This is a genomic window from bacterium, assembly GCA_020444325.1.
GTDB lineage: Bacteria > Bacteroidota > Ignavibacteria > SZUA-365 > SZUA-365 > BM516.
In genome coordinates this window covers 1-115,343 of the sequence record JAHLLD010000006.1, presented here as the reverse complement: position 1 = coordinate 115,343, position 115,343 = coordinate 1, and the positions used below count along the sequence as shown (strand labels likewise).

Sequence of the window (115,343 nt, the reverse complement as noted above, 5' to 3'; positions counted from 1 at the left end):
TTCCCTCGAGGAATTCACGAAGTACCGCAAACTCGTCGAACTCCTCACCGGCGAGGGCGCATGGAAATGGGACGGCAGCGATGCCACCGACCGCCTGGTGATTTTTACCGAGCGCATCAAGACGCTGGACTTCCTCCGCGAGCATCTCCCCGCGGCACTGGGATTGAAGGACGATGCCGTAGGCGTGCTGCATGGTGGCATGCCGGATGTCGATCAGATGGAAGTGGTGGAGAATTTCGGGAAAGACAATGCTCTCATCCGTCTGCTCCTGGCCTCGGATGTGGCGTCGGAAGGAATCAACCTGCACTACCTCTCGCACCGGATGATTCATTTCGACATTCCGTGGTCGCTCATCCGCTTCCAGCAGCGTAACGGACGCATCGACAGGTACGGACAGCAGAAAGATCCGCAGATTCTCTACCTGCAGACGGACAGCAGGAATGAGCGGATTCACGGAGATCAGCGCATCCTTGATCTGCTCATTGAAAAGGATCAGCACGTACACGAGAACATCGGCGACCCTGTGGAATTCACCGGCATCGCGGATGTGGATGAGGATGAGCGCCGCACGGCCGCTGCCATTGAAGAAGGGAAGTCCCGCGACCAGTTCTCGGAAGAGATCGAGCAGAAGGATAAATCCTTCTTCGACCTCCTGATGGAAGACGCCGGAGTAGAAAAGGCACCTTCCCCCTACACGCGTGTACGCTCCATGCTCTCGCTCTTCGGCAGCGACTACCAATATTGTCGTGAGGCGGTGGAATTTCTGAAATCGAACAAATCCCTGCAGACGGAATTCGATGACAACAGCCGCACCGCAACCATTACCGCACCTGAAGAACTGCGTCGCCGCTTCCGTAATTATCCCCGCGAAGTGCTTCCCGACGATCACCGGCTGATACTGACACCGGATGCCGCACGGGTACAGGATGAGGTCCGTCGCTGCCGGCAGGATGAAGAGGCGTGGCCCAAGCTGCAGTATCTCTGGCCGCTGCACCCGGTGTTCGACTGGCTGGGCGACGGCATTCTCTCGCAGTTCGGCCGCCATGAAGCGCCGGTGATGACTGTTGAAGAAGGACTCGCGCCCGGCGAAGTGGTCGTCGTCATGAGCTGCCTCATCCCGAACCGAAAGGGACAGCCTCTGCTGCAGCACTGGTGCGGCGTATGCTTCGAAGCGGGAAAGCACACCCGCGTGGAAGAATTCGCTGTCCTCATGCAGCGCACCAAGCTCGGCAGCGGGGAGCATCCGAATGCAGGCGAGGAAGTGGACACCACGGCGCTCGAAAAGCTGCTCCCTGAAGCCGTCGACCGTGCGCGGGTATGGATGGGCCTCCAGTTCGAAGAATTCGAAGTCGGCATCAAGGGCGAACTCGAAACGCAACTCACGCGTCTCCGTCACCTGCGCCAGCGCCAGCGCGACCAGGTCGAGCAGCGCTTCCGCTCCGACGACACCCGCGTCGCCTCGCTCCAGCAGCAGCGCCGCGAAAAACAGCTCCGCGACATCGAACGCATCTTCTCCGAATACCAGGAGTGGATAGAAGATTCGATGACCGGGGAGAACAGGCCGTATATCAAAGTTGCGGCTGTTTTGAAACAATGAACCATCGTCCCCACGCTCAGCGTGGGGACGGCAATCCAGGACGCTCCGCGTCCATTGAATCAGGAATGACCGCAGAGCGGTCGAGAAGAACGTCCCCACGCAGAGCGTGGGGACGATGAACTCCCAGTAGTGACGATGAAGATGAAAGAGTAATCATGACCCTCACCGGCATACATAACCAGAACGAATTCTACTCCGCGCATTATCTCTCGGATGTGTTCGAGGGGGATGTGAAGGATACGCTGGCGGAGTGGACGCAGAGGGCAAAGGAGGATGAGAACTTCCGGGCGCCGTTCGATGCGATCGGTGCGCTGCGTAGGGATTTCTTCGCGCTGCAAAAGGAGCTGGAGGGGGTGAAGGATGGGGGAGATGTGTTGAGTATTCAGTCCGGCTTCGTCCGAGACCTGCTCACCGCTCTCGGTTACAGCTACCACCCGCAGGTTTTCCAGGCGGGGGACTACGCCGTGACAACGATCGCTGCGGAGCAGCGCTCGTCGGGCAGTGCATTGTTGTGGGCGATTGAGGTTGCGGGGGTGAACGGGGACGGGGGATCGAATCCGTTGGACCTGGAGCTGCATTCGTCGCAGTATACGGAAGAGGTACCGGAAGAGCAGCGGCTGCTGGGGAAGCCGTTGGAAGAGGTGATTGACGATGTGATCTATCGAATGGACGAACCGCCGCGCTGGCTGCTGCTCTGTAGCGGGGACATGCTGGTGCTGGTGGATCGCAGCAAGTGGAATGAGAAGCGTTTGCTGAGCTTCGACCTTCGGGAAATTCTCGATCGGAGGGAATCGCAGACGCTGCGCGCGATGGCGATCCTCCTCCACCGCGACTGTGTGGCACCGGGCGAAGGTACGCCGATGCTGGATACGCTGGATGAAAGCGCGCACAAGCATGCCTACGCGGTGTCGGAGGATCTCAAGTTCAGCATGCGCGAGGCGGTGGAATTGCTGGGAAACGAGGCGGTGTGGTATCTGCGCTATGTCAGCAAGGAGAAGGTGTACGACGGCTCCATTTCGCCCGAGCAACTCAGCGGCGAGTGCCTGCGGTATATCTACCGCCTGCTTTTCCTGTTCTTCATCGAAGCGCGTCCCGAACTCGGCTACGCCCCGATGTCCAGTCGCGAATACCTGGGTGGCTATTCCCTCGAATCCCTCCGCGACCTGGAGATGCTGGAACTGGAAAGCGAGGAGGCAAGGGACGGCAGTTTCATCCACCAGTCCCTCACCCATCTCTTCCATCTCATCTACAACGGCTATAATCTCGTGGAGCAGCTGCAGACAGACGTCCTTCACGACAGCTTCTCCATGCAGCCGCTGAAAAGCCACCTCTTCGATCCCGACCGCACGCCCATCCTCTCCCGCGTCCGCTTCCGCAACCACGTGCTACAGAGGATTATCCGCCTGATGTCCCTCTCACGTCCCAAACGCGGTAAGCGTCCGGGACGCATCAGCTACGCCCGCCTCGGCATCAATCAGCTGGGCGCGGTGTATGAAGGACTCCTTTCCTACACGGGCTTCTTCGCGGAAGAGGACATGTACGAGGTGAAGAAGAAGGGGAAGGATCCTTCGCCCCTCGAGCGCGCGTTCTTCGTGACCGAAGCCGAGCTGCGGGATTACGAGGAAGAGGAGAAGGTGCTGGATGAGGACGGCAGGGTGAAGAAATATGAGAAGGGCCGTTTCATTTACCGGCTGACGGGACGCAGCAGGGAAACGTCTGCGTCCTATTACACGCCCGAAGTGCTGACGCAATGTCTGGTGAAGTATGCGCTGAAGGAGCTGTTCAAGGAGAAAAGCGCCGACGACATCCTGCACCTCAAGGTCTGCGAGCCCGCCATGGGCAGCGCGGCCTTCCTCAACGAGTACGTCAACCAGGCATCCGAGGCCTACCTGCAGCGCAAGCAAAAGGAAACGGGACGCGTCATCCCGCACGACAGCTACGTCCGCGAGAAGCAAAAAGTCAAAGCCTGGCTTGCCGACAACTGTGCATACGGAGTGGATCTCAATCCTGTAGCCGTGGAACTGGCTGAAGTTTCACTCTGGCTCAACACCATCCACCGCGAAAGTCTCGTCCCCTGGTTCGGCAATCAGCTCGTCGTCGGCAATTCTCTCATAGGTGCCCGCAGGCAGGTCTTTCCCATTTCCAGCCTGAAGGCGAAGAAGAAAGACGATCTGTGGCTGAACCTTGTCCCTGACCGCATCATGCCCGGCCAGGATCGTCCTGCCGACACCATCTACCATTTCCTCCTGCCGGACAACGGGATGGCAAATTATAATGACAAGGTTGTCAAGGCCATGGTCCCGGATGAAATAGCTAAAATCCGCAAATGGTCGGGAAGAGGCGGATTCATGGATCCGCCCAATACCGAGGAAATCAAAATCCTCCAAAGGCTGTCCACAGCCATAGACGGATTATGGTCCCACCATATCGAAACTCGCAGGCGCATCGAGGAAGAGACCGAGGATGAAATCGACATCTTCGGTCATGAGAAGGACGGCGGACATCATGAGAAGCTGAACCTGGCGCAGAAAGACCGGTTGCTGGCTAGGGAGCTGTATGGAGAGGGATTGGAGAACAGCAGTGCTTACCGCAGGCTGAAACTGGTGATGGACTACTGGTGCGCCCTGTGGTTCTGGCCCATACAGGAAGCCGATGTCCTACCGTCCCGCACTCAGTACCTTGAAGACCTGACACTGATTCTGGAAGGCAGGCAGGAAGCCGTTCCTGACAAACCGCAGTCCGAGCTCTTCCCCGAGAGCGTGGACGAAAAGCAGCAGCTCGAACTGCTCGAGCGCTACGGTATCATCGACGTCGACGAGCTTTGTGACGCCAATCCCCGCCTCGGCATCGTCCGCCGCATCGCCGCGGAGAACACCTTCCTGCACTGGGAGCTGGAATTCGCTGAAATCTTCGCCGACCGCGGCGGTTTCGACCTTATACTTGGAAATCCCCCCTGGATCAAGATCGAATGGAACGAAGGCAGCGTCCTCGGTGACGCCGACCCCCGCTTCGTCGTCCGCAAGCACTCCTCCAAGCAGCTCGCCGACCTCCGCGAAGACACCCTCGACCGTCTAGACCTTCAGCGCACCTACCTCGACGCCTTCACCGTCTCCGAAGGCACGCAGAACTTCCTCAACGGCAAGCAGAACTACCCACTGCTGCAGGGGATGCAGAGCAATCTGTACAAATGCTTTCTGCCTACAGCCTGGATGGTGGGGAATGAACAGAGTGCGTCGGGATTCCTGCATCCGGAGGGAGTGTACGACGATCCGAAGGGAGGAAAACTGCGCGCGGCGCTTTATCCGAGACTTAGGGCGCATTTTCAGTTTCAAAATGCATTAATGCTATTCCCTATAGCTCATCGAGAAAAATATAGTCTAAATATCCACTCAAGGCCTCGCGACGTTAAGTTCATAACAATAGCAAATGTCTTTCATCCGAAGATCATTGACCAATGTATCCAACACGACGGGAAGGGCGCAGTACCGAGGATGAAAAATGAATTTGATGAATGGGACTTGAGAGGGCACAGGATGCGTGTTCTCGAAATATCTGAGGATGAGCTTCAGGCAATAGCTCGGCTTTCAGGCGGAATAGGAGATTGTAAAGAGACAAAACTACCATCAATACATTCTAAGGAACTATTAGCTGCCCTACTCAAATTTGGATCGCACAACCATAGACTATATCAAGATTCAGAGGTATGGTACGCCAGCGAGATGTGGCATGAAACATATGCGCAAGAGGACAATTTAATTATACGAAGGACTGATTTTCCGGAGACAGAGAAGGAGCTAATCTATTCTGGTCCACACTTCTATATAAATAACCCGTTATATAAAACACCTAAGCCTGTATGCACCGAGAAAAGCCACTATGATATTATTGATCATGATGCAATTGATAATGCGTATAGCCCACGAACCAATTATTTACCAAATGTTTCTATTGCGGACTATGACGATAAGGTCCCAACAGTGCCATGGGATAGCAGATCAAAAGTTACTGATCACTACAGATTGATTTTTCGCAAAATGATGGGACCGGCAAACGAGAGAACAATGATTAGTGCAATCTTGCATCCTGGCGCCGGGCATATACATAGTGTGCTAAGTGTTGTGTTTAAGGATGTTCGTGATATGGTGCTGTTTGCAGGCTTGTGTAGCACTATTGTGTTTGACTTTCTGATTAAAACATCTGGAAAAACCAATGTAGGAGTCGATGTTTTAGGCACGCTACCATTCCTTACAGAATATAGAAATAAAGTGATGCTGCGCGCGCTATACGCAAATAGCATTACTGAAAAATATTCTGACTTGTGGAACGCTGTATGGATGCCCAGCTTTACGAATGATGGGTGGTATTGCACAGATAGCAGGTTAAGTGGAATTGAATATAGTAAGATGAATGATGATTGGTATGATAGCTATGTCGGTTTATCAGACTATGCACGGCGATGGATTCAGCTAGAACTAGATGTTTTGGTAGCAAAATCGCTAGGTCTAACGTATAACGAACTTATAGCTATGTACAAAATACAATTCCCCGTGCTTTACTACAATGACAATGAAACGTGGTACGACAGCAAAGGGAAAATCATATATACTGCGAGCAGAGGGCTTGGAGGGGTTGGTTTAGATCGGAGCAGATGGGAAGAGGTAAAGATGAAGTCAATTGGTATAGTTAGCAAGACAATCAAAGACGAAACAGTGGCGAGTGGCCCAAAGATTAGGACTATTGACTATTTCGCGCCATTCACTAGATGTAATAGAGAAAAAGACTACCAAAACATATGGACTTCTTGCGATCCATGAAATTAAATTACTAGGGGTCTTTAGCTCAATAGGTTACGTCGCAAATGTTTGTAAGTATAGCAGAGCTGGGTTCTTTGCAGATAATCAATGTATCACGTGTAAGCAGTATTAGTAGAGGTTCATATTATGAAAGATATTATCCTGAAATCCTACGTTGAAAAATTTGATGTGGACAATGGGCTTGGAGGTGGACAGATTGAAAGGAGCTTTCAATACTTCTCAACTGCGATGTTTCTCCATAAATTGCAACTAGCAGATAGGCAAGACTATACGGAAATGGATGTTGATGGGCAAAACGATGCAGGCATCGACATGATAGCAATATTCATAAATGATCATCTAGTAACGGATGTATCGGATGTAGAGCATTTCGTCGGAACTGGAAAGGCAATCGAAGTGAAATTTGTCTTTGTACAGGCAAAAACATCAGATAGTATTGAAGTCGCTACCCTCTTACGGTTTTACGCTGGAGTGAAAGATTATTTCAGCGACGAGCATAAGTATCCCTTTAATGAAGCATTGGAAGAGTATTATAATATCAAAAATCATATATTCAGGAATGCTTTCATCTTTAAGGAATACCCTGAAGTGCATGTTGTTTATGCGACAACATCCGAGAGGGGCCCACAAGCGGATCAGATTGCAGCCCAAGCTGATTCGGAGGTGTTACTTAATAATATGAAGTTATTCTCTAAGATAGAGCACCATTTCATTGGTTCTGAGGAGCTCCGAAGCACCTACGAGGATATGCTGAGAGATAACCAGGCATCCATCGAAATGGATGGAGAGATCGCGTTTCCTCAGATCAATGGTGTAAGTGACGCAGTTGTAGGTACTGTTAAGTCCTCAGAGTTTATCAAGCTCCTTGAAAAGAATGGTGTCCTCAATAGAGATGTGTTCTATGAGAACGTCAGAGATTTCCAAGGCATGAACGAAGTAAACCTCGAGATCAACGAGACCGTAGTTAATGATGTTACGAGAAGGTGGTTCCCCCTGATGAACAATGGTATCACTCTCGTGGCTAAAACGCTTAGGATAATTGGAAGAGTGGCGCACTTGGAGGGTTATCAAATAGTAAACGGCTGTCAAACATCGAATATACTATATCAAAATCGAGATGTATCTAATAAGGGTGATTTTTTAGTCCCCGTTAAGATAATTGCTTCGGACGACTCTGATATTATAGGATCTGTGATAAGAGCGGCGAATAGGCAAACTGAAGTGAAGGTTGAAGCATTTGAGTCGCTATCGAGGTTTCACAAAAAATTAGAGTCATATTATGAAATTAAGAGGATGGAAAAAGGTGTAGAGTTGTATTATGAAAGACGCTCTAAGCAATATGCTTACAGTGATATCTCTCGTCTGAACATCATAACGATGCCGCAACTAGCTAAGGCGGCAGTCGCAATCTTTGACAACGAGCCACATAGTGATCATCAGTACTACGGTGCAATATTAAAGGAAAAGCGTAGAAAGCTGTTTCTTGATAGTCACAAAAGCGATCCGTATTTCATCTGTGGGCTGTTAATATTGAAAGTCAGTAAATATATGTATAATAGTGATAAGCAATTAACAAAATACCGTCCGCAGATAATGATGCTTGTACGTATGATGCTAGGTGACGGCAGGGTGCCGCCGTTCAACTCTAGGAAAATAGCTGAATACTGCAAGGTACTAGAAGATAAAATTATGAATGATGACATACTGAATAAAGCAATAAATGACTCGATACGTATCATTCAGCGGGAACTTGATAGTTATGATGAATCGGCTCGTCCTTGGAGGTATAAGGCGTTTACAGCGGAGATTATCTCATACGTAGATGGTAGCAATGATAAGATACAATTAATTGATGAATGTGGAACAATTGATTGGTTTAGTCTTGAAAAGGGGTATGGGGTTGTGATATCAGATCTAGATGGTAGATCATTGTTTGTCAAGTACGATTGGTTTGCCAACTATGATTATGCGGTCGCAGCGAAAGGTAAGAGAGTAAAGTACGTGCGATCGAGAAGCCTAGATAAAGATATAGCGATGGACGTAGTATTAATATCATAAATGTTAACGGAAGTATTCAACTATGAACGGTGAATAGTATATATTGTGCTAATAATGTACAATAATATGGTATATTGAAAATGAGCGTGATTACCTGCAGCATATGCGACTGTGATGAGCTGACGTATGTAATCGAACTTGGGAATAGGAACTCAAAAACCTTAGGATTCCTTCCGGCAGGTGCTTACAATACATATTGTGAACAGGAGAAAATTATTGTTGCAAAGCACGATGAGGTGATTGTAGGATATCTTCTCTATTCAGAGGTGCGACGAAGAAGGCAGGCCTACATTGTTCATCTGTGCGTTGAGCAGGGCCATAGAAGGAAAGGTGTATCGCGTTCGCTTTTCGAGCACTTTGAAAGCAAAACGAAGGAGCTATATACAGGTGTCAGGGTGCGTTGTCGGAGAGACTATGCTGCCAATAAGTTGTGGCCACGACTTGGGTTTAAGCCTGTAGCAGAAATGGATGGGAGAAGTAAATGGGGTTCACGACTTACTGTATGGTGGTACGACTATGGGCACCCTGACTTATTTACTGATACGGAGGAAGTCGACTCTGCAACGAAAGTGTGCGTGACGCTTGATGCAAATATATTTTTCCAAATCGAGCGGTTGTGTGAACACGTAAGTAAGGATGTAGATTATCTGAAGGCAGATTGGATTGATAGCAGAGTACAGTTATCTTTGACGAATGAGATTTATAATGAGATCAATAGAAATCCTGATGAGAGCGCAAGATACAAAAACAGAAAAGCAGCAAGAAAATATAAAATCCTATCACAAGATGGCCTAAATGTGGAGCGCCTTGCCCACGATATTGCATTAATCGTTGGTGACAAAGATACAGAGAGCGCCAGATCGGATTCCAGGCATCTCGCTATCGCAGCGCTCTCGCGTGCAGAGGTTTTTGTGACGCAGGATCGGTTGTTGCTTCGATCTTCGGTAGAATTGTCATCACAGCTATCTGTAGATGTGATGACTCCGACTGAGCTGGTCTTACGGATAGACGAATTGATTAGTAAGGCCGATTATCAACCAGTAAGGTTTGCTGGATCGACCTATTCAGTAGGTAACGTAAGAGCTACGGAGTATAATAGAATATTAGATGTATTCCATAGAACGGAAGGAGTTAAGCGTCGTCGATTTGAGGCTGAGCTCAAAGAGGCTCTGATGGACGGAGGAGGTCAACATGTGGAGATCGTATGGTCTGAGCGCAGGGAGCCTCTATTTATTTATTATGTTAAGACACTTCGCGCTGGGTGGCATGAGGTCAGCTTGTTTAAAACTGCAGGTGCAGATTATGAAGATACCATGGCTCGTTTTGTTATTTCAGGACTGGTTGAACGACTTGTAGATAGTGGCACTGCCATAGTGATGGCTCGCGAAAAGGTATTAGCAACCGTTATGAAGAGGGCATTTGAGGAAAACGGTTTCGTTTATACTAATGGTATCTTTATAAAGATCGCGTTACGACACTATGGTGATTCAAGAAGCGCGGCAAATGAGTTGGAGGCGCTAAGTGAACGATACCGAGCGCATTCTGATGTAATGTTTGTAATAGGGCGTATGGTCAGAGGGCTACTGCATAATCAAGCGCGTCAGCTATTATATTATGAAAGGAAATTATGGCCATGTAAGCTGTCGGATGTTGGTTTACAATTGTACATAATCCCGATAAAGCCAATATGGGCTATGAAAATGTTTGAGAGTCGAATTGCTTCTGGTGATTTGTTCGGGTCGGACCCCAGGCTCATGTTTAACTATGAGAACGTATATTACCGATCCGCTATTGGTGTGGAAATTCAGGCGCCTGCGAGAATATTGTGGTATGTAAGTCAGGATCCGAAACGTGGCGTCTTAGAAGGAGCCATTCGTGCCGTATCATATTTGGATGAAGTGTCAGTCGGTAAGCCCAAGGAGCTATATTCTAAATACAGAACATTAGGGGTGTATCGATGGAATGAGTTAGTTGAGACTGCTAAAGGTGATTATGACAACAATATTATGGCGCTACGATTTAGTAATACAGAAATATGTAAGAAACCACTTGGCATATCAAAGATGCGCGATATATGGAAACACAACTTTAAGCATGGTCTATGTGTTCAAGGTCCAATGAGGATTACTGAAAAAATGTATGAAATAATCAACCAAGAAATAATGTGATTCTAGCATGTGTATGAATGACCATGGATTGTTGATACCAATAAAGCAAAAATGGGTATCGATGATTCTTTCTGGATGTAAGACTGTTGAGATGAGAAGGGTAATGCCCAGGCGAGCAAGAGAAGGGTCCCTTGCGTTTATCTATGCAACATCGCCAATACAGGCGATTGTGGGCGCATTTAGGATAGAGAGACTGTTGTATGGGAACCTAGACGAGATATGGCGTCAAGTAGGTGAAGAATCGTGTTTGACTGAGCCTGAATATTATAGGTACTATTGCGGGAAGGATAAGGCGGTGGCTATTGCCATTGGGCCAACATGGACGTTCAGTAATCCGCTAGCATTGGAGGACATGCAGAATAGGTATAACCTCTATGCGCCACAGAGTATTATATACCTGGATAGCGATACTAGGAGAACGCTTTTTAACGTAGACAAGCAGTTAGGTGGCTGCATGTCATCTATCAATATGTCCGAACCAATTATAGAATAAATAGTCAGTGCTCTTTTGCTACGTGCTTATTATAATAAGATGATAGAACTGCCATGTCGTTTTATACAAATGATTGATAAAAATACCAGTTGTCATTATGTAGGTAATGGTTCATTCTCATATATTCTGGCTCGACTACAGTGAAAAAGAGCGTCGCAAGATGCTCGATATCTTCCATGCGCTCGATGAGAAGGATACGATCGATGAGCATGGACTCGGTTCCATACGGGATGCGATAGCGGATCGTTTCTTACCCGGGACGGGGACAGTGCAGACGCGGGCTCGCTACCTGTTCTTCATCTCATGGATGTACATGGCGCTTGAGGAGAAGCGGGTGTCGTCAGCGAAGATTGCGGACAAGGCGCGGAATGAAGAGCTGCACCTGGTTGAGATGCTGCTGGATAAGGGGGTGACGGAAGGGGTGATCGGTCGCGTGACACGGCGGAAGCTGCCGCTGCTGCCGAGTAAAATCTATCGGCAGAGACGGGAAACCTTGGGACTATACCGATTATCTTCAACGCAGATGAATTCGTTGCGTATTTGCAAAAAATATTATCTCTGTCAGAGGGCGCACGTGGCAAAACGAACCTTGATGAGGAGATGATTGTTAAGCCATGCAGGGGGCCTGCTATCTTGTCTCCAGCAGAAGATATCCCATCTCAGCAGACCGTTGTCGTACATCAATCCGACGTCAGTGAACAACTGCACCATGAGATCCCTCAAAATGGCAACGCTTCACATGGGCCCGCTTTCTGGTGCCTTCAACGATACCACAGACAAGGTGGCCAACCAATGGCAGACCTGGTCTGAACACTGGTGGCCTTGAAGCTGTACAAATATGATCAATACAACCACACCCTATGAAGTATCAACAAACTACAAGGAACACTTGGATGTGCGAAGATAAGACGAAAGAGCAGACCACATTTTCATTTCCAGAGCAAGCGAGCGTACCCACGAGGTCTTACCATGTGATGGCCATTCACTGGCACAATGTGGGAATGGATTATGATTCATTGCCGGATGGTGTCGGTGTGTATCAGTTGTACGGAGATTCTGAAATCTATGGACCAGATGTCTTGTTGTACATTGGGCAGTCAGAGCATCTTCGCAGTCGAATCCGGCAACACATCGAGGGAATCACCCAGGCGTATCACATTCAAAACATCCGTATCAGAGCGGCAATATGTGATAAAAGCGATCGATATACTATTGAATCTATCCTTATTGCTCACTGCAAACCGAGCAGAAACGCTAATTGCTTGATGAGTGTGACTGAAAAACAAAAGTATGTATTGCTGCACAACCACGGGGATAAAGGGGTACTCCCACTCGAAATGACAAATACATATTGGGTTGAATCAGAAGATCCTGGTGAGTCACAGGAATCGGTCTCTGGAGTGGAGTGAGTAGTATGCAGACAGATGCTACTGAAACGCGAGTTGTAATGCTGGATGAATACGAAAGAGAAGTTCGAAACAAATTGGGATAATCTAAATGAGCGGTAATAGCACTTTCTCCAAGCACGATTTCTGTCGATCATTTGATCTGCCTCTGGCCAGGAAACATCCATCTGTGAAGCAGCCAGCACCGCATCAGCAAGATGCTCTGCGGGCGCTGGCGAAATGGTACAGGTCGGAGCAGGCGCCGAAGGGAGGGATTCTTGCACTCCCGACTGGCGCAGGAAAGACATTTACCGCCATTCGCTTCCTGACGAGTGGTCCGTTGTCGGATGGTTACAAGGTGCTCTGGCTTGCACATACGCATCATCTGCTCGAACAGGCGTTTTTCGGCTTCGGTCCACCCAGCGATCTGGAGGCTGTTGAGCATGGCTACGAGCTCGGTCATGTGAGGGAGCCGAGGACAAACGTGCAGGTCCGGGTGGTTTCGAATTCTGTCGGATTCTATCGAGTCCACCAGATCACGAAAGACGATGATATTGTCATCGGAACGCTCCAGACTGTGGCGCGAGCGTTTGAGGACAATAAGCAGAAAGGACTCCATGCCTTCCTCAAGTCTGCTCGTGGCAACCTGGTTGTCGTTTTCGATGAGGCGCATCACGCTCCGGCCCCGACATACCGTAAACTCATGCTAGCCATCCACCAAAAGTATCCGGCTTCGGTACATCTCGGTCTCACGGCGACACCAACCTATTCGGATGAACGCAGAATAGGCTGGCTGAAGAAGGTGTTCCCGCAGGGGATCGTGCATCAGGTACTGGCATCGGATCTGATGGCAGCAGGGGTACTTTCCCGGCCGGTGCTGGAACAGCCATCGACGCTGTACACTCCTGAATTTGACGAGCGCGAATATCAGATGTGGATGAATACATACCGGGATTTACCCGAGAACATCATTGATCAACTCGCACAGAGCCGCGAGCGCAATGCCATGATCGCGGATACCTATGTAAACAAACGTGAACTGTACGGAAAAACACTGATGTTTGCCGATCGCTGGTACCAGTGTGATCAGCTGCGTGAAATGCTGCGCAACAGGGGAGTGCGTGCAGATGTGGTGTATTCACAGGTCGATCGTGGTGGCGGGACAGCAGAGCAGAGAAATGCCAGGGATAAAAGCGAGAATGCGAAGGTACTTTCTGATTTTCGCAAGGATAAGCTTGACGTTCTCATCAATGTGCGGATGCTAACGGAAGGCACAGATGTTCCGAACGTACAGACGGTGTTCCTGACTCGTCAGACCACGAGCAAGATACTGCTTACACAAATGATAGGACGTGCGCTTCGAGGACCAAGATTCGGGGGTACGGATCGTGCGTTCATCGTGTCCTTTATCGATAACTGGAAGCAATCCATCACCTGGGCGGGCTATGATCAGATTGAAGAGGGACTCATTGAGGACGAGGAGCGATCGCAGAATCATCGTCCACCCATGCAACTCATCTCGATCGAGCTTGTACGGAAGCTTGCACGAATGCTGGATGAAGGACTAACAGTTTCCCCCGTCGCTTTCCAGAGCATGATGCCAGTTGGTTGGTATCGATGCGAATACCTGACAACCATGAATGGGGGTGATGACATGACTTCGGCGCGGCAGATGGTCATGGTGATGGAAGGGGACGAGCAGTCGTTTGTCTCCTGTATCGAGGATATGCTGAAGAAACGGAAGGATGCAGACGCTTCGGAGGAACTGAGCATCGAAACTGTTGTGAGCCGTCTTACTGCTTTTGAGAAGAAGCATTTCCAGGCTGATACGGACCGCCTTGGCGGTACCGTGCAGGATGATCTCTTCCATATTCTGCGACATATCGGGCAGCATGGACAGCCGCCGCAATTCTTCCGCTTCGAAGATAGAGAGCTGCACAATCTGGATGCGCTTGCGGAGGAGTTCAGCATGAACAGGCGCATGAATGTGTTCGAACTGGACGAATCACTTCAGGCCGAATACAACCGAAAGAGCCGTTTCTGGAACGTTTTTTACTACAACTATGACCTTTTTAAAACACAGTACGATGCATGCGTGAACCGGCTTTTGCAGCGGAATCGAAGCGGCGGGGAGTCGAGCGTGGTGTCCAAGGTAATCAAAACCACGGGGCGCGTGGCCAACCGAGAACCGTCGGACGAGGTCAAGGAACAGGTCAAACGCAGAGACAACAACACCTGTCTTTGCTGCGGAGAGGATAAGAAGCGCCTCCTGCAGATTGACCACATTGCCCCGGCATACTATGGTGGCGACAACAGCATCGAGAATCTCCAAACACTGTGTGCTCCATGCAATCAGCAGAAATCGATCAACGTCCTGAATTTTTCCAATCATAAAACGGACCTGTTGTCTGCACCGAAGGAGTTTCCCTTTTTCGCGACACCAGAGGATTGTCGCAGCGCAATCGAATGGGAGAAATATCTCCGTCGCTGTATCAACACCTTCTATCGCTGTGGTGCGGTCGAATCTGTGAAAATAGGTGGTCGAGGTGAACCCTATTACAACTGGGTGGTCACACTTTATGCCGGGAATCCCACAAAATGGCTCAAAAGGCCCGGTAAAGCGTTGCTTCGTACGATAAACGTCGCCAGGTACGAGCAGAATGTCCCACAGATTGACACGATTACGATCATGGCGCCAGAAGATAAACCGGTTGAATTAAGCTGAACCGCAAAACCTCCTTTCACCAATCACTTCACACACAGGGCAGTCCGCTATGACAATCGCCGATTCGAAACAGGATATACTGTCGTTCGTCAAATCCTACCAACGCGATACCACGTTCACTGAACGGATTCGATCACAGCTCAGCGAGTTCAAACAGCTCCATCCAAGGGATGCCTGGGGAAGGATGGCCCTCGGGGATTACGTGGTAGGCGGTGGTGATCGTTCGGGGTACTGTTATGATCTGGAGTTTGGCTTCAATGAACTGGGTGGCATACGCGGAGCGAGTGCCCGGAAGTTCGGCATCTACAGGATGAGCGGTGGTGAGATATGGTTTGACTCGTCGCTCGGGATGACTGCAGACAAGGCCTGGGAGACACTGCGTGCAGCCTATCTTCAAATGTTTGAGTTGGCCGATGCCGGCAACTGGAACGAAATCGATGAGATTCAGGCGTTATCCAATCTTCCGATGGTTTCGCTTAAGACGCTGCATATCTATTACCCGAACCACATTCTACCAGTGTATGCCCGGGATGCGATATACCATTTTCTCCTCAAGCTCGATCCACAGACACGATTGAAGCGTAATTATGATGTCGTGACGCTCAATCGCGAGCTTCTCCGTCAGATTCGTGAGATCGACCCGTTGAAGGACTGGGAAACCTGGGAGGTGGTGAAAATGCTTTACGAATGGTCTGATCCCCGCGAAGCCGAACGTATCATGAAAATCGCTCCGGGCGAGAAGGCAAAATACTGGAATGCTTGCCTTTCTGGTGGATACATCTGTGTCGGTTGGGATGAGATGGGTGACCTCGCAGAGTACGCCTCCAAAGAGGAGTTCAGAGAGCGCTTTGAGCATTATTTCCTTGAGACCTACAACAAGAAGAAGAATGCCGTTGTGCGCAAGGGCAATGAACTCTGGCGTTTGATGGAATTGCAGCCCGGTGATATTGTTGTCGCCAACCAGGGAATATCCAAAATTCTTGCGATTGGCGTTGTACAGGAGCCCGCGTATCAGTGGCGTCCTGAGCGCCAGGAATACAAACACACAGTAAACGTCAGCTGGGATGTTTCGAAACAGCAGGATATCGAACCGCAAAAGCGTTGGGGAGTCACCACTGTTCTTGAATTGTCGCCGGAAGAACTTATCCGTATTCAAACGGCCACTCCCACCACGACCCCGGCACCAACACCACTGCCTACCGGTCCGATGTATCTCCGTATGCTGCGGGAGCTTGAGCGTACGGGACAGATTGTACTGTACGGTCCCCCGGGAACAGGGAAAACCTATGTCGCCCGCCGTTTTGCCGCGTGGTGGCTGTCCAAGCGTGCAGGAAAAGATGTAGGCGTACAGGATCTCGACGGCGACCGGCTTACTGCGCTGGAGAAAAGGCTCAAGTCCTCCTCGGCCGGACGAGTGTGGTGGATGGTTGCCAGCCCCGCAAATGGCTCATGGGATGATTTCTTCAAACAGGGCTCCGTGCTGTTTACAGTCGGTCGACTCAAGCGGAATTTCCCCATGGTACAGATGGGTGACCTCGTTATCGGTTATGAATCCACACCCGTGAAGAAAATCGTTGCGATTTCACGTGTTACTTCGGGACTGTCTGCGGAGACTTCAGAGGAACAGGGCATCACACTCGAACCGATTGCGCAGCTTCATAATGGATTCACATACGAGGAGTTGCTTCAGGACGCTGTTTTGAAAGATTCTGAGCCTATGCGTTTCCGTAACCAGGGCACATTGTTCAGCCTCACATCCGACGAAGCGGAATATCTCCTCGCAACGCTGCTCGAGCGAAATCCCGAGATGCAAAATGTGATGACCGGCGAGGAAGACGTGGCGCAGCTGACCTGGTTGACATTTCATCCATCATACTCGTACGAAGATTTTATCGAAGGCTATCGTCCGGTTCCTTCTGCATCAGGCGGCATGCAGCTCCGGCTCGAAGATGGCGTGTTCAAGCGGATCTGCCGCGAAGCGCTCGCCAATCCATCAAAACCCTATCTCGTGTGCATCGATGAAGTGAACCGTTCAAACATCGCGAAGGTGCTCGGCGAGCTGGTGACTCTGCTCGAGAAGGACAAGCGCGGGATGGAAGTCGTGCTGCCCCAGAGCAAGGAGCGGTTTACCATACCTCCGAATGTCTACCTGGTCTGCACCATGAACACCGCGGATCGCAGCATCAAACTGCTGGATGCTGCTGTGCGCCGGCGTTTTTCTTTTCTCGAGGTGATGCCTGACCTGGATCTGCTCGAGGGTGTGGAGATTGACGGAATGGTGCTTCAGGATTTTCTGGCGGAACTCAATGTTCGTATCGCGAAGCGCGAGGGACGGGAAAAACTGATAGGTCATTCGTATTTCCTCAAAGACGGGACCGCCATCACATCGAAATCGGAATTCTGTGACCGGGTGCGTCACGACATTCTGCCGCTCCTCGAGGAATATTGCTATGATGACATCGAGGCGCTCGCTGAACTGCTCGGCAGTGGTATTATCGATGCGGATGCGAACACCATCGCCGAAAATGTCATTGAAGACGAGGAACAGTTCTTCAGCGCAATCCTGGAAGGCTTTTCCAACCATGATTGACGCTCCGGCACAAAAACTGCGTGCGACTCCTGTTCTGGAACTGCGGGAATGGGAAGCCGGGAAAGTTATCCACGGGCAGCACCTTTCGGCAGCGGACCGCGCAGCACTTGAGCAGCTTGCTGCGCAGAAACGAAACGCTCTATCGGTAATCGACGGGGTGGAGGGATTGCACATTCGCACCACGCAGTGGGTCGGTGTTGTACGAACACCGGAACTCTCCTTTCAGATTCGGCCCAAGTTCAGCGGAGGGCATCTCGATCTGGTAAGACTGATCGCCTACGTGTATGGGAGCGAAGGACTGTCGATCCTGAAAGAGGAAGAGTGGATGACTTCCGGTGAGGATAATCTGCTGGACCTGGTCATGACGATGTTCGTTTTCTCGACCCTGCATTTGGTGAGGCGGGGTATCATACGGGACTACCTTCTGGAAGAAGATGCTCTGCCCGTTCTACGTGGGAGTCTAGATATGCAGAAGCAGTACCGGAAGCGCTTCGGTGCTCTTGATCTACTCCATTGCCGATACGATGAGTATTCGCCTCTGATCGCCGATAATTTACTCGTTCTTGCAGGACTCGAACTCTGTGCGAAGCTTATTCCCCCCAGGGCGATTCAACCGCGCCATCGCCGTCTTCATGCCATATTTTCAGAACTCTGCGATATCCGGTGGGTGGATCCTTCAATCGCGGATGAGGAGTTTCAATATCACCGGCAGAACAGACATTACCGTTCTGCGCATGGCTATGCGCGCATGCTGCTTCGTGGCATCGGCGTTGAGGATGTCTTCACGAGGGCATCGCTGCGGAGCTACTCTTTCCTCCTCGACATGAACGCCATTTTCCAGGGATTTGTAGAGAGGTTTCTCCAGCAGATGTTCTTCGGGAGCACCGTCCGTGTCCGGACGCAGGAGAGCAGGGCCATGCACATCGTCTGGGATGAAGGGAAAGGACGCAAGCGAATTCGACCTGATATTGTATTGCGCGATACGGCGGTACCCAGTCGCTGGCTCGTTGCTGACTCAAAGTACAAGCGACTGGACACATACGACGTCTCTAACTCTGACCTCTATCAGCTTTTCCTGTACTCCTACGCCTACGATAAAGACATTCGGCGGGCATGCCTCTTTTACCCATCCGAGACCGAGCAGTTTGAATACCGCAGCTTGCGAATCCAGGACGCGCGGGGCAGGATGGGCGCACGAATCTGGATCATCGGTCTGCCCGTATCACATATTCTGCGGCATACCGCACATCTTGCTGGTGACACAGCGATCACTGATTGCCGCAACCGGCTACTGAAGATTTTAAATGATGACGCTCTCTCTGACACAGCAGTTCAGAAACACACATGAAGCGGTTTACAATTGTTCCTGGAAACTGGTATGCCATGGAGTTTATCATGGACAGCACCGATGAGGTCCAACGCTGGTATTCTCCGGTAAAGGTCCAACGGTTCTCACCGCGTCAATCCGGTGGTCGGGAGTTTGATCTTGCTTTCTTCCACGCAGCTTATCCAGCCGGAGTGCAGAATAAAGTGTATCCCTTGAGAACACTGTTTCGTACGCAATCCTTCATGATCGCGGAGCACCTTGATGAACCTGAAAGGCGGATGACGGTATTGTTGCACGCCCTTTCTGCGAGGTGGCTGAAGATCCATTTCAATATTACGGTGGACAATGATGCAGACTTGCAGGCGGCGATGGAGAATGAAACGCGGGGATACTGGTAGTGGAATGTTAGTAATCAGAATTCTCATGAGGAGTTAATATGGAAATGCAGCCAGTATTTTTCAGGGAGAAATCTGATCCTGGACGACTGCTGCCGCGGCAGGAGGTGAATTCAGGCGGCGATATCGACGAAGCCTGGGTGCAGGCGCTGCTCTTTGAGAAACCTCAGGTGCTTCCGGTGGCTGAATTCGATGAAAGCTTCTTCCCGGCAATACCCATTGGTCGTGAGGTGGAGACGCCAGCGGGATACATTGATCTTCTTCTGGTGAGTCCACACGGCAAGCTCATCATCGTCGAGACAAAACTCTGGAAGAATCCCGAGAAACACCGCACTGTCGTAGCTCAAATCATAGATTACGCGAAAGAGTTGTCCAGGTGGAGTTATGATGATTTTGAGACGAAAGTGAACAAGTCTCTGCGTTCGAATCCTGGTGAGACGAGTACTTTCGCTGCTCTGGTTGAAGCTCCGCTTCTCGAAGCAGGCGTGAAGTTTGAAAGCTTCCAGGAGCAGCTCATTTCGTCGCTCCTTGCAGGAGAGTTCCTGTTGCTGATTGTTGGTGATCGAATTTCGCCAAACCTTGCGTTGCTCAGCTCATCCATATCCGGGGTCCCGGGATTGAATTTTCGACTCGGACTCGTTGAACTCCACCTCCATCGGGTCGAGGAGGGGTCAGAATGGCCGCTCCTCGTGATTCCTGATGTCGTGGGTAAGACAGTCGAGAAGGTCCGTGGTGTCGTTCAGATTCAGTACAAAGGAGAGCGACCCAAAGTCGAGATCGCGGTCGAGGACGATGACAAGAGCAGTCCACGCGGAAAGACGAACCGGATGCTGTTTCTTAACCAGGTCCGGCTTGACCTGCGTCCGGTCTTTGAAAAGTGGCTGGATGCGTGGGAGGGGATCGGCTGGTCCATGAACTGGGGAGTGAAGGGATTCAGTCTCCGTATCAAAATTGGCGAGGATACACAGAGCGTCATGTATGCATTTCCAGACTGGGCGATCAGCATCATCAGGGAAGATGATATGGACCTGTACGGTATGGGCATTGAGCGATTCCAGTCCTACCGGGAAAAGATTTCCCACATCAGTGCAGCCAACAGGATACTGGAAAATCGAAAGAGGTACGTAAACCTGGAAGACGTAAGCGGTGAATCACTTGACACACTGTTTCAAGCAATGACCGATCTTTTCAATTCTTCCGCTCAATCAGAGGATTGACCATGCCAACCATCCAAGCATTCCAGAAAAAACTCGCGACCGGGTATCTCGACCAGCTTGACTACCATCCCACTTATTTGCATGGCAATCCGCTGCAACCGGTGGTGCCAGTACAGACCGCAACAGATGGTGTCATGATTATCGGCGCATATCCGACAGCCAAGTTCGCCACGATCGGCAGGGAGCGCGATGTGCCCGTCGCCGACATTGACGCACCATTTTCCACACAGAAATACTTCGATGGTGCACAAGTTCGTGATGTCCGAGCTGGAACGGAGCTTCAGGAACACTACTTGAATCGGCTCGGATTGGGGCTGAAGGATCTCTGGCTGACGAATCTTGTGAAGGTGTTTCTCTTCAAGCCAGGGCATGTCGCGAAATACAAAGCGCTCGGGAAGAAGGTCGAAGAGAGTCGCAGCAAATTCGCATCCTTCGCCGAAAAATCTCATCCCCTTTTGAAAATCGAACTGGAAGTTGCCCGGCCAAAAGCAGTCATCCTCCTCGGCGAAGAAGTCACGAAACTGCTGTGTGGCGTCGGCAGCACCGCCGCGAAGCAGATGTTCGACGGTCACCCTCGCGAGATTGACATCGAAGGGACCAAGCAGACGGTTTTCTGTCTGCCGCATCCAGGCATCGTTATGCGAGCGAGCTCCAAACAGAAAAGCGGCCGGAAGAATAAATGGGCTGCGGTACTCGCAGAGCTGTTGCCAGGAATGAAGATGCGGCTGAAGAAGCTGGGTTGAGACTGGCCACTGTCACAGTTCCATCGGTTTCTTTGAAGCCTGCTTCAAGGTTGGAGCCAATCACCAGCCCCCTCAATAAGCACCATGATACGGACGCTTGCTTGAGTTCATCAGGCCAAATGGTGAATGCCTAATCTTGCGGAGCCCGATCACGAATGAACGCGTGCATTTTTTTTTAGGGAGTAAAACGCAGATAATCAATGCGTTGAAAAAATTCGATGTTTAATTTTCTGCGTCGCTCTTGGATTTGTAGGGAATATTTAATAAGGTAAGCCGTCGATTAAGATGATTTTATCTTTAGAGGGTGGCGGACTCTACTCCCGGCCTCCTTTTGTGGGAAGAAATGCCCATGAAGCATTGGCTATTTCTATTGTATCTAAGTTTGATTCTCGCCTGCTCAAGTTCAAATGGACAGGATCTTACGCAGATTGATCAGACGAATCCCTTCCGACTTCGAGGCTCCGTCAATGCTTCGATGACAGGGAATTCGATGACGGGTATGCAACGCCGACATGAGCCCTTTTCATGGCTCTTGTCGGGATCGGCCGTTGTGAGCATCTATGACGTGGAAATTCCGGTGAGCGTCACTATCTCGGAAAGGGAGCGTGCATTTCAGCAGCCGTTTAATGAATTCGGTATCAGGCCTCGATGGAAATCCATCACGCTGCATGCCGGGTATTCATCTATTCCCTGGTCGCGGTACACAAATGCCGGTGTGCGGTTCCTCGGTGCAGGGATCGAGATTCAACCTGATTTCCTCTATATCTCGGCTCTTTATGGTCGACTGCAGCGAGCCGTTGATGAAGATCCCACAAATCGGTATGCTATTCCCGCATATCGTCGAATGGGTGGGGGAGCAAAGTGTGAGCTATCCGCGGGATGGTTGCGTGGCGGAATCAGTTTGTTCTATGCACAGGATGATACGACGTCACTGTCACACGCGCCTCCTGGCGTCCTGCCCATGGAGAATGCGACAGTCGGTTTGAATCTCGTCATCGGTGCCAACGAGAAGATGACTATGGATGTTGAGATAGCCGGAAGTCTCCTGACACGCGACCTTCGCTCTCCCTCAATCCATGCTGGTGGATTTTCCTCTGATGTCCAGTATGAGTATCTGAAGGAACTTGAACCATACTTCAATCTGCGTACGTCGAGTTCGCTCGCGTTTGCGGGTCGAGGTGGTCTGACGTTTACCCTTCCTCATATGGGCCTGAGGCTCGGGTATGAGGTTATCGAGCCAGATTATACATCCCTCGGTGCATATTTTTTCAATACCGATGTGAGAAACTTTACGGTCGCACCGAGCTTTCGGCTATTCTCCGGTAAGATGCGTGTGTCGGGTTCTCTCGGGGTACAAAGTGATAATGTTGGAGGGAACAAGACTGCAACGACCTCACGCATGATTACTTCCGCGAACGTCGGCTGGACATCGGACGTGGCCTGGGGGATCGATGCAAGGGTATCCAACTTCTCCACGAGCCAGGTGGCAGAGCGCGGTTTGATCAACGATTCCATTCGAGTGCGCAATGTGAATTCCATGATCTCAATCACACCTCGCGCCGTGCTTGAATCTGACATACTTCGACACATGTTCCTGCTGACTGCTTCGTTCATGCAGTATGATGATCTGAATGCTTTTACCAGCCAATTCACGGAATCAACTACCCTTATGACATCCTTTTCATATACACTGGCCACTAAAAAATCTCCGTTGAGCGGCAGCACGTTTCTGACGTATTCGAACACGCAAAATGCGATCGGTGATACTCGCATCCTCGGGATCAATATTTCTGCATCTTCACGCGTGTTCAACGACGCACTGCAATTGAGCCTGAGCGTTGGCTATTCGCACATGCACAACGGGACCTTCGGTATCGCACGCACATTAACCGAGACAGCGAGATTAAGCTACGCACTATCTCGTATCGATCGAATTGGCCTGGCGCTTTATGCCAGTCAGAATGACGGGGAAACGCAGCTGCATCCGAGTTTCAGAGAAATGACAGCGACACTCGATTACTCACATTCACTGGATTGGACTATGGGCGCAGGTGCCAGGGGTGTGCCCCCTCTTTAACAGTAACGCTGGTACGATAATCATAAATGTGAACTACCCATGAAACGCTTCGCCACGTCTTTCGCTCTGCTTGTTTTCTTGCCAGTCCTGATGTGCACAGAAACAGGCCTGGCACAGCAGTATCCCCTGGAGGTTACAACACAGGTTCTTACGCCGTGGAGCCCGCTCCTGGCAGACTGGGAGGCGCACCCTGAACGGATTCAAGTGACCGTGCGCAATACAGACTTGAATCAGCGGTACGAGTTTCGGCTCTCAGGCACACTTGAAAATGACGCCGGAGGACTTCAGATTCGCACCAGGCAGGATCAGTCTATGCGGATGTTCACCATCGAGGCCGGTGGAATCATGATGCTGAATGGATACGACTACACCATATTCAACCAGGATCAGGTTGAGGGACACGGGGCGCTTCGTGACGAGGTCGCACGGACGGGCCGACTGCCGGAAGGCAATTACACAATCTGTGCACAGGCGTTGGATTATGACACGAAAGCTCCTCTTTCTTCGCCTGCACCTGCCGGCTGCCAGACAATTCAAATCCAGTACGGGGAGGTCCCTCAGCTGATCACACCTCCATGCGGTGATCCCGTTCAACTGCCGCAGCCACAGATTGTGCAATTCCAGTGGTCTACACCAGTTGCAGGGATTCCACCAGAGGCAATGGCCAGCCTGCGCTATGAACTCATCATTGTTCCCGTGCTGAACGGGAAGACGCCTGAGACAGCCATCGAAAGTCCGGGAGAATTTCCCTTTTTCATTCAACGCGACCTGACTTCAACCGTGTATCAGTACACAGCTGCAGATCCCGCTCTCGAACCCGGTAGGTGGTACGCCTGGCGTGTTCGTGCCTATGATCTCAACAACCGACTTGCATTTCGAAATGAAGGGGAAAGCGAGGTCTGCTCATTTCTTTGTCAGACGCTTGATGCAGACTGTTTTACAATGGCCCCATTTTCACCGGCGGATGGGGCCAGTATCAGTGGAGGGCTCCCCCGCTTCACCTTGGAGCTTGATCATGGTATCCACCAGGAAGCAATTACTGGCGGTCGGCTTCGAATATGGAAAATCGCGCAGAGATTATCGAAAGCGAACTGGCAATCGATACAGGCGGAGGCCGTGTTGGATGTAGCATTCACAGGGAATGGCACGAGTCAAGTACTGATGAGGGAATGGCGTGACAGACACCTCTGTGAGCTTCGATTTGTCAATTACCCTGGATCAGAAGTAACGTTTGCGCCTGATTTCTGGGGACGATACTCTTGGGAATGCACCTTGGCCTACGATGCCACAACTGTTCGGAACGATGGTACCGGGTGCATCTCACCCAGCGTGACCAGCATGCGCGGCAGGTTCACGAATAAAACGAAAGAGGGAACGCTGATAGCGAGCTGCGAAAGTTCCTGTATCGCTGAAATACCGGATAATCGTATTGATGCCTCACCGCAATTTTCGACTGGTGATACAATCACGATAGGGAAATTTCAGCTCCTCCTAAGCGAGATGTCCCACATAAATGGAGGACTCCAGGGACGCGGTTTCGTAAGTGTCCCATTTCTCAACGAGATCAGGGTACCGGTCACCTTCACTGGACTGACGGTGAACAGCAGTGGACAGGTTATTCAGGGCAAGGCGGAGTCTGTTCCGCCGGAAACTTCTTCGACTGAATCTACAGCAGATTTCGCCCAGCGAATGCAGGAGCTGTGCGCGACACCAACACGATGGACGAGCCAGTTGTACGGCAAAGAAGTAGAATTCCCCATCGGCTTCGATAATGTCACTTATGGCAAAAGAAATATTATCGCTGTCACAGGAATGACCTTTGATGTCACTCGTGCTGAATTACGTATGTCGTATGTCGAGGATATTTCGACGTGGCTGCCGTATGCTGACGCGAAACTGGTATACGCAGGAACCTGCTGCATGCATACCGATGGCTTTGACAATGGAAATGTCTCCGCTCCACTTATTGAGACGAAGGAGTTCAGCTCCAATAGCACAATCGGATACACCTTGAATAAGGAAGAAAATTCTGTTGTCCTGAACTGCAATGGTCTTCAGGGGTACCATGTAGATATTCATGCACGTTTCCCCCGTTCATGGCTGCTTCCAGTTTCATCCACAGGCGAAATCGATGCAAAAGCGCAATCGAGGGTCACCGCTCGCATTCAGACGACAGTTGAGAATCTTTCTGATTGGATAGCGAAAGCAGAGTTTCCCTGCGACATTGTCGCCACCGATCTGCCGGGAATGAAATTTTCCGCGGATAAGATTGTTTTCGATGCTTCGTCGACAAATGATCCCGAGAACGCCATGTATCCATCCTGGATCTCCTCCTCAGGAGGCAAAGCGGGAAGAAGAGGATTTGTCTCGACATTCTGTAAAGCAACACATGAGCTGATTCGCAGGCCGAATGGAAAAGGCGTAATGATCCCGGTAAATGGTCTGTTCATCTCGAAAAACGGATTGTCTGCGGAAATCGATCAGGAGGCTGTAGTAGGGAAAGTCACTGGTGCACAGATTGGAGGCTGGCTGACGACGATCGAGGATGCGCATCTGAAGATTCGAAATAACTCCGTTGTCAAAAGCACGTTTAATGGATCCTTACGTGTACCAATATCAACAGAACCGATACCCTATAGTTGTTCACTACAATCGCTGTATAAGGCCTCACATAAAACCTCCTATCAAGGGAGGTTGACAAGCAGGGACATTCCGGCGTCACTTTGGCATGCTCGCATGACTGTACAGAAAAATGCGTCCATCAATTTTCGGAAACAGGCGTCTGGAAATTTCTCCGCGACATTATTGATTCATGGAACAATGGATTTACGAAGCGGAGAATCAAGTATTCCCTTGATCAGAATCCCTGGGCTTCGGTTTCAGGATTTCGAGATCATACAGAACGATACTGGACTGCGGTTCATTTCTGGAGACTGGTGGGTGGATGCGAAGGAGGACGCGAATCAGATCACGGTAGCGGGATTCCCGGTCGCGGTGGTGGGGAGTCCCCGAATACGGAAACGTGGAGCTCAAAAGCCCTCATCTTCCTCCAACCGAGACCAATCACCAACGAATGCATCAAGCGCAGACAGGACATACTCATTGACACTTCCACTGAGCTACACCTTTGCAAATGGGACCTCTGCGTGGTCGTGCGAGGGGGGATTTTCCGCACTTGGGGAGATCTCGGAGCAAAATGGCGTCCCTCAGCCAGAATTCAAGAGACATCAGGTTGAGGACATATCTATCGATGTGGATGTTTCGAGTTACATGCACCTGGACGGAGAGATTCACTTCTACCACGGGGATGATAACTACGGTCATGGCTTCCGCGGGACAGCAGTGGCTTCGTTAAAACGCGGACTCATCTCGCACGTGGATGGGATTTTCCAGGCAGGGAATGTGAAAGCGAAGGGCGTGGCAAACGACCGCCTGCGGTACTGGTTTTTCGACACCCGTACGCTTTTCAAAGATCCTTATCCCATTACACAGAGCATCGGATGGTACGGTCTCGGAGGTGGCGCATGGTATCATATGTCCAGGACCGGGAAGGATCCAAAATTTCCTGTGACATCGGGTGAGTTACATAAGACATCGATAGGAACGAGCATGTCGGGGTATACATATCTGCCGGATGCGGATGCTTCACTCGGATTGAAAATGATGGGCACATTCGCTCCCATGCCAGAGGCGGGTGCGAATCGTTTCAATTGTGATGTGGACGTTATTGCGCAGTTCAACCGTCACGGCGGGATGTCAACGCTTTCGCTGAACGGGCAAGGGTATCTGCTCGCACCGATCGATAAAAGAGAAAAATACGTCGCAAAACTCAAATTACGCATCGACTACGACCTGGATGATCAGATTATCGATGGACGTTTACAGCTCATCACCCCCCCTCCTGAACCTCGGCAATCCGGGGGAGGGATTTTCGGTAGGGCGGTTCAGAACCTGACAAGAACTCCACGTCTCGAGTCAAACAATCCCACAGCCAGACTGAAAATAGATATACCAGAAAAGAAATGGTTTTTCAAGCTTGGGTCACCGCCGAAGCGCGCGGAAGTCCGGTTGGACCCTTTTGGTAGAATCAAGGCGTATTTCCTCGTGGGAAATGATCTCGGAAGCGGACGGTCGGATGGACTGTACGCGGGATTGAAGCTTGAGTGGACGATCTCCAGGTGCATTCCATATTCATACCTTGAGATGTGTGCTGGCCTGGATTTTGCAGCTTTTTGCGATGCTGAACTTTTACACTATAAGGGAATGCAGTGTGGCGGATACAAGCCCGTTGGTTTCTATGGCTGGTACATGAATGGCTCGCTGAAATCGAGCGTAACGCCCTGGCTAAAAGTGGAGTGGGATGGATTTGACACTGGGATTCGCATTCCATGTCCCAAGATATGCTATGCGTATGGAATCCCTTATCCGTGTGGAGTGACGACGTGCGCTGTGGAAATTCCCGGTGGGTCGAAGCGGCTGAGTCTGGGGCGCCTGGAAAGGACTTTCAGCTTTGGCGGACCGAAGCCGCTCTGGGCAGCGACACATATTAACATTGACTGCACGGTGATTCCTCATATCAAGATAAAACAGGGATTGAATCTCACGCTTGGCAACAGGTGCAATCCGAAGTGAATTCATGGTATTCATCTCTAGATATCGAACTCATCCTGCTGAATTATAGGCTACTGCAATGAAGGATAAAGCACTTCTCGTTCGTCCATACTCGGCCACACCTTCCGATAGCCCTGAGTGGAACCAATGCTGGTGTTTTTCTGCTCACAGATTGCTGTTTTTCTTTGCTGTTATCATGACCATGCTATCTGTGGATACAGCATCGAGCTCCGGATTTCCTGAAAGCTCACAGGGAACCGTAGCAAATTCAAAAAGCTCGCCTAACAGAATTGTCCCTGATTCCCTGCCAATCCTGAGTATTTTTGCTGCCTGTTCATCCGACTCTGTAGTCATCCGATGGGCGCCCCTCACGTTGGAACTATGGAAACGCGCATCCGTGAGCGGCTACCTTCTCGAGAGGAAAGATATTTCTCCTGCTCGAGCAGCAGCTTCCTCCGATTGGCTGAAGCTCAGCGCAGTTCCCATCAAGCCGTGGAGCTACAGGCAGTGGGCGATACAACTTTCTAAACTCGGTTCATGGTCTACGATCGCGTTTCTCAGGCTCTATGACGATTCACTGAAACTGTACAATGAAGTGAAAGCGGCAGAGAAAGACGATGACGTTGACCGATCCCCCCTTGAGGATTACAAATTTCTTCTCCTCGCTGCGAATGTTGATCCTCTCACCGCGGAAGCCGTAGGTATGCGTTTCGTAGACCATCACGTTGTGAGGGGAAGGAAGTATCTCTATCGTGTTATGGCACTCACAGCAACTGGCGGGGAAAGTCTTGACACGGCCAGTATCGGGATTACGATTGATGACTGTTCGCCCGGACCAGCTCCAGTTGGCCTCGCGGCCGAGGGAGGAGAACAATCTGGCGTGTTCAGCTGGGTGCAACCTACCGATCACCCGTATCCATACTACGAGATCGCAAGATCTGACGACAGCGGTTCGACATATGCCCTGCTCGAGATGAGTCCTTTGCTTGTGCCTGAGACTGAAACAGGGCCGGGATCGAAACTGCAGTTCGAGGACATGAACCTCAGAAACGGGCAGACATACTTTTACCGGATTCGCGGTCTGACGCGGCTCGGTATGTATGGAGAGGCATCAGTCGTTGAATTGCGTCCACGTGATTGCACTCCACCTGTTCCTCCGACCATATTGCGGCTTGAGAAACAGGAGGATGGAGCGGTCCGTATTGTGTGGGATGCATCAGCTGACTCTGCTAGGGATGCACGGGCGTGGAGCATCGAGCGCAGTGGGCTCCGTGATACCGTATTTCAGCTCATCACCGAACAGGACCTGCCTCGCACTGATACGCTCTATATCGACTTGCATCCTGACATCGCGAAACCGTACTACAGGATCGCGGCCCGCGACTCATCCGGCAACACCAGCTATTCGGATCCCGCGTTACTCGTCGTTGCTGATTCCATTCCACCTTCGCCCCCCACCGATTTCAGAGGAAGCATAGATTCCACAGGTCTGCTGGAACTCCAGTGGACGCGTTCCCCGGAGCCTGACGTGGCGGGGTACCGAATTCTATGGTCGAATGCTCCAACGCATGAACAAGCCGCCCTTACACCGGAACTGGTAGCCGGGGAGTGCTACAAGGATACCCTGGACCTGAGTTTTATTACCCGCAGTAAATACTATGATATCGTTGCGCTTGATTACCATGGAAATATTTCGTCTCCCGCAGGGACAATTCAGATCCAATTGCCGGATCGTCTTTCCCCGGAAATGGCGATCTTCACGAATGTAGACGTGGCTGATAGCAGTGTGATATTGGAGTGGCTCCCAAGTGAAGCGGAGGATGTCGCAAGCCAGTATCTGTACAGAAGCAGCGATATGGTCCGGGAACCCGTCCTTTTGGCGAAGTTGCCAGCGGACACGGCAGTGTTTACGGATCGTCAGGTTGCGCAGGGAGTGCGCTATTCATATCAACTGATCGCTCTCGATTCCAGTGGGAATGTTTCAGATACAGCCTACACAATTGCATTTCCGTACACATCCGGGATATGCCGCGGTGTTACAGCGTTCTCAGCTGTGTATGACTCCGTCCATCACGCGGTGCGAGTGACATGGAAATACGAACCAAATCGGGATGAGAAATTCTGGTTTGTTCTGTACAGGGATGCCGACGGGAGCGGGCTTACGGAGTATCGCTCTGTTCCTGCCTCGAAGCGTGAATACATTGATGTTTCATTCGTGGATGCTCACGAATATACGTATACAGTCAAAGTTTCAGCTGAGGGCGGCACCGAATCTGCACTGAGCAGACAGGTCATTGTCCCGGTTCCGATCAAGGCAACGAACTCTTCTGGAGACCTCGAATGACAAAGCGAGATTTTGCGTGGGTGGCAACAGTCGCGTTGCTGTTAGCGGTTCTGCCCGTGCATCTTGATGCGCAGCCTGTATGGATGCAGCCGCGACATGACAACCAAATTTCCGTCGAGTGGTTCAAGCCGATCGCACCATCCGGTAGCGAGAATAATTTCATGTCAGGTACCTATTTTATAGACATGATCTTCGAGCTCGACCAGGGAATGAAAATTGTGAGTGAAGTTCCTTTTGTCTATACAAGTGGGACATGGAAGGTGACCCCGGAGTATACTGGGGAAACTACAGTACTTGAGCAATCACGTGAGTACACACAAACACTTGTGGGGAATATATACGCCGGCCTTGAAATCGGTTCAGAAGAGCGTGAATTCTATTTCGAAGTAGGAACACGTCTCCCCACGACCGGAAGTATGATTCCACCAGAACAGGACAATGCTGAACAGGATGGATACTGGGAGTATCTGAGCTACCTCAATGCGATAATGATCGGGCTCTGGTCGGATATTGAACGCTATGGGGCTTTTCGCCCCCTTGGCGTCAGCGGGGACGCGCGATATGTCACAGCGCAAGCGCTGGTGAACTATCGACCACCTTCGACAGAATGGGGGATAACTGCGCGTTTCCGTGGTGGTCCTCAGTTTTTCATTCCGACAGCACATGGCAATCTTGAAGTTGGATTGTCCGTAACTGCTCAAGCCAGCTATCAGCTGGGACGGTTATTTTTTCTGGTAGGCTACTCGGGCCTCGCAGCAATAACTGCGGAAAATTTTGGAATCAAGGATGGGTTGGCCCATCACCTTGTCTTTGGAATGAGCTTGGATCTCGGGGATGTCTATCCCGGGATACAGGTGCGTCTGCCGCTTGACAACAATGGCAGCGATTTCTTTCAAAACTGCATTGTGTTCCAGGTCGGCTTTCTGGCAGAATAATCAGCGCGTACCCAACGGCGAAGTTCGCCACCATCGGGAAGAAACGGGCTGTTCCTGTCGCCGATAAATATTTTCATTCTTGAAAATCGAACTTGAACTGGCCCGGCCGAAAGCCGTCATCCTTCTTGGCGAAGAAGTCACGAAACTGCTGCGTAACGTCGGCAGCACCGCCGCGAAGCAGATGTTCGACGGTCACCCTCGTCTCAGCTTTGCGCGGGCACCGCGTGGAGTTTGAGACCCAGGGCCGTCATAACCTTGAGAATCGTATCGAAACTGGGACTTCGCTTGCCGGACAGCGCCTTGTAGAGACTTTCACGCGAGAGCCCGCTTTCCTTCGCAACAAGCGACATGCCGCGTGCACGGGCGATGTCCCCAAGTGCCTTTGCAATGAATGCTGTATCTCCATTGGCTTCCTCAAAACAGGCTTCAAGGTAGGCAGCCATTTCTTCAGGGGTACGGAGGTGTTCAGCGACGTCGTACGGGGTCGTTGTGTGTTTTTTCACTTCGCAAAAGCGTCCGTTTTCTGAACTTCGATCATGAACGAATGTAGCCAGCAGGCTACAGTTTGTCAAGACCAATACCAACGGTTATAGAAGTGCTGTTGATCTCGCATTCGGATTTACCAAGAAATCATTGTGCGAACCACAGCATTGCCAGTCCTCCCCGCGCCGCGTAGCGGCGCCCATCTGATTTCCAGCCTGCCACGGCGTAGTTCTGTCCCGTGAAACGGGACGAGAACGAAGACGGGTGAAAATCTGTAGGATATGTGTGCATCCGTGTTCCCCTTCCCCGTATATTACCAATAAAGGAACAGGTTACGGCTTTAATGCTCCCAACCATTCTCAGCAGGCAGATTCGTCAGGGGATAGGAGACTTCCTCGAAACCACCTTCCCGGTGACCACGGCGCATTTCGCGCATGTGATCTCGGACTTCGTGCATCGCGACGAGGAAATCTTCCGCGGACCCTTCCTCTCCATTCGCCTCCCGTTTGAACAGGGGGATGCGCGCACGTATTTCCCCGACATCCCCATGGGTTTCCCGCCGTACCGACATCAGCAGAGAGCGTTCGAGAGGCTGGGGGGATTGCATCCGCGGTCAACACTGATAGCGACAGGGACGGGATCAGGGAAAACGGAGTCCTTCCTCTTCCCGGTGCTGGATTATTGCCTGCAGATGCGGCGACAGGGCGTGCCCGGCATCAAGGCCATACTGATCTATCCGATGAATGCGCTGGCGACGGATCAGTCCCGCCGTATCGCACGCATCATTCATGGAAATGACAAACTTCGCCAGCATTTGCGGGCGGGACTGTATGTGGGACAGCAGGGAGAGACACCGGTCGGAGTGATGACCCCCGATTCGGTCGTGACGGATCGTGAGGTGCTGCGCGGGGATCCGCCCGATATCCTCCTCACGAATTACAAGATGCTTGACTACCTGTTGCTGCGTCCCAGGGACGCACGGCTGTGGACACTCAATGGACCGGAGACGTTGCGCTTCCTGGTCGTCGATGAACTCCATACCTTCGATGGCGCGCAGGGGACGGATCTCGCCTGCCTGCTCCGCCGCATGAAGTCACGCCTCGGAACGCCAGAACGGCATCTCTGCTGCGTCGGTACTTCCGCCACGCTGGGTTCGGAACAGAACAGCGATGCGTTGCGGGACTATGCCGCCCGCGTGTTCGGTGAAGAGTTCGACACGGATGCGGTGATTACGGAATCCACTGTCCCTGCGCTGGACTTTCTCGGGCTGAAGCAGCTTCCTTCGGCACCCGAGTTACCGGAAAAGGCGGATTTGCTTCTGCAGGATAATGAGCCGCCGGTAGCGTATCTGCTGCGCCAGGCAGCGGTGTGGACATCAACACCGGGTTCGGAATGGCGCTCTGATGATGCGTCCTGGCGCACGCGTCTCGCTGAAGAACTCCGGAAGGTCCCGTTGTTCCAGTATCTGCTCTCCCGCCTTGACGGCAGGCCGCGTGATATGCATGCGTTGTACTCCACCTTTGCCGCGGATATGCAGAAACTGCATACTCACGGCGGAGAAAATATGCAGAAACTGCATAATCCTGTAGGTGAGGATATGCAGAAACTGCATGATGTACGTGTGCCGGAGTTTGAACATTTGGCTGCCGCAGTGGAAAGCCTTGCGGCCTGCGTCTCCGCCGCCCGCGATGGCGATGGCGGTCCATGGCTGCACGTCCGTCAGCAGCTGTGGTTCCGTGAACTGCGCCGCCTGGTCTGCACCGTGGGCGAACGTCCTGAACTCCGCCTCTCCGATGAACTGACAAAAGAACATCTCGACCAGGCGCTGCCGCTGCTGCACTGTCGTGAATGTGGCGCCACGGCATGGGGTGCGGTACTGCCGGATGTGGAGCGCAAAGTGCGAAAGGGCTTGCAGGAGTTCTATTCACGCTACTTCGCGCAGTCGCTCGACGTGGCCTTTCTTTTCCCCGAAAGCAATGCGCGGGCGTTGCGGCACGAGCAGTGGCACCTGTGTCCCGACTGCCTGGCGGTGGACAAACAGCCTGCGCAGGAGTGCCGCAACTGCGGCAGTGATACGGATCCCATTCCCGTCCTCATCTGGCGAAAGGCGCGCACGCTGCGCAATCGCACGATAGGCGTGCATGACTGTCCCTACTGCGAAGGTACTGACAGCATGACCATTGTCGGTTCCCGCGCTGCGAGCCTTATATCCGTTGTCAACGCGCAGCTTTTCGCCTCGCCGTTCAATGAGGACAAGAAACTGCTCGCGTTTTCGGATTCGGTGCAGGACGCTTCACATCGGGCTGGCTTCTTCACCGCTCGCACGTATCGTTTCAACATGCGCACCGCGCTGCAGCAATTCGTGCAATCCCTCGAGCGTCCTCTTACGCTCGAGGAATTTCCCCGCGCGTTCATCCGCTCGTGGCGGCAGAGTCATTCGATGGACGAATTCCTTGCAACCTTTATTCCACCCGATATGGAGTGGATGGAGGACTGGGAATACTATCGCAATGAAGGCAGGCTCCCCGAAGGAAGTGCGCTGTTGAACATGATCGAACAGCGCATTCAGTGGGAGATCTTTGCGGAATACGGTTTTTCGTCGCGCATTGGACGCACGCTGGAGAAAAGCGCTTCCTCAGTTGCCGGGCCTGATCTGGAGGCGCTCACAAGGACGCTGGACACCCTGCACACGCAGCTTCGAGAACAATACGGGGTGCTGCGCGAGGTGCAACGCGCAGACGTCGTGCGTTTCCTGCTCGGCATGCTGACGCAGATGAAGATTCGGGGTGCGCTGTATCAGCAGGATCTCGCGCACTATATCTCCCAGGGTGGGAACACCTGGCTGCTCAACGACGCACATCATCTGCCGAACTTCGGTCCTTCAAGCCGCGCCCCCGCTTTTCTCATCGATGGGAAAAATGACCGCTTTGATGTGCTCGTCGCGCGCACGGGACGCAAGAGCTGGTATGAGGACTGGGCGATCAAATGCTTTGCAGGAACGGACGAACTCTTCGAATCCTGGCTCCCCGACATGCTGCGCGATACGGTCGCATTGCTGGAGAAATACGAGCTTCTGCTTCCCTTCGATACAAAAGGCGGAAACGCCTGGGCGCTGCAACCCACCGCGTTTCGGGTCGGGACCGGAGTACTGCAGCTGCGCTGCGCGAGCTGCGGACACGCACAATCTGTTCCTGATGCGCAGCGGGATACGTGGATAGAGAGTCCCTGCATGCGCTATTCCTGCCGCGGACGCTATGCGGAAGATCATCGTGGCGGCGGGTACTACGCATCGCTATATGGCGAAGGCGACGTGCGCCGGCTGGTGTCGCGCGAACATACCGGACTGCTGGAAAGCGGGGAACGCAAGCTGGTGGAAGAGCGCTTCATGCAGGGCACGAAACCCTGGGATCCCAACCTCCTGAGCTGTACGCCAACGCTGGAAATGGGCGTGGATATCGGTGACCTTTCCACCGTTGTTCTCTGTTCGGTCCCTCCCTCGCAATCGAGTTACGTGCAGCGAATAGGACGCGCGGGCAGACGTGACGGCAATGCGCTCAATATCACCGTGGCTGCGGCCAAACCGCATGATCAGTATTTCTTCGCCGAACCCGATGCGATGATTTCAGGTGCGATTCAGCCCCCGGGATGTTTTCTGGGCGCACCCGCAGTACTCGAACGGCAGTTCACCGCGTACTGCTTTGACCGCTGGGTGCTTGACGGAGCCGATGAGCATGACATACCCTCGACGCTTGGACCCGTTCTCACTTCGCTCAACAAAAAAGACGAAGCACGCTTCCCGTGGTCGTTTTTCCACTTCGCTGAGGAAAAGCGTGACATGCTGTTTGCAGATTTCCGCGCCATGTTTGCGCGTGAACTCGACTCGTCCACCGAGCAGTACCTGCGGCGCTATGTATATGGTGACGGTGCGGAGTTAGGGGACATGCGCTATCGTATCGAGCACAGTCTGCACCTGCAGCAGAAGGAAGTGCGGGACATGGATAACAGGGTGAAGGGACTCGAGAAACAACTCAAGGAACTGGCCGACGATCCCGCCGCAGGGGAGCAGCGGGATGTACTCATGCATGAACTGCTGACGGAGAAGCAGGGTCTGCTGGCAATTCTCAAGGATATTCGATCCAAGCACATACTCGAGTTCCTTACAGACGAAGGTTTTCTTCCGAACTATGCTTTTCCGGAAGCCGGCATCATGCTGCGTTCGGTGATTTACCGGCACGCGATGAGCGGGAGCGTTGAGGGACAGAAAATGAGCACCTGGCATTACGAGTATGAGCGTCCCGCCGCCGCCGCGATCAAGGAACTGGCTCCGAGCAGCAGTTTCTATGCCGGGGGACGGCGTGTTGTGGTGGACCAGGTGAACCTGCGGCTTTCGGAGCCTGAGGATTGGCGTTTTTGTCCCGCCTGCACCTACGCAGAGCGCGAAGAGCAGGGAAACGCAACGGGTGGGTGTCCCCACTGCGGCACGCATGGCTGGAAAGACGCGAAGCAAAAACGCCGTCTGCTACGGCTGCGGCAGGTGCTCGCCACAACGTCAGATCGTGAAAGCCGTTCGTGGGATGAGCATGATGATCGTTCGCCCACGTTTTACGAACGCGATACGCTTGTGCAGCCCGACCCGGCATCCATCTCGAGCGCCTGGGCAATTGAAAACGAGGAAGTGCCCTTCGGCTTCGAGTACGTTGGCAGCGCACGATTCGTGGACATCAATTTTGGCGAGGAGAACCAGGAAGGGGAGCATGTGCGCATCGCGGGACGTGAGGTCGCGCGTCCGGGTTTCCTCGTTTGCCGCGAGTGCGGACGCGTGCAGAATGAGCGCAACCGTCGCAAGCATACGCGCAGCTGCAGGTACAGGGACAAAGACGATGCGTCGAAGTTCGCGGAAATGCTGTACCTGTACCGCGAGTTCTCCACCGAAGCGATACGCATGTTGCTGCCCGCCACTTCGCTGCTTGCTTCGAGCAAACTCGAACACTCTTTCGTCGCCGCGCTGCTACTCGGACTGCGCAGCAGATTCCAGGGCAACATCGATCATCTGCAGACCACGGTCATGCAGGAGCCCATGCCACAGACGGCGGTGATGAAGAAGTACCTCGTCCTTTATGACGTGGTCCCGGGCGGCACCGGCTACCTGAAGGAACTGCTGCAGAACACGGACGTCCTTCGTGATGTATTCACACGCGCACTCAATCATCTGCGCGAATGCAGCTGCCGGAAGGAGGGAAAGGACGGCTGTTACAGCTGCCTGTACGCCTATCGCCTGAGCTATCATATGGCAGACATTTCCCGCGAAGCGGCTGAGGATATTCTTGAGAGCATTCTCGGTGCCTGGGAATCGCTGCACGAGGTCAAGAGTATTGATGAGATCAGCGTATTTCCCCTGCTGGAGAGCGAGCTGGAACGCTACTTCGTCAACATGCTTTTTGCCGCTCGTCCCGCAGGCAAGCCCGTGAGCAGAACGCGCCGATTCATTCACGGCATGGATGGCTACCGCATGCGCATCGGCACACGGGAGTATGGGCTGGTGTTCCAGCAGTCCCTCGGGGCAGCTGAGCAGGTGGCCATTCCTTCTCGTGCGGATTTCGTCATTTATCCGCTCGACGAAAATGCACCGATCAAGCCGGTCGTCGTGTTTACCGATGGATTCGAGTATCACGCAATGAAGTCCAACGGTCCCGGACGCGTCGGTACCGACCTCAATCAGCGCATGGCCCTGCTGCGTTCGGGACGCTATCATGTATGGTCCATCACCTGGGACGATCTTGAGCGCTACGAAAAGCAGGAAGAGACGCCCGCGTGTCCCTTCCTCACAACGGAGGATGACATGTTGGGGCGTCTCCTCGGCCAGTCTTCCGTGCCCGAGGCGCAGACGAAGTTGAGGGGCAGCGAGAATAAAAATTCCCTCGTCATGCTTCTCGAATTCCTGGCCAGCGGGACCGAGGCCGATTACCGCGCGTACATGCTGCGATTCGCGTTGGCAGGTATCAAGGGCAGGGATTTCCGGAGTGCTCCCGGTGTGCAATTGCGCAGGAAGGAACTCTGGCTTGCGGAGAGCACCGACACCTTGACCGTTCCTGCCGTTTTGCCCTCAGGAGATGTACTCTTTTCCGAAATGGACATTCCACTTCTCGGACACCGTGCCGGTGTCATTTCGCGCAGCATACCCATGCAGGCGACGCAGTCCGGCGATTACGAGAAGCTGCAGCTGCTTCTGCGCTTCGGAGATGCTCCTGACTACAGTGATGATCCGCCTTACAGGCAAATGTGGAACAGTATGCTGCACGCGGTCAACCTGTGGCAATTCCTCCCGAACTTCGCCATGATTGCCGACAGTGGCATGAAGGATGCGAAGGAGGAGTGGCTGTCTGATGTCATACCTGAAGAGTCCATGCCGGACGCCGAGTGGGAAATCCCGCCTGAGGAAATTCTGACCGAAGAAGAAGCGCAGGCCGTACGCGGACTCGAAGCCTCCGGACTCGGCGTGGGCGTGTTGATGCATGAGTTGGCGTCCGACGGCAAAGTCGTCGCGCAGTCCATCGCCGCGTGGCCTGACGCACTCGTCGCTCTTGTTGCCGACGATGCGGCAGCGAAGCAGTACGCGTCTTCCGGGTGGAAATCCCTGACCGCGGCAATCTGGAAAGAACACCTGAAAGAAACGAAATGAAGAGAGGGATAACACATGCATGAAGTAAAACTGGCAGTGGGGAAGGATTTCTTCTCCTCCTACAGCAGGCTTCCGAAAGCGCAACAGAAGAAGACGGAAGATTTCATCAAAAAATTTCAGTCCAATCCCGATTCCACGGGAATCAACCTTGAGAAATTCGACAGTGTCGATGAGAATCTCCGCTCCGTTCGCATCGACAGGGATTACCGTGGCATCGTCTTCAAGGAACCGAAAGGCAATGTGTTCATCCTCCTCTGGGTCGATCATCATGACGATGCCTACGACTGGGGACGCAGCAAGCGCATGCATCTCAATCCCGCCATCGGCGCACTGCAGCTGTATGACGAAGTGATACTTGAAGGACGACTGGCGGAGAATGGTGACGGTGATGAAAGGGAGGAGGTCCTGTTTGCGCATGTGAAGGACAAAGACCTCCTTCGTCTCGGCATCCCCGAGCCCTTCCTTCCCCTGGTGCGCATTGTGAAGGACGAAGCGCATTTCGATGAACTCGAATCCATCTTCCCCGAGGAAGCGGCGGAGGCATTGCTTCTTCTCGCAGCGGGCTGCAGTGTGGAGGAAGCGTGGGCGGAACTCGAGACGGCGCGTCAGGCGAAGATTGATGCTGAGGACTATGCCTCGGCGCTCGCGCATCCCGATTCGCAGCGGCGTTTCCGGCTGCTTTCTGATGACGCGGAGCTGGATGAAATGCTGCAGGCGCCACTGGAACACTGGCGCGTATTCCTGCATCCCACGCAGCGAAAGGTCGTGGAAATGCAAGCGAACGGTCCCATCCGCGTCCTTGGCGGTGCCGGTACCGGAAAGACCGTCGCTGCGATGCACCGGGTGAAATGGCTGCTCGAACATGTGGTGGAGGATGGACAGCGCATTTTGTTCACCACCTTCACACGCAACCTTGCGACAGATATCCAGGAGAACCTGAGACAGCTGCTCAGTGACGAACAGATGAAGCGCGTCGACGTCGTCAACATCGACCGCTGGGCCGATGTGATGCTACGGCACAACGGGTATGAGTTTGGATTGCATTTTCATTCGGGGAATAAATCCATCTGGGAGCAGGTGCTTGGTGGTCGTCCCCTTGACTACCCCGCAGCCTTCCTGCGGGATGAGTGGGAGTGGGTGGTGCAGGAGCAGGGAATCATTACGCAGCAGGAATACTTGCGTGCGCAGCGCTCGGGACGCGGTACCTCGCTCACACTTCGGCAGCGCATGGAAATCTGGCCCCTCTTCGAGGAATACCGCCGCATGCTGGATGAGAAGGGACTGATGGAACCGATGGACGTTGCGCGTGAATGCCGCGGGCTGATCGAACGTGCCGGGAGCGAACTCCCGTATCGTGCGGTAGTGGTGGACGAAGCGCAGGATATGCGTGTTGAAACATATCGCCTGCTGCGCGCTATCGTTCCTCCCCAGCCGAATGATATGTTCATCGTCGGTGACGCGCATCAGCGCATTTACGGTCAGCCCGTGGTGCTGGGTCGCTGCGGTATTGAAATTCGTGGTCGTGCGCGCCGCCTGCGCGTCAACTATCGTACGACGGAGGAAACCCGCCGCTGGGCCGTGGCATTGCTTGAGGGCAGGCAGTTTGACGATCTCGACGGAGAAGCGGACAGTCTGGATGGTTACCGTTCTCTCGTCCACGGCAGCGCTCCTGTCGTGCAGCATTTCCCGAGCTTCGGGGAAGAGGTGGATTTCATCTGCGCCCGCATCGCCGAGCTGCGCGAGGAAGGGGTGGACGACAGAAACATCTGTCTCACCTCCCGTACCAATGAGCAGGTCAACCGCTACAGCGGTGCGCTTGAAGTCAAAGGCCTGCAAGTGAAGATCATCGACAACAGCATGCATGACGACCGCAGTGTGTCCGGCATTCGCCTCGCCACCATGCATCGTGTGAAAGGTCTCGAATTCGGGGCCGTCTTCGTCGCTGGTATGGATGCCGCGACAATGCCTCTGCACTATGCGATGGATTCTGCTGCAGACGCCGCTGCCCGCGCGCAGATCGAAACCATGGAGCGATCGCTGCTGCACGTCGCCGTCACCCGCGCCCGCCGTCGCGCTTTCGTCACCGGCTGGGGTGAGAGAAGTCCACTTCTTGTCAACCTGACCTGAATAGTCGCTCGTCCTCAATTCATCGAACATCCCTGCAGGGTATATTCACAATTTATACCCTGTGGGGTAAAATTGAAGTATCCAGCGCGCACAGGATGGTGTTGGGGGGGGACGCGCTGTTATCGCAGTGGATGCGTGCGCGTCATTTGACATTCCATTTTGTGCGCCATATATTCATGTTAGTCTTATTAACATGAAATAGAAACGACGATGACACGACGTTACGATATGTCCCGGCGGTCAAAGCAGGCCGCGGAGACGCGGGAGAGTATCCTTGTCGCCACGGAGGGACTGCTTGCGAGCAGGTTGATTTCCGAAATCACGCTTGAGGCGATTGCGGAGGGGGCAGGGACGACGGTGCAGACGGTGCTGCGGCATATGGAGTCGCGGGATGGCTGCTTCAATGCCGTCGCGCAGCGTGTGGCGGCGCGGGTGCAGAAGCAGCGGGGGAATTTCGCGTACGACAGCATCGAAGCGGCCGTTGACGATCTCATCGCGCACTATGAGGCAGAGGGTCGGCTGATCCTCAACCTCCTGGCACAGGAGCGGGATGGGGATGTGTTCGTTGCCCAGATGATGCGCAGGGGAAGGGAGTTTCACAGGAGATGGGCGCGCCGCTGTTTCGCGAGGCATTTGTTTCGCAGCGATACGGCGACGATTGATGCGCTTGTGGTCGCGACGGACATTTACGCCTGGAAGCTATTGCGACTGGATCTCGGTCGCAGCGTACGGGCTGTGCAGCGCGTGATGTCGGTCATGGTCAGGAATATTCTGGAGGCCGCATGAACACTGTTCTTATCTATACATCCCCGGCACGCGGACACCTGTACCCGATGATGGACATCGCGATCGAACTCGAAGCGCAGGGATATGAGGTCCACGTCCAGACCCTCGCAGCGGAGAAGGAGGTCGTATCGGCGGAGGGACTTTATCACATCCCCATTTCCCCGGACATCGAGTCCCTGCCTCTCGAAGATTACCGTGAAGGCAATCCCATGGCGCAGTTCAAGTCCGCCACCAGCACCTGGCTTCAGCGGGCGCCTCTTGAAATCCAGGATCTGCGCAACACCGTTACGCGCATCCAACCCGATCTGCTCATCATCGACGTCAACACCTGGGGCGCTGCGGCGTTCGCGGAAGCGCAGGGTGCGCCGTGGGTGATGTTTATGCCGTATATCCTGCCCATAGCTTCGGCGGATACGCCTGCCTTCGGACCGGGTTTTGCTCCCCCCGCGAACGCATTGCATCGACTGCGCGATCGCGTGGTGGACACCCTCGTCGGCCGCGCCGTGCGTCCCCAGCTTGAAGGTCTCAATGCTATCCGTGAGGAGATGGGAGTACTTCCTTTCACGAAACTCGATGACATGTACACGCAGCCAGATCTCCTGCTGTATCGTACCGCAGAACCCTTCGAGTACCCCCGGGAGCATTGGCCGAAGAATATTCTTCCCATCGGTCCCGGACTCTGGGCACCTCCTGCCCCGGCGCCGGACTGGCTCAACGCGCTTCCTTCACCCCGGATACTGGTCAGCGTTTCCACCGAGAAACAGGATGACGGTGCCATCATCGAGACCGCGCTGCAGGCACTGGCCGATGAGGAGGGAAGTCTCATTGTAACCACGGCCGCACTGGATCCTGCACAGTTTACCGCTCCCCATGAATACGTGCATATCACCCGCTTCCTGTCGCACGCTGCAATCATGAACAGTATCGATCTCGTGGTGACGCACGGTGGTATGGGCGGCACCCAGCGCGCGCTCGCTGCTGGCGTTCCCGTCTGCGTTATCCCCTGCGGACGCGATCAGTCCGAGACCGCGCGCCGCGCCGAGGTCAGCGAGTCTGGCAGCATGCTTCCGCTCCGAAAACTCAATGTGAAGAACCTGCGCGCTGCAGTCCGGCAGGCGTTGACGCGAAAGGCCGGTGCCGAGCGCATCGCACGCGCATTCGCCGAGGCGGGTGGCGCAAGGCGCGCAGTGAGGGAGATCATCACAATTTCCCGAGGCTTTGAGTAACGGGATTCGGTGATGAGGCCATTGCATATGCGGACAGGAAGCGGTGCAGCAGTCTCCACACAAAAAAACTTGCGTTCGAAGAAATCATAGCCTATATTCGGATAGTCATTATCCTAAATAAAGCTACTGGCAAGGAAGCACCGTTTGTCGGTTTGTTACCGAGTTCACTGGTGAAAGGATCAAGCCAGTCGAGAAGAAGCCGCGTTCGTTTACGCGGTGAGAGTACGATTGAACGCTGTAAAAATTTTGTGCGTACACGCTGCCGCTACGCGCAAGTCTCAAACACCACGTGGCAGCAGATAAAAAAGGAGTTTCTCATGCGTAAAATAAATGCCATTCGTCTTGCCATCGTCTCCGGCGTCGCCGTTCTCATGCTCGGTTTCATGATTGTGCCGAACATCACGCAGGCTGAAGGCGCGATCGTCATCACCGAAGCTGGTTGCAATCTCGGTGCTCCCGGTGCAACCTGGGTAAGCACACATTCGGTTGCCACTCCGAGTGGAAATACGAAGCTCACCTGCCATTTCACCATCGCCGAAGCTTATATCCCGTCGCAGGCAGTGATCGAAAAAGGATGGACCTGTAACACGTATCTCGGACTCACGAACGAGTCGATGCGTGTCATTGACACGGAAGGAAATGCCATGATCCGTTGTACGATCAAGGCCAACTCGAATTAAGACATGTTCGAAGGTTTGTTTTTTTTACCGGTGGAGTGTCGCTCCACCGGTTTTTTTTTGACGCGGATTGCCTCCTGCCTCAGGCCCTGACTCCCCATGCCACAGTCAATTCTTCTGCTTAGTCTCCGGTCTGTTCAAATTCCTCATCCACATGTTCCACGGGCAGCCGATTGATCATTTCACGGGTGCGGATGATGTGTTCGAGGAGAAAATGCACGGATCGCGGACGAATGTCATTGACGGCAGCACCGTTGATATAGAGCGCCGGAGTACCGTTGATGCCGAGCTTCAACGCCAGTTCCACATCACGTCGCACCTTCGCGGCGGTCTCCGGGGCATCGAGCTGCGTGACGAAGGTAAGTGAGTCGATGCCATGATTGGTCGCAAGGGTAATCAGATTCGGTTGTTGCCCGGCAATCGCCGCATTGAACAGGTCGTCGTGATACTCCCAGAACTTCCCCTGTTGACGCGCGACCTCCGCGGCGCGTGCATAGAGGCAGGCCTTCGGGTGGATGTCTTCCTCCAGGGCCGGATTGCAGCCCTTCCCCAGTGGCATGTTCTTGAACACAAGCATGGCACGTTGGTCGAAGAGAGGGGACATGCGCATCAGTTCTTTTGCCAATTTTCTACATGAAGGACACTCAAAATCACTGAAGAGCACCACCTTCAACGTAGAAGTCGGATCACCCAGGATAGCGTCTGTGGAGTCGATGGGGATGTCCACAGGTCGTTGAAGCTGCAGATCCCTGACGATCGCCTGTTCGTTGATCTGCAACGATCCGATCTCCAGTGATTGCTCGATGATGTACGCCCACTGATAGAGGCCAATGGCGACGACGAGGGCGATCGAAACACCCGCGACGGAAAGTCGTTGTGATACTGAGAGCTTTTCCGTGCCTGCAAAGAAATCACGGATGATACTCCATCCGCGTCCGAGGAGTCGAAGCACACCCTCACCGTTGGCCCTGAGCAACAGCCAGGCCAACACAAGATTCAGTCCATGTTCAATGGCACAGAAGGCACAGAAGGGACTCCAGCCTCCCAGCATGATGACCAGCAGTGCTATCCCGGCTGCCGCTCCCATGACACCGATGAACACCGCGATACCGGGAACGGGAACTGCATCCGCTGAACGTGTGAGCCGGTAAAATAGAAGTATGAGGGAGAGCGTGACATAATAGGTGATACCCCAGGCTGCGAGAGGGACACCCAGAAAAGCTGACCACGTCGTCATCAAGGCCGCGTCGCAGCCATTTCCGAAGAGCATGGAACAGAGATTTCCTCCGCCCATCCCGAGCTGCGGACTGATATGCATGTACAGCAGGTATGCCGAGATGATGAATCCGAGAGGTATGAGGAAGAATATCAGGCGCTGTTGCCATTTTGCCGGCGGCTGTGTTGCAGTGGTCTTTATAGTCATCATGTTCCTTTGATCGTGTTCGCCTGCTCAATATTCCATGTGTTCCGGCTCTCCGGGCAGACTCACGAAGCGCACACACCGTGTGTCATGCCGGATTGGTTTCCCATCAGTACATGGAATAAGACTGTGATTGTGATTCGCCAACATAGCAAGCCGAAATTTTCGGAACAAATACACGCCGCCTCGATGAAATGAGTCCAGCGGTCATCATGCTGCCATCCCCACTTGAATCTCAACGTTTTGATCTGTATTGTATATCTATTGTATACAGGACAAACACAGGTTTTATCACGACTGCATTATTAACGGGTGGATGCGCCGTGCCAGATAAAACCTGCAGGCACGGTGGTACATTTTTTATGGAGGTAGCTATGCGACGCATTCTTCTCACTGTTGTTTTTTCCCTGCTTGCGCTGTCGGTGACATACGCACAGCCCAACCTGAATTTCAAACGTGTGACGGTGAACTGGCCGACGATTGAGCTGTATTTCTCGGTGGGATGTAATGGCAATCCCGCGTACAACATGGCGAAGCAGGATTTCAAAATCTTTGAAAATGATATCGAGGTGAAGGATTTCACGCTGTGGTGTCCGGATCCTTCCGTGCGTTGCGGAATGAGTGTGGCGCTGGTGTTCGACGCGTCCGGTTCGATGTCCGGCGCCGGGAATGCCGGGGCGAAGGCCGCGGGACGTGCCTTCGTCGATGGGATGGACGGCATGATCGATGAGGCGACGGTTATCTGGTTCAACACGCAGGTGAACATCGCCCAGCAGATGACCACGCTCAAGCCGCTGTTGTACTCGGCGGTAGACGGAATCCCGGCCGGAGGGGGCACCGCGGTGTGGGACGGATGCTACGCCGGTATCATCGAGCTTATCAACAATGGAGTCAATCAGTGTCGTGCGGTGATTGTGATGACGGACGGTGGCGACAATTCCTCGACGCGCACACCGGCAGAAATCATCTCCCTCGCGAACCGGAATCGCATCCCCGTGTTTACCATTGGACTGGGTACTTCCATCAATGCGACGGAACTGGAAATGATTGCGCTGCTTACGGGGGGACGCTACTACCAGACGCCGAATGCCGGACAGCTTGCCGCAATCTACCTGGAAATCATGACCATCATCCAGCAGGGAATGCAGGAATGTGTCATCACGTACGAACGCGACTGCGCGGATGGCGGCTATCGTTCGGTCGAGTTGCAGCTGAAAGATTTCTGCGGTGGAACGGATGTGGAGACCAAGACCTATCGCGCACCGATGGATTCAACAACGTTCTCCGATCTGTACATGGAGTTGGGTGATACCTATGCGAAAGGAGGCGCGGATGTCGACGTTCCACTTGAGCTCATCACACCCATCGATGACAGGATGTTCTATCCCTTCCGCTTTACCGTGCTTTTCGACGAATCAAAACTGCAGTTCAAGGCGGCTGAGGCACCCGTCGGGTATCTGCTCCACGGCGTGCCCTTCACCGTCAGTCCCGCCGCAGGGGGCGTGTATATTCAAACAGCCGCCCGCATCCCCGTCAGCGGGAACGGATTGCTTTTGAATTTGACCTTCGGCACGGTGATGGTACAGGATACCACCTGCACACAGGTCAGTTTCTATCAGCCGAATTTCGAACAGGGCTGCTTCATTCCGAAGGTGGCGTCCGGCGAAGTGTGTATCGTGCCCGCGGTACCCGAAGTCGCGTGCACCATGGATGGGCCCAGCCAGCTGGCATGGGAGGAATTGATCACGGACTATGTGCCGAATCCTTTCACGGTAACCGGTCGCTTTTTCAATACGGGAGAGGCGGACGCATTGAATGCCCGTTTCAAGATCGCGTATGATACGACAGTACTCCGGCTGGTTTCTCCGTTGATGGATGAGCAGTCTGCCTCACCACCGAATATTGCACCCGGCAATTACGCGGAGGTGAGCTGGCAGGTTGCAGCCAGGCCCATTCCCACAGGGGATTCCACAATGATCTGCATCACTGGCATGATGGACAATCACAAGTCGATCGATTGCTGTGTGCAGGTCTATGTGCCTCCTGCAACGACCTCCTTCGAATGCAGTCTCGATATCCCCGAAATCGAAATTCGTCCCGACCAGAAGGGATATACCCCGATGCCGTTTACCGTGCGCGCCGGGATAAAGAATAACGGGGCTGCGCAAACCGGGTCGATGATCGCGAGCATTCTTCTCCCCGACGGCTTTACGCTCACCGGCTCCGCCAGCGAACGACAGCTCACAAGGCAGCTCAATCCCGGTTCCCTGGCTCCGGATGAGGAAGCGTTCATCGAATGGTATCTCGAGCACGACCCGGTCGCGCTCGGTAAGACCGCAAACATCCAGGTGGAGTTCACCGAAAACGGCGCCTTCGCCTGCATCGCAGGTGGTGATGTCACACTCCCCGCACTCGATATCCCGTTCACGGTCCAGCTCACCCATGACGACGATCTTCTGCTCTGCGAAGGTGAGACCGTCACCCTCAATGCGCCGGAAGGATACGCTTCCTATAAATGGTCCACCGGCTACGAGCAGCGTTCGCTTACCGTAAGTACGACGGGTGATTACTGGTGCACGGTGAAAACGCCCTCCGGACAGAGTGGACAGTCGGATACCGTGCATGTCGAAGTGTATCCCATTCCGCATCCGCAGCTGCAGCCCGGCGGTACGCAGACGCTGTGCGACGGCGATACGCTCATACTTGATGCGGGTGCGGGCTTCACGTACTATAACTGGAACAACGGGGCGACGGGACAGAAGGCCCTCATCATGCGATCCGGCGCCTATTTTGTAACCGTAGGAAATGCCGCCGGTTGCGAGGGCAGATCGGACACAGTGTTCGTGCAGATTCTGCCTGCACCGGACAAGCCCCGGATCAACCGTACGGGTGATGTTCTGATGACGGATCTGGGTCCGATGTACCAGTGGATGCTCAATGGACAGAATATCCCCGGTGCCACGAATCAGTATCATGTTGCGGTCGCGACGGGAACATACCGGGTGCGAATCACCAACGAGCATGGTTGCAGCAGCCTCTCCGACCCGCTCACGATTTCCGTGCTGGGTGTCGATGATACGCGTATGCCGGGGGATCCGGTCATGCATGTCTACCCCGATCCCGCGGACGACCGCGTGACGCTTTCGCTGGAAATGCCTGCAGGCATGACAGGCAGCGTGTTCCTCGTCGATATTCTCGGGAAAACCGAACTGCTTCGTGACGCTGTCGGCTCCGGCCAACGCATTAAGACCACACTCGATCTTTCCGGCCGCGCCAAGGGCATGTACCATATCATGCTCCGCACTCCTGACGGAGTATACACGAAAAAATTCCTGAAGAAATAACACATCACTCGAATCTTCATCCAGGCGCCCCGAATACGGGGCGCCTTTTATTAGTCTCCGTGTAAATCCGTTGTGATCTGTGATATCCGTGTTCCCGCCGATCGGCAGGAATCAAGAGCGCGAGGTTTGATTTTGATTTCCCCAATTCCTATCATAGTGCAGGCTTTCTCCTGATCACGACACGAGGTCATTGGTCCACCGCATTTCGCGGACAGAGAACTTCGGATTGGAGAAACGCGTGTATCGTCTGACATTCATTATCATGTTATTTATTGCGCTGCAGGGAGCCTGGGCGCAACCACAGCTTCGGATCGCCCGCATCATCGCCGGGGATTTTCCGAATGTGTACCTGTATTTCGACGCAGCGCGTACGGGCTTATCCCTGCATGTCACAAACCTGCCGGGTCAGGTGTTTATTTCATATGCAAACGTCGGTCTGCCGTTTCGGCGGATATGTCCGCGATGGGACCCCATTACTGTCCTATAAGTCGAGTCACATGCATTCACCACGTTTTTTTTGAGGATGGAGGAAATCATGAAACGCATTGCTCTCACGCTGTTCGTGTTTGCCATGGCCCTGCAGGGGGTGCAGGCACAGCCGAATTTGAATTTCAAACGGGTGGTGGTCAACTGGCCAACCATTGAGCTTTATTTTTCCGTTGGCTGCAACGGCAATCCTGCGTACAACATGGCGAAGCAGGATTTCAGGATTTTTGAGAATGGGAAGGAGGTCCCGGATTTCACGCTCTGGTGCCCGGATCCCCAGGTCCGCTGTGCAATTTCCGTAGCCCTGGTATTCGACGCCTCCGGCTCGATGTCGGGTGCAGCGAATACGAGTGCAAAGGCAGCGGGGCATTCGTTCATCGATCAGATGGATGGCGTTTCTGATGAGGCGACCATCATTTATTTCAATACCAGTGTTGTTGTCGCGCAGCAAATGACCACACTGAAGCCGCTGCTGTACTCGGCGGTCGACGGACTCCCGGCAGGCGGCGGTACTGCTGTATGGGATGGTACATACAGGGGTTTGACTGAACTCGTCAATAACGGCGTGAACCAGTGCCGGGCGGTCATCGTGATGGCGGATGGACAGGATAATGCTTCCTCCCATACGCCGGCGGAAATCATTTCCCTCGCCAACCGGGAAAGAATTCGTGTCTTTACTATCGGACTCGGTCCGAATGTCAGTGCATCGGAGCTTGAGATGATCGCGCTGCTGACAGGTGGACGATATTATCAGACGCCGACGCCGGCGCAGATGACAGCGATCTACAATGAGATCACGACGATTATTTACCAGGGCTTCCAGGAGTGCGTGATCACGTATGACCGCAGCTGTGCGGACGGGGGAATGCGCACGGTTGAGCTGCAACTGACAAATTTCTGTGGTGGGACTGATGTGAAAACCAAATCATATCGCGCCCCGCTCGATACGACGACGTTTTCGAATCTGCATATGCGGATCGATGATGTGATCGGGGGATCGAATGCGACAGTCAAGGTTCCCATCACGCTGCTGACGCCGATGAATAATCAGTTGTTTTATCCCTTCGAGCTGGAAATTGAATACGATATGCAGCTGCTGACCTACCAGGGAATCAGCTTCCCTGCGGGTTCGCCGCTGGAGGTAAATCCATTTATGCAGTCGCCCACCGGAACAGGAGTGCTGTTCAGCTGGACCGGACGCAAGACATACAGCGGACAGGGTATCATGGCGGAGCTGGAATTCACGACCGCAAGTGTGCAGGACAGCGCCGATGCGTTTGTTCGCGCCGTGCATGCAGGTTTTGATCAGGGATGCCTGCTTCCCCAGATCGAAGACGGCAATGTGAAAATTTACAATGGTCCCCCCATTACGGTGCATGGACCGACCACCATCTGTGAAGGTGACAGTGTGTGGCTCGAAGCACCTACGGGCTTCAGTTCCTACCTCTGGTCGACCGGTGATACCACGCGTGTCATCACCGTCTTCAAGGAAGGGAACTACTCCGTAACCGTGAAGGATGCCACGGGACATGCCCTGCCTTCTTCCGGCGTTACGATTACGGTATACCCGCTGCCTACGCCAATGTTGAACGTCAGCGACACACTGCGTCTCTGCACCGGTGGCAGCTTTACACTCGGATTGCAGGATACGACGAGGTTTACTGACTATTCATGGTCCAACGGCGGCAGTCTGAGCAGTACGGTCGTTACCACTCCCGGGAATTACTATGTCACGGTGACTGGACTCACTGGTTGCCAGGGCACGTCCGACACCCTGGTCGTATTGTCAGAAGACCTCGATGTACGCCTGAACCAGCCCGGAACGTTTGAATTCTGTGAAGGTGATACGCTTGTGCTCGATGCCGGCGAATACGCGACATACAACTGGTCGAACGGAGAGAGTTCGCGGAGCATCGTGGTTCACGAGTCTGGAAGCTACTTCGTTTCCGTCGTCAACGCTGCGGGATGTACGGGCGTGTCCGACACGGCGCATGTCACCGTGAATCCTGCTCCGGAACCACAGATCACACCAGCCGGCTCCACCGTCGTTTGCAGGGGCGATTCCATCACCCTCGACGCAGGTGCGGGTTACAGCAGCTACAAATGGAATACCGGTGAGGAGACGCAGACCATCACCGTCAGCAATCTCGGGACCTTCACCGTGCGCGTGACCAATGCCAGCGGCTGTGAAGGAGTTTCGCGCCCGGTCCAGGTTTCAGTGGTCGATCATCCGAAGCCTTCGATCATCGTGATGGGACAAGCCCAGATCTGTGAGGGTGATTCCGTGACGCTCGATGCAGGAACAGGCTACGAAACGTATCTGTGGTCCACCGGCGCAACGACGCGACGCATCACCGTACATCAGGCGGGCAGCTACTTCGTGGATGTCGCCCTGGCGGCGGGATGTGAGGGACGCTCGGATACCGTGGATGTCATCGTGCATCCGCGTCCGAATAAGCCCGTTATTTCGAGAAGCGATGACGAGTTGACCAGCAGCGAAAGTGCGACCGGCTATCAGTGGTTCCTCGACGGCAACGCGATCGCGGGAGCAACGTCGCAGTCCTACACTGCAGTCAATACAGGCAGCTACCGCGTCGTAGCCACCAATGCCTTCGGTTGTTCGACGCAGTCCGATCCCTATGACGTCAACGTTCTTGACGTCAGGCGTCCCAGTCGTCAGGCAGCATTCCACGCATATCCCGATCCGAACGACGGCATCCTTCAGCTTGTTGCCAGCGCGGATAATCCTGTCCAGTGGGATATCACCGTCACCAACGTCCTCGGGCAGCGGTATTACACGAGCCATGAGGCGCGTCCCCTGCAGAGTCTGCGCCAGACGATTGATATTCAATCCGCCCCGCCGGGACTCTACATCCTCCGCGTCCAGGCCGGAGCGGAGAGCTGGACAAAGCGGATTATCCGCCGGTAAAGACCTTTGACGCTGTCTCCCAATCACGACAGTCATGCGGACAGCATTCACATTTCTCATCTACCTGCTCGCCACGGTGCAATGCACCGTGGCGCAGCCGGTACTTGACTTCCGGCGTGCGGTGCCGCACTTCCCGTACGTGGAGCTGTATTTCACGGTTTCCTGCGGGATTGTATATGCTGCGTCTATGGACGGTGGGAGGGACGCTGACGAGGATGCTTCTCATTCGCTGAGTTTCCCACTGGCTATTCCTCGGTCTTGAACTCGGACGTGTCGTGGAAGATGATGCTTTTATAGTTCTCTCTGACGACGTCAAACGACCAGCTGCCCTCGGGGAGGTATACCGGATGCTCATCTTTATCCCATGCAATATTCCGCTGCTGCAATTGCATGAAGCGGTCGAGTTCCTCTTTGTTTTCGCCGGTGAACCAGAAGGCCTTGTAGATGTTGAGGGGACGAAAGTCCGCCGTCGCGCCGTACTCCTCCCGCAAACGGAACTGTATCACTTCGTACTGCAGTTCGCCCACGGTACCGACGATCTTTTCATTGCCCTGCTGGCGCACGAACAGCTGCGCCACGCCCTCATCCGTCAGCTGCTGAATCCCCTTCTCGAGCTGCTTGCTCTTGAACGGATCACGGTTGACCACGAGTTTGAAACGTTCCGGTGAGAAGCTCGGGATGCCCTTGAAGGCGAGATCCTCTCCCTCAGTCAGCGTATCCCCGATCTTGAAGTTTCCGGTGTCATGCAGTCCGACAACATCGCCCGGATACGCTTCATCCACCACCGAGCGTTCGTTTGCCATAAATGCGGTGGGGGAGGTGAAGCGCAATTCCTTGCCGAGCCGGGTGTGCCGGTAAAACTTCCCGCGTTCGAATACGCCGGAGCAGACGCGGCAGAAAGCGATGCGCGCGCGATGGTTCGGGTCAAGGTTCGCATGAATCTTGAATACGAAGCCCGTGAACGTGTTTTCCTCCGCTTTTACAACACGGCTCGAGGTTTCCCTGGGCTGCGGAGAGGGAGCGATGCGCACGAAGGTCTGCAGCAAATCCTTCACGCCAAAATTGTTCAGCGCAGAGCCGAAGAACACCGGGGCGAGGTAGGCGTCGCGGTAGTGTTCAATATCGAACGGCTCATACATGGCCTCGATCAGTTCCAACTCTTCACGGAGCTTTTCCGCTGCCCTGTCGCCGACATGTTCGTCGAGCAGCGGCGAGGCCAGGTCCTCGATGAGCACGCTGTCGTCGGCAATTTCCGTTTTGCTGGGGGAGAACAGCTCGAGGCGGTTGTGGAAGATGTTGTACACGCCTTTGAAGTCGCGTCCCATACCGATAGGCCAGGTGAGGGGACGCGTGTGAATTCCGAGTTCGTTTTCCAGTTCATCGAGCAGCGCGAACGGCTCACGTCCCTCGCGGTCGAGCTTGTTGATGAACACCATGACGGGAGTGCTGCGCATGCGGCAGACTTCCATCAGCTTGCGTGTCTGTTCCTCGACGCCCTTGGCGGCATCCACGACCAGAATGACACTGTCCACCGCAGTGAGCGTGCGGTAGGTATCCTCCGCAAAGTCCTTATGTCCGGGCGTGTCCAGAATCGTGATGCGATACCCGTCGTACTCGAATCCCATCACGGAAGTCGCCACGGAGATCCCGCGCTGCTTCTCGATTTCCATGAAGTCGGATGTCGCCGTCTTGCGGATCTTATTGCTCTTCACCGCTCCCGCGGTATGGATGGCACCACCAAAAAGCAGCAGCTTTTCCGTCAATGTGGTTTTCCCTGCATCGGGATGGCTGATGATGCCGAAGGTTCTGCGTCGTGTAAGTTCTTTTTCAAGCATGCGGTTGCGATAATTTCAGTACAAGAAAGCAAGTTACATCCCTGCCGGACCTAATACAAGACAGCGAAATTGGCGCCGGGGGAAATATGCAGTTTCTGCATATTTTCTGGGGGGAAGGCCTTCTTGCAACATCGTCCGTGCTGATTTTCTGCGGACAAATCAGTATGTTATTGCATGCCTGCTTCCGTGAGTTTCATGCATGCAAAGGAGTTTGCCTGATGTCCATCGACCTCCACCTGCCAGTGAATCCGTGGGGCCGCCTGGCCCGGATGCTGCTTCTGACACTGTTTCTGGCCGTTGTTCTCCCTTCCTGCAGTGATGACGCAAACGAACCGGCCAAAGCGGCCTTCCCAACAATCATAGCGCCTGAAGACGGGACGCTGATTCCCGAGGGGGAAAACCTCGTGATCGAGCTGGCGGGACTCGATTCCACCCGTGAGAAAGACGTGTTTTACCGCGTGCAGGGTGCACTTTTTTATCATCCCGTCACCGACCGTGACAATATGCAGATTGTGCATAAACTGACATCCGCCACAGCCGGCAGGTACCGGCTCGACTTCGGGGTCCGCCGCCACGACGACACGCAGGAACTCTTCGACACGCGCTACTTCACCTACATTTCCGAATGAAGGCACCGGGGGGAATAGTGCTGCGGTTTCAAATGATCTGCGTGCTCGGCCTGCTGCTCGTTTCCTGCGACGAGTCACAGTCTCCAGTGCCGGATGCGCGCGAACGTGGCACTCCACATATCGCATTTCCGCGACCAACAGAAGTTATCTGCGATGAGAGTCCACCTGAATTCGTAATAACGGAACTCGACGCCTCGAGGGATGCAGCCATTGTGTACCTGGTCGGCTACAAGTTGTTTCGTGTACCACTGCAGGATGATGCAGACACCCTCCGCTTTCATCCGGTCTGGTACACGGCACCAGGAAGATCTTACGAGGCGGTGGTCGGTGTAGAGTATGTCGACGGTGCGGTACGATTTCTGGATACAGTGAGGGTACAATGGATCCCTGATGTCCCACTCCACATCGGCACAGGGACGAAAGAGTACGACTACAGCGCCGTGGACTTGGACTTTGATATTATTGATCGGTCGTCGACACGGGAGGGGACGGTACGCTACGATGTTGCGAAGGTTACGTCGCCGCTTGGAGGGAAGACGGACTGGTTCAGATTGACCAGGGACTATGAACCGCATGACTGGGATGATACACTTCGGTTCTGGCTGGATGAAGACGACAATGTGTCCATTTACGATCTGCAGACTTTTATTCGCAATGACCTCTTTCCTGATACCGCAAACGCAGACATCTCAGCGGAATGGATAGATCGAGAGGAGGCAGAGTGGTTGGAGATCGCACGCGTACGCTCCGCGGAATACTGCCGCTTCCCCTCCAGGATTTCCTACCAGGTGCTGGACCCTGCGCAGAACGTGCTTCGTCTTGCGTTGCGTGATGGTCCGGCCATGGAGCTGCCCGTTATCGTCTACGGTATGTTCAGAGACACACGTCTTGCCTCCGACAGTCTGTACCAGCATTCGTTTGAACTTCGCGTCTACTTTGCGCTTCCGAATGAATGGCTTCACTTTGCCAACTACTACCTGACGTTCAAGGAGAGTGGTCTTCCATTGCCACTGTCGCGCCGACCCGGAGGATATATTGACGAACTGTCACTGAGAGCGTACGACAAAGTTGATTAGCAGTTATTTCAATTCATGAATAACAGGATTCCCCATGGCACGTTACTACACACTTTACCTCCCTTCCGACATCTGTGAATGGCATTACGGCAACGATGACTCCGGGAAGCCGTTTGTCAAGGCACCAGGCTGCATGCTGACGCGCAGCAGCATTGAGCAGGGGGATACCGTCTACGGCATCAACGTGGTGGCGGGGACACTATTTCTCGTAGGACGCATGCGCGTGGCACGCATCCTCTCTTCTTACGATGAAGTGCGCACCGAACTCGGTGCCGAGGCATGGGAAATGCCGGAGTACCTCCTGGCCGAGGAGGGCAGCGCGACGGCAATGTACTTCTCGCGGCAGCTGCCATGGGAAATTTCCTCCGAGCTGCGTCTGCTGCGCGGCGATGGAAGCGAATTTTCACTGCCCAGGAACAGCGAGGACATGCTCGACAGTCGGATGCTGCGGGAAGTTCGTGAACTGACACCTGCTTCCGCGGAACTTCTCGACAGCTTTCTCGAAGAGGATTTTGCGGAGCTGGTGGAAGAAGGAGATTTCGAGGACCTCGAAGAGGCGGATTCCCCCATGTATGAAATGGACGAGGATGATGATGATGACGATGACAGCGATCTGACGGTAGAAGAGCTGACCGCGATCGCGATGGATTTCGACAATCCTGAACAGCTTTCCGAGGTCATGGACGCAGCGAATGCCATCGTGATCGAGTATTTCCAGTCCGAGGGCTACCGCGTCGTTTCACCCGACGACAGTGACAGCTATTACGACTTCCGATGTACGAAGGACGATGAGGAATACCATGTACTCGTCTTCGGCACACCGCAGGAGGAAGTACGTTTCCTCATGGCCGACGCCGATCTCGAAGCCGCGACGGAAGACGACAATGCCGTGATCTGCATTGTCACGCAACCGGGCAGTGACGATGCCGAGCTTTCAGTGTTTGACCCTGATACCTTGTTGGACGATTTCCGCTACCGTCCCCTTCAATGGGGATTCTGGTACACGGAAATCGGAGAGGGAGAGGAAGAGGAGGAAAATGCAGGATTCTGAATTCCGCTAACGCAGCGGAACGAAGCTTCAATGTGGACTTGTCCCGGCGTCTTGTCCCGGCGTAGCCAAGTACAGCGTGTGGAGAATCCATCTTCGGCATTCCAGGCAGAGCCGGGAGTTCCGCGCAGCGGAACGAAGCTCCAATGTGGACTTGTCCCGGCGTAGTTCCGCGCAGCGGAACGAAGCCGGAAACTGACGACAACGGAAGGGCGTGAGTGGAAGTCTGGAAGCCCTCGAACCATCACTCCAAGCTCGCGCCTGCTTCCGTCTCGTCAGTGATTCATACCGGGTGATGAGGCGTTAATCAGCCGGCGAATCAATATGAATCATCACCTGCATGTTCGGTGCAGGGACAGCCGAACTCAGATCTCATTTACGCAGCACCGGGGCGTGCTGCATATATCATGTCTATCAAGAAAGTGTATTGCTGTCCGGCCAGGCGTAGCCGGAACAGCTGATACAAAGTAATGACCGCCTATGCTGTGAGAGGGAGGCGGTATGTTATTCACTTCAGGCGAACGGTTGATGCGTTGCGCCTACACAATAAGGAATCTGATTCCATATGTCAAGAGGAATCCATTCCCTAAATGGCGTTTTTTTGTGCCGCGAAAAGGGAATTATATCCATAGTGATGAAATAAATACCGAAATTTGTCGAATTCGGGTATGATGATGTAACAAAATCCCGGCTTCTGTGTTACTCATGCATACCCGAGCAGCCCGTTCGCCCCCTGGGGGTGATGGATATAAATAAGGATGGAATTCGGGCCTCCTGCGAGGCATTGTGAGTGCAAGCACAATGCCTCTTTTTTTTTTTTGTCCGATCTACGCCTGCGCATGCACTGAGAACGTGATGACTTTCGGCTGCACAAGGCGTTCGAACTCCCTGTAGGGCATTTTCAGGAGTTCGTGATGGTTACAGGCATTGAAGGCGATATCTTCGTCCTCAGCCAGGCTGCGGGCGACATAGACTTCCATGCCATACAGGTTGCCGAACGGAGGCATGGCCCCGAGTTCGCAATCCGGGAACGTTCCGCTGAACTCGCTTTCCTCTGCAAGACGCACAGTGGATGCACCGATGGTTCCCTGCAGCATGTCGAAATCGACGGTGTAGGGTGCAGGAACCACAGCCAGGGCCAGTCGTTCGTCAACCACGACGACCACGGTTTTCGCGATGTTCTTTCCCGGGATATGTGCCAGGGCGGCAACTTCCTGGGCAGTGAATGCGGGGGAATGCACTATGGTGACATAGCGTACGTCCTCGGCGTCCAGATATTCTTTCAATCTTCTTGCCGGCATGGTGACCTCCTGCGGATGTGATGAGGTAGGGTTATACCATAGCCGCTTTCTCCGGGCACACGTACACAGCGTTGCCTGCCGATGTCCCTCATGGCAGCGTTGCGATGGATTACGTAGAAGCGGATGTTGTATACCCATGATAGAAAACAGGACATCGAAAGGCAAGGTGGAAGCGGGAGTATGCGTATATTGAATGTTCCGGCCCACGGGCCGAACCACTCTTCAAAGAATTGTGATGTGTCATGCCCCGCTATTTCACCGTGTTCTGGTCAGATACTTATTGTGAGGAACGGTACCGCTCTGGACGGAGCGGTGATGCCCTTTCCTATGTCGCCGGCGAAGGTTTCACCGCTGCCGGCGTACAGAGTGACGATGTGCTGTATGTCGTCACTGCATATGACGGACAGTTTCTGCTCGTGAGCAGACTGGTTGTGGAGAAGGTGCTGGATTCCTATGAAGCGGCGAGCACGCTGCTCGACGAGGAAATCGAAATCGCCACCGAGTATGTGCTCCCCGAAATGGGGACGTCGACACCGCAGTACTATACCCGCCAGCTGCGCTGGGAGGAAGTGGGCGATTTGCGGTTCATCAGTGGTGATGGCACACCCAAGCCGCTGAAATTTGCCGGAGACGAGGAGATCGATGAAGACGCTTTGAGTGGTGTGCGTGAGGTGACGGAAGCGTCGGCGATGCTTTTCGACGAGGCCATCGCACAGCCGTTCCATGAACATCCCGCCGATCATGAGCATGGCGTTGACGAAGAGGATGAGGATGACGAGATCGACGATGAAGATCTCGCGGCGATTGCGCTTTCGTTTGCCGACGAGGATGTCAATGTACGTGCTCGCGAAGCGGCGAGGGATTTTGTGATTGCAGCGTTTGAAGAACGGGGGTGGACGGTCATGCCTGTGCATGATATCGGGGAAGGCTTCGACCTGCACTGTATCCTGGGAGATGACCATCTGAACGTCGTCGTAAAAGGCACACCACATGACACACTGGAGTTTACCCTGACGGAGCTTGAGTACGCGCGTGCCGAGCGCGATGATCATTTCGCGCTCTGCCTGGTGACCGGAGCGCTGTCAGGGAGTCCCGCCCTCTCAACCTTCAACGGCGATGACCTGTACAACGATTTTGATGCGCGTCCCCTGCACTGGGCCTTCCGCTTCCGGGAAGGGGACTGATCAATGCCATATCCCATTGTGACCTTGAAAAAGGGACGCGAAGCGTCGCTGCTCCGTCGTCATCCCTGGGGATTTTCCGGAGCCGTGGCGAAGGTGGATGGCACACCCCCGGCGGGTGCTTCCGTACTGGTACGGTCAGCGGACGGCGCCGATCTTGGCATCGCCGCATGGTCGCCTGCTTCGCAGATCCGTCTCCGGATGTGGAGTTTCGATCCCCGCGTTCATATCGACGACGCGTTTTTCGCCACACGCATCGATAAGGCGCTGGCGCTTCGCGAACAGCTGTTTGCGGAGGGACAGACCGATGCGCTTCGGCTTGTCAGTTCCGAAGCCGATGGACTCCCGGGCTTCGTGGCGGATCAGTACGGCGACCTCATCGTTGTCCAGTTCCTCGCGGCTGGAGCGGATGCCCATCGCGAGACCCTGATTCGATTGCTGCAGGAGCGCTTTCCCGACGCGGCGTTTTACGAACGCTCCGATTCGGATGCACGGAAGAAGGAGGGACTCGATTCCCGTACGGGTTGGATCGGGGAACAGAAGCGGAAGCTGCCCGTCGCTGTCGTGGAGGAGGGCTTGCAGTTTTCTGTCGATGTGGAGGGAGGACACAAGACCGGCTTTTATCTCGATCAGCGTGACAACAGGGTGCTGCTTGGACAGATGTGCGACGGAGCGCGTGTACTCAATTGTTTTTCATACACGGGTGGTTTTGCACTGCATGCCCTCGCGGGTGGCGCTGGCAGTGTTGTCGATGTCGATGTCTCAGGAGATGCGCTCACACTGGCAATGCGCAATGTCCGTGACAACGGATTTGATGACGGACGTTATTCGCAGGAAGCGGCGGACGTTTTCTCTTACCTGAGGCAATGCCGTGACGCACGCAGGCAGTTTGATATTATTGTTCTCGATCCACCGAAATTCGCTGCTTCCGCCTCGCAGGTGGAAAAAGCTGCCCGCGGGTATAAGGACATCAATCTTCTTGCCATGAAGCTGCTGCGCGAAGGCGGACAACTGTTCACCTTCTCCTGCAGCGGCCATATCACGCCGCCGCTTTTCCAGAAAATCCTCGCGGATGCTGCTGCTGACGCCGGACGGGATGCAAGTTTGCTCGTCCCTCTCATGCAGGCTCCGGATCACCCGGTTGCGCTTCATATCCCCGAATCCTGGTACCTGAAAGGATGGCTGCTCGGCGTGTAGTCACGAGTGTGCAGCCTGTAGTGCCGAGTGTGCAACATGTTGTGAGAGGTGTGCCGGGAAGGGTGCCGTAGATAGGGAAAGGGGAGTAGATAGGAAAGGGCGGCCGTTCAGCGGGCCGCCCCTGGTCAGGGTTGACTGGTTAGCACAGTGAATGCAAGAGATTCTATTTCCCGTCGATCTGCACGCCGAAGCGCTGAAGTATGGGATCGATGGGGTTGACGAAGGCCAGGTCTCCGCTCTTCGCGTACACCAGGCCGATGGGGTTTGCATTGCTGTCGTCGGTGACGACCAGGGAACCGGAGTCCCCTCCTTCCACAAAACTTTTGTTCTTACGCAACGGCTCAACGACGATCTGGTCCACGAAACGCGTGGGACCAGCGGGATAGGGGACGACGACGCTGCAGTTGATGGCAACCACGCGACCCTGCGTCAAACCGGTTCTGCGCCCGTATTTCTGTACTTCCATTCCGACTGTGGCGCACATCGTCGTCGAGGAAGGGACACCATAGCCATCAAGCGGCGTGCTGTTGTCGACCATGGCTGTGGTCGTACTTGCGACAGCAGCATCCATCAGGTTATTCGCATAGGGACTGTAGTCGATCGTCTGCATATCCGCAAGGCGGGCGACTTCATCGTTCAGCACTGTGGTGCAGCCATTGTCTGCGCGTCCCGGCTGCAGGATAACCTCACCGCTGCCGCCAGCGTTGAGGCGCGCAAATACATGATTGCAGCTCAGGATATAATGCGCGTCGTTGCTTTTGACACGCACACCGATCGTGCCCGCGCCACAGTCATAGTAGTTGCTCGTTGATACGCCGATGGGTACGGGACGCGTGAGCCTCTGGCCGAGATCCACTGCCGCGCCGCTGTTCCCGCTCTTCTTTGTACTTCCTGTTGTCCCCGGTTTGCCGGTGATTTCCATGGCGCCGCCGACGTGCTGCAGGACCATGAGTCCTTCAACCATCTCGGGCAGGCGTCCCTTGGGAAGCTCCTTCTTCGTAAGAATCACGAGAGCCGGATTACCTTCCTCAGTCATGCCGGTGCCGATACCGACAACATCCTTCATTGCAAGGAAACGCTCGGTATTCCGTTCCTGCACTTCCATCGCGCGACGGATGCCGGGGTTGTCTTTTGAAAGGGTTGTGACGTTGGCGGTATGTGAATATGGGGCGGGTTCGGTCGATTGTTCGCTGCAGGCTGTCAGAACCAGCAACACGGCTGCGAGCAGCAGTAGTATGTTCAGTTGCGGAATTCCCTGCAGATAGAGCCGTTTCATTGTTTCCTCCTGGGGGGTGTCGAGTCCGTTCACACACGAATGAGATAAAGGGACCAGCTGGTGTGTTATCTCGTTGGACAAGATATTGCCAGGACCTTACAGGAAGCTGAATCTCTCATTACAACCATGTAAGATTTCGCAATCCGCCTTGAAGGGGAGAATGGCAGCGGCCTGGACTAGTCGAAGCGAAACACAAATCCTCCATAGGCGGCCTGGATGGCGCCTTCTCCGCCAAGTCGCGCAGCATCTCCGGCTTTGAAATACCAGTCCAGTCCCACACGGAATGCGATGAAACGCCGCAGATCAAGTTCCACACCGATTCCTGCAAGCGGCGAGAATACATTCGCATGCACCGACGCTGCTCCGCCTTCGCTCGTACTGCTCTGGCGCATGTTGATATAGGCGACACCGCCTCGAACGTAAAGAGTGGACTTCACCGTGAGCGGGAGGTATCCCGCCGCTGCAAGCTCGGCACTCATGGAGGAGATCTCTCCGCTCTGACTCACTCTGCCGTCAATCTGGCTCACGCCTCTGTAGGCGGTGCTTCCGAGCAGATTCATTCCGCCACTCAGTCCCATGTAACGAAAGCTGCGGTAGTCGAACTGAGCGCGAAACTGCGGACTGCTCGCTCTGTCGATGCCCGAGAATGTATCTCCACGCTGCAGTGCTGTTCGGGAATAGCCGATGGCAAGCATGACCGAGAAATGCGAGTATTCAGGGGAAGGGGATATCTGCGGCTGTGCCGCCGCGCTGCCAATCGATAGCAGCAATCCAATCAAAAGGACGCTGCTGCTGCGCAGGTACCTGTGCGAACGATGCATATACTTTATCATCATGTCACTCTCCTATCGTCAGGTAAATTCATTCGTGGTTGCGAGTTCACGATGTGCAAGTTATACGTGCGATCTTTCATACATCTGAATTGAGGATTACAACCCGGAAAGGTAGAACGCGTGGCAAAAGTATGCGTAAGGGGAAAGTGAGGGGGGGAGGACGGTTCGCATGGCCTGTCCTGAAAAGACGATGGGCGTCCCTGCAGTGTTTGCTGCGGCGGGACGCCCGGCGTCAGGAGACCACGATGGATTTTATTTGGAAACAGTGAATCTGGTGATCTCGAGACAGAAGTCTGAATGCAATCTCTGGCATGCAATCTATCAGCTAAATCTTTCAAACGACTGAACTTGAGATTACAGATTCGTAATCCGCCTGCCACCATGATTTTCCATGACCGGTGCTGCCCATGCAGTGCATTGTCTGCAATCCACGGTTGCGCTATTTTGTGTGCCGCATGAGATGCATGACATTCATAGTGTTGTTCTTCATCCTTGTTCAGGGAGCGGCAGCCCAGCAGCAGGTTGAACCGCCTGCATGGGCCCGCGGTATGACCTGGTATCTTCTGATGCCGGATCGTTTCCGGAACGGGGACAGGGAAAATGATCCCGTCGCCGCGGATGTGTTTGACGACGCCAGCGTTCCGTGGTCGGTGTCGAAGTGGACGGCGAACTGGTACGCGCAGACCGTGGAAGAGAAAATGTTGCATGAGGAGTTTTATCCCTCAGCCCTCCTGCGGCAGTACGGTGGTGATTTCGACGGGATACTGGAAAAACTCGACTATCTCGATTCCCTCGGGGTTGAAGGAGTCATTCTCACACCCATTTTTGAAGCCGTTTCATCGCACAAATTCGATGTGGCTTCATTGCATCATGCGGACAGGCATTTTGGTCCCAACACGCCTGTGGACAGCACCTTCATCAACAGGGAAGTGCCCGACGATCCGCGCACCTGGTATCTGACTGCGGCCGACCGCCGTTTTTCCGATCTGGTCTCCGCCATACACCAGAGGGGTATGCGCGTGCTCATTATGGCACAGTTCGTGCACACCGGGGTCCATTTCTGGGCGTTCAATGATGTGCTGCAAAAGCAGGAGACCTCGCGTTTCGGCAACTGGTTCAACATTCAGCAGTGGGACCGGCCGGAGACGCCATACGATTCTGAATTCCAGTATGAAAAAATGTGGGGTATTGACGCATTCCCGCGTTTCAGGCAGGATACCAGCGGTCTTGCGAAGGGGCCGCGCGACTATGTGTTCGCGAGCACCCGGAAGTGGATGGATCCCAACAGAGACGGAGACCCTGCGGACGGCGTCGATGGCTGGTGCATCGATCTTGCGCAGGAACTTCCGCAGCAATTCTGGAAGGACTGGGCGCAGTTCTGCCGCGGCGTTAATCCCGAGGTTCTGCTCGTCAATCTCTCGAAGGGACCGGGACGCACGTCCGCGCCTTTCGATATGGATGGTCCCAACATCTTCGCGCGGACGATAACCGATTTTTTTCTGCATGGCCGCGAAACCGCCACGGGGATGGATGGTCAGCTGATGTCAGAGCGCAGCCGCACCACACTCAGCGGATCAGACATGCTGCTTTCCATGATCGACAACCACGAGACCGACCGTATCGCCAGCATGTGCGTCAATGATACGCTTGTTTTCGATCGGGGAAACAGTCCCGCACGCAATCCTGGCTACCTCGCGCGTCCCCCCGACCGCGATGAACGGCGCCTGCAGCGTATGCTTCTGCTTCTGCAATTCACGCTTCCCGGTGCCCCCGTGATTTACTATGGCGATGAGGCCGGGATGTGGGGTGGAGACGACCCGGACAACAGAAAGCCAATGCTTTGGGATGACATGGTGTTCAAGGATGAGCGAAGCTTCGAAGTGACCGGTGATCCGCTTCGTTACCCCGTCGCTTTTGACACCGCGATGTACAACTACTACAGGCGCCTGATCAACCTGCGGGAGAATTCCGTCGCACTCCGCAGCGGCACCATGCAGACACTGCAGCTCGACGACGTCAGCGGACTGTATGTATTCATGCGCGCTGCCGGGGCTGAAAAGGTGTTCATCGCCATAAACGCGGGAGATAATTCCCGCGAATGCACGCTTACCTATCTCGGACTCCCTGAAGGCGTGCGCCTGTATGACCCCATCAATGGCGTATCTTTTTACGCCAACCGTGATCGGGTGCGCTTCGTCCTCCCGCCCCGTACCGTCACACTGCTCATTCCTGACGTCTGATCACTTCTTTATTAATAGTCGCTTCGGGGGACATCCCTGCGTGCATTTTTTCGCGATCTGGTGAACCCAACGCGCGCATTTGCTGTTGTGCACTGCTGGAAGCTGAATGCTCCCTTCGTCGGACAGGTTGGATTTTTCTCACTGTCCTGCTAAATTACGATCTATTTCAGATTCATATTATCCATCAATAAAAGAACACTGGTAATGAACAAGGGCACAATTGTACAGGTCATCGGACCGGTGGTGGATGTCGATTTTTCCGGCAATGAACTCCCGGCCATCTATAATGCCGTGACCATCGAACGCAAAGATGCAGAAGGGAATGACGACACCCTCATCGTCGAGGTGCAGCAGCATCTCGGTGAGGACCGGGTGCGCTGCGTTTCCATGGATTCCACCGACGGCCTCGTACGAGGCATGGAAGCCGTAGATACCGGTGCGCAGATTTCCGTGCCTGTCGGACCCAAGACGCTCGGGCGCCTGATCAATGTCACCGGTGACGCTATCGATGACAAGGGCAAGATCGAAACGGATACGTATTTCCCCATTCACCGTCACGCCCCGAGTTTTGAAGAGCTTTCCACGCAGAAGGAAATGTTTGAAACCGGCATCAAGGTCATCGATCTTCTCGAACCCTACACCAAGGGTGGGAAGACCGGTCTCTTCGGCGGCGCCGGTGTCGGGAAGACGGTCATTATCCAGGAGCTGATCAACAACATCGCAATGCATCACGGTGGATATTCCGTATTCGGTGGTGTTGGCGAGCGTACTCGTGAGGGAAATGACCTCTACCTGGAAATGACGGAATCGGGTGTCATTGACAAGACCACGCTGGTATTTGGCCAGATGAACGAGCCTCCCGGTGCCCGCCAGCGCGTGGCGCTGACTGCACTGACCATGGCAGAGTATTTCCGTGATGTGGAAGGAAAAGACGTTCTGCTGTTCATCGACAACATCTTCCGTTTCACTCAGGCGGGCTCCGAAGTCTCGGCGCTGCTGGGACGCATGCCTTCGGCCGTGGGTTACCAGCCGACGCTGGCCACGGAAATGGGTGAGTTGCAGGAACGCATTACCTCGACCAAGAAAGGCTCGATTACGTCCGTGCAGGCAGTGTACGTTCCTGCGGATGATCTTACGGATCCCGCACCCGCGACCACGTTCGCGCATCTCGATGCAACGACGGTGCTTTCGCGACAGATTTCCGAGCTGGGTATTTATCCCGCCGTGGATCCGCTGGATTCCACTTCCCGCATCCTCGACCCGAACGTCATCGGCGAACGCCATTACAACGTGGCGCAGGAAGTCAAGCGTATCCTCCAGACCTACAAGGATCTGCAGGATCTGATTAACATCCTTGGTATCGACGAACTGTCGGATGAGGATAAAGTGACGGTGCATCGCGCACGTCGTATCCAGCGCTTCCTCTCGCAGCCCTTCTTCGTTGCCGAGCAGTTCACCGGTTTCAAGGGCAAGTACGTCAAGATCGAGGACACCATCGAGAGCTTCGAAATGATTCTCAAGGGTGAATGCGACGAACTTCCCGAGAACGCCTTCATGTATGTCGGCACTATCGAGGAAGCCTTCGCCCGCGCCAAAGAAATGCAGGAAGCCTGATCGAGGAGCACATGGCCAACTTATTTGACCTGGAAATCGTCACTCCGCAGCGCATTGCGTTCACCGGGCAGGTTGCATCCGTCAACTGTCCTGGTACGCAGGGTCGTTTCCAGGTGTTGCACAATCACGCCCCGTTTCTTTCATCGCTGGATATCGGTTTCATGAAAGTCACCGATGCCGATGGAAAGGATGCGCTGTACGCCTTAAGCGGTGGTATTGCGCAGGTATTTCACAACCAGATGCGCGTACTGGCGGATACTGCCGAGCGGGCCGAGCAGATCGATATCGAGCGTGCGCGCGAGGCGCAGACCCGTGCTGAAGAGCGCATTCGGGCAAAGGAAGAAAATACGGATATGGAACGCGCACGCAGCGCGCTGCTGAGGGCGATCAACCGCCTTCAGGTCGCTGAGCGCGTGTAAGGTATCCATATGGTCGAAGTTCCCGTCCCGCTTTGCGGGACGGGTTTTGTTTGAAGGTCCGGCCGGGGTTGATGTGTCAGCCTCCCGGGACACAATGAGAAGAGAACACAGGTAGTAATGGACGCCTACGCATTAATTATCGCCGGTGGAGTCGGCGCGCGCTTCTGGCCGCGCAGCCGGGAACATTCACCGAAGCAGCTGCTGGAAATCATCGGCAGTGGTACCATGATTCAGAACACCGTCTACCGGATGGATCCCATTATCCCGAAGGAGCGCATCCTGGTCATTACCAGCGCGCAGCAGGAGGAAGGGGTTCGTAAACAGCTGCCTCAGCTGCCGCCGGAGAATATCATCGTGGAGCCGTTCGGCAGGAATACTGCTCCGGCAATCGGACTCGGTGCGCAAATCCTGAAGAAACGCCTTGATGATGACGCAGTCATGCTCGTTTTGCCCGCGGATCATCTCGTGCACGATATCGCCGCCTTCCAGGAGACATTGAAAAATGCCATTGCCGTGGCTGAAAAATCCCGCGGTTTCGTCACTATCGGTGTCACACCGACGCGTCCCGAAACGGGATATGGTTACATCCAGTTTCAGAAGGCGGATGATGAAAGGCCATACGCCGCCGAAGAGGCCTACGAAGTTGTCACCTTCGCTGAGAAACCAAACGTGGAGACCGCGCAGCGTTTTCTCGAAAGCGGAGACTTTGTCTGGAACAGCGGCATGTTCATCTGGCGCGTCTCGACAATTCTCAACGGTATCGCCGACCATCTACCAGAACTGTCTGAGGAACTCGATCGGTTGAGCGCGGACATCGACACCGACCGTTTTGCCGCTTCGCTTGAGGCTGCATATGGTGAGATGCGTCCCATCTCCGTGGATTATGGTGTAATGGAAAAGGCAGATCACCGGTATGTACTTCCCGCAGATTTCGGCTGGAACGATCTCGGAAGCTGGGATGAAGTGGCGCGGCTGTTCCCGAAGGATCAGCATGATAATGCCGCTGCAGGTGAGGTGTTTCTGCGTGATGCATACAATTGCCATGTGACAACGACAGACGGCCGCTACGCAGCAGTGATTGGAGCGGAAGATTTGATTGTGATTGACACCGCGGATGCGGTACTGGTCTGCCATAAGGGTCGTTCGCAGGAAGTCAAGGAAGTCGTTGACCACCTGCGAAAGAAAGGCCTCGGGCAGTTCCTCTGATTTTTTCCGGCTGCGGTGCTGGTATTCCGCGACGCCATGTAAACATTTTGTTCCACAGCGAGCGTGCTATGAATGGAGTTCATAAAGAGATACAGACACATCCTGCCCGCGTTGCTGGCGGTGGTCCTGGTCTCCGCCTGCTCATCGACACGCGACACCGCGGACTGGCATGACATTCGCAATTACCCGCAGGTCGACGTACTGGAAGTCGATGAGGGAGTTGCCTCGTATTACCACAACAAGTTTCACGGACGCAAGACCGCGAACGGTGAGCGTTACAACCGCAGGGAACTGACAGCTGCGCATCGCGATTATCCGTTCGGTACTTATGTACGCGTGACCTCTATGCAGAACGGCAAATCGGTGATTGTGCGTATTAACGACCGCGGTCCCTTCCGCAAGTCACGTGTCATCGATCTGAGCAGGGCAGCGGCCGAGGAACTGGAAATGATTCATGACGGGCTGGCGGATGTCCGCATAGAAGTGCTGTCCTGGGGAGATTCCTGACAGGACGGCGCCCGTTTCAGTATTACGGGGCGCATTGATGGCACAGGAAATCACCGTTTCGTATGACTGCCGGCCCGCGTTCGCGGGTCCTGCCCGCTATACGCTGACAATGCTCGGACTGATCGCCGGCTATCGTCCACGCTTCGTGCGCGGCAGTGCGCAGCTGCACTACGGTTCCGTACCCCGCGAAGGCGCCGCATGGCTGCCCGCAGCCATGCCTGCACAGGAACAGCTGCTTCATTCCCAGCCGGTACAGCTGGCTCCTGTGGATGACCGTCACGGCGCGCTCCCTTTCCTTTCCCTTTTCCCTGTCCAAACAGCGTCGAATGATGCATCACCGGCGCTGACCTCCGACCTCGTCGCGGCCGCGTTCTATTTCCTTTCCCTCCATGAGCAGTGGAGCAGCGACGCCCGTGATCAGTTTGACCGCTTTCCGGCCTCCGCGAGTTTGCTCGGGGGCAGAGGGGAGTTGCTGCGTCCCGTCCTTGCCGAATATGCTGCAGTGCTTTCGGCCGTGCTTTCTGCCGCCGGAACGTCAATGGATGCCACGGCGCGTTTCTGCGGCCGCGATGCCGCCGTGGTGATGACGCACGACATCGATTACCTGAGCAAGTTCACACCGGGACTGCTTTTCCGCGAAGTCGTTAAAAACTTCCTTTTCAACCGCCGACATGTGCGGGCAGGGGAGCGCATTCGGAGACTGAAAGAGTATGTAGCCTTCGCACGTGAGGAAAAGGATCCCTACGTGCAGTCCATTTACAACATGCTCGAGCACGAACAGCATCACGGCGTGCGGGGGAGTTGGCTGTTCAAGGCAGGGGGACGTGACAAACGTGATGTCAGTTACCGTATCGACGGCGCGCGTGCCACGCGTGTACTCTCCCGGCTCCGGGAAGCGGGACATGACATCGGACTGCATCCCAGTTTTCACGCACATGCCGATGCCGGGATGCTGCATGAGGAAGCCCGTCGCCTTTCCTCTGCGAGTGGGACCCACGCTCAAAGCATCCGCCAACACTACCTGCGTTTTCTCTACCCCCGGACCTGGCGGCAACAGGTGGAGGAGGGGTTTGAAGTGGATTCCACCCTCGGTTTTGCGGAACACGAAGGCTTCCGCAATGGCAGCTGCCATCCCTTCCTGCCATGGGATCTGGAACGGGGGGAAGTGCTGCCAATCTGGGAAGTGCCGCTGACCATGATGGACGGGACGCTGGCGCATTACCGGGGGAAATCCGCCGGGGAATCCGTCACCCATATCGAACATGTACTCGACACCGTACATGCCGCGAGTGGCGTCGCCGTCCTGTTATTCCACAATACCGCCTACGATGCACATGATTTCCCGGGTTGGGACCGTGTTTTTGAGCGCAGTGTGGAGACGATGGGCGACGGACGCTTTTTCACGGGCGCTCTTCCGGATGTCGTGGCCTGCTGGCTGGAATCAGCCGGTTACGGAGCCCTTGAGGAGCTTCTCCAGGTCATAAATACGGAACCCGGGTAAATTTCTTGCTTTGCGTCCTCTTTACGCGTACCTTTTTTCAAGTTTAATTGCCACAAACCTCCTGCCTATCGATCTCATTTCTACAGAAGAGCCGAAAATTGAAACAATTCGCCTCTTTCCCTCGTTATAGAACATGAGGTCTTTCACGCGTCCGGTATTTATTTGTAACCTTTTCCCCGGAAGCGTGTCTATCCAACAAGATCTGACGAAAAAAGGAGAAGAAGTATCGACAGCTGTTGTTAGTGCTTCGTATCACGATTCTCGTTCATCCACATCCAACAGGAGGCACTATGCAGAACGAACTGAAAACCGGCGACAATCCGCTCCAGGATTTGATCGACGACGAGGTGTACTTCGAGCTCAACAAGCATAACCTGTTCAGTGAGAAGGCCATCCGCGACTACAAGATCCGCCGCATGTTCCGCAACATGCGCAAGGAGATGAGTGCCGGAGACGCGATTGACAAGATTCGCGAGATGTATCCTTATCTGCAGTTCGATACGGTTCGCAAGATTGTCTATCAGATCAACAAGTGAGTTGATTTCATCCCGACCATAGAAAAACGGCCCCCACTTTGCGGGGCCGTTTTGTTTTGTATTCAGGCTGAATATGCAGACTCTGCATAATTCCCGCGGAGGCAATGCCTTGCTCATCTCCTTTGCCCTCCGTATTTTGCAGATCGTGTAAGCCCGAGGAGGGTTAGCATAATTGGTAATGCAGCAGTCTTGAAAACTGCCGTCCGCAAGGACTTGTGGGTTCGAGTCCCTCACCCTCCGCTCCCCATGCGAGACAGCCCGGAATGCGTATTTCCGGGCTGTCTTCGTAAATTCACATCCTCGTCTTTCCTGATGAGCTTCCTGATGCATTGCGAAAAAAAAACTTCCACCGGCGGAGGGAAATGCGCGCCGGTGAAGTGGCGATTTCGCCAGGCTTTCACATCGCACTGACGTAAGTCTAAAAAAACACAATACATACTTGACACGTATGTGCTTAAAGTGTTATCTAGACGTAGTCTAATTCATCTTAAAATTATTCGCCTCCCTGGCCGTTCTGCCTCATCGGCCATTTCATCCGCCCCAAACGCGTGATGATGCATTTGAAATGCGTCATGATACGCGAACCATAAGCCACACCATGCATCAGTCGGTGCCATAGGTTGGCGGTTCACGCAAGAGATGCGTTTAACGCGGGATGGACCTCATGCAGTCGCAGCCGTTCGCGATGGTGTCCGCACCGTATCCTTACATCCATCATTCTTTGAGGAGAATCTCATGAAAAGATTCACATATACAGGAATTGGTCTTTGCCTTGTGCTGCTCGTCGGTCTGAGTGCCTGCAGTGAAAACGAACCCATTGCTCCCGTCGGACAGTCGAACGAGCAGGGAACGCTGAAGAAAGTCACCGACAATTATCTTGTGGAGTACGCGAACGACTCCAAACTGCAGAAGGCGGTGAGCCAGGTGGGTGGCACGATTGTGGATATTCTGGACCCGATCAAGGTTGCCATCGTGACGGGACTCGCAGACGGTGATGCCGCAGCGCTCGAGAGCATGTCGGGTATCCAGAGCGTAACGCGCGACCAGATCGAGAAGTGGGTACCTTCGCTCGCCGAGGCGACGAAAGGTATTCCTCAGTCAATCAGCAATCCGGTCGCAAGCGGTGATCCCTGGAACGCCGCCTTTTATGGCGATCAGTGGGGATTGGTTCAGATAGACGCGATGTCGGCATGGAATGTGACGACGGGCTCAAGCGATATTCGTGTAGGTGTCCTCGATACGGGCGGCAGTCCGGATCACCAGGATCTGGCGGGCAAATATGATCTGGCTGCATGCCGGAATTTCAGTCCGAGTAATCCCGGAAATCCGGCGGACTGGCAGGATCGCCACTTCCACGGCACGCATGTTGCAGGGACGATTTCCACAAATAACATTGGTGTCGCCGGCGTCGCGCCGGATGTAACGCTGGTTGCGGTCAAAGTGCTTGGTGACGATGGCAGCGCACCCTTCGCCAACATTCTTCAGGGTATAATGTATGCGGTGGATGAAGCGGATGTCGACATCATCAACATGAGCCTCGGTGGTTTCGGGCCCAAAGCCCAGTTCGGCCGTTTCATCTCCATGATCTACAAGGCGGTCAATTATGCCAACAGTCATGGCGTACTCGTGGTCTGTTCTGCGGGCAATGAATCGATGGACATGGATCACAACGGGAACTGGGTGGTGGTCCCCGCCGAAGCCGGTGCCGGCATGGTCGTCAGCGCCACGGGTCCCCTCGGCCAGATGGATTTCGACCAGCCGTCCTGCTACACCAACTATGGCAACAGCGCCATCAGCGTCGCAGCCCCGGGCGGAAACTTTGATTGCGCCACCCCGGCATGGCTTGACTATCACGATGGTGTGGTCTCCTGCCTGGCTCCGTATGTTGCTCCCGGTAACGGAACAAACTGGTATACCTGGGCCGCAGGTACGAGTATGGCCGCCCCGCATGTCTCCGGTGTTGCCGCCCTGGTGGAGGACGCCAAGGGGAATTCCAATCCGGGATACATTCAGGCGCGTCTGCAGAATACCGCGGATGATCTCGGTGCACCGGGCAACGATCCGTATTACGGAAAAGGCCGCGTGAACGCAGCCTCTGCAGTGCAGTAGTAACGAAGCAACTGTTCTCCCTCGCTGGAAACAAATCCAGCCCAATGCGTCCCTCGTTTCACGGGGGACGCATTTTCTTCGTCCTGCCAGGTGCGCAGCACCCAGTCGTGCGGCTGCGCATCAACATCCACTAAAAGAAGCTCAGTAACCCTAACGCGACGAGCATGAGAAAAATATATAGCGGGGGGAACATGCGAGATTGGGCCTGCTGACTCATAGTCTCCTTCCTTGTTGCATGCTGCATCATCCACATCAGGCAGGCGTGGCAATGCATGGGATACATGGAAAAACCGGACTGGCCGGGCTTCCAGATGAACGCATTCACTGTAATTTGAAAGACGACTTAATATGCATACTTGGGGCTTGCGAGTCAAGAGCCTGACCTGAAAAAGGACAGCGCCTGGCACCTGTTTTCTGTCAATACGCTCCCGGTTTTGTATATTTCCACAGTTTTTAAACGCAAATGGATAATTCATGACCGCAGTCCGTCACTGTTGCCTGTTGTTTTTTCTTCCGGTGCTTCTTCTCATAGCACCGCTTCCCCTCCTCGCGCAACAGGGGGTATCCCTGCATTTAACCGAGGGAAAATCAGGCGCCGTGTGGGACATCGCACTTTCGCCCGACGGAAATACGCTGTACAGCTGTGGGAGAGACAGTACTGCCAAGTCGTGGGACCTGACTACGGGCGAAGCCATTCGCATGTTCAAGCCGGAGGCTTCAACGCTGATGACAGCGCTTGCCCTTGATCACACGGGACGTTTCCTGGCGGTTGGAGATATGAAGGGGAGACTGATCGTCTGGAATGCGCAGAGCGGCGTGCAGTACTATGCGGCGCCGGCCCACAAGGAGTATGTGACAGACCTTGCGATTACGTCTGATGGCGCGTTCATCGTGACCGCGGGAAGGGATGATTTCATTCGCATATGGCGGCTCGATGACGGCGTACAGCTGCGTGAAATCAGGGCCGGTATGCTCTGGGTGCATGCCGTTGCCGTTTCGCCGGACGGCAGCTTGCTCGCTGCCGCGGGACAGGATGGTACGGTAGCGCTATGGAATTTGAAGGACGGGACTTCCGAAGGAGTGATCGGGCGCCACAGCCGTTTCGCGCGCTCACTGCTCTTCAGCGGCGATGGCAGATTCCTGTTCTCCGGAGGTGCCGATGGGCAGATCAAGGCGTTCGATATGGATACCAGGGCGCTGTTCCGCGAGTTCGAACTCGACAATGGCTATGCGCATTCGCTCGCACTCAACCGAAATGAACAAAACCTGTTGATTGGACGCATGAATGGCCGCATGGAAATATGGGACTGGAAACGGCGTCTTTTGCGAATGAAACTTCCGGCCGAATCATACGGTACAATGCGGGCAGTGTTTGATTCGGATTCCAAACGCATCTGCAGCGCGCATACCGATGGCGCAGTAAAACTCTGGCGCGGTGAAGATGCAACCCTGCTGCTCGATATGGTCGGATTCAGCGACGGACAGTGGCTGTCGTTTACTCCCGACGGATACTATGACTGTTCGGCCTACGGCGATCGTTACGTGCAGTGGAAAAAAGGACAACAGCTTTTCCCACTGGAGCGATATGCGAACCTCTACAAACGTCCCTCGATTATCGAGGATGTGCTGCGCGGTGGCTATACTCCCGAGGGCCGGATGGAACGCATCGATGATCCTCCGACCGTTCGTTTGCTCTCGCCGCGGCAGAATCAGCTTTTCGTTTTCGGCAGTGAGGAAGTGGAAATTATCGTCGAGGCCGAGGCACATGACAGCCGACACATTCAGAGTTTGCAGTTGCTGAGGAACGGAAGACAGCTCCGTGCAGAGCAGCTCCTTTCCGCCGAAGTGCTCGCACGCAATGACACGCTTCTGCGCATGCGCTGGCGCATTGCTGTCCTGCCGGGCCGCAACAGTATTGAAGCTGTCGCAGTGAACGCGGCGCGTGTGCGCAGCGATCGGCAACGCGCGGAAATTACGGTGGAAACCAACAGGCTGGAAAATCCCAGTCTGTATGTGCTCACGGTAGGCGCAGACAAGTATGCGCCTGCCTATCCCGATCTGTCCTTCGCCAGCGTGGACGCGGAATCGCTGGCGGATGAGCTGATGCGGCAGGAAGGAGGCATGTATTCACGCGTGTATGCGAAGACACTGATCAATCGTGATGCGAGCAGGGTGAACATTTTCAAGGCCCTGCAGGAATTCAAGGATGCCGGCGCACAGGATGTGCTGTTGTTGTATTTCAGCGGCCATGGTGTACGCGAACGAGGCACGGACGGCAGCACGCAATATTATTATCTGCCTGCGGGTGTCACACGAACGACAGTACGTGAGAAAGGAATGGCATGGAGTGATTTTTCGAAGCAGATCGCTGAACTTGACGCGGGGCGTGTCATTCTGCTTCTGGATGCCTGCCATTCCGGAGATCTGTCCGGCGGCGCTTCGAATGAAAAGGTTGCCGCATCGCTCGCCGGCGATGTCGGCATCGTCTTTACCTCCAGCTCGGGCAATGAATTTTCATACGAAGACCGAAGCTGGGGACACGGTGCCTTCACACGCGCATTGCTCGATGGACTGCGCGGGAAGGCGGATTTTACCGGCGACAAGGTGGTGGACTGGAGTGAGCTGCAGTTGTATGTCAGCACGGCTGTGCGGTCGATGACGAAAGGAAGTCAGAATCCCATGGTCCCGCGTCTGGAACAATTTGCCAATTTTGACCTGGTGAGAGTGCCATGAAAAAAAGCACATACCTTATTATCGCGCTCTTTCTCACTTCACTGTTTGCTCAGGTACGCCTCGTCGCGGATGAACCGGGGAAGGAGGTCGCCCTGGTGACCTCTGTTTCAGGAGCGGTAACGCTCCGCACCGGTGAGGCAGAAGCTGCATTGAAAATCGGAACACGCCTGAGAACAGGGGACGTAGTCAACGTCAAGGAAGGTTCCGCAGCGCTGGTGTTTCTCACCGGTGAATATCTGGCGCTTTCTGCCGGTGAATCCCTTACCGTTGGTGAAGATCGTGCAAGCTGCACGATTTCGAGTGGAGCTGCGACGCGAGGACTCGGTCCGGACGACGGCATGACTGTTGCCGCCGATGGAGTCGATGCCGGCCAGGATGATGATTTCTGGCAGTCTCAGCTCGCCTCTGTCTCCGGCATTCGCGCTGATGCGGAGGTTATCGCCGTGTCACCACGCCTGACCGTCTCAGATCCCAATCCGCTTTTTTGCTGGTTTGATACGGACACGACCGCCGGGCCGGTGGAACGCAGCTACACGCTCATCCTTCGTGATGCACACTACGAGACCATTGCAGAGCGCACCGTGCGTGGAAAAACCGGTATGCTCGCGACCTTCCGTTTCGAGCAAATGCCGAAAGGGTTTGAAGCAGCAGCCCGGAAACACTATTCCTGGACCATTCTCCCGGAAGGTGGGCAGCCGAAAAAGGGAATTCTTGATGCTGTGTTCGTGTATGTGGATGATGGCGGTCTGGCGGACGCGCACGCGCATGCTGCCGGACTCCAGCGCATGCTTGAGCTTGGCAGTATCGATGAGACCTCATTTCACATGCTCCTGAGTCGTTACTATCTCGATGAACGGGAGAGGCTGTTCGCGGATGCGATACCACATTTGCGCATCCTGGCATCCACGGATGCGGGGAGTGCGTATGCACGGCAGGAACTCGCGCATATGTTCCTCCGCTTCGGCAACCAGGTGTCTACACTCGCGCCCCGTATTCTCACGCCCACTGTCCGTCTCGGCAGCGAATGAAACTCCTGCCGTCCGTCCTGCTGCTCTCCCTCCTCCTGAGCCTCTTCGGCTGTGGCGGAACGGGCACTGTGCAGGAGGATGGACGCATCCGCGAAGGCAGGGCGATGTATGACCGTTCCGAATTCGATCGCGCGCAGAAACATTTTCAATCTATTCTCGCTGCAGCCAAACGGGACGATGACCTGCTCCTGCAGTCCCAGTGCGAAAAATGGCTGGGCAACATCCTCCTGGCCTATGAGAAGCCCGATGAAGCGCTGAACTGGTATCAGCACAGCCTCCAGCTGCTGGAACGCGGAATCGCGCAGGCCGACAGCAGCGGCGCGGAACCACCGCGGATATGGCTCGATGAACGACAGAACGTACGGAGCAACATCGCCGTCGTGTACAAAAACGGTGGACGCTATGAAGATGCCATCGAAGGCTTCAACGCGGTGCTCGCGTACGACAGGGAAAGCCGGGATGATTTCCGCATCGCCGTGTCGCTCTACAACCTTGCCGACGTATATAACCACTATGCCGTTGACAGTCGCCTGAAGGGTGATCGCGTTCGCTTCACTGAACTGTTGCAACAGGCGCGGCAGCTGCTGCATGCATCACTCGCGCAGCATCCCACTGCGGACGCCTGGCTCAACCTCGGCAACAACTACGCGTTCGCAAACCAGCTCGACAGCGCCGTAACATCGTACCGGGCGGCAGAGGAATTATACAGGGATGCGGGATATCGTGTGCACCGCGCTCTGGCACTCGGAAATATCGGATTGCTGTCGCTGCGGCTCGGACAGAGGGATGCCGCGGCTGAGGCGCTGCGTACGAGTATCGCCATCATCGAGCAGCTGCGTGGCAGCATATCGTCGATTGACATTCGCAGCAGTTTCATTTCCGACAAGTACTTCATTTACGAGAACCTCATTGCGCTGCTGGTCGATATGCATGAAGTCGATGAAGCCTTCATGTACGTTGAACGCGCGAAGGCACGTTCTTTTCTCGACATGATCGGCAACAAGGCGGTGGGTGAGGGGAAAGAGCGTCCTCCGGATGTCCAGGCACTCGTTGACCGTGAGCAGGCGCTGCAGCATCGCATCGCGGCATTGCTCAGCGCGCCCGACAGCACCGAACAGCTCGGTGCGGCCATTGAGAGCCACCAGGAAGTCATCTCCGCGCTGCGCGAGAAAGATCCGGAATATGCATCCGTCAAAAGCATTGATCCGCTGAGTATCGATTCCCTGCAGAGCATGCTCGATGACAGTACGGCGCTGGTTGAATATTTTCTCGGGGAAAAACGAAGCTTCGTCTTTGTCATCCGTCGTGACACGGTGGCGGTGGAAGAGGTGAATGTAAGCAGCGGACAGGCGCTGGAGCGGGATATCGAGAAACTGCGGCGCGCACTGTATTATGACTATCCCATGCAGAAAACCGCCGTGATCCGCGAGCAGCGGCTGGGTGAAGGAGCAACGCCGCAGGAGGCGATGCAGCGCTGGTACGCAACGTCAACGGACAACAGCTGGCAGTTTCAGCTCACGGGGATGTACTCGCGCCTCTTTGCGCCCATGGAGAAGTATCTCGAAGACGCGACACAGCTGTATATCATTCCCCATGGCCCGTTGCATCATCTGCCATTCCAGGCGCTGGTGCCGGTCCGCGGTATCGATATGCGTGACAGCATCCATGTGGCACGGCCTCATTACCTGATCGAAGATTACGCCATCGCATATCTGCCCTCGGCCAGCGTTCTCGGTTTTGCGCTGGAAAAGGAAATGGACACCGCGCATTCGGCGCTCATCGTCGGCGACCCGCTGTATGCCGATCCGAAATACCGTCGGCGTCCCTTGCCCGGTGCACTTATCGAAGCAGATACCGTGGCGCATTACGCACCGCATCCACTTCTGCTCAAAAGGGAAGAGGCGGAAGAGTCCGTCGTAAAAAAGGAAATCGGCCAGAAGGATATTCTTCATTTCGCTACGCATGGCGAGCTGAACAAGAAGAATCCGATGCAGTCACGCATTCTCCTTGCAGCGGCGCATCCTGACAGTGTGAACAACGGGGACCTGACCGTTGCAAAAATTTTCAACCTGGACCTGCACTCGCTGCTTGTTACGCTCAGTGCCTGTCAGACCGCGCAGCTCGCCGGCGAGGAGGGAGGCTTTTCACCGGGGGATGACCTGGTCGGACTCACACGATCATTCATGTATGCCGGGACGCCAGCCGTTATCGCATCCCTCTGGTACGTCGACGACGAAGCCACGCTCTCCTGGATGCGTCTGTTCTACCGCAGCTGGCTGCAGCGGCATCATGGCAGAATGCAGTCCGCCCGCCGCGCCGCCCTCAGCATGCTCAACAACCCGGCCGACCCGGACTGGGTTTTCCCTTACTACTGGGCAGCTTTCATCTACATCGGCGACAACAGGTGACACGGTATCGGGAACTGCTATCGCCGTGCGGTGAGGTTCGGGAACCGGTAGCTTGCTTCTGACGTAGAAGCGGCTCAGATTTGCCTGTACGTATCAACTCCGGAGGTCAACAATGAAACAGCATAGACTGATACTTATAGCATTCGCGTTGCTCGTGACCGCACACGCATCTGCACAGGAAAAAACGTCGACGCTGGGTGAACCCGTATTTCCGAAGCTCGAGTATGTCAATCTGAACACGGAGTTCGGTTTTCAGACCGATGTGATGAGGGGATTCGGTGCGCGTGTGGACGATGCGCGTCGCGATGCGGACGCATCTGCCGTCGCCGCCCTGGCGGTGCAGCTCGCATTCGCGGAGAAGCTTTCAGGAAAAAACGCATCCACGGTGAATTCGCTGCAGCTTCTCAGCGAGGCAGCACGTATTGCCGAGGAACAGCAATCCATGGAGGCCGTGCAGGCCGTGAAACTGGCTTCCAGCATGATTCCCTCCTCTGCCACACTGATCGCCAGGCTGGAAGACAGCGTACAGATGTTTGCCGATCAGCGGGGCGACGGTGATTTTCTCGGTTTCGTACGCGTTGAGAACGCATGTGACAGGGTGCTCGACATCTATGTCGATGGACAGTATGCGGGATTCCAGTACGACGGCGAATCGCAGGTGTACTCTACCGGTAACGGGACGACACATGTACGTGTGATGGATGCTTTCGGGAACACGGTGAGCGAGGTGCTGTTTGTCAAACCCGATGAGACCGTTTCGTGGACGATCAAGCCCTGAGCTATCACGATACCGTTGACTGGCTGTTCGGCCTGCAGTTCGTCGGGATCAAACTCGGACTGGAGAACATCCGCAGTCTTGCTGAGGCCTGGGGCAACCCCCAGCAGCAATACCCGGTCATCCATATCGCCGGGAGCAACGGGAAAGGCTCCACCGCCAGTTTTATCGCAGCGGCGCTGCAGGCCGCGGGATACAGGACGGGCCTTTACACCTCGCCGCATCTCGTCGACTTTTCCGAACGCATTCGGATTGACGGCACACCAATTTCAAGTGATGCTGTTGTTGAATACGCGCAGAGACTGCGCCCCGACATTGAACGCCTGAACGCGACCTTCTTTGAAGCCACCACGCTCATGGCTTTCGCGTACTTCGCCGACAGGGAAGTGGACGTAGCCGTGATCGAGACCGGACTGGGCGGCAGACTGGACGCGACGAACGTCGTCACGCCGGTACTCTCCGTGATTACCAGCCTCAGCATCGAACACCGTGAATTTCTCGGCGACACGCTCACATCAATCGCCACGGAAAAGGGAGGGATCATAAAACCGGGTGTCCCTGTCGTCACCACTGTGCGCAGTGAAGAGCCGCTTGCCGTGCTTCGAGGGATTTCCACCAACCGCCGCGCCCCACTGCATGTCGTGGATGTGCCTCGGGAGGTACCGGAAATCGTGGACCTGGACATGATGCGTTGTGAGCTTCCGGGATTGAACGGCACAAGTGAGATCGGCTTGATCGGAAAGCATCAGGTGGAGAACGCCGCGCTTGCCGTCGCCGTGCTCGGCTTGCTGGCAGCGACGTCCCTCCCCTTAATCGATGAAAAGAGCATGCGAACGGGACTGCGTGAGGTGAGGGTGCGCAGTGGATTGCGCGGCAGGCTCGAGCGTCTGCAGCAGGCACCGGAAATCGTGATCGATGTCGGGCACAATCCCGACGGCGTCATGGCCATGCTCGATGCCTGGCTCAGTATCCGCTCCGCCGAGGAAACGGATATTCTTCTCGGGGTATTGGAACAAAAGGATCTGCGAGGTATTTTACTTCCTCTCACACGCAAGGCTTTCCGCAGCATCACGCTCATCGAGGCACACTCGCACGAGGCGAAATCCCTCAATGACATGCGCCGGGAGGCAGAACGCGCGGGATTACACGTACAATCGACAGAAAGCAGCCTGGCATGGCTTCGGGAGAAAACGCATGCAGCACGCGGCAGTGCCCTTGTTTTCGGTTCCCATTACGTCGTGGGGGCTTTCCTCCGGGAATGGCCGAAAAAAATGCACCTGTCCTGAGTTCAGCCTTGATTCTTTTATGGATGAGAATGATATTTGCAATGGAGCCTCATCCTTCCAGACATCGGGACCTGCATCACATCCATCGGCACATCCCGGTTTCATCTCCCGGACTCCGCGTTGCTTTCAACAGCACCTGCAATCGAATCACCACAAGAATATATACTGCTGTACAGCGTGTGCCGGCACACGCATTCTCCAGGGTCGCCTGATCCCTCTGGATTCGATTTGTGCCGCGAATTTCTGACCACGGACGTGGTCTCACCGACATAGACGATTATCATGTTTTACCGTTTTATTTCCACAGGGTACACATCATGACGATGGACATTGCGGAACTCAAGTCCAAGCGTATTGCGGAGCTTTCCCAGATCGCGAAAGACCTGCAGATTTCCGGTTACAGCGACTTGCGCAAACAGGAGCTGATCTTCAAGATCCTGGAAGCGCAGACGCAAAAAGATGGTATGAGCTTCAGCAAGGGGGTGCTCGAAGTGCTGCCAGACGGATACGGCTTTCTGCGTTCCGCCGACTATAACTACCTCCCCTCTCCCGACGACATCTACGTTTCTCCGAGTCAGATCAAGAAATTTTCGCTGCGTACGGGAGATACCATCAGCGGACAGGTGCGTCCCCCGAAAGAAGGGGAGCGTTTCTTCGCACTGCTGAAGGTCGAGGCCGTCAACCATGATGGTCCTGAAAAGATTCGTGAGCGCACAATTTTCGACAACCTCACGCCGTTGTATCCGAACGAGCGGCTGGCGCTCGAAGTCGCGCCGAATGATCTATCGACCCGGATCATGGATCTGCTGACACCGATAGGGAAGGGGAATCGCGGTCTCATCGTTTCTCCCCCGAAAAGCGGTAAAACCATCCTGCTGCAGAAAATTGCCAACAGCATTTCCGCCAATCATCCGGAAGTGATCCTCATCGTTCTGCTCATCGACGAGCGTCCCGAAGAAGTCACCGATATGGAACGTTCGGTCAAGGCGGAGGTTATCAGTTCGACCTTTGACGAACCGCCCGAGCGCCACGTGCAGGTGTCGGATATGGTGCTGGAAAAAGCAAAACGCCTGGTGGAATCGAAGAAGGATGTGGTCATCCTGCTCGATTCGATCACGCGCCTCGCCCGCGCCCACAATACCGTCGTGCCGCATTCCGGAAAAATCCTCTCCGGTGGTGTCGACGCCAATGCGCTGCATCGTCCGAAGCGCTTTTTCGGCGCTGCACGCAACGTGGAAGAGGGCGGCAGTCTGACCATCATCGCCACCGCGCTGATCGAGACCGGCAGCCGCATGGATGAGGTCATCTTTGAAGAATTCAAGGGCACGGGTAACATGGAAATCGTGCTCGACCGCAAACTCTCCGACCGCCGCGTCTTCCCGGCAATGGACGTCAACCGCTCCGGAACCCGCAAGGAAGACCTGCTGCTCACACCGGAGGAACTCAGCCGCGTGTGGATACTTCGCAAGGTTCTCAGCGAATACACCACCGTGGAGGCCATGGAATTCCTCATCGAGAAAATGCGCGGCACCAAGAGCAACAAGGAATTCCTCAAGTACATGAACAGTTGAGCGAGGCGGGAGTCTCTCCCGCCTTCCTCCCATTCCGCGTCATACGCCGAACAGCAGCTCTGTAGCAAAATTGAACCGCTGTGAAGCGCAGTGCCCTTTTCGCGCATCGGATATCAGGAACGTATAATCGCATTTCTTTCACCAGTGCATGGAAATACTATGAACACCGTGGTTATCGTAAGCGGCGCTCGAACGCCCATCGGCGCCTTCAACGGCGCACTCAAATCATTTACGGCCCCGCAGCTCGGAGCCATCGCCATCAAGGAAGCGCTCAGTCGCGCCAATGTGAAGCCTGAAGACGTTTCCGAAGTGATTATGGGCAATGTGCTCACCGCAGGAGTGGGACAGGCACCCGCGCGCCAGGCGGCCCTGTTTGCCGGACTGCCGCAGTCGGTTCCCTGCATGACGATCAATAAAGTCTGCGGTTCGGGATTGAAATCTGTCATGCTCGGCGCCCAGGCCATCATGACCGGAGATGCCGATATCGTGGTCGCCGGGGGACAGGAAAGTATGTCCAACGCCCCGTACTACCTCGACAAGGCCCGCACGGGATATGGCTTTGGTCATTCCACGCTGGTGGACGGCATGATCAAGGACGGACTCTGGGATGTCTACAATGATTATCACATGGGCATTGCCGCGGAACTCTGTGCAGACGAATGCAACATTCCTCGCGAGCGTCAGGATGAGTTCGCCATCGAAAGCTACAAGCGCGCGCTCAAGGCCCTGGAAGACGGCAGCTTCAACGATGAGATGGTGAACGTGGAAGTGCCGCAGCGCAAGGGCGACCCCATTATCGTTTCCGAGGATGAGGATATTCGCAAGATCAAGTTTGAGAAAGTCCCCTCGCTGCGTCCCGCATTCAAGAAAGACGGTACCGTGACTGCGGCCAATGCCTCGTCGCTCAATGACGGTGCGGCTGCTGTCGTGCTGATGTCGGAAGCGAAGGCGAAGGAACTCGGACTCGAACCCCTCGCGCGCATCGTTTCGCAGGCCTCTGCCGCCAAGGCGCCGGAATGGTTCACGACGGCTCCCGCCGATGCGGTGAACAAGGCATTGCAGAAAGCCGACATGACGGTGGAAGACATCGACCTGTTTGAAATCAACGAAGCTTTCTCCGTCGTTTCCCTCGTCAACAATGATCTCCTTAAACTGGACCCGGCAAAGGTCAACGTGCACGGCGGCGCGGTGGCGATGGGACATCCCATCGGCGCGTCGGGGACACGTGTGCTCGTTACCCTGCTGTACGCGATGAAGCGTTTCGACAAGAAGCGCGGACTCGCATCGCTGTGCATCGGTGGCGGTGAAGCCAGTGCGCTCGTCGTCGAACGCTGAGAATCCACTTTTTTCATCTGATACAGGATCAACCATGCAAAACGTAACCGTCGTTGGCGGCGGCACCATGGGAAACGGCATCGCGCACGTGTTCGCGATGGGTGGATACGCGGTGCAGCTCGTCGACATCAAGCAGGAATTCGTTGATCGCGCACTCGCGACCATCGGAAAAAACCTCGATCGCCAGGTCAAGAAGGAAGTGATCACCGAGGAACAGAAGAACGAGATTCTCGGACGGATCAATGGCGGAACGGATCTTGAAGCCGCACTCGGCGCCGCGGACCTCGTCGTCGAAGCCGCATCGGAGAACGAGGATATCAAGAAAGACCTCTTCCGCACCTTTGATGCAACGACAAAGGAAGACTGCATTCTTGCAAGCAACACATCCTCCATTTCCATCACCAAAATCGGTGCCGTGACGAAGCGTCCCGACAAGGTGATCGGCATGCATTTCTTCAACCCGGTTCCCGTGATGAAACTTGTCGAGATCATTCGCGGTCACGAAACCTCCGATGCCGTGTACAAGACCATCCACGAGCTGTCGGAGAAGCTTGGCAAGACGCCGGTGGAGGTGCAGGACTATCCGGGCTTTGTGTCCAACCGCGTCCTCATGCCCATGATCAACGAGGCCGTGTATGCCCTCATGGAAGGTGTAGCCACAGTCGAGGCGATCGATACCGTGATGAAGCTGGGAATGGCGCATCCCATGGGACCGCTTACCCTGGCAGATTTCATCGGACTCGACGTCTGTCTCGATATCATGAATGTGCTGCATGAAGGACTCGGTGATCCCAAGTATCGTCCCTGTCCGCTGCTGAAGAAAATGGTTGCCGCCGGTCATCTCGGCCGCAAGAGCGGAAAAGGCTTCTACGACTACTCACAGTCCTGACGCCGCTCGCTGTCCTGACGAATTCCTCAAACTCCAGAGCAAGGAAACTGATTATGCAATTCGATCTGACTGAAGATCAAAAAATGATTCAGCAAACCGCACGCGAATTTGCGCGCGAAGAAATCGCTCCCACCGCGGTGGAGCGCGATAAAAACGCTGAATTTCCCCACGATATCGTCAAGAAACTTGCCGAGCTTGGCTTCCTCGGCATGATGGTGGATCCGGATTATGACGGTGCGGGGATGGACACGATGAGCTACGTGCTCGCCATGGAGGAAATCTCCGCGGTCGATGCCTCCGTCGGCGTGATCATGTCCGTCAACAATTCCCTGGTCACCTACGGTCTGCAGAAATACGGTTCGGACCACATCAAGGATAAATATCTCAAACCGCTGGCGCGTGGTGAACGTCTTGGCGCCTTCGCACTCAGCGAGCCGGAGGCCGGCAGTGATGCGACATCACAGAAAACCGAGGCTACGAAAGTGGACGGCGGCTGGGAGCTTACCGGTACGAAAAACTGGATCACCAACGGTACCACCGCTGACGATTTTATCATCATCGCGCAGTCCGACCGCGAACAGGGCTACCGCGGCATCACGGCGTTCCTCGTTGAGAAGGGCACGGAAGGTTTTGAGCACGGCGTCAAGGAAGACAAACTCGGTATCCGCAGTTCGGATACCTGCACGCTGCTGCTCAACAAGGTGTTCGTTCCCGACGAGAACGTGATCTGGGAAGTCGGCAAGGGCTTCAACTTTGCGATGGACACGCTGAACGGTGGACGCATCGGTATTGCCGCGCAGGCTCTGGGTATCGCCGGCGGGAGCCTCGAGGCCGCCGTCAAGTACAGCAAGGAGCGCAAGGCGTTCGGTACGGAGATCGCAAATCACCAGGCCATTCAGTTCAAACTCGCAAAGATGGCGGGAGATCTCGACGCTGCGCGCCTGCTCACCTACAGGGCCGCGTACCTGAAAGATCAGCATCAGAAATTTGCGAAAGAGTCAGCAATGGCTAAATTGTATGCATCCCGGGCAGCAGTATCGAATGCACTCGAAGCCATCCAGATTCATGGTGGTTACGGTTATGTGCGTGAGTATCTCGTGGAGCGTTATCTTCGCGACGCGAAGATTACCGAGATTTATGAAGGAACTTCCGAGGTACAAAACATCGTTATTGCGCGGGAGCTGTTGAAAGACTGATAGGATTTTTCAGCATTATCTCTCATACAATTCGCTCACTCATCAGAGGAGATCATTATGAAGAATGTGTTTCGCACTGCGCTCATCGCAGTCATCGCGATGGTGTTTTTCGCACAAAGCAGCGATGCACAGTTCCGACATCGCGGTAACTGGCTTGGTCCTGTGCTCACTGTCGCTACCGATCCCATCGGTTTCGGCGTGCAGTACGAGCATGGCGTAAGTGAGAACGTCGGTATCGGTGGCATCATTCGCTACTGGGGTAAGAGTTATGGCGATTTTCGCGGAGATTTCTCGTGGTCGATCATCATGCCCCAGTTCCAGGCCGCGTATCATTTCATGCCAGGCGATCAGCTCGATCCGTACGCGGGCGGCCGACTCGGCTGGGCCATATATGACATTGAACCGGATAACCCTTTCCTCGACACTTCAAGTGGTCTGTTCCTGACGGTGCAGGGTGGTCTGCGTTATTTCTTCAACCCGAAGATTGCAGTCAACGGGAACCTTGAATTTAAAATCGCCGGAACAGATTATTTCAACAGTGGCATCGGTTTGACCGTAGGGGCAGATTTCACCCTCTGAGTTTTCCGTGGTTTTATCAAAGAAAAGCGTCCTGTGTTTCACGGGACGCTTTTCTCTTTAGCGGGAATTTACTAGATTCATCGAAACGAGAGTTACGGTTCCGGAAAAGTGTATCCTGCTCTCTACGCTGCCATTACCTGAGCTGTACCTGAATACTCTCTCACCCGGCTTCCGGATACTCCCGGTTCCCCCGGCCTCCAGTCACCATCATCATTCACTTATCAAGGACGATGGGATGAAACGTTGGTTTACCCTCTCTCTGCTCACTCTGCTTGCAGTCATTCTCATGAGCGCGACCGGCTACGCGCAGTATAAAGCCGGGAACAATTATATCGGTGTGAACGCAACGACACTTACGGAACCGGTGGGATGGGGTGTAGTGTACGAACACGGTTATGATGACAATATCGGCCTCGGCATCATCGCCCGCTATTTCGCGGAAGAGGACAAGGATCTTGCAGAGCAGTCCTGGAGCGCGACGCTCGGACGCGAAACCTTCATGGTGCAGCTGCAGGCCCTCTATCACGGGCTCAGCGGTGCACAGTTTGATCCGTATGCCGGCGCCCGCCTCGGATATTCCTACTTCAACCAGACCTGGGAACTCGGTGAAAACAGCGTCATCAATCGCGAAGCTCCCCCCGACAGGGCGGAAAGCGGCATTACGATGAGCGTCGTCGGCGGCATGCGCTACTTCTTCTCACCGCAGCTCAGCATGGAAGCCACGCTGGAATATTTCCTCTACAACGACGAGGACTATTTCGCGAACCGCGCCAATACGGGCATGGTCATCGGTGTGAACTTCACACTGATGTGATATTGATCTTTGGTGCACAGAGACTCGAAGGCACCAAGACCCGCCTTCGCCCACCGTTTGAAATAACACGATTTCTGTGTAGCCGTGGCTACGGCGGGCAGGCACCAAGACATCAATCGAAATTTCGCCCGTCTTTCCCGATTCCGGGGAAGACGGGTTTCCTTTTGCTGAGGCGGACAGGGGATGAGGAAAGGGAAGTATCTTTTTATTCCCCCGCCCGTTTCGTACTTTTCTTGATGCCATAAAGGCGAAAAATCGAATGATGTGAATGAATACTGATACAGTAGTGGAGTTTACATGAAAAAGAATTTGCCGCTGATCATCGCCGCAGGTGTCGTTCTCATCGTGGTGTTCTGGTTCATCGGAGCGCAGAATGGTCTCGTGACGAAAGAGGAAGCCGTGACGGCGTCGTGGAGCCAGGTGGAAAACGTTTATCAGCGCCGTGCAGACCTCGTTCCCAATCTCGTGGAAACGGTCAAAGGCTTTGCCGCACAGGAGAAGGACGTGCTGACAGAAGTCACGGAGATGCGTTCTCGCGTGGGACAGCTGACGGTAAGTGAGGAAGTTCTCAATAACCCGGAGGCCATGCAGCGCTTCCAGCAGGCGCAGAGTGAGCTTGGCGGTGCACTTTCCAGACTGATGGCGGTGCAGGAGAATTATCCCGATCTGAAGTCCAATCAGAACTTCCTGGCCCTCCAGAGTCAGCTCGAGGGGACAGAGAATCGCATTGCCGTCGAGCGACGTCGTTTCATCCAGACGGTGCAGGACTACAACACCTCCATTCGCCGCTTCCCGACATCGCTGGTCGCCTCCATCGGAGGTTTTGAGAAGAAAGCCACGTTCTCTGCAAGCGAAGGCGCTGATCAGGCACCGGATGTGAAGTTCTGATGCAACGATTCCACGCACGTATCATATCGCTGGTCCTCCTCACACTGCTGAGCACTTCTGCCGCGAAAGCGCTGGAGGTGCCGGAGCTGCACAGCTATGTCAACGACATGGCGGGTGTGCTCTCCTCAGGTGAAAAACAGAACATAGAACAGCTGCTCGCGCAGTACGATCAGCAGCGGCATCAGCAGTTCGTGGTTCTCATTATTCCTTCGCTTGAAGGGGAGAACCTGGAGGATTACTCGATTCGTGTCGTGGAAAAAAACCGCATCGGATATGAGGGGAAGGACAATGGTCTGCTCTTCCTCGTCGTTATCAACGACCGGAAGATGCGTTTCGAAGTCGGGTACGGACTCGAGCCCACGCTGACCGATGCCGCAACATCGTTGATTATCAGTGATGTCGTCGCTCCGGCCTTCCGCAATGGGAATTTCGGGGGCGGTATCCGCGCCGGAATGGAAACGGCCATTCGTGTCGCCACCGGTGAGTTCACCGTCAGTGAATCCACTCCGCGCCGGAAGAAGAAAAAAGACGGCAATTTCATCGGCCTCATCATCTTCCTCATTATCATGTTCATCATCATCAAGGGAAACCGCGGGGGACGAGGTGGTGGAATCTGGTTTATCGGGGGACCCTTCGGTGGTGGCGGTGGCTTTGGCGGCGGCGGAGGTGGTTTCGGCGGCGGCGGATTTGGAGGATTTTCCGGCGGCGGCGGTGGCTTCGGTGGAGGAGGCTCCTCCGGAGGCTGGTAAGCGCCGGATCACATGCCCATGATGCCACAACGCATTCATCATATCAACATTTCCCAACCCACCCGGCGCGCATTTCCTCGCAAGAAATACGTGGCGCTGGCGTTGGTCGTGCTTCTGCTGGCTGCCTGTGGAAGCGATGAGAAAAAAAACGAAGCGCAGGGAAATTCTTTCGATTCAACCGGAAGCGCCCGGAGATTTGATATCGGCGGTGCGAGTCTCGTCGACAGTCTTGCCGCCGACCTGAACGGGGACGGCATCGCGGAGGCAATCCTCTTTTCGCTTTCCGATACGCTCGGTGGGGATCCGCTGCTGCAGGAGAATTTCGATCGGGTCGACATATTCGACAGCAGCGCGGGAAGCGCGAAACGCCTCTTCTTTGATGTGATAGAGGATGGCAGCAGGGCGGAATGCGGAGATGTTACTGGAGACGGGGTGCAGGATCTTATCGTCGAAGTGGACGCCGGCGGGAACAACCCACTGATCTCACGCGGCATGCACCTTTATGGCCTGAACGAAAAGGGTGAGGTGACACTGCTTTTCTATATCAACAGTGGTGCACCGGAGCTGCGGGATCTTGACGGTGACGGCAGCAGCGAAATCCTGGTGTCGGATCAGTTCTGGGGTATGATGGCGCATTCAGAAGCCATCGTGTATACCCGCGAAATTTTTGCTTTCGACGGCAGCAGCTATAGCTCCGCGAATGCCCGCTTCGTGCAGTATTTCGACCGGATGCTTCGTGAGCGCACGAAGCGTTACGAGGAGGAAAAGCACATCCCGCATCTCGGGGATGAATCCCGTCTGCGGCTCTATCGCCGGGCTGCGGACCTGCTCGCATGGAGCTATGCACGCGGCGGTGCTTCACGCATCGCACGGGTGTGGAGGAAGGAAGAGCAATTTCTCAAAGGCGAGCTGTACGAAGAGCAGTTCGAGGATCTGTCCGTCTACGTCGACGAAGTGCAGTCTCTTCAGGCCCAACCAATGACAGGAGTATCCTGACCATGCGCGCAGCAATGGCACAGATGTCGCCGCATCTCGGTGATGTGGACAGGAATATCGAGACGCATCTGCAGATGATCGCCGAGGCGCGAGAGGCGAAGGCTGATCTCGTCGTGTTCCCGGAGCTGAGTCTTACCGGGTATTCGGTACGGGATATGAACTATGAACTCTGCATGCGCGCGGACGATGCGCGGTTGAACGCCTTCCGCGAGGCCAGCGCCGACATGGTGATCGTCCTCGGCGGCATAGAGGAGGATGAACGTCACGGCGTCTACAACAGCGCTTTTCTCTTTGACGGCGGTGACGTCCATACCTACCGGAAATGTTACCCTCCCGACTACGGCATTTTCGAGGAAGGGCGATACTTTCTTCCCGGCCGTTCAGCAGCCTGCATTCCGACAAGCCTCGGCAAGCTCGGTGTGCTGGTGTGCGAGGATCTCTGGCATCCATCGCTCGCATTGCTGCAGGCGCTCGAGGGTGCAGAAACCCTCGTGGTCATTTCCGCCAGTCCGACACGCATGTCTCCCCCCGGCGCCCCCACGATGTATGACATGAACAGCGAGCATCATCGCGCGCTGTGCCGTCTGCTGACCGTGAACATGGTCTTCGTCAATCGCGTGGGCTATGACGACGGGGTGAACTTCTGGGGTGGTTCCGAAACCCTCGACGCGTCCGGTACAGTGCTCGCAGTCTGCGATTCCGGCGAAGAGGTGCTGCGCACATCCGACATCGATCCGTATGCTGTGCGATCCGCTCGGCGGGATTCACGGCACTTCCTCGATGAAGACCCGCATTTTCTGCAGAGAGAACTTGACCGTATCATCACTGACCGGAGCAGCGATACGCGTTGATGCGTTTTCTGCTCATATCGCTTTGTATCCTTGTGTTCCCCGCAGCCGCACAGCAGGTGACCGATACCGAGGCACTCGCGCTGATGCTGCGTGATGCCGCCCGGGAAAGCGCGATGCGCACCGGCGGAAGCAGCGTTCAGCTGCAGTTCGTGCCCGAGACGCTTCCTCCCGTTGTGCAGCAGGTCTTCGCCGAAGAACAGCTTGCCCGGGGGAAGCGGGTGCTCACCGCGCAGGCGGATGCGGATGCAATGCTGACCGTCGAAGTCAGGGATATGTATTCTTCCACTGCGCCGGGACCGAATTCTTCCTATTTTCGCCAGATGCATGCCACGCTCGGAATGCAGCTGCGTGACCTTCGCGCCTCGGAGATTACGTGGTCGAAAGAACTCGCGCTGTCACGGAGGGACACGCTCGATGGTGCCCCGTCATACGAAACCCGGGACTGGCTTGAACAAGACACATCGTGGTGGGACGCCCTGCTGGCGCCTGCCCTGATTACACTCACGGCGGGTGTGATCGTGCTACTGCTTTTTACCGTAAGAGGATCTTCATGATATCGATTCCGCGCATCCTTTTGCTCGCCCTGGCCGTCGTGGCCATCGCTGCCTGCTCATCAAGCGAGGTCAGCGATACACCCACTGCTGAAGAGCGTTTCGCCATGGGCATGAGCGAATACCAGGATGACAACTGGCTGGAAGCCATCAATGAATTCGAAGTAATCCGGCTACAGTATCCCGGAAGTGCCGTTGCCGACAGCGCGCGCTTCTTCACGGGGATGTGCCGCTTCAACAGGGAAGAGTACCTGCTGGCGAGTTACGAATTCAACCGCCTCGTCACCGGCTCACGCACAGCCGACCTGGCCGACGAAGCATATTACATGTACGCACAGTGCTATTACGAAATGTCGCCGAAAGTGCAGCTCGATCAGACCGCGACCGAACGGGCCATCGACGCACTGCAGTCGTTCGTTGAAGCATATCCCAAGAGTCCACGCGCCCCGAAAGTAGAAAAACAGGTGCTGGAACTGGTGAACAAGCTGGCGGAGAAGGAATACGACACCGCGATTCTCTACGAGAAAATGGAGAACAAGTCCGCCGCCCTGATTTATTTCACTACCGTGGTCGACCGGTATTACAACACCTACTTCGCAGACGCCGCTTATGCGGGAAGGATTCGCATGCTGATTGCGCTGAAGAAATATGACGACGCGCAGGCTTCCATCGAAGAATTCCTCGAACGGTACCCGGACAGTTCCTACCGCGACGATATCATCGGGTATCGTGAAGACTTGACGGATGCTCGCGCATCAAAAGTAAGCACGGCACAATAATCACTCTCCAGAGCGCACGATGCAGGAAGCTTCCATCCCACGTCCCCATACCGTCCACGCCTCTCAGGTGGAAATGACGGAATTGGTGCTGCCCAATGACACCAACCAGCTCGGCAATCTGCTCGGGGGACGCCTCATGCACTGGATGGATATCGCCATGGCCATTGCGGCTGCAAGGCATTCAGGCCTTGTCTGCGTCACCGCATCCGTCGATGAGATCAACTTCCTGAATCCCATCAGGCTCGGACAGGTGGTGATCCTCCATGCCTCGGTCAACCGCGTGTTTCGCACGTCGATGGAGGTAGGAGTGAAAGTGTATTGCGAGGATGTCAAAAGCGGGAAGCGCACACACACGAATTCGGCATACATGACGTTTGTCGGACTTAATGCCGAGGGGCGTCCCACACCTTCGCCCCAGATCATCCCTGAATCCGATGAACAGCAGCGCCGTTTTGACGAGGCCCTTGCGCGTCGCAATCAGCGCCTTGCACAGAACGGGTAGGAAGACGGTATATCATGAACACCAACAGCAGGCATATTGTGATGAACACTCAGCGCCCGCGGATTATGCAGAAACTGCATAAAAAAATGCCGGGAAATATGCAGGTTCTGCATATTTTCGTCGTTTTACTGCTTTTGCCGGGCCTCAGCGCCGTGGCTCAGAGCAGGGAAGAAGCGCTGCGCGAGATGACCGACCGGGAATTCGTCGATTATCTGCGGGCGTACCGGTCCGGGACGCTCCCCGAAGAAACCAATCTTGCAGTGCAGGCGGACCCCCATTCCAGCGGTGTTCACGGCCGATGCGGCTTCACCCTCGGTGCTGAAGTCAGCCGAAGGCTGCAGTCTGCCCCGCCGACAATCGCGAATGAGATCAGGGCGATTACCGCACCGCAGGCGGGCCAGGTCAGTATTGTGAGTCCCTCCGGCCGCTTCCGCGTGCATTACGACACCAGCGGCGAGCACACACCAGCCCTCCTCAACGCGGCCGGCAACCGCATTCCCAACACGGCACACGCCTATGCTGACAGCGTGGCACAGATTTTCGACGCAGTGTACGCACTGGAGGTTGAACAGCTCGGATATGAATCGCCGCCATATCGTTCCGGAGAAAACGAGTATCAGCTTTACGTCGAGGCATTCCGGACCACGGATTACGGCTATACGCAGTTCGGGAACCCGCTTCCGACCGGAGGGACCGTCATGCCCCTCTACGCCGCATATATGCAGATCGACAACGATTTCCAGGGGTATCCGACATCGGGACTTGAAGGACTGCGCGTCACGGCTGCGCATGAATTCCATCACATGGTGCAGCTGGGGTCGTACGGTTTCTGGAGTGCGGACACCTGGTTCCACGAAATGGCCTCCACCTACTACGAGGAAGTCTGCTACCCCGAAATCAACGATTACCATCAGTACATTCAGCAGTTTGTCCGTTTCCCAGATCGTCCCTGGTGGCAGTGGATGCCCCAGGCGGGATACGAGCTCGCACTCTGGCCGCTGTATCTGCAGCATCAGTATGACCAGTTTGTCTTTCGCGAGACCTGGGAGAACATGAAGCAGCTCGAGCCTATTACCGCGACACGGGACGCCATCCGTGACCATCAGCCGCACAGCGGCGACATGGCTGCTGATGTATGCAACTGGGCGCGGGCTAATTTCTTCATCGGCTACCGTGCCGGTAAAATTACCTCTCCCGTGTACGACGACGCTGCCGACTTCAGGAAAATGAGTATCAGTGCGAGCGTCGAACTGGTAGGGGAGTCGGCCACGCTCACCAATCTTCTCTCGCCGCTTTCTGCACATTATCTCCAGGTGTACAGCGGAGTGGACACGCTCAGCTTTGTCGTTGCGAATACTGATATCGCAAGCGCAATTACGCGGTCTGCGCAGTCGGTTCAGTATGAACTTATCGTACGCCGTGCAGGGTATGACGACAGCTATACGAAGTTATCCAACGGCTGGGCGTACCGCTTCAACGTCGCCCGCGAGAACGCGCTCTGTGTTTCCCTCGTTGACGGCGGCACCGCGGCCGTGGTGGAGCGTACAGCTCCGTTCCCGAATCCGTTCAATCCCCGTGAATTCTCCCGCATGAGTTTTCCGCTGCCGAGAAATATTCCCGTGAACCGGGCGAATCTCTATATCTACTCCGTCAGCATGAATCTGCTCGTGCGCAAGGAGAATGTCGCGATTGAACTGGATGACAACACCGGCGTCTTCGTGGGCTGGGACGGCCGCAGTGACAACGGCGAGTTCCTCGGCAGCGGCGTCTATATCTACATGCTCACTTACCAGGGCGGGAGTGAAACCGGTAAATTCGCCGTGGTCACGAGGTAGTGCATGCAGGTTATCGCCGAAGGCATTTCCAAGAAATTCAATCAGCGCTCCATCTTTCGCGAGGTCTCGTTTTCCGTTGAACCCGGGGAAGTGTTCGGTATTACCGGTCGCAACGGCTCGGGGAAATCCACGCTCCTGCGTATCATTGCGGGACTCATGACGCCCAGTGCAGGGACGCTGGTGTATCGGGCGGGCGGGGCAGACGTCGACATTGAGCAGCTCCACACCCAGATCGGTTTCGTTGCCCCGTACCTGACGCTGTATGAAGAGTTCAACGCAGTTGAGAATATCATGATGTACGCGCGGATTCGCGGCATCGCATTTACGTCGGCCGACGCGCTGGCTTTGCTCGAACGCGTGGGATTGCCGACAGACAGGAAAGATCCGATCCGTTCCTATTCCTCCGGTATGAAACAGCGTATGAAGCTGATATTCGGTATCCTCCATCGTCCCCCTCTGCTTCTGCTCGACGAACCCATCAGTAATCTCGACACCAGCGGTATGGAAATGGTTTACGATATCGTGCGCGAATTCCGCCAGCACGGAACGGTAATCATCGCGACCAATGATGACGAGGATATTGCACAGTGTGACCGCACGCTCATGGTAGAGGGGAGGCGGTGATGCTCAAGCAGGCACTTGCGATTTTTTCCAAGGACCTCGCGAGCGAACTGCGTACGCGCTATGCCATCAACGCGCTGATCATGTTCGTCGTGGTCACCCTCGCCGTCATCATGTTCGCGCTGGTCGGAGAATCTCTCTCTCCCGGTGCGATGGTAGGCATGCTCTGGGTGGTCATGTTCTTCGCCGCAATGAGCGGCCTCTCCCGCGGATTCGTCGCCGAGGAAGAACGCGGCACCACCATGACGCTGCAGCTTCTTGCCTCCCCGACAGCAGTGTATACAGGCAAACTGCTGTTCAATCTTGTCCTCGTCCTCGCCCTCAATATCTTTATCGTCCTGCTGTTCCTGCTGACGATGGATCAGTTTTCCGTCGCGCAGCCCGATCTCTTCTGGGCGGTGATGCTGCTCGGCAGCATGTGCATGGCCTCGGCGACATCCATCATCGCGGCGATCATCGCCAAAGCGAATACCAAGGGCACGCTGTTCCCGGTGCTTTCCTTCCCCGTTCTGCTCCCGCTTCTCATGGCCGGGATCAATGCGACCCGCGTGGCCGTTGAAGAAAAAGTGTGGGACAACGCCTGGGCGGATCTTCAGCTGCTCGTTTCCTACCTGGTGGTCGTTACCACGGTATCTTTCCTGCTTTTTCACTTCGTCTGGAAAGATTGAGGTGCGTCGCTCCGATTTCTCTTGCGTAAGTCATTAAGAATTCGGATGTTGAATTCGGATATAAAATGGAAAAACCCTGACATTGCAGATTTTTCCCGTTGTTGCTACATTGTGTTTTGTTCTTGATACTGGAAATAATTGCCCATGTGGTGGAAAATAGCACTCTTCTTCTGGATCGCGGTACTTACAGCAGTCGGCATTGTCACGCCTATCGCCGGTAATCTCAGCGATCTGGCCATGATTGCGCAGTGGAGTCCTGACAAGAACATCCCTGTCAAGGTCAAGGTCAGTGACCGCGGTGCGGCTGAAGGTGACGGCTGGCTTTTGCACGGTGTGGATGCCAACGGGAACGAAGCCGATTTCTACTTTGCTTCGCGTCCAGAAGGACTCGACGCCACCGAGGGCTACCTGGTTTCGGCACGATACGACATGGACGAGCATCGCGTGATCGTTGACCGCGTACTCGGTGATTATCCCGGGTTTTCATTTCCCTTCATTCCCGGGCTCGAAGAGCGTGCGAAAATCATCCTCTTCCACGTTCCCATGTCATGGATGACGGTTGTCGCGTTCCTTGTATCGATGTGGTACGGAATCCGTTATCTGCGAAAGAAGGATATGGAAGATGATTTCCGCTCCGCGATGTCTGCCGGACTCGGACTGCTTTTCTGCATTCTCGCGACGACGACCGGTTCGCTCTGGGCGAAATTCAACTGGGGTTCCTTCTGGAACTGGGACCCCCGCGAGACCTCGATTTTTGTCCTTCTCCTTGTCTATGGCGCCTATTTCGCCCTTCGTTCCGCCATTGACGTTGATGAAAAGAAGGCTTCGCTGTCTGCGGTTTACAGCATCATTGCAGCTGCGACCGTGCCTTTCTTCATTTTCATCATGCCGCGCATCATGCCCGGTCTGCATCCCGGTTCCGCAGATGATACCAGTGCTGGTCCCGTCGTAAGCAGCGGCGGCATGGACGCAGCCATGCGCGTGGTGCTTTACAGCATGCTGCTCGGTTACCTGGTATTATACGGGTGGCTCATGCGCATCCAGATACGCCTTCACCGCATCAAACTGAAACGTGCCGAAGCGGCCGCTTGAGCGCCGAGGGCACCGAAACCGCTGACGGAGAATAATTCATGTACGAATTTCTCGAACAGAATGCGATTTACGTGGTCATGCTCATCGTCCTCATGATCTGGACGGGGCTATTTGTCTACCTCTATCGTATCGACAAAAAAGTGAAAGAACTCGAATAACGGAAAGGAATAGAAGCACATGAAGAAACGCTATCTCGCTGGTGGAGTGATTATCGCTGTCTTTTTAGTCATTGGCGGCCTTTCCTTCCTCAATTCCTCGGTTGAGTATGCTACGCTCAGCAAGGCAGAGACCAGCGGAAAGAAAGTTCAGGTCACCGGCAAGTGGGTGCAGGATATGAGCACGCACTACGACACACACAACAACACCTTCACGTTTTACATGCGTGACGAAGACGAACGCATCGCCCAGGTGGTGCTCGACGGTGCCAAGCCGAATAATTTCGATATCGCAACCAGTGTTGTCGCGAAGGGACGCTACGAAGACGGCGTCTTTCACGCCTCGGAAGTACTGACCAAGTGTCCCTCCAAGTATGAAGAGAATCCCGAAGGCGGCGACCATCCCGAAGGTATTCGGAAAACTTCGCTGTGACTTATTGCGGGGGCATGCAGCGCTGCATTCTCCCGCATTTTTCGTCCTGCATATCAGCCATCTCAGATAGGAATTATCCCGCCGTGTGCGGTCGATCCTGAAGGATCGCAGAAAGGAAACGTACATGTATAACACGATCGGACTGCTGGGAAACATCGCCATCATCGTCGGTTTTATCGCCGCGGTGACCGGTATGATCAGCTATTTCCGCAGCATCAGAAATCCACAGAATATCAGTCTTGCACGCGGCGGTTTTCACGTCACCACGATTTCTGTATTCGTGGCTTCCGCGATGCTGCTTATCCTCATCGTCAAGCATCAGTTCCAGTTTCACTACGTCTGGGCGTACAGTTCGCGTGAGCTGCCACTTGGACTGCTGATGTCGACCTTTTACGCGGGGCAGGAGGGAAGCTTCCTGCTGTGGACGCTCATGGTCTCCGTTGTCGGTATTTTCCTGCTTCTCTACACGCAGAAGCGTGACAATGAGCGGGAAACGATGGGGGTGTACTCGGGAATACTGGCATTTCTCATGATGCTGCTCATCGTCAAGAATCCATTCGCACACATTGATGGAAGCGTTATTCCGCAGGACGGTCGTGGACTCAATCCCCTCCTGCAGAATTTCTGGATGCAGATTCATCCTCCCATCCTGTTTGCCGGCTTTGCCGCGATGACACCGCCGTTCGCTCTGGCCATTGCCGGACTCATGCGCAAGCGCTACCAGGGCTGGGTAGTTTCCTCGCTGCCCTGGGTTGTCGGTGGTTCGATGGTACTCGGCCTCGGCATCGCGCTCGGTGGTTTCTGGGCATACGAAACCCTCGGTTGGGGCGGCTGGTGGGGATGGGACCCGGTCGAGAACGCATCCCTGATCCCCTGGCTCGTTTCCGTTGCGCTCGTGCATACGATGATTACGCAGAAGCGCACCAAGGGATTGATGCTCACCAACTTCATCCTGGCCATCCTGGCGTTTGTGCTCGTGCTGTATTCTACTTTCCTGACGCGAAGCGGCGTGCTCGGTGACGCATCGGTGCATTCCTTCGTCGATCCCGGCCGATTCAGTTTTACGCTGCTGGTGCTTTTCATGTTCGCGTTCACCGACGTGGGACTTGCGCTGCTATTCGGACGTTTTACCAAGTGGGGAAGCAAACTTTTTGAGCGGTTTGACGGGTGGAAACTCGTTGCCGTGACCTACCTGATTATCATTGGTCCGAGCATCCCTGTCTTTGCGCAGGTGAGCGGTGATCTCGTCCCGGTATTCAATGACATGATTGCCGGCGGAAACGCCATCATGGTGCCGATTTACTACATCATGCTCGGCTTCGCCCATCTGCTGAATGTCCTGAGCTATCTCTGGCTGCCGGCGCTCATAATCAAGCTCGGACTCATCGGGTACATTTTCACAGGACGTCTGCACAGCAAGAAGGATTATGACAGTTTCGCGATGATGTCGCGTGAGACCTGGCTGGGACTCGGTTCCGCCGTTGTTGGCGTTCTCACGTTTATCGTGCTGATCGGAACGTCCATGCCCATCATTCCGCAGTTCATTGTGGATGCATTCAATGGCGGACTCGGTGCCATCAACAGTGTGGCGGGTACGGATTTCAGTCTCGGCAACACCGTGGAACCTGCGTTCTACGATGCCATGGGGCTGCCGCTTGCCATCATCATGTCGCTGATGACCGGACTGACGCTCATGCTCATGTGGAGCAGCAACAACAGCAAACCGCTGATGCGCAAAGCCGTTGTGCCTGTATCTGCGACGATCGTGCTGACCCTTCTGACGGTGTTCTGGGGCGGCGTCACTGACGCCGGAATGATCATGCTTGCCATCGCCGCCTGGTTCTCCCTCGTGACCAACGCCGTGATCGGCTACCGCATCCTGCGGGGCAACCCGCGCTTCGGTGGTGCCTACATCGCTCATATCGGTATCGCGATGATGCTGCTCGGTATCATCGGATCCGGATTCTACAGCGTTTCGAATTCCATGGAACTCAAGCAGGGCGAACCGGTCGAGTGGAAGGGCTATCGCTTTACCTACACGGGTTTCGAGACCTTCTGGAACGGTGAGCGCTACTATTTCAAAGTGCGCATCGATGATGCCGCCACCGACGAGGAAGTTGAAACCGTCAACACCGTGATGTTTGTCAGCAATTATGGCGGACAGGAACAGATCATGCGCAATCCCGGGATTGCGAAATCCTTCGCCAAGGACATCTACATCGAACCGCAGGCGCTCTTCGAGGCTGATCCGGAAGGTGGGAAGGTCTTCGCCTTCACGAAAGGCCAGACCTTTGAGTTCGGTGGGTACCGTGTGACTTTCCTCGATTTCGAGATGAACAATTCACGCGCATCATCGAGCTTCAAGGTCGGCGGCGTGTTTCATGTCGAGAAATATGGAGAGGACGGCGAAGAGCTGAAGGCGTATCACGAACGCGGTCCTGAAGGCGAAGTGAAGACGCCTGCCGTGGTTTCCTCCGGTGATCTGCAGGTTGAAGTACTGGGCATGACACCGAACCAGGAGAACCTGGCGATGTCGCAGATTCGTGTCCGTCTCAAGAACCCGAATGTGAAGGTCGATCCGAACGACCTCCGTGAGACGCTGGTCGCACAGGTGACATTCGAGCCTTTCATCAGCATCGTGTGGATAGGAATTATCCTCATGGTAATCGGATTCTTTGTTGCACGCATGCGCCGTTCCGCGGAAGCGCGTAAGCTCGAAGCCTACGAAATTCCCACGGAAGTTCGTGACGCTGCCCTCAAGGGCGACCAGGGTCGCGACGCCGAATCCACTTCCAGTGAGCGGGAAAGGGTAGACGCGGACTGATTCCGGTTACATCCGAGCCCCTGGCTGTTGATCCGCCACATTGTGTCACACGCACAATGTGGCGGTTCCATTTTGCGGTGGAAATTGCGTATTTTTACACGATCTGGCGGTTTAGGGCCACGGTGTTCCCTTACCGTCCGTCCAGATGTTTTTCCCAAAGAACTTCACGCAGGCACCTTCATGAATCCTACTCCCATTGACAAACAGATTGTAGACGAAAAAATCAAAGCGAGCGGTCTCGACAGTATTGGCCGTTCTTCCATACGTGAAATCCGTACACTCATCAATGAAATCGAACAGGCCAGCGGCACCTCTTTCATCCGCATGGAGATGGGAATCCCCGGACTCCCCGCAGCGCAGATCGGTATCGATGCCGAGAAAAAGGCTCTTGACGGGGGATGCGCTTCGTTCTATCCCAGTATCGAGGGGATCCCGGAACTCAAGGTTGAAATTTCACGGCTGATCAAACTGTTCATTGATCTCGATGTCAATCCCCGCGGCTGTATCCCCTGCACGGGATCGACCAGTGGAAGTTTCATCTCCTGGCTGGTTGTCGGACGCATGAATCCTGAGAAGGATACCGTACTCTTTCTCGATCCGGGTTTCCCGGTCCATAAGCAGCAGCTGAACGGGCTCGGCATCAAGCATCGCAGTCTCGATGTGTACAATTACCGTGGTGAGGCACTGCGCGCGAAGCTCGAGGAGATCCTCGCAGAAGGAAATATCTGCGCCATCCTGTATTCAAATCCCAACAACCCGACCTGGATCTGTTTCACCGATAAGGAACTGAAGATTATCGGGGAACTCGCGACGAAGCATGACGTCGTTGTCATGGAAGACCTGGCGTATTTCACGATGGATTTCAGGAAGGATTATTCCATTCCCGGTGTCCCGCCGTTCCAGCCTTCGGTAGGGAAATACACCGACAACTACCTCCTCCTGATTTCCAGTTCCAAGGCGTTTTCCTATGCAGGACAGCGCATCGGGATGCTCGCGATTTCCGACAAGCTCTTCGAGCGTGAGATGCCCGGACTCACGCGCTATTACACGCAGAAGAAATTCGGGCGTGCCATGATTTACGGTGCGGCGTACAGTGTCAGTGCCGGCGTCACCCACTCCTCCCAGTACGGTCTCGCGGCGCTGCTCAAGGCAACGAATGACGCGACCTACCGGTTTATCGACGAGGTCAAGGTGTACGGGGAGCGGGCGCGGCGCATGAAGAAGTATTTCACCGACAACGGTTTCGGTATCGTGTACGACAAGGATGAGGATGAACCCATCGCTGATGGTTTCTACTTCACCGTGTCTTACCCCGGCGTGGACGGCGTGCAGCTGATTGAAGAATTGCTGTATTACGGAATCAGCGCGATCTCGCTGGCGAATACCGGCAGCGAACGTCTCGAAGGCATCCGTGCATGCGTGTCACTGGTTTCGGAAGAGCAGCTGCCCGAGCTCGAACAGCGTCTGCGTATTTTTCATGAGAACCATCCGCTGACCTGATGCACCGGCTTTGGACCATAGTCCTGCTCTTTTTCTGCCTGTCCGTCTCCGCTCGCGCACAGGAGCCGAAAGTGCATGCGCGATGGTATCAGGTGCAGGATGACAGCGTGCTTGTACAGTATGTACTTCCCGCTGGCAATCCTATGCGTCCTGCCATCATTGTCCTTCCCGATCGCTTCGGCGCGGATCAGGGCAACGTCCGCGCGGTCATCAAAGTCCTCGCGCGACTCGGATACCGGGCATACGCCATGCCGTTGCGTTCGGCCCCCATGCGTGCCGTCGAGGGCATGCCGTCTGTCACGCGTGACTCGCTCGACACTGCATTACTCATGGAAGTGGCGGTTGACATTACCAACGAGCCCGGTTGCAGCGGAAAGCTCGGACTGCTCGGTTTCGACATCGGTGCGAACGTCGCGATCGATGCCTTGAGCCGCTTCCCGTTCTTTCACAGTGCGGCGCTGTTTTATCCCACCGGCGGTGTGACTGCGTTGAAGAAATTGCTCAGAACACATGCCGCGCTGCAGCTGCACGTGGCGCAATTTGATCCGCAGTGTTCGCTCTCTGATGTGAACACGTTGAAGGAAGCATTCATGGAAGCGCAAAAGCCGCTGCACATATTCTACTACAAGGAAGCGCACCGGTTTTTCATTAATCCCCAGCATGCGGATTACCATCAGAAGGACACGCAGGCTGCCTGGAGCAGAATCAACAAGTTTTTTCGCCAGACCCTGTAGACTGGCGTTCCTCATTACAGACAGAACATCATGAAATTCGAAGAACATCGCCTTCACGATATTTTCAGCCAGATCCAGAATCGTTTTGTCGCGGTTATCGGCGACGTCATGCTTGACCGCTACATCTGGGGACGCGTTTCCCGCATCTCGCCAGAAGCGCCGGTGCCTGTTGTCGACGTCATTCGCGAGAGCAACCACCTCGGTGGAGCGTCGAACGTGGCCCTGAACATCAAGAGTCTCGGTGCCGTACCTGTACTGTTTGGAGTGGTCGGACGTGATACCAATGCCAACGAGCTCAAGGATATTTTCCAGCAGGAAAACGTCATCACGGATTTCCTGGTGGAGGATACCACGCGACCCACAACCGTCAAGACGCGTATCATTGCAGGAAGTCAGCATGTTGCACGCATTGACTATGAGGACAGGCAGCAGATCAGCGAAGACACGACGCGGAGGCTGCTCGACAGGCTGGAAAATCATGTCGGGTCGATTCACAACATCATTCTGCAGGATTACAACAAGGGGGTCATTGGGCCGGACCTCATTCGCCAGGTCATTGAACTCGCGCAGGCGCATGATATCCCCGTGCTGGTGGATCCGAAATTCAGCAACTTTTTTGAATACCAGGGTGTAACAGTATTCAAGCCCAACCGCAAGGAAACGGAAGATGCGCTGAAGCTCCGGTTGACGGATGAACACAGTTTTACGGAAGCGGCACGCACACTTCGTGAACGGCTCAACAGCAGCAACGTTCTTCTCACCCTGGGCGAACTGGGCATGCTGCTGCTCGATCAGGATGGTGGTGTGACACGCGTCCCGACCAAAGCACGCAAGGTCGCTGATGTGTCTGGCGCCGGTGATACCGTCATCGCAACGCTTGCGGTCGCCATGGCCAGCGGCGCTTCGCTTTCGGAAGCCGCACATATCGCAAATTTTGCAGGCGGGCTTGTATGCGAAGAGGTGGGAATCGTGCCGGTGGATCGTGACAAGCTGTACGAGGCGGCCCTCGGAAAGCTCGGAGTACTAGACTGATGGGCAGGCTGCTGTCACTTGCCGAAATGAAAGCAGAGCGCATCCAGCTTAAGGAAGCGCGGAAACGGCTGGTCTTCACCAACGGCGTGTTTGACATATTGCATCGTGGACACTGTGAATACCTTGAGGCCGCGCGGCAGAACGGAGACGCGATGGTCGTCGGACTGAACAGCGATGCAAGCGTGCGCCGTCTGAAGGGAATGAAGAAACCTATCGTTCCCGAGGAAGACAGGGCGGCAGTACTGACTGCCTTGCGCTCGGTTGATTATGTTGTCATTTTTGATGATGATACACCGCTACACCTGATCACCGAACTCCTCCCCGATATTCTGATCAAGGGCGGCGATTACGCCCTGGATGAGATCGTCGGGCGTCATGAGGTCGAGAGCGCAGGCGGTGCTGTACTGACAATACCTCTGACAGAGGGGCGGTCATCCACGAACATACTTGCGACGATCATTGAGCGATACTGTCAACACGAACGATGAGCAGAACACAGCGAAGTCCCGACGCTCGCTGATGGGACGGCTTTTTCGCCTCAGTGCGCTGACCGGACTCGTTTTACTTCTCCTCCTCGCCGGGGGCATAGGGTTTACCGAGACGGCTTCCTTCCGTTCGATGATGAATGACTACCTCACGGCCCTGGCTGATTCCAGCCTCAATGCCAGACTGACCATCGACGACATAGACGGAAGCCTTTTTTCCGGATGGAAGCTTTCGGGTGTTCATCTGACGGATGAGCATGGAAGCATCATTGAGATTGAGAGTGTTGTGCTGCGTTACAGCCTTCTGCGTCTTCCCTGGAAAACAGCGAGGATACATGAGCTGACGCTCAATGCGCCGCGCATTACCGTCACGCGGGCAAATGGGAGAGACTGGAATATCAATACCATGCTGAAGCCGTCGGACGAGGAGGCCGACACAACAGCCACGACCTTCGACTGGGATATTCGCGTCGAACATCTGCGCATTCTGGATGGCCAGCTGCTGGTCTACGATTCGACTGCGCCGGGTCCTGCCAGTCGCAATCGTCTCGATGCAACGCACATGAAGCTGACGGATCTGAACGTCGCGATGTCCGCCCACATCACGGAAAAAAGGAAAGCGCTTTCCATCAACCGCTTCACCTTCCACAATGCCTTCGGTTCGGTATCCTTCAAAAATCTGTCCGGTGATATCGCTCTGACGTCCGATGGGGCAGATGTGAAGGACCTTTCGATACAGACAGCCCGTTCAGGAATGATTCTCTCCGCCCGGCTGCGCAATGCGGATATCCTTCAGGGATTCGACGCGGAGGTACTCCCTGATCTGCCCATGCGCGTGCAACTTGACGCGCCGAAAGTGGCAGTCACGGATTTGCAGTATTTCCTGCCGTCGCTCGACATTCTCGGTGATGAAGCGCGCCTGTCGCTGGATGCCGAGGGCAGCCTGCGGCAGCTCGATATCAACGCCCTTGAGCTGGAAGCGGGAAGGAGCAGCATTTCATTTGTCGGACGACTGAAAGATATCCTTGACGGCACCGGAATGCACATCGACGTCGTGTCTGACGACACGCGGGTACATGGTGATGACATTCCATTGCTTCTCCCGGGAATCCCCATCCTGGATCTGCACGACGTCGGAACCGCACACTTCTCCCATCTTCTGTTTCGCGGCTACCCGCTCAATTTCCATGCGGAAATGGATATGGAATCGGATGCCGGATCAGCCAGCGGACAGATCGCTCTTGATCTCACAGGTGAAGAACTCGTCTATGACGGATTGCTGAGGACGAGAAAGCTCGACCTTTCAAAAGTGCTGCGCGCTCCGAGATTGCGATCCTCCCTGAACGTTCAGGCCGCGATTCGCGGCACCGGTACGCGCATTGGGGGAATGGTGGCTCAGTTGAATGTGCAGGCGGATTCATCCATGTATCAAAAGGCGGCTGCGGACAAGCTGCGAATGACCGTAGATGTCGAAACGGATAGTCTGACGCTTCATCTGCAGTCGAGGCTCGGTGCGGGCAATGTACTGTGTGACGGTGGCATGAGTTTTCAGCCTGACAGTATCACGGGATTTCGGCTTGAAGGTAACGCGGGCAAACTGGATCTCGCCCGGCTGCTCAACGATCAGGAAATGTCGAGCGATCTGAGCTTCACGTTTAAATCCGCCGGTGATGGTGTCGACATCGCATCCTCGTCAGGGAATGTGGAAATCGCATTTGAGCAGTCCCGTTTTCGCGATATCACCATCGAGCCGGACACCTTCCGCGTCGTGCTGCAGCAGAGCCGTCACGATACGGAGTATCTGCTCCTGCAGTCGCAGTATGCGGATGCACGCATCGAGGGCCGTTTTGATTTCACACATTTCGCCTCGTACCTGTCCCGCCAGGCGGACTCTCTTACTGCCGCGGTAAACCGTTTTGCCTTTGCACCCGACAGTGCCGCGGCGGAAGAGGCGGAGGCTGCTCAGCAAACCGGCGACGGTGGAGGCAAACGATTCCGGAAGGTCGCCACGAAAACTTCCGACGCTGCGCTCCCCGTCGACACCACCGCGTTTATGGATGTGTTTTATTCCATTTCCCTGAAGCATCCGGAGCGCATCGCGCGGTATTTTAACGCGAACACGTTTATCCTTCGTGGTACGTACCGGGGCAATATTCGGGGAGGTGAGGCAGGCTTTGCCGTGGACGGCCAGCTGCAGCTCAGTGATTTTTATCTCGTCGATTCAACACGCAGCTGGCTGGCTGCAGGCGTACGCTGTGATTATACCCTCAACGATCTCACACTGACCGATCCCCTGCGGAACCTCAACGCGGATCTGCGTTTTGCGGTGGCGGACCTCAACCTCAACGGACTGCGCATGAGCAGGACATCGGTGCAGCTTGGATACAAAAATATGCGTCCCGAGCTGCGCATTCGCAGCATGGTCGACACCCTGCTTCAGCTCGACGTACAGGCCTTTGCCGAATACAATGATTACGGCTTCGATGTGCAGATCCCTCTGCTCAAGCTCAACTATCTGCACGAACAGCTGCTCAATGACAGGACCGCGAAGCTGCGTGTGGATTCAACCGGGATCGGCATTGAGCATTTTGCGCTGCGCAAGGAGGCAATGCGATTTTCTGTCACCGGGAAACGGAGTTTTGAAGGTGACAACAATTTCACCATCTACGGTGACAGTCTCTCTCTCGGTATGGTCGAATACCTCGCCACAGGCGCAGCCGATGCGCGTGAGGGACAGAGTTTCAGTGGAATGGCCTCTCTCGAGGCGAATGTCAGCGGGGATGACGCAGCTCCGCTGATGGCGGCCGCGGTGTACATCGACAGTCTCGGGTACAGGGGAATGCACTTCGGCGAAATGATGGTGGAAGCGCGGTACAATACCGGGAAGCTGGAGCTGTATTCCGAGTTCGATTATGACAAATCCGACGGTACGCAGGACAAGGTGTTCTTCGCATCCGGAACGGTGCCGGTACAAATTTCGTTTGCGAATGAAGAAGAGGAAGCGCCGCCAGCCGATACGGAGGCGCGTCTGCGCGTGCAGGTGAAAGATTTTCCGCTTGGCCTGGTCGAAGACTTCCTCGGATTCTTTTCCCCGCTCGAGGGGAGCGCTTTCGGTGATATTACCGTCACGGGCACGGCGGCGAAACCCTCGTTCAATGGGTACGTCACCATCAGCAACGCGAAAGGACGCTTCGTCATCAACAACATGGAATATCTGGTCAACTTGCGCATCGAGGCGGCGGATCAGAGTATTCGTATCGTGAAGGCGAATCTTGCGAATGTTGCACAGGACTGGAAACAGGGGAAGATGGAGGCATCGGGCAGTATCACGACTGATGCGTTCAGTATCGCAGAATTCGACCTGGCGGTTGAGGGTCAGCTGAAGGTCCTCAATCCCGCTACCCGGGCGACACTGCGGGCGCTCTATGGCGATCTGTACATCGGGACCGGAGGGGAACCCCTGACATACAGCGGACGCCTCGATCGGTCGCGACTGCTCGGGAATATCGTCATCAAACGCGGGAATCTCACCTTCCCTCTGGAGAATACGCAGGGTGGAGTCAACGAATACGCCGACATCAAGTATGTTGTCGTTGACGACACCACGACGCGGGTTGTCAGTTCCCTTTCCGCCGGAAGATTTGGCCGATCCTCGCGTCTCGGAGGCAGCGAAAACGACTCTCCGCAGATGCGTGAGCGCTCTGTTCTGGAAGGACTTTCCTATGATCTCCGTCTCAGTACGGAAGGAAGCCTGATCGTGGAAATCCCGCTTTCGGTCCTGCAGGAGGAACTCAATGCGGAGCTGGAATTCGACGATTTGCGGGTCAGCAGTTTTGGCAGCAGCGGCATGACCTTCGTTGGCGAAGTGAAACTGGGCGAGGCATCCTCCTTCCTTTTCTTCGGAAAGCGGTTGAGTGCTGACGGTTCCCTGTATTTCACGCGCGATCCGTTCAATCCCGACCTGGACCTCCGGGCCGTGTATTCCGACTACTATATCAATCCCCGCACGGATCAGCGGCGCAAGGTGTTCGTGTCGTTCAAGATTCGAGGTACGAAGAACAAACCCAGGCTGGAGGGGTGGGACATGCGCTGGGACGAAGCAAACGGTGAGCCCGTGGCCGCCGCAGGGGATGTCCAGTCGGATGCATTCTCTTTCATTCTGTTCGGTGTCTTCGCCAAGGACATTTCCTCGAATGAAGGGGAGGGGAGTTCGCTGGTTGCGAAATCCCAGGATATGTTCAACCAGATGGGGTCGTCGATCGCTTCCTCGGCTGCGAATCAGTTTCTGAACAAAGCCGGGTTAAACGACGTCATCAAGCGGGTGGACTTCTCGAATCTCGGGACGGAAAATTCGCGTGTCAAACTGACGAGCGAGATCGGGCAGTCCGTCATCACGTATGACGGAAAGATCAGCGACCTGGGAAGTTCAAACATTACGGTGGAATTCCCCGTCAGCCGCATCACCGGTGTGCCATGGCTGGATCAGATTATCCAGATCTCGCGCATCACAACCAATCAGAACCTGGAGAGTACTTCACAGTCGCAGGAGTACTCGGTCTGGGAGCTCAAGATTCTTCAACGATTCTCTTTTTAACGTGAAACAGACATTGCAACAACGCGTCATGGACTTCCTCCGCAAAGAGGAAGGCCGGGCGTTCAAGACCAAAGAATTGGCCCGTCGGCTCTCTGTGCCGAAACAGGGTCCCCCCTACCAGCAGCTGAAAGCCATACTGCGGGAACTGCAGGAGGAAGATCACATCGTACGACTCAAAGGAAGCCGCTGGATGATGCGCCGCAGTGAAGAACCGGCAGAACGGGAAGACCGACTCGTCGTTGGTACGCTCAAGCAACTCGGGAAGCTCTGGTATGTGGAACCTGACGACCGCGATGTCGAAGGAGACATCGCCATCGGGCGCCGTAACCTTGGAGATGCCCGAGAAGACGATAAGGTGGTCGTCCGCCTCCTGGCCGATACCCAGCGTCATCTCGGACTGGAAGGTGAAATCGTCGAGGTCCTTGGCCGTACGGGAAAGGCGGAAGTAGAGATGCTCGCGCTTGCGCGCCGTTTCGGACTGAGCATGGAGTTCCCCGAAAACGTTATGGACGAGGCGCATGCGCTGCCGGCAGAGATCTCGGAAGATGAGCTGCATGGACGGCTCGACCTGCGGGATGAAGAATGCTTCACCATTGATCCGGCTGATGCGCGGGATTTTGACGATGCCGTTTCCCTGCGGCGGGATGAGGACGGGAACTACGTGCTCGGAGTCCACATTGCGGATGTCTCGCATTATGTGCAGGAGGGTTCGGAGCTGGACCGGGAAGCATTGCGCCGCGGTACCAGCGTGTACATGGTGGACGGTGTGTTTCCCATGCTGCCGGAACGACTGTCGAATCATCTCTGCAGTCTCAAGGAAGGGAAAGACAGGCTGACATATTCCGCGATAGTGACCGTATCCCCTCGGGGTGCCGTGCGTGACTACCAGCTTGCAAAGAGCGTGATTCATTCGAAGAAGCGCTTTACCTATGACGAAGTGCAGGAGATACTCGACAACGGGGAAGGGCTTCATCTCGAGACCCTGCAGCAGATGGAGAAACTCGCGACGACGCTGATGAAAAAGCGCTTTCGTGAAGGCTCCGTCGATTTCGCCGTGCCTGAGGTCAAATTTGTGTTGGACAGCACCGGGGCACCGATAGACATCGTCCCGAAGCAGCGTCTGATGAGCATGCGCATGATCGAGGAGTTCATGCTTCTCGCGAACAAAACCGTCGCTCAGGAAGCCGCCAAGCTGCGCAGCGAGGGGAAGGGATTCATCTACCGCGTACACGATGTGCCCGATTCGGAGAAGGTGCGTGAGCTGCTCGAGTTTCTCCGCCATCTCGGTGTGAAGGTGCAGATCGATCCCACCAGCTCGCAGTCCTTTCAACGCATGCTCGAGCACATTCGCGGGCGTCCCGAAGAAAACGTAGTGCAGGACGTCACCATTCGTTCCATGGCGAAGGCCGTCTACAGCACGGAAAATATCGGGCACTTCGGACTCGGGTTTCGCCACTACACACATTTTACCAGTCCCATTCGCCGTTACCCTGACCTCATTGTGCACCGCCTGCTGTTCAGATACTTCGGTGCGAACGGGAAGGCTTCCGGTAAGGCCGCGTCCGGCAAACGGCTTGCGGACATCGCCCGGCAGAGTTCGATTCGTGAACGCGTCGCTGTCGAAGCTGAGCGGGCATCGAGGAAGATCAAGCAAGTCGAATACATGAAGCGGCATGAGGGCGATGATTTCGATGCGCTCATCAGCGGCGTTACGCGATACGGTTTATACGTGGAGATCATGCCTTCGCTGGTCGAGGGCCTCGTCCACGTGCGCAGTCTCGACGACTACTACGAGTATGACAAGGCGCGGTGGCAGCTTGTCGGACAGCACAGCGGGAAGCGGTATCGGCTTGGGGACAGGGTCCGTGTACGCGTATCCCGCGTTGACAGCGTGGAGCAGGAAATCGATTTCGTACTCCTCGAAGGTGAGACGGCTGCCATGCGGAGCGGCGGCTCCGGCAGTGACGACGATCACTCTTCTCGAAGGCAAACGTCCCGCAGCGGAGACTCCCGCAGCGGAGACTCCCGCAGCGGAGCCTCCCGCAGCGGCGTGTCCAGCAGTAACGCGCGGGTATCCGGCAGTAAACTCAGTGGCGGCAACCGCAGTGGCGGCAACCGCAGTGGCGGCAACCGCAGTGGCGGAAAGCGGGGCGGACGAAATTCCGGGGGCGGTGGAAAGGGAAAGAAGCGGTGATGCAGCTGGCCGTGGACATTGGAAACAGCGCCTGCAAGCTGACATGGATGCAGGGCGAGGATCCTGCGAAGCTCAGCATCGCACACAGCGTGCGTTTCACGCACGAACAGTTGCGCAGCGGTGAAGCGAAAAAGCTGCTTCCACGAAGCGACGCCGGATTGCCGGTGCCTGTGCGTGCAGGCGTCTCTTCCGTTGTCCCTTCCCTCGTCGATCCGATGCGTGTGTTGCTTCTGGATGCGGGCATTTCCGACGTACGCATGGTGCAGCCTGCGGCAGCGGAATTCTTTCCCACACGTTACAGGACGATGGAAACCCTGGGCGCGGACCGGTACTGTGCCGTCCTCGCTGCGAGGTCCCTGGCGGGTTCTCCTGTCGTGGTTATCGATTGCGGAACGGCGACGACGTTCAATGTGGTGGACCGTGAGGGCTATTTTCGCGGCGGCGCGATCGCTCCGGGAATACGCACAGCATTTGCCGCGCTGCATCGACACACCGCGCAGTTGCCCGAACTCGCGCCCGCAGAGACACCGGTATTCGGCGACGACTCCATTTCAAGTATACGTTCCGGCGTACTCCATTTTACGCGGTTGGCGTTGATCGGGATGCTGCATGAGGCTGAAGAGATTACCGGACCGAATGCTCCTGTATTCGTGACCGGCGGCAACGCCCCGGTTTTAAAGGGCGTAGGGCTTGCCTGGCCGCAGCTGGAATTCGACGAATATTTATTAGCACGCGGTGTCATTTTCTTCTTGCATTTCACGAGCTGACCTGCGTATATTGTTTTCCCTTTGCGATTCGGCTGCTCTTCTGGCCGCGAAAATAAAAGCGAAAAAAAATGAAGAGATGCTTGACAAAGGGTTAGAAAAGAGTTAACTTTGTAGACCGTTCGAGAGACGGTTGCCGAAAAAAGTCGGCAAGTTCTTTGAAAAGAGATTTGTGCATAGTCAGTGAATTTGAGTGATAGCAAGCTCGACATTGTAAGATTGAAAATATCTACAACGGAGAGTTTGATCCTGGCTCAGGACGAACGCTGGCGGCGTGCTTAACACATGCAAGTCAAGGGAAAGCTTCGCTTCGGTGAAGTGGATACTGGCGCACGGGTGAGTAACGCGTATGCAATCTGCCCTTAGTCCGGGGATAACATCTCTAACGAGGTGCTAATACCCGATGAAGCAACGGTACCGCATGGTAGCTGTTGTTAAAGTTTCGGTGACTAAGGATGAGCATGCGTCCCATTAGGTAGTTGGTAGGGTAACGGCCTACCAAGCCATCGATGGGTAGCTGGTCTGAGAGGATGATCAGCCACACTGGGACTGAGACACGGCCCAGACTCCTACGGGAGGCAGCAGTGAGGAATATTGCGCAATGGGCGAAAGCCTGACGCAGCAACGCCGCGTGCGGGATGAAGGCCTTATGGGTCGTAAACCGCTGTAGCAGAGGAAAAATACCCCGTTTGGCGGGGTTGATGGTACTCTGAAAGTAAGCCTCGGCTAACTACGTGCCAGCAGCCGCGGTAATACGTAGGAGGCAAGCGTTGTCCGGATTTACTGGGTGTAAAGGGTCCGCAGGCGGATTCTTAAGTCGGTGGTGAAATCCTACAGCTTAACTGTAGAACTGCCTCCGATACTGGGAATCTTGAATTCGGGAGAGGGTAACGGAATTCCAGGTGTAGCGGTGAAATGCTTAGATATCTGGAAGAACACCGGTTGCGAAGGCTGTTGCCTGGCCCGAAATTGACGCTCATGGACGAAAGCGTGGGGATCAAACAGGATTAGATACCCTGGTAGTCCACGCCGTAAACGATGGATACTCGGTGTTGGCCCGTATGGGTCGGTGCCTAAGCTAACGCAGTAAGTATCCCACCTGGGAAGTACGATCGCAAGGTTGAAACTCAAAGGAATTGACGGGGGCCCGCACAAGCAGTGGAGCATGTGGTTTAATTCGATGCAACGCGAAGAACCTTACCTGGGCTCGAAAGACTGGATTATCCTTCGGTGAAAGTCGGAGGCGCTTCGGCAATCCAGACAGGTGCTGCATGGCTGTCGTCAGCTCGTGCCGTGAGGTGTTGGGTTAAGTCCCGCAACGAGCGCAACCCTTGTCCTTAGTTGCCATCAGGTAATGCTGGGAACTCTAAGGAGACTGCCTACGCAAGTAGTGAGGAAGGTGGGGATGACGTCAAGTCCTCATGGCCCTTACGCCCAGGGCTACACACGTGCTACAATGGTAACTACAGAGGGCAGCGATACCGCAAGGTGGAGCAAATCCCAAAAAAGTTATCTCAGTCCGGATCGAAGTCTGCAACTCGACTTCGTGAAGCTGGAATTGCTAGTAATCGCAGATCAGCATGCTGCGGTGAATACGTTCCCGGGCCTTGTACACACCGCCCGTCAAGCCATGGAAGCTGGGGGCGCCCGACGTCAGTGAGCTAACCCGCAAGGGAAGCAGCTGCCTAAGGCGAAACCGGTGACTGGGGCTAAGTCGTAACAAGGTAGCCGTACCGGAAGGTGTGGCTGGATCACCTCCTTTCTAAAGAGTTATCCACCGCGAGGTGGAACAACCCTATCCTCTTTGAAGCTGCTATGCACATCTCTTTTCATTATTTCTTGCACCGATCGGGCTCGTAGCTCAGGTGGTTAGAGCGCACGCCTGATAAGCGTGAGGTCGGTAGTTCAACTCTACCCGGGCCCACTGGTTTTTCCGTGCATATGATGGGCCTGTAGCTCAGCTGGGAGAGCGCCTGATTTGCATTCAGGAGGTCGTCGGTTCGATCCCGGTCAGGTCCACAAGGTGCTTTTTGGTTTGCAGCAATTACGCGGCGTCCGCGAGACGGATGCTGTGGATGGGCTGTCACATTGGTTCGAGACCATGCAAACCCCAATGTTTCGCGCAAGCGCGAAAACAGTTCTTTGACGTAATAGGAAGATGGACTGACGCATATACGTTGGTTCAACAATCAATCCGAAAATTTGCGATATTTTTTTTTATGTTTTTAACAAGTTCACTGAAGCACTGATCTGTGCTGTAATAAAATTCGGTGAAGTTACTAAGAGCATACGGTGGATGCCTTGGCACCATAAGGCGATGAAGGACGTGGCTACCTGCGATAAGCCTCGGTGAGGTGGAAAACAACCTTAGACCCGGGGATTTCCGAATGGGATAACCCTCCAGGGGTAATGCCCTGGAAACATATACTGAATCCATAGGTATATGTGGCCAACGGGGAGAACTGAAACATCTAAGTACCCCCAGGAAGAGAAAACAATAGTGATTCCCTGAGTAGTGGCGAGCGAAACGGGAAGAGCCTAAACCGAGCAACATGTAAGGATGCGACCGTTGTGTTGCCGGTGTTGCGGGACCAGTTGACCAATTCGTATTGCGGTCAGAGAGTTACAAAACGTAATCATAATCGAAGCGTTTGGAAAGACGCGCCATAGACGGTGAAAGCCCGGTAGGTAAAATGATTTGCGACTCTCGCTGTGTTCCCAAGTACCACGGAGTAAGTGGAATTCTGTGGGAATCTGCCAGAACCATCTGGTAAGGCTAAATACTCTATGGTGACCGATAGTGTACAAGTACCGTGAGGGAAAGGTGAAAAGAACCCTTAAGAAGGGAGTGAAAAGAATCTGAAACCGTATGCTTACAATCTGTAGGAGGAACCAATGGTCTTCGGACTATTGGGACTGACTGCGTGCCTTTTGCTTAATGAGCCTACGAGTTACTCGTATGATGCAAGGTTAAGGACCTCAGGTCCGCAGCCGTAGCGAAAGCGAGTCTGAAATGGGCGCGATGAGTATCATGCGGTAGACGCGAACCCGAGTGATCTACCGATGGCCAGGATGAAGTGGGAGTAAAATCTCATGGAGGTCCGAACCAGTGTGGGTTGAAAACCGCTTGGATGAGCTGTCGGTAGGAGTGAAAGGCCAATCAAACTCGGAAATAGCTCGTACTCTCCGAAATGTTTTTAGGAACAGCCTTGTATGGAGTGTACCGGAGGTAGAGCACTGATTGGGCTAGGGCCCTCACAAGGGTACCAAACCCAGACAAACTCCGAATTCCGGATACATGTTCTACAGGAGTGAGGCAGCGAGGGATAAGCCCCGTTGCCGAGAGGGAAACAACCCAGACCATCAGCTAAGGCCCCTAAGGCTACGTTAACAGATAAAGGATGTCAGATTGCTCAGACAACTAGGATGTTGGCTTAGAAGCAGCCATTCATTTAAAGAGTGCGTAATAGCTCACTAGTCAAGCGATCAGGCGTCGATAATGGCCGGGACTAAACGTAGCGCCGAAGCTATGGATTCCGATTTATCGGAATGGTAGGAGAGCATTCTGTTCTGCGAACCACGAAGTGGTGATCTTCGGATCGAAGGTGCGTCGCGAGGCGTGCTGGAGCGTACAGAAAAGATTATGTAGGCATAAGTAACGATAAACACTGTGAAAAACAGTGTCACCGAAAATCTAAGGTTTCCTGAGCAACGTTAATCGACTCAGGGTTAGTCGGCCCCTAAGCCGAGGCCGAAAGGCGTAGGCGATGGTAAACAGGTTGAATATTCCTGTACCCGTTAGTATTCGTTTGACCGTAAGGGGGGACGCAGAAGTGAAAGGTCGGCCAGCTGTTGGAATAGCTGGTTTAAGCAAGTAGGTCGGCGGTGTAGGCAAATCCGCACTGTCAAACCGAGATGCGAATAGGGCGCCCGTATGGGCCATAACCGACCCTAAACATGCTGCCGAGAAAAGCCTCGTACGGGAGAATTCTGACGGACCGTACCGTAAACCGACACAGGTAGATGAGGAGAGAATCCTAAGGTGCTCGAGTGAGCCGTGGTTAAGGAACTCGGCAAAATGACTCCGTAACTTCGGGATAAGGAGTGCCCCTATTAGGTGACATAACAATTGAAGCCGAACGGGGTCGCAGAGAATCGGCCCAGGCGACTGTTTAACAAAAACACATGACTATGCGAACTCAATTGAGAGGAAGTATATAGTCTGACACCTGCCCGGTGCCGGAAGGTTAAGAGGAGAGGTCATCCTTCGGGAGAAGCTTTGAATCGAAGCCCCGGTAAACGGCGGCCGTAACTATAACGGTCCTAAGGTAGCGAAAT

77 protein-coding genes, 3 tRNA genes and 2 rRNA genes (1 of these 82 running past the window's edge) are annotated in these 115,343 nt (G+C 54.6%); 75 read left to right on the top strand and 7 right to left on the bottom strand.

Annotation, left to right across the window (positions count from 1 at the left end):
- The 18 genes from KQI65_09855 to KQI65_09770 all read left to right on the top strand — a co-directional run.
- On the top strand, positions 1 to 1,597 hold the 3' portion of the coding sequence (locus KQI65_09855; protein ID MCB2205041.1) for a DEAD/DEAH box helicase. It extends 1,253 nt beyond the left edge of the window; the window shows 1,597 of its 2,850 coding nt (coding positions 1,254–2,850); its start codon lies off the left edge, out of view; its stop codon occupies positions 1,595 to 1,597.
- A 155-nt stretch (positions 1,598 to 1,752) separates the two neighbouring features.
- A complete protein-coding gene (locus tag KQI65_09850) occupies positions 1,753 to 6,411 on the top strand; it encodes a hypothetical protein (protein MCB2205040.1) in 4,659 nt (1,552 codons plus the stop codon).
- Positions 6,412 to 6,537: 126 nt separating this feature from the next.
- Complete coding sequence (locus tag KQI65_09845) at positions 6,538 to 8,469, top strand: AIPR family protein (protein MCB2205039.1); 1,932 nt, start codon at positions 6,538 to 6,540, stop codon at positions 8,467 to 8,469.
- An 80-nt stretch (positions 8,470 to 8,549) separates the two neighbouring features.
- Positions 8,550 to 10,637 carry a GNAT family N-acetyltransferase gene (locus KQI65_09840; GenBank protein MCB2205038.1) on the top strand — a complete coding sequence of 696 codons (2,088 nt, stop codon included), beginning with the start codon at positions 8,550 to 8,552 and terminating at the stop codon, positions 10,635 to 10,637.
- A 13-nt stretch (positions 10,638 to 10,650) separates the two neighbouring features.
- On the top strand, positions 10,651 to 11,130 hold the full coding sequence (locus tag KQI65_09835; GenBank protein ID MCB2205037.1) for an ASCH domain-containing protein: 480 nt from the start codon (positions 10,651 to 10,653) through the stop codon (positions 11,128 to 11,130).
- A 106-nt stretch (positions 11,131 to 11,236) separates the two neighbouring features.
- Complete coding sequence (locus KQI65_09830; GenBank protein ID MCB2205036.1) at positions 11,237 to 11,734, top strand: hypothetical protein; 498 nt, start codon at positions 11,237 to 11,239, stop codon at positions 11,732 to 11,734.
- Between the two features lie 256 nt (positions 11,735 to 11,990).
- Positions 11,991 to 12,539: a GIY-YIG nuclease family protein gene (locus tag KQI65_09825; GenBank protein ID MCB2205035.1), complete on the top strand. Its 549-nt coding sequence runs from the start codon at positions 11,991 to 11,993 to the stop codon at positions 12,537 to 12,539.
- A gap of 166 nt (positions 12,540 to 12,705) precedes the next feature.
- On the top strand, positions 12,706 to 15,240 hold the full coding sequence (locus KQI65_09820) for a DEAD/DEAH box helicase family protein (protein ID MCB2205034.1): 2,535 nt from the start codon (positions 12,706 to 12,708) through the stop codon (positions 15,238 to 15,240).
- Between the two features lie 49 nt (positions 15,241 to 15,289).
- Positions 15,290 to 17,830, top strand: a complete 2,541-nt coding sequence (locus tag KQI65_09815; protein ID MCB2205033.1) for an EVE domain-containing protein — start codon at positions 15,290 to 15,292, stop codon at positions 17,828 to 17,830.
- Entirely contained in the window at positions 17,823 to 19,178 is a 1,356-nt protein-coding gene (locus KQI65_09810; protein ID MCB2205032.1) for an McrC family protein, read from the top strand. Before KQI65_09815 ends, KQI65_09810 begins: the two co-directional genes overlap by 8 nt.
- Complete coding sequence (locus KQI65_09805) at positions 19,175 to 19,555, top strand: hypothetical protein (protein ID MCB2205031.1); 381 nt, start codon at positions 19,175 to 19,177, stop codon at positions 19,553 to 19,555. Before KQI65_09810 ends, KQI65_09805 begins: the two co-directional genes overlap by 4 nt.
- Before the next feature lie 137 nt (positions 19,556 to 19,692).
- Positions 19,693 to 20,769, top strand: a complete 1,077-nt coding sequence (locus tag KQI65_09800; protein ID MCB2205030.1) for a hypothetical protein — start codon at positions 19,693 to 19,695, stop codon at positions 20,767 to 20,769.
- Complete coding sequence (locus KQI65_09795; GenBank protein MCB2205029.1) at positions 20,766 to 21,512, top strand: hypothetical protein; 747 nt, start codon at positions 20,766 to 20,768, stop codon at positions 21,510 to 21,512. The genes KQI65_09800 and KQI65_09795 overlap by 4 nt, the downstream gene beginning before the upstream one ends.
- 349 nt (positions 21,513 to 21,861) lie before the next feature.
- Positions 21,862 to 23,589, top strand: a complete 1,728-nt coding sequence (locus KQI65_09790; protein ID MCB2205028.1) for a hypothetical protein — start codon at positions 21,862 to 21,864, stop codon at positions 23,587 to 23,589.
- Between the two features lie 39 nt (positions 23,590 to 23,628).
- Positions 23,629 to 28,221, top strand: coding sequence for a hypothetical protein (locus tag KQI65_09785; GenBank protein MCB2205027.1), 4,593 nt, complete (start codon positions 23,629 to 23,631; stop codon positions 28,219 to 28,221).
- Between the two features lie 376 nt (positions 28,222 to 28,597).
- Positions 28,598 to 30,544, top strand: coding sequence for a hypothetical protein (locus KQI65_09780; protein ID MCB2205026.1), 1,947 nt, complete (start codon positions 28,598 to 28,600; stop codon positions 30,542 to 30,544).
- Positions 30,541 to 31,479, top strand: a complete 939-nt coding sequence (locus KQI65_09775; GenBank protein MCB2205025.1) for a hypothetical protein — start codon at positions 30,541 to 30,543, stop codon at positions 31,477 to 31,479. Before KQI65_09780 ends, KQI65_09775 begins: the two co-directional genes overlap by 4 nt.
- Positions 31,480 to 31,558: 79 nt before the next feature.
- Positions 31,559 to 31,714, top strand: a complete 156-nt coding sequence (locus tag KQI65_09770) for a hypothetical protein (protein MCB2205024.1) — start codon at positions 31,559 to 31,561, stop codon at positions 31,712 to 31,714.
- Here KQI65_09770 and KQI65_09765 read toward each other — a convergent pair.
- A complete protein-coding gene (locus KQI65_09765) occupies positions 31,683 to 31,982 on the bottom strand; it encodes a putative addiction module antidote protein (GenBank protein ID MCB2205023.1) in 300 nt (99 codons plus the stop codon). The two genes, KQI65_09770 and KQI65_09765, sit on opposite strands and share 32 nt — an antisense overlap.
- A gap of 323 nt (positions 31,983 to 32,305) precedes the next feature.
- On the opposite strand from KQI65_09765, the gene KQI65_09760 reads away from it, so the two are divergent.
- From KQI65_09760 to KQI65_09740, 5 genes are all read left to right on the top strand, one after another.
- Positions 32,306 to 38,641 (top strand): DEAD/DEAH box helicase, encoded by a 6,336-nt coding sequence (locus KQI65_09760; GenBank protein ID MCB2205022.1) that lies wholly within the window; start codon positions 32,306 to 32,308, stop codon positions 38,639 to 38,641.
- A 15-nt stretch (positions 38,642 to 38,656) separates the two neighbouring features.
- Complete coding sequence (locus tag KQI65_09755; protein MCB2205021.1) at positions 38,657 to 40,768, top strand: AAA family ATPase; 2,112 nt, start codon at positions 38,657 to 38,659, stop codon at positions 40,766 to 40,768.
- Between the two features lie 210 nt (positions 40,769 to 40,978).
- Complete coding sequence (locus KQI65_09750) at positions 40,979 to 41,554, top strand: TetR/AcrR family transcriptional regulator (GenBank protein ID MCB2205020.1); 576 nt, start codon at positions 40,979 to 40,981, stop codon at positions 41,552 to 41,554.
- A complete protein-coding gene (locus tag KQI65_09745; protein MCB2205019.1) occupies positions 41,551 to 42,780 on the top strand; it encodes a glycosyltransferase in 1,230 nt (409 codons plus the stop codon). The genes KQI65_09750 and KQI65_09745 overlap by 4 nt, the downstream gene beginning before the upstream one ends.
- Before the next feature lie 317 nt (positions 42,781 to 43,097).
- On the top strand, positions 43,098 to 43,460 hold the full coding sequence (locus KQI65_09740) for a hypothetical protein (protein MCB2205018.1): 363 nt from the start codon (positions 43,098 to 43,100) through the stop codon (positions 43,458 to 43,460).
- A 118-nt stretch (positions 43,461 to 43,578) separates the two neighbouring features.
- On the opposite strand, the gene KQI65_09735 is transcribed toward KQI65_09740, so the two are convergent.
- Positions 43,579 to 44,880 carry a thioredoxin domain-containing protein gene (locus KQI65_09735; protein ID MCB2205017.1) on the bottom strand — a complete coding sequence of 434 codons (1,302 nt, stop codon included), beginning with the start codon at positions 44,878 to 44,880 and terminating at the stop codon, positions 43,579 to 43,581.
- A 371-nt stretch (positions 44,881 to 45,251) separates the two neighbouring features.
- On the opposite strand from KQI65_09735, the gene KQI65_09730 reads away from it, so the two are divergent.
- Positions 45,252 to 48,221 carry a VWA domain-containing protein gene (locus tag KQI65_09730; protein MCB2205016.1) on the top strand — a complete coding sequence of 990 codons (2,970 nt, stop codon included), beginning with the start codon at positions 45,252 to 45,254 and terminating at the stop codon, positions 48,219 to 48,221.
- A 535-nt stretch (positions 48,222 to 48,756) separates the two neighbouring features.
- Complete coding sequence (locus KQI65_09725; GenBank protein MCB2205015.1) at positions 48,757 to 51,636, top strand: VWA domain-containing protein; 2,880 nt, start codon at positions 48,757 to 48,759, stop codon at positions 51,634 to 51,636.
- Here KQI65_09725 and KQI65_09720 read toward each other — a convergent pair.
- The gene (locus tag KQI65_09720) at positions 51,623 to 51,862 is read right to left on the bottom strand and encodes a hypothetical protein (protein ID MCB2205014.1); all 240 of its coding nucleotides are present in this window, start codon (positions 51,860 to 51,862) and stop codon (positions 51,623 to 51,625) included. The two genes, KQI65_09725 and KQI65_09720, sit on opposite strands and share 14 nt — an antisense overlap.
- A gap of 19 nt (positions 51,863 to 51,881) precedes the next feature.
- On the bottom strand, positions 51,882 to 53,471 hold the full coding sequence (locus KQI65_09715; protein MCB2205013.1) for a peptide chain release factor 3: 1,590 nt from the start codon (positions 53,469 to 53,471) through the stop codon (positions 51,882 to 51,884).
- Between the two features lie 218 nt (positions 53,472 to 53,689).
- On the opposite strand from KQI65_09715, the gene KQI65_09710 reads away from it, so the two are divergent.
- The 3 genes from KQI65_09710 to KQI65_09700 are packed head-to-tail and all read left to right on the top strand — an operon-like array spanning position 53,690 to position 56,227.
- Entirely contained in the window at positions 53,690 to 54,100 is a 411-nt protein-coding gene (locus KQI65_09710) for a hypothetical protein (GenBank protein MCB2205012.1), read from the top strand.
- Between the two features lie 17 nt (positions 54,101 to 54,117).
- A complete protein-coding gene (locus tag KQI65_09705; protein ID MCB2205011.1) occupies positions 54,118 to 55,176 on the top strand; it encodes a hypothetical protein in 1,059 nt (352 codons plus the stop codon).
- A 34-nt stretch (positions 55,177 to 55,210) separates the two neighbouring features.
- Positions 55,211 to 56,227: a hypothetical protein gene (locus tag KQI65_09700; GenBank protein ID MCB2205010.1), complete on the top strand. Its 1,017-nt coding sequence runs from the start codon at positions 55,211 to 55,213 to the stop codon at positions 56,225 to 56,227.
- An 824-nt stretch (positions 56,228 to 57,051) separates the two neighbouring features.
- Here the strand turns inward: KQI65_09700 and KQI65_09695 are convergent.
- Positions 57,052 to 57,525 carry a YbaK/EbsC family protein gene (locus tag KQI65_09695; protein ID MCB2205009.1) on the bottom strand — a complete coding sequence of 158 codons (474 nt, stop codon included), beginning with the start codon at positions 57,523 to 57,525 and terminating at the stop codon, positions 57,052 to 57,054.
- 242 nt (positions 57,526 to 57,767) lie between these two features.
- Here KQI65_09695 and KQI65_09690 point away from each other — a divergent pair, with 242 nt between their 5' ends.
- Together KQI65_09690 and KQI65_09685 are read left to right on the top strand one after the other, a co-directional pair.
- Complete coding sequence (locus KQI65_09690; protein MCB2205008.1) at positions 57,768 to 58,709, top strand: hypothetical protein; 942 nt, start codon at positions 57,768 to 57,770, stop codon at positions 58,707 to 58,709.
- Between the two features lie 3 nt (positions 58,710 to 58,712).
- Complete coding sequence (locus tag KQI65_09685) at positions 58,713 to 59,903, top strand: class I SAM-dependent rRNA methyltransferase (GenBank protein ID MCB2205007.1); 1,191 nt, start codon at positions 58,713 to 58,715, stop codon at positions 59,901 to 59,903.
- A gap of 163 nt (positions 59,904 to 60,066) precedes the next feature.
- On the opposite strand, the gene KQI65_09680 is transcribed toward KQI65_09685, so the two are convergent.
- Positions 60,067 to 61,179, bottom strand: a complete 1,113-nt coding sequence (locus KQI65_09680; protein MCB2205006.1) for a S1 family peptidase — start codon at positions 61,177 to 61,179, stop codon at positions 60,067 to 60,069.
- 176 nt (positions 61,180 to 61,355) lie between these two features.
- The gene (locus tag KQI65_09675) at positions 61,356 to 62,015 is read right to left on the bottom strand and encodes a hypothetical protein (protein MCB2205005.1); all 660 of its coding nucleotides are present in this window, start codon (positions 62,013 to 62,015) and stop codon (positions 61,356 to 61,358) included.
- Between the two features lie 461 nt (positions 62,016 to 62,476).
- Between KQI65_09675 and KQI65_09670 the strand changes: the two genes are divergently transcribed.
- The 45 genes from KQI65_09670 to KQI65_09450 all read left to right on the top strand — a co-directional run.
- Positions 62,477 to 64,252 carry a hypothetical protein gene (locus tag KQI65_09670; GenBank protein ID MCB2205004.1) on the top strand — a complete coding sequence of 592 codons (1,776 nt, stop codon included), beginning with the start codon at positions 62,477 to 62,479 and terminating at the stop codon, positions 64,250 to 64,252.
- A 204-nt stretch (positions 64,253 to 64,456) separates the two neighbouring features.
- Positions 64,457 to 65,866, top strand: a complete 1,410-nt coding sequence (gene atpD / locus KQI65_09665) for a F0F1 ATP synthase subunit beta (GenBank protein ID MCB2205003.1) — start codon at positions 64,457 to 64,459, stop codon at positions 65,864 to 65,866.
- 11 nt (positions 65,867 to 65,877) lie between these two features.
- A complete protein-coding gene (locus tag KQI65_09660) occupies positions 65,878 to 66,285 on the top strand; it encodes a F0F1 ATP synthase subunit epsilon (protein MCB2205002.1) in 408 nt (135 codons plus the stop codon).
- 117 nt (positions 66,286 to 66,402) lie between these two features.
- Positions 66,403 to 67,491, top strand: a complete 1,089-nt coding sequence (locus KQI65_09655; GenBank protein MCB2205001.1) for an NTP transferase domain-containing protein — start codon at positions 66,403 to 66,405, stop codon at positions 67,489 to 67,491.
- A 72-nt stretch (positions 67,492 to 67,563) separates the two neighbouring features.
- Positions 67,564 to 67,998 carry a septal ring lytic transglycosylase RlpA family protein gene (locus KQI65_09650; GenBank protein MCB2205000.1) on the top strand — a complete coding sequence of 145 codons (435 nt, stop codon included), beginning with the start codon at positions 67,564 to 67,566 and terminating at the stop codon, positions 67,996 to 67,998.
- A 37-nt stretch (positions 67,999 to 68,035) separates the two neighbouring features.
- A complete protein-coding gene (locus KQI65_09645; GenBank protein ID MCB2204999.1) occupies positions 68,036 to 69,499 on the top strand; it encodes a polysaccharide deacetylase family protein in 1,464 nt (487 codons plus the stop codon).
- Positions 69,500 to 69,789: 290 nt separating this feature from the next.
- On the top strand, positions 69,790 to 70,035 hold the full coding sequence (locus tag KQI65_09640; GenBank protein MCB2204998.1) for a hypothetical protein: 246 nt from the start codon (positions 69,790 to 69,792) through the stop codon (positions 70,033 to 70,035).
- A 157-nt stretch (positions 70,036 to 70,192) separates the two neighbouring features.
- Positions 70,193 to 70,275, top strand: a tRNA-Ser gene (locus tag KQI65_09635).
- A gap of 495 nt (positions 70,276 to 70,770) precedes the next feature.
- Positions 70,771 to 72,144 carry a S8 family serine peptidase gene (locus KQI65_09630; GenBank protein ID MCB2204997.1) on the top strand — a complete coding sequence of 458 codons (1,374 nt, stop codon included), beginning with the start codon at positions 70,771 to 70,773 and terminating at the stop codon, positions 72,142 to 72,144.
- Between the two features lie 474 nt (positions 72,145 to 72,618).
- On the top strand, positions 72,619 to 74,877 hold the full coding sequence (locus KQI65_09625; GenBank protein ID MCB2204996.1) for a caspase family protein: 2,259 nt from the start codon (positions 72,619 to 72,621) through the stop codon (positions 74,875 to 74,877).
- Complete coding sequence (locus KQI65_09620) at positions 74,874 to 75,905, top strand: hypothetical protein (protein MCB2204995.1); 1,032 nt, start codon at positions 74,874 to 74,876, stop codon at positions 75,903 to 75,905. The genes KQI65_09625 and KQI65_09620 overlap by 4 nt, the downstream gene beginning before the upstream one ends.
- Positions 75,902 to 78,313, top strand: coding sequence for a CHAT domain-containing protein (locus tag KQI65_09615; GenBank protein MCB2204994.1), 2,412 nt, complete (start codon positions 75,902 to 75,904; stop codon positions 78,311 to 78,313). Before KQI65_09620 ends, KQI65_09615 begins: the two co-directional genes overlap by 4 nt.
- 112 nt (positions 78,314 to 78,425) lie before the next feature.
- Positions 78,426 to 79,091 carry a hypothetical protein gene (locus tag KQI65_09610; protein MCB2204993.1) on the top strand — a complete coding sequence of 222 codons (666 nt, stop codon included), beginning with the start codon at positions 78,426 to 78,428 and terminating at the stop codon, positions 79,089 to 79,091.
- Positions 79,073 to 80,374: a bifunctional folylpolyglutamate synthase/dihydrofolate synthase gene (locus KQI65_09605; GenBank protein MCB2204992.1), complete on the top strand. Its 1,302-nt coding sequence runs from the start codon at positions 79,073 to 79,075 to the stop codon at positions 80,372 to 80,374. Before KQI65_09610 ends, KQI65_09605 begins: the two co-directional genes overlap by 19 nt.
- A 323-nt stretch (positions 80,375 to 80,697) precedes the next feature.
- Complete coding sequence (rho, locus tag KQI65_09600) at positions 80,698 to 81,945, top strand: transcription termination factor Rho (GenBank protein MCB2204991.1); 1,248 nt, start codon at positions 80,698 to 80,700, stop codon at positions 81,943 to 81,945.
- A 159-nt stretch (positions 81,946 to 82,104) separates the two neighbouring features.
- Positions 82,105 to 83,280, top strand: a complete 1,176-nt coding sequence (locus KQI65_09595) for an acetyl-CoA C-acetyltransferase (GenBank protein MCB2204990.1) — start codon at positions 82,105 to 82,107, stop codon at positions 83,278 to 83,280.
- Between the two features lie 34 nt (positions 83,281 to 83,314).
- Positions 83,315 to 84,169 (top strand): 3-hydroxybutyryl-CoA dehydrogenase, encoded by an 855-nt coding sequence (locus tag KQI65_09590; protein ID MCB2204989.1) that lies wholly within the window; start codon positions 83,315 to 83,317, stop codon positions 84,167 to 84,169.
- A 53-nt stretch (positions 84,170 to 84,222) separates the two neighbouring features.
- Complete coding sequence (locus KQI65_09585) at positions 84,223 to 85,365, top strand: acyl-CoA dehydrogenase family protein (GenBank protein MCB2204988.1); 1,143 nt, start codon at positions 84,223 to 84,225, stop codon at positions 85,363 to 85,365.
- A gap of 57 nt (positions 85,366 to 85,422) precedes the next feature.
- A complete protein-coding gene (locus tag KQI65_09580; GenBank protein ID MCB2204987.1) occupies positions 85,423 to 85,944 on the top strand; it encodes a porin family protein in 522 nt (173 codons plus the stop codon).
- 235 nt (positions 85,945 to 86,179) lie between these two features.
- Positions 86,180 to 86,758 (top strand): porin family protein, encoded by a 579-nt coding sequence (locus tag KQI65_09575; GenBank protein ID MCB2204986.1) that lies wholly within the window; start codon positions 86,180 to 86,182, stop codon positions 86,756 to 86,758.
- 297 nt (positions 86,759 to 87,055) lie between these two features.
- Positions 87,056 to 87,646: a LemA family protein gene (locus tag KQI65_09570; GenBank protein MCB2204985.1), complete on the top strand. Its 591-nt coding sequence runs from the start codon at positions 87,056 to 87,058 to the stop codon at positions 87,644 to 87,646.
- On the top strand, positions 87,646 to 88,395 hold the full coding sequence (locus tag KQI65_09565) for a TPM domain-containing protein (protein ID MCB2204984.1): 750 nt from the start codon (positions 87,646 to 87,648) through the stop codon (positions 88,393 to 88,395). The genes KQI65_09570 and KQI65_09565 overlap by 1 nt, the downstream gene beginning before the upstream one ends.
- Before the next feature lie 21 nt (positions 88,396 to 88,416).
- Complete coding sequence (locus KQI65_09560) at positions 88,417 to 89,391, top strand: VCBS repeat-containing protein (protein MCB2204983.1); 975 nt, start codon at positions 88,417 to 88,419, stop codon at positions 89,389 to 89,391.
- Positions 89,392 to 89,393: 2 nt separating this feature from the next.
- Positions 89,394 to 90,242, top strand: a complete 849-nt coding sequence (locus tag KQI65_09555) for an acyltransferase (protein ID MCB2204982.1) — start codon at positions 89,394 to 89,396, stop codon at positions 90,240 to 90,242.
- Positions 90,242 to 90,796 (top strand): hypothetical protein, encoded by a 555-nt coding sequence (locus KQI65_09550; protein MCB2204981.1) that lies wholly within the window; start codon positions 90,242 to 90,244, stop codon positions 90,794 to 90,796. Before KQI65_09555 ends, KQI65_09550 begins: the two co-directional genes overlap by 1 nt.
- A complete protein-coding gene (gene bamD / locus KQI65_09545; protein MCB2204980.1) occupies positions 90,793 to 91,572 on the top strand; it encodes an outer membrane protein assembly factor BamD in 780 nt (259 codons plus the stop codon). The genes KQI65_09550 and bamD overlap by 4 nt, the downstream gene beginning before the upstream one ends.
- Positions 91,573 to 91,591: 19 nt before the next feature.
- Positions 91,592 to 92,074 (top strand): acyl-CoA thioesterase, encoded by a 483-nt coding sequence (locus KQI65_09540; protein ID MCB2204979.1) that lies wholly within the window; start codon positions 91,592 to 91,594, stop codon positions 92,072 to 92,074.
- 41 nt (positions 92,075 to 92,115) lie between these two features.
- A complete protein-coding gene (locus tag KQI65_09535) occupies positions 92,116 to 93,909 on the top strand; it encodes a hypothetical protein (GenBank protein MCB2204978.1) in 1,794 nt (597 codons plus the stop codon).
- Positions 93,910 to 93,912: 3 nt separating this feature from the next.
- Positions 93,913 to 94,533 (top strand): ABC transporter ATP-binding protein, encoded by a 621-nt coding sequence (locus KQI65_09530; protein MCB2204977.1) that lies wholly within the window; start codon positions 93,913 to 93,915, stop codon positions 94,531 to 94,533.
- Entirely contained in the window at positions 94,533 to 95,198 is a 666-nt protein-coding gene (locus KQI65_09525) for a heme exporter protein CcmB (GenBank protein MCB2204976.1), read from the top strand. Before KQI65_09530 ends, KQI65_09525 begins: the two co-directional genes overlap by 1 nt.
- 429 nt (positions 95,199 to 95,627) lie before the next feature.
- Positions 95,628 to 96,290: a cytochrome c biogenesis protein gene (locus tag KQI65_09520; GenBank protein ID MCB2204975.1), complete on the top strand. Its 663-nt coding sequence runs from the start codon at positions 95,628 to 95,630 to the stop codon at positions 96,288 to 96,290.
- 38 nt (positions 96,291 to 96,328) lie between these two features.
- Complete coding sequence (locus KQI65_09515) at positions 96,329 to 96,448, top strand: CcmD family protein (protein ID MCB2204974.1); 120 nt, start codon at positions 96,329 to 96,331, stop codon at positions 96,446 to 96,448.
- A gap of 19 nt (positions 96,449 to 96,467) precedes the next feature.
- Positions 96,468 to 96,878 carry a cytochrome c maturation protein CcmE gene (locus KQI65_09510; protein MCB2204973.1) on the top strand — a complete coding sequence of 137 codons (411 nt, stop codon included), beginning with the start codon at positions 96,468 to 96,470 and terminating at the stop codon, positions 96,876 to 96,878.
- A gap of 124 nt (positions 96,879 to 97,002) precedes the next feature.
- Positions 97,003 to 99,702 carry a cytochrome c biogenesis protein CcsA gene (gene ccsA, locus KQI65_09505; GenBank protein MCB2204972.1) on the top strand — a complete coding sequence of 900 codons (2,700 nt, stop codon included), beginning with the start codon at positions 97,003 to 97,005 and terminating at the stop codon, positions 99,700 to 99,702.
- Positions 99,703 to 99,882: 180 nt separating this feature from the next.
- Positions 99,883 to 101,202 carry a pyridoxal phosphate-dependent aminotransferase gene (locus KQI65_09500; protein ID MCB2204971.1) on the top strand — a complete coding sequence of 440 codons (1,320 nt, stop codon included), beginning with the start codon at positions 99,883 to 99,885 and terminating at the stop codon, positions 101,200 to 101,202.
- Positions 101,202 to 101,936: a dienelactone hydrolase family protein gene (locus tag KQI65_09495; GenBank protein ID MCB2204970.1), complete on the top strand. Its 735-nt coding sequence runs from the start codon at positions 101,202 to 101,204 to the stop codon at positions 101,934 to 101,936. The genes KQI65_09500 and KQI65_09495 overlap by 1 nt, the downstream gene beginning before the upstream one ends.
- Before the next feature lie 30 nt (positions 101,937 to 101,966).
- On the top strand, positions 101,967 to 102,968 hold the full coding sequence (gene rfaE1, locus KQI65_09490) for a D-glycero-beta-D-manno-heptose-7-phosphate kinase (protein ID MCB2204969.1): 1,002 nt from the start codon (positions 101,967 to 101,969) through the stop codon (positions 102,966 to 102,968).
- Entirely contained in the window at positions 102,968 to 103,456 is a 489-nt protein-coding gene (gene rfaE2, locus KQI65_09485) for a D-glycero-beta-D-manno-heptose 1-phosphate adenylyltransferase (GenBank protein ID MCB2204968.1), read from the top strand. The genes rfaE1 and rfaE2 overlap by 1 nt, the downstream gene beginning before the upstream one ends.
- Positions 103,416 to 108,047, top strand: a complete 4,632-nt coding sequence (locus KQI65_09480; GenBank protein ID MCB2204967.1) for a translocation/assembly module TamB — start codon at positions 103,416 to 103,418, stop codon at positions 108,045 to 108,047. The genes rfaE2 and KQI65_09480 overlap by 41 nt, the downstream gene beginning before the upstream one ends.
- Before the next feature lies 1 nt (position 108,048).
- On the top strand, positions 108,049 to 110,241 hold the full coding sequence (gene rnr, locus KQI65_09475; protein ID MCB2204966.1) for a ribonuclease R: 2,193 nt from the start codon (positions 108,049 to 108,051) through the stop codon (positions 110,239 to 110,241).
- The gene (locus tag KQI65_09470; protein MCB2204965.1) at positions 110,241 to 111,008 is read left to right on the top strand and encodes a type III pantothenate kinase; all 768 of its coding nucleotides are present in this window, start codon (positions 110,241 to 110,243) and stop codon (positions 111,006 to 111,008) included. Before rnr ends, KQI65_09470 begins: the two co-directional genes overlap by 1 nt.
- Before the next feature lie 228 nt (positions 111,009 to 111,236).
- Positions 111,237 to 112,767, top strand: a 16S ribosomal RNA gene (locus tag KQI65_09465).
- A gap of 88 nt (positions 112,768 to 112,855) precedes the next feature.
- Positions 112,856 to 112,929 (top strand) — tRNA-Ile (locus KQI65_09460).
- 22 nt (positions 112,930 to 112,951) lie between these two features.
- A tRNA-Ala gene (locus KQI65_09455) sits at positions 112,952 to 113,024 on the top strand.
- A gap of 250 nt (positions 113,025 to 113,274) precedes the next feature.
- Positions 113,275 to 115,343 (top strand): 23S ribosomal RNA (locus KQI65_09450); the annotation flags it as partial.

Coding starts and splice junctions, on each gene's coding strand:
- KQI65_09850 (MCB2205040.1), top strand. CDS start 1,753: ATGACCCTCACCGGCATACATAACCAGAACGAATTCTACTCCGCGCAT.
- KQI65_09845 (MCB2205039.1), top strand. CDS start 6,538: ATGAAAGATATTATCCTGAAATCCTACGTTGAAAAATTTGATGTGGAC.
- KQI65_09840 (MCB2205038.1), top strand. CDS start 8,550: ATGAGCGTGATTACCTGCAGCATATGCGACTGTGATGAGCTGACGTAT.
- KQI65_09835 (MCB2205037.1), top strand. CDS start 10,651: ATGAATGACCATGGATTGTTGATACCAATAAAGCAAAAATGGGTATCG.
- KQI65_09830 (MCB2205036.1), top strand. CDS start 11,237: ATGGTTCATTCTCATATATTCTGGCTCGACTACAGTGAAAAAGAGCGT.
- KQI65_09825 (MCB2205035.1), top strand. CDS start 11,991: ATGAAGTATCAACAAACTACAAGGAACACTTGGATGTGCGAAGATAAG.
- KQI65_09815 (MCB2205033.1), top strand. CDS start 15,290: ATGACAATCGCCGATTCGAAACAGGATATACTGTCGTTCGTCAAATCC.
- KQI65_09810 (MCB2205032.1), top strand. CDS start 17,823: ATGATTGACGCTCCGGCACAAAAACTGCGTGCGACTCCTGTTCTGGAA.
- KQI65_09805 (MCB2205031.1), top strand. CDS start 19,175: ATGAAGCGGTTTACAATTGTTCCTGGAAACTGGTATGCCATGGAGTTT.
- KQI65_09790 (MCB2205028.1), top strand. CDS start 21,862: ATGAAGCATTGGCTATTTCTATTGTATCTAAGTTTGATTCTCGCCTGC.
- KQI65_09785 (MCB2205027.1), top strand. CDS start 23,629: ATGAAACGCTTCGCCACGTCTTTCGCTCTGCTTGTTTTCTTGCCAGTC.
- KQI65_09775 (MCB2205025.1), top strand. CDS start 30,541: ATGACAAAGCGAGATTTTGCGTGGGTGGCAACAGTCGCGTTGCTGTTA.
- KQI65_09760 (MCB2205022.1), top strand. CDS start 32,306: ATGCTCCCAACCATTCTCAGCAGGCAGATTCGTCAGGGGATAGGAGAC.
- KQI65_09755 (MCB2205021.1), top strand. CDS start 38,657: ATGCATGAAGTAAAACTGGCAGTGGGGAAGGATTTCTTCTCCTCCTAC.
- KQI65_09750 (MCB2205020.1), top strand. CDS start 40,979: ATGACACGACGTTACGATATGTCCCGGCGGTCAAAGCAGGCCGCGGAG.
- KQI65_09745 (MCB2205019.1), top strand. CDS start 41,551: ATGAACACTGTTCTTATCTATACATCCCCGGCACGCGGACACCTGTAC.
- KQI65_09740 (MCB2205018.1), top strand. CDS start 43,098: ATGCGTAAAATAAATGCCATTCGTCTTGCCATCGTCTCCGGCGTCGCC.
- KQI65_09735 (MCB2205017.1), bottom strand. CDS start 44,880: ATGACTATAAAGACCACTGCAACACAGCCGCCGGCAAAATGGCAACAG.
- KQI65_09730 (MCB2205016.1), top strand. CDS start 45,252: ATGCGACGCATTCTTCTCACTGTTGTTTTTTCCCTGCTTGCGCTGTCG.
- KQI65_09725 (MCB2205015.1), top strand. CDS start 48,757: ATGAAACGCATTGCTCTCACGCTGTTCGTGTTTGCCATGGCCCTGCAG.
- KQI65_09720 (MCB2205014.1), bottom strand. CDS start 51,862: ATGAGAAGCATCCTCGTCAGCGTCCCTCCCACCGTCCATAGACGCAGC.
- KQI65_09715 (MCB2205013.1), bottom strand. CDS start 53,471: ATGCTTGAAAAAGAACTTACACGACGCAGAACCTTCGGCATCATCAGC.
- KQI65_09710 (MCB2205012.1), top strand. CDS start 53,690: ATGTCCATCGACCTCCACCTGCCAGTGAATCCGTGGGGCCGCCTGGCC.
- KQI65_09700 (MCB2205010.1), top strand. CDS start 55,211: ATGGCACGTTACTACACACTTTACCTCCCTTCCGACATCTGTGAATGG.
- KQI65_09695 (MCB2205009.1), bottom strand. CDS start 57,525: ATGCCGGCAAGAAGATTGAAAGAATATCTGGACGCCGAGGACGTACGC.
- KQI65_09690 (MCB2205008.1), top strand. CDS start 57,768: ATGCCCCGCTATTTCACCGTGTTCTGGTCAGATACTTATTGTGAGGAA.
- KQI65_09685 (MCB2205007.1), top strand. CDS start 58,713: ATGCCATATCCCATTGTGACCTTGAAAAAGGGACGCGAAGCGTCGCTG.
- KQI65_09680 (MCB2205006.1), bottom strand. CDS start 61,179: ATGAAACGGCTCTATCTGCAGGGAATTCCGCAACTGAACATACTACTG.
- KQI65_09675 (MCB2205005.1), bottom strand. CDS start 62,015: ATGATGATAAAGTATATGCATCGTTCGCACAGGTACCTGCGCAGCAGC.
- KQI65_09670 (MCB2205004.1), top strand. CDS start 62,477: ATGACATTCATAGTGTTGTTCTTCATCCTTGTTCAGGGAGCGGCAGCC.
- atpD (MCB2205003.1), top strand. CDS start 64,457: ATGAACAAGGGCACAATTGTACAGGTCATCGGACCGGTGGTGGATGTC.
- KQI65_09660 (MCB2205002.1), top strand. CDS start 65,878: ATGGCCAACTTATTTGACCTGGAAATCGTCACTCCGCAGCGCATTGCG.
- KQI65_09655 (MCB2205001.1), top strand. CDS start 66,403: ATGGACGCCTACGCATTAATTATCGCCGGTGGAGTCGGCGCGCGCTTC.
- KQI65_09650 (MCB2205000.1), top strand. CDS start 67,564: ATGGAGTTCATAAAGAGATACAGACACATCCTGCCCGCGTTGCTGGCG.
- KQI65_09645 (MCB2204999.1), top strand. CDS start 68,036: ATGGCACAGGAAATCACCGTTTCGTATGACTGCCGGCCCGCGTTCGCG.
- KQI65_09640 (MCB2204998.1), top strand. CDS start 69,790: ATGCAGAACGAACTGAAAACCGGCGACAATCCGCTCCAGGATTTGATC.
- KQI65_09630 (MCB2204997.1), top strand. CDS start 70,771: ATGAAAAGATTCACATATACAGGAATTGGTCTTTGCCTTGTGCTGCTC.
- KQI65_09625 (MCB2204996.1), top strand. CDS start 72,619: ATGACCGCAGTCCGTCACTGTTGCCTGTTGTTTTTTCTTCCGGTGCTT.
- KQI65_09620 (MCB2204995.1), top strand. CDS start 74,874: ATGAAAAAAAGCACATACCTTATTATCGCGCTCTTTCTCACTTCACTG.
- KQI65_09615 (MCB2204994.1), top strand. CDS start 75,902: ATGAAACTCCTGCCGTCCGTCCTGCTGCTCTCCCTCCTCCTGAGCCTC.
- KQI65_09610 (MCB2204993.1), top strand. CDS start 78,426: ATGAAACAGCATAGACTGATACTTATAGCATTCGCGTTGCTCGTGACC.
- rho (MCB2204991.1), top strand. CDS start 80,698: ATGGACATTGCGGAACTCAAGTCCAAGCGTATTGCGGAGCTTTCCCAG.
- KQI65_09595 (MCB2204990.1), top strand. CDS start 82,105: ATGAACACCGTGGTTATCGTAAGCGGCGCTCGAACGCCCATCGGCGCC.
- KQI65_09590 (MCB2204989.1), top strand. CDS start 83,315: ATGCAAAACGTAACCGTCGTTGGCGGCGGCACCATGGGAAACGGCATC.
- KQI65_09585 (MCB2204988.1), top strand. CDS start 84,223: ATGCAATTCGATCTGACTGAAGATCAAAAAATGATTCAGCAAACCGCA.
- KQI65_09580 (MCB2204987.1), top strand. CDS start 85,423: ATGAAGAATGTGTTTCGCACTGCGCTCATCGCAGTCATCGCGATGGTG.
- KQI65_09575 (MCB2204986.1), top strand. CDS start 86,180: ATGAAACGTTGGTTTACCCTCTCTCTGCTCACTCTGCTTGCAGTCATT.
- KQI65_09570 (MCB2204985.1), top strand. CDS start 87,056: ATGAAAAAGAATTTGCCGCTGATCATCGCCGCAGGTGTCGTTCTCATC.
- KQI65_09565 (MCB2204984.1), top strand. CDS start 87,646: ATGCAACGATTCCACGCACGTATCATATCGCTGGTCCTCCTCACACTG.
- KQI65_09560 (MCB2204983.1), top strand. CDS start 88,417: ATGCCACAACGCATTCATCATATCAACATTTCCCAACCCACCCGGCGC.
- KQI65_09555 (MCB2204982.1), top strand. CDS start 89,394: ATGCGCGCAGCAATGGCACAGATGTCGCCGCATCTCGGTGATGTGGAC.
- KQI65_09550 (MCB2204981.1), top strand. CDS start 90,242: ATGCGTTTTCTGCTCATATCGCTTTGTATCCTTGTGTTCCCCGCAGCC.
- bamD (MCB2204980.1), top strand. CDS start 90,793: ATGATATCGATTCCGCGCATCCTTTTGCTCGCCCTGGCCGTCGTGGCC.
- KQI65_09540 (MCB2204979.1), top strand. CDS start 91,592: ATGCAGGAAGCTTCCATCCCACGTCCCCATACCGTCCACGCCTCTCAG.
- KQI65_09535 (MCB2204978.1), top strand. CDS start 92,116: ATGAACACTCAGCGCCCGCGGATTATGCAGAAACTGCATAAAAAAATG.
- KQI65_09530 (MCB2204977.1), top strand. CDS start 93,913: ATGCAGGTTATCGCCGAAGGCATTTCCAAGAAATTCAATCAGCGCTCC.
- KQI65_09525 (MCB2204976.1), top strand. CDS start 94,533: ATGCTCAAGCAGGCACTTGCGATTTTTTCCAAGGACCTCGCGAGCGAA.
- KQI65_09520 (MCB2204975.1), top strand. CDS start 95,628: ATGGACGAGCATCGCGTGATCGTTGACCGCGTACTCGGTGATTATCCC.
- KQI65_09515 (MCB2204974.1), top strand. CDS start 96,329: ATGTACGAATTTCTCGAACAGAATGCGATTTACGTGGTCATGCTCATC.
- KQI65_09510 (MCB2204973.1), top strand. CDS start 96,468: ATGAAGAAACGCTATCTCGCTGGTGGAGTGATTATCGCTGTCTTTTTA.
- ccsA (MCB2204972.1), top strand. CDS start 97,003: ATGTATAACACGATCGGACTGCTGGGAAACATCGCCATCATCGTCGGT.
- KQI65_09500 (MCB2204971.1), top strand. CDS start 99,883: ATGAATCCTACTCCCATTGACAAACAGATTGTAGACGAAAAAATCAAA.
- KQI65_09495 (MCB2204970.1), top strand. CDS start 101,202: ATGCACCGGCTTTGGACCATAGTCCTGCTCTTTTTCTGCCTGTCCGTC.
- rfaE1 (MCB2204969.1), top strand. CDS start 101,967: ATGAAATTCGAAGAACATCGCCTTCACGATATTTTCAGCCAGATCCAG.
- rfaE2 (MCB2204968.1), top strand. CDS start 102,968: ATGGGCAGGCTGCTGTCACTTGCCGAAATGAAAGCAGAGCGCATCCAG.
- KQI65_09470 (MCB2204965.1), top strand. CDS start 110,241: ATGCAGCTGGCCGTGGACATTGGAAACAGCGCCTGCAAGCTGACATGG.